Consider the following 115,343-nt stretch of genomic DNA (forward strand, 5'->3'; position numbering starts at 1 on the left):
AATGGCGATTAATGGCGAAAGAGTAAACACCGGTGAACGATAAGCGCCAAATTCCCCGACCAGCAAACGGTGATTCACGCCGTTATTCCGCCACTGCGGCAAATCGGGATAATGATCGAATCGCGGCGCCATGTCGGCATATTCGGCCGGCAACGCAATCCACAATTGTGCGGCGTGCAGTCGTCGGTCCTCGCCCACCGACTGTTCCGTATGCGCGATGCCGTGCCCTGCGGTCATCAGATTGACCTGCCCCGGACGGATCAACTGTTCGCTGCCGAGGCTATCGCGGTGCAGCACCTCACCCTCGATCATCCAGGTAAAGGTTTGCAGACCGGTGTGCGGATGCGGCCCTACGTCCATGCCGGGCGCGGTGCCGTTGAATACCGTCGGGCCGGCGTGATCGAGAAAACACCAGGCGCCGACGGTGCGCCGCTCCCGGGTTGGCAACGCGCGCTTGATAGGAATACCGCCCACTTCGGCATTGCGCACGGCAATGCGCTGGATCTGGCGCGCGCCGTCAACGACAGGGCACTCGCGTGAGGGTGAAAAGCGCGCAGGACGGGACTGACTCATCGCAAAGACCTCCTGAATGGCGCCGATTCGCCAAGGATAATCGCCCCAGCTTAGCACAGGACAACGCCCCCTGGAGAGCGACGACGCTCAGCCGCGCTCACGCGGATTAAGGTGTTTTGATGTAGCAGCTTTTAATATCGATATCGTCGTGGGCATGCCTGAGATCGGAGAAATAAGTCACTCCGAAGAGAATCGACACGACCAGCAGTACAGAAACCAACAGGCCGATAATCGCCAACAGTTTGGTTTCATCGTGGAGATTGGGCTCCATTTTCTCTCCCCTAGTTAATGACGTCAGGTCAGCCACAGCGTGACCGCCAACGTAAAAATGATCAGTGAGCAGGACGCAATCGCCAAAACGACGATCGCAAATTGCGCATCACCCAAGGTTTCTCTGTAGTTTTTATCCGTCAAGGCGTTACGCTGCTGTTTCACTAAATCGGCTTTCACTCGTTCAACTGCTGCATTGCTGTTTGATGGGGCAAGACACCCCCTCAGAATGGGGGAGCGAAATCCCCCTTCGGCTGCTCAGTCCGCAACCGGGCCATGACGCTACCAACTTTCCCCCCAGGGTCAACACCGCCGCCGCGGGCCGGCGAGCGCAGGCACACGGTATGTGTAACTTTTATTTAGAGGGAAGGGAAATAAGAGATGCTTATAGCGGAGGCAAAAAAAAGCCCGGCACATCGCCGGGCCAGGGGAGACAGAGGCGTTATTGCGGGATACGCAGCACCTGTCCCGGATAGATCTTGTCCGGGCTCGACAGCATCGGCTTGTTGGCTTCGAAAATTTTGTTGTAGAGATTGGCGTTACCGTACATCTCTTTGGAGATTGCGCTCAGCGTATCGCCCTTCTTCACGGTATAGAAGCGGCTCTCGGCGTCGGATTGCGCTACCGCCACCTTGTCTTCCACACCGCTGATGCCCGCTACGTTGCCAATCGCCACCAGAATCTTCTCTTTCAGCTCCTGGCTGACGGCATCGCCGGTCACCACCGCTTTCCCATCGACCACCTGCACATCGACTTTGTCGGTGCCCGGCAGGCCGCTCTTATCGAGATGCTCCTTGAGTTTGGCGCTTTGATCTTCGGCGGAGGCATTGCCGGTGACTGTGTCCCACAGTTTTTCGCCCGCTTCTTTGACAAAGTTAAACAAGCCCATATTCACTCCTTTTGATGGTTGCACTAATGCGTTGATGTAAGGCTTGTTAAGCTTAGCATCGTCAAAAGGATCTGCCATCCGCTCTCGCCCCCAGAAACGGCTGGAGAATTCCGAAAGTGCCGTCTGCGGCGCCTCATTGGCGTTTTATCGCGCAATGATGCTGAAAAATCGCGCTTTTTTACCTACACTGTTGCAGACAAGGCGGCTCGACGAAGGAGGCTGCAAGATGTACGCATTGGTGATGTTTGTCTGTTATCTGGATGGCGGCTGCAGTGAAATGGTGGTGGACATATTGCGCGACGAACCGCAATGCCTGGTGGCAATGAAGGAACAGAACCTGCGTCACGCCGGCTGTTATCCCATGGAAGAATTTATTGACGGTTTCTGGTTGCCGGCCAGCGAATACTCGGATTTTTGATCCCCTCCCCGCCTGATGCTGAGGAATTTCTGATTTCATCGGAAACTGCATCTTCCTCCGAGGCATAAGGCCGCTGTTTTGTTAAATTGCGGCTCCCGAAGAAGAAAGACAGAGAAAGGTCATGTCAGCATCGGCTCATTCCAACGAGCAATATGAAATTCTGCTGCGCAACGTCAGCCTGGCGTTAGGCGACGCAGTGTTGCAGTTAATCAAAAACCATAAAAAGGTATCCGGCGGCAATATTCTTTCGCAGCTGGTGACAGAGATAGAGCGAGAGCAGGATCAGCAGCGGTTTGCCGCGCTGCGTTCGGCCATCGAGCTGGTGGGGTTGGCGCCAAAAGGCTGAGCGCGCGATACAAACGAAGGCAGGGCTTGCGCCCTGCCTGATTACCGATCCCGACACAGGATGAGGGTAATGGAATTGCAGCTTAGAAGCGGTAGGTTAGGTTGACGGCAACGATGTCGTCAGTGCTCAGCTTCAGTTTGTTGTCGTCGTTCAACTGGTTGATCTTGTAGTCGACGTAGGTGTACATGTTTTTGTTGAAGTAGTAAGTCGCGCCCACTTCCACGTATTTCACCAGATCGACGTCGCCAATCCCTTCAATATCCTTGCCTTTTGACTGCACGTAGGCCAGAGACGGACGCAGACCGTTTTCGAACTGGTACTGGGCCACAACTTCGAAGTTCTGCGTTTTGTTGGCGAAGCCGGAGACGCCATTGCCGCTGATCGGCGTCATGTTGCGGGTATCGGCATACATGGCCGCCAGATAGACCTGGTTGGCGTCATATTTGATTGCGGTGGTCCAGGCAGTGGCCTTGTCGCCTTTACCGTACTGCAACGCTTTCTGAGCGCTGGTACGGTTGGAATCAGAGAACGCCGCCGCGACGCCGATGCCGGTGCCGCCGATGTCTTGATAGTCCAGAGACATGCCGTAACCGTCGCCGTTTTGCTTGGTCACGCTGCGGCCGTCACCGTCGTTTTTACCCTGGTACTGCAACGCCAGGTTCAGGCCTTCCACCAAACCGAAGAAGTCACGGTTGCGGTAGGTCGCCAGGCCGTTGGAGCGCGCGGTCATGTAGTTGTCGGTGTAGCTGTAGGAGTCGCCGCCGAATTCCGGCAGCATGTCGGTATAAGCTTCGGCGTCGTACACCACGCCGTAGTTACGGCCGTAGTCGAACGAGCCATAGTTGGCGAACTTCAGGCCGGCGAAGCCCAGACGGGTTTTGGTGCCGGTGGTGCCCTGCGCTTCATCGTGGTTGGCCTGAACGTTGTATTCCCACTGGCCGTAACCGGTCAGCTGATCGTTGATCTGGGTTTCGCCTTTAAAGCCCAGACGAACATACGTTTTATCTCCGTCTTCACTTTTATCTTTACTGAAAACGTGTTTGGCCGAAACGCGGCCGTACAGGTCGAGTTTATTGCCATCTTTATTGTAGATTTCAGCCGCGTTGGCGAAGGAGGTGACCGCCCCGAGGGCGACAGCTAAGGCTAATACACTGCGTTTCATCATTTATTTTCCTAGATATTATAATTAAAACCCTGCCCGTCACGCCCAATTTATAATTTGGGCTGTGATTTTATCTTTTGGTATTTTATGAGCTCCCCTAATGCTGGGGTGATGTGACATTAGCATCATGAATCAAAACTTAAAATCAAAAAGTTCATGAAACAACGAGGAGAAAGCATGTTTATTTGTAACCATATATTTCAAAAAAGAGAATGCATAACCCATTGAATATAAGAAATTTTTATCACATAACTTATAACCAAAACGGTGCAACGCACCAATTTAGTGCATTTTGGTTTCGTTTTGCGTGCTTTCTGCGCGATTCAAAAGTAACAACAAGATTAGCATGGTTATTAAAAACGTTACTTATTTCACATTTTTATCTTAACAAAGTCACCAGGCAATTAAGGCTTTCCGATAACGGCTGAACACGGCCTTTATTCATTCACGTAAAGAAATCCCTATGGGACGAATAAAATTCGATTTATGGCCATTTAAATAGCGGGAAATAGCAGATTAAAATAATGAAAGGAATAAACGGCAGCGCGCTGACGGCGCCGCCGAGGATAAATCAATACAACGTAGAACGGGAAACTTCGCTCAACAGCATGCCGGCGCGCAGGCCCAGCGCCACAGTGGGGTTAGGAAACAGTATCCACGCGCCCTCTTCGCCAACGCGATACTCCTCCTGCGGCTGCTCGCACAGCAACATCCCCGGTTTCAACTCAGTGAAGTTGGCGGTGTCATCATCCAGATGCAGCTTGAAATCCTCGCTGTGTTTGATCAACGAGTGCATCACACGGAATACCCGGATCGCCTCGCCCGCGCGCTCCGGCAACGGCCCCTCGCTGACCGCCGCCCGCAGAGCGCGATCGATGGCGGCGAACTGCTGCAGATCGTTGCTGCCGAACGGCCGCGCCTTGCCCAGCTCGAGCGTACAGCTCGCCGCATTGAGATGCTCGCTGGAATAGTGGCTGAAAGTCCCGCCCGGCGCACTGTGTACCACCAGCGCATCCAGATCGGCGGCATCCAGCAGCTTTAGCATCGGTTCGCTGTACGGGCGCTTCTGGAAGGGCAAAATGCCAAAGCGCGGCAAATGCGACTCGCGAATGGCGGTGTGCAGATCGTAATGGAAACGCGCCGCCTGTTCGCCATCAAAAAAAGCGGCGAGCGTGCGCTCCAACTGCTGGGCGCGCGCGGTTTCCCCGCTGGCGGCGAAGTTGCGGTAGCGGCCGCCGAACATGCGGTTCATGTCGCTGTGCAGATAGCGCTTGCCCGCCCGCATCGCCGCCGGGTTGCCCAGCACCACCAACAGCCGCACCGCCAGCGGCAAGCGGCCGCTCAACAGATCGCCGATTAACTGATTGAGCAGTTCAATCGGCGCGGTTTCGTTGCCGTGTACGCCCGCCGACACCACCAACGCCTGGCGATAACGCTGCCGCGGCGTGAGCTCCAACACCCCTTCCCCCAGCCAACGCCAGCGCAGCTGCGGCGTTTCGCCCTGCCATTCGGCGGGTTCTTTCCCCTCCAGCGTCAGGGGCAGTAGATCGATCATGCAGCCTCCCTTATCGTTGGAACGGATAGATGGACCCGAGACCGAGGATCGACGTCAGCGAATCCAACGCCTCGCGCCCTTCGCGCAGCAGCAGCGGATCGGCCAGGTCATCCTGCGTCAGGCGATCGCGGTAATGACGATCCACCCATTCGTTCAGCGTCGCGAACAGCCGATCGTTCATCATGACGCGTGGATTCACCGCCCGCAGCTCTTGATCGTTGAGCGCCACCCGCAGCCTCAGGCAGGCCGGGCCGCCGCCGTTGCGCATGCTTTCGCGCAGATCGAACACGCGGATTTCATCAATCGGGCCGCCGCTGCCGACCATCTCGTTCAGATAACGCCACACGCCGGCATGCTGGCGCGACTCTTCCGGCACCACGATCATCATCTTGCCGTTCGGCTTGGTGAGAATTTGGCTGTTGAACAGATAAGTCGCCACCGCGTCCGCCACCGAGACGCGCTCCGTCGGCACTTCGATCGCCACCAGTTCGCTGTCCAGCGTCGCCATCTTGCGGCGCACTTCATCCAGCGCCTGTTGCTGGCGGTAAAACGCCTGCTGGTGGTGGAACAGCACGTTCTGGTTGCTGACCGCAATCACGTCGTTATGGAACACGCCCTGGTCGATCACCGCCGGATTTTGCTGCACGAAGACCGTATGCTGCTCGTCCAATTGGTGCAGCCGAGCGATCGCCTCACCGGCTTCGCGCGTCTGGCGCGCAGGATAACGCGCCGGCGCCGTTTCGCCGCCAAACTCCTGGCGACCGTAAACGAACACCTGCACGCTGCGCCTGGCATAATCGCCGCCCAGCCGGTTATGGTTGGCCGCCCCTTCGTCCCCGAACAACGCCACCTGCGGCAGCGCTTCATGGTGGGCGAAATGCCGGTCGTCGTTAAACATCGCCCGCAAAACGTCGGTGGTCGTTTCCGCTTCAATGGCGCGGTGGAATTTATTGTTCAGGTTGGCGGCGGTGAAATGCACCTTGCCGTCTGCACTGTCCGCCGAGGGGACACCGTGGCCGCATTGGCGGTCCACATGCAGGACGCCGAACTGAGCGCCGACAGCAAACGCGGCGATTGACGCATCGCCTGCGCCAGCACCGCCTCATCGCTGCCGCTGAAACCCAGGCGACGCAACATCGGCAAATGCGGCCGCTCCTGCGGCGGCAATACCCCTTGCTGGAAACCGAGATCGGCCAGCGCCTTCATTTTCAGCAGCCCCTGCTTCGCCGCCAGCTGCGGGTTCGATACGCTGTTTTGATGCTGCGTAGAGGCCTCGTTACCGAACGACAGCCCGGCATAGTGGTGCGTTGGCCCCACCAAACCGTCGAAATTGACTTCATATCCTGACATGGCTATCCCCTGGGGATGGCCTGCGGCGACGCCATGACGCCGCCGCAGACGATTAACGGAACGACAAGCCCGGCGAGAGCGTCGCCGGCAGCGACAGGCTTTCGCTTTCCAGCGACGCCATCGGCCAGGCGCAATAGTCCGCCGCATAGAAGGCGCTTGGGCGATGGTTGCCGGAAGCCCCACGCCGCCGAACGGCGCCGCGCTGGACGCCCCGGTCAACGGCTTGTTCCAGTTGACGATGCCGGCGCGCGCTTCCAGCAGCAGCCTCTCGAACAGCTCACGCTGCGGCGAGACCAATCCCACCGACAGGCCGTAGCGCGTTTGGTTGGCGAGCCGCAGGGCCTCGTCGAAATCGCGGTAACGCACGATCGTGGTCAACGGCCCGAAGTACTCTTCGTCCGGCACACCGGCCACGCCGGTCAGCTCGATGATGCCCGGGCTGAGCAGCGAACTGCCCGGCTCCAGCAGACGCATGGCCAGCAGCGATTTACCGCCCAGCGCCAGCAAGCGCTGCTGCGCTTTCAGCATGTTTTCCGCCGCGGCCGCCGACACTACGCCGCCCATGAACGGCTGCGGTTCGGCATCCCAACGGCCGACGCGCAGCTCGCCCGCCACCTGAACCAAACGCGCGATAAAGGCGTCGCCTTCCGCCCCCTGCTTAACCAAAATGCGGCGTGAACAGGTGCAGCGTTGGCCGGCGGAGATAAACGCCGACTGGATAGCCAGGTTGACCGCCGCGTCGCGATCCTCGAAACCATCGACGATCAGCGCGTTGTTGCCGCCCATCTCCAGCGCCAGGATCTTCTCCGGCTGCCCCGCCAATTGGCGATGCAGGTGGTAACCGGTGCCGGCGCTGCCGGTGAACAACAGGCCGTCGATATCCGCACTGGCGGCCAGCGCCTCGCCGGTTTCCCGGCCACCCTGCACCAGATTGATCACCCCGTCCGGCAGACCGGCCTTCAGCCACAGCTTCAGGGTCTCCTCGGCGGTCAGCGGCGTCAGCTCGCTCGGCTTGAACACCACGCAGTTTCCGGCCAGCAGCGCCGGCACGATATGGCCGTTCGGCAGATGGCCGGGGAAGTTGTAAGGCCCGAACACCGCCAGCACGCCGTGCGGGCGATGGCGCAGCACCGAAGCGCCGTCGGCCATCGCCGTCTGGCTAAAGCCGGTGCGCGCCTGATAGGCCTGCAGTGAAATGCCCACCTTGCCGATCATCGCCTGAATTTCGGTCAGGGTTTCCCAGCGCGGTTTGCCGGTCTCGCGGCTGATGGTTTCCGCCAGCGACTGTTTATGTTCTTCCAGCAAAGCGGCGAAGCGTTTCACCAGCTGTTCACGCTGCTCGAACGGCGTACGCGCCCAGCCGGGGAATGCGGCGCGCGCGGCTTCGCAGGCGGCGGCGACGTCATCGGCGTCGGCGGCGTTGGCGCGCCACAGCGGCTGATTGCCGACCGGATCGGCCTTGCCGAACCCCGCGCCGCGGCCCTGCCGCCAGACGCCGTTAATCAACAGTGCAGGATGGGACATCATGCTTTCTCCTGTGCAATAAGGGGGAGTACCCGCACCGGGCTGCCCTGCTCGACGCCGAGCGCCGCAGCGGTGGCGGCGTTGATATGCAGGCGGTCGTCATACAGATCGGCATTGACCAACAGTGCGCGGTAATTCTGATAGTTGTCGTTGGCGACCAGATGGACCGGCGCATCGGCGCGCATCGGCGTGTCATCCAGCACCACTTTGACCAGGCGGCTCTGCTTCACCGCACGGATGTGGTCGATTTCGGCTTCCAGCGTCGGGCCACCGTCGAAGATATCGACGTAGCCCTGATAACTCAGGCCTTCCGCCTCCAGCAGGCGGCGCGCCGGCAGGGTTTGCGGGTGCACTTCACCGATCACCTTCTGCGCGTCTTCGGCCAGGAAATCGACATACAGCGGATGTTTCGGCATCAGTTCGGCGATAAACGCTTTTTGTCCGGTGCCGCTCAGGTAGTCCGCCTTGGCGAACTCGATGGAGAAGAAACGGTGGCCGACGCTCTCCCAGAACGGCGAACGGCCGTTTTCATCGGAGAAACCGCGCATCTCGGCGATCAGACGGCGGGAGAAGCGTTCACGGAACGCGGCGATAAACAGGAAACGCACCTTCGACAGCAGCTTGCCGTTCTCGCCGTGACGATAGTCCGGATCGAGGAACAGCGTGCACAGTTCCGAATGCCCGGTATGGTCGTTGCTGAGGAACAGCGTCGGCACCGATTTATAGACGTTCAGCTGTTTGGAAGCGTGCACCTGCGTGCCGACGCGGAAGCTGTACCAGGGTTCCGCCAGGCCGACGGCCACTTCGATCGCGCAGACCCCCACCGCCTGCCGGCGCTCGCTGTCTTCCAACACGAACAAATAACACTGGTCACTTTGCGGAAGTTCGCCTTGCCAGGTTTTTAACGCCCGCTCAATGCGTGCCGACAGGGTATCTTCATTTTGCGGCAGCGACGTGAGACCGATACCGGATTTGCCGGCAAGCGTCAGCAAATCCGCCAAATCGCGGCGCTCTATAGGGCGAATAATCATCATAATGCGAACCTCTTCTGAATCAGGCTGCGCCGATGAAGGCGCAGCCCGCTGATTAGCTGCAAATGCGCGCCACGGCGCGCGCGAATCGCGCCAGCCCCTCTTTCACATCCTGCTCAGGGATGATCAGCGACGGCGTGAAACGCACCACGTCCGGGCCGGCGATCAGCGCGATAACGCCTTCTTCGTTGGCCAGTTGGGTGATCTGCTTCGCTTTGCCGGCATAGTCTTTCTTCAGTTGGCAGCCGATCAGCAAACCGCCGCCGCGAATCTCGGCGAAGATCGGATACTGACGGTTGATGTCGTTCAACCCGTCGATGAACCACTGGTGGCGCTGCGTGACGCCTTCCAGCACTTCCGGGGTATTGATGATGGAGAACACTTCCCCCGCCACCGCCGTCGCCAGCGGGTTGCCGCCGTAAGTGGTGCCGTGAGTGCCGACGCCCAGCGTTTTCGCCAGCGCATCGGTGGTCAGCATGGCGCCGATCGGGAAGCCACCGCCCAGCGCTTTCGCGGTGGTCAGCACGTCCGGCACCACGCCGTACTGCATATAGGCATACAGGTGGCCGGTGCGGCCGACGCCGGTCTGCACTTCGTCGAAGATCAGCAGCGCGTTATGGCGATCGCACAGTTCACGCAGCCCCTGCAGGAAACTGGCTTCCGCCGGCAGCACGCCGCCTTCGCCCTGGATAGGCTCGACGATCACCGCGCAGGTGCGATCGTTGATAAGCTCGGCCGCTGCGGCCAGATCGTTATACGGCGTATGGGTGATACCGCCCGGCAGCGGCGCAAAGTCCTGCGAATATTTTGGCTGGCCGCCGGCGGACACGGTAAACAGCGTACGGCCGTGGAACGCGTTGTTGAACGCCACAATCTGATCTTTACCGGCGCCGTGCTGGTCGTGCGCATGTTTGCGCGCCAGTTTCAGCGCCGCTTCGTTGGCTTCTGCGCCCGAGTTACAGAAAAACACCTTGTCGGCGAACGTGGCGTCGATCAGTTTTTTGGCCAGGCGCAGCACCGGTTCGTTGGTATAGCCATTGCCCAGATGCCACAGTTTGCCCGCCTGCTCCACCAGCGCCGCCTTGACCGCCGGGTGCGCATGGCCCAACGCGTTAACCGCGATGCCGCCGGCGAAATCGATGTAAGACTTACCCTGTTGATCCCACACCTGCGATCCTTCACCCCGCACCAGAATAAAATCGGCAGGGGCATAAACCGGGACCATCCAGTCATCGAAAGACTGGCGGGTAACTGCGATTGGCTGTTCCATAGTGACCTCATAATCTCAGCAAAGGCTGAATTTTGACTGTAAGGACCGCGCAAGCCCGGCTAGGCCGCCACAATGCAAAAAAAACCGCTGTTCAAAACCGACTTTCCCGGCGGAGAAAATGCTGTCTCTCACCGCTGATTTAGAAACAAATCTGTTACATAAAATCGGTTTTTCACTATTTATGGCGCTTATCCGGTCCCTGAGCGGGGAGTAAATGTTAACGAGCAGTTAAAATACATGTCGTTTGATAAAGAGTGTAGAGCAGCTATCGTGCCAAAACGGGATTTTTGCCGGATTTTGCTATTTTTTACGTTAAAACAACGGCTTATAATGCATATTTATTCATTTTATATGCATTTGCAATGCATAATTTAAAAAATAAGGCCTAAAATCATCATTGCTCGCGAAATCCTATTCAATTGCGAAAAACTTCAGGATTTCTGATCGCGCTCGCAAAAATAATTTCATCCGATTTGCTCGCCATCACACTTTTTGCCCCAACCCGGTGCAGCGCTGCGCCAGGATCGGGCAATGCGGCGACGAAACGCCTATTCCATCGGCAGCACCCCGGAAAACGAACCGCGCCGATCGCCGCCGGCCGTGGCTCCCGCTTTATGCGCCAACGACTACACTGTGATTCTGACCGCACTTTTTCTTCTGCGCACAAGGAGTCACCATGCCCAAACGAACCGTCGATCTCAGCCGGCCTCTCCTCCAGCACGACATCCGCGCGTTTCTCGAGACGCTGAATGCCGCCGGCGGTAAACCTATGGAACAAATGAAGCCCAAAGAGGCGCGCAGAGTTTTGGAAGCGGCGCAGCGCAGCGTAGACGTGCCGCTGCGCGAGGTGGAGATCAGCGAGAAAACCATTCACGTAGAGGGCCAGGATATTCTGCTGCAGCTGGTGCGGCCGGCCAGGGTCAAGGAGACATTGCCGGTATTCATGTTCTTTCACGGCGGCGGCTGGGTGCTGGGCGATTTTCCCACCCATGAACGGCTGGTGCGCGATCTGGTTTACAGCTCCGGCGCGGCGGCGGTGTTCGTCAACTACCCCCGCTCACCGGAAGCGCACTATCCGCAGGCGATCAATCTGGCTTACGCCGCCACGGAATGGGTGGCCGAATATGGCGAAAAAATCAACGTCGACGGTTCACGGCTGGCGGTGGTCGGCAACAGCGTCGGCGGCAATATGGCGGCGGTGGTCAGCCTGATGGCCAAAGAGAAAGGCCTACCGGCATTGCGTTGCCAGATCCTGCTGTGGCCCGTTACGCACGCCCATTTTGATACCGATTCCTATCATCAGTTCGCCGAAGGCCATTTCCTGACCCGCAATATGATGAAGTGGTTTTGGGACAGCTATGCGCCCGATAAGGCGCAGCGCAAAGACATCTACGCCTCGCCGCTCAACGCTACGCCGGAACAGCTGCGGGGCTTGCCGCCGGCGCTGGTGCAGACCGCCGAACTGGACGTGCTGCGCGATGAGGGCGAAGCCTACGCGCGTCTGCTCGACGCCGCCGGCGTCGAGGTCACCTCCACCCGCTACAACGGGCTAATCCACGACTACGGCCTGTTGAACCCGCTCGCCCACGTCCCGGCGGTGCATTCGGCGATCCACCAGGCCGGGCGCGCGTTGAAACACTACCTGTCCTGACGCTAACAGACCAGGTGGCAAGCCACCTGATGACCGGGCGCCACGCTGCGCAGCTGCGGCGCCTGTTCGCGGCACTGCGCCGTGGCCAGCGGGCAGCGGGGATGGAAACGGCAGCCGCGCGGCGGGTTGGCGGGGTTCGGCGGCTCGCCGCCGGCCACCCCACGCCGGCGCGCGTTGCGCATCCAGCGTCGGCACCGCCGCCAACAAGGCCTGCGTGTAGGGATGCAGCGGTTGGCGGAACAGCGAATCGCGATCGGCGCTCTCAACGATCTGCCCCAGATACATCACCGCCACATCCTGGCACAGATGCTCCACCACGCCGAGATCGTGCGAGATAAACAGCAGCGTCACCCCCTGCCGCTCCTGTAAATCGGAAAACAGATTGATGATCTGCGCCTGAATCGACACGTCGAGCGCCGATATTGGCTCATCGGCGACGATAAATTCCGGTTGCAGGATCAACGCGCGCGCAATGCCGATACGCTGCCGCTGGCCGCCGGAAAACTCATGCGGAAACCGCCCATAATGCTGTGAGGACAACCCGCAGATCGCCAGGGTATCGAGCACCCGTTCGCGCAGTTCCGCCTTGCTCGCCAGGCCGTGTTGCAACAGCGCTTCCCCAATGGCGTCGCCCACGCGCAGACGCGGATTCAGCGAGCTGTAAGGATCCTGAAACACCAGCTGCATTTTCGGCCGCAGGGCGCGCAACGCGTCCTTGCTCAGGCCGTCCAACGCCTGCCCTTTGAACAGCACCTCGCCGGCGGTTTTGTCGTGCAGGCCGAGCAGCGTGCGGCCAACGGTGGTTTTGCCGCTGCCGGACTCACCCACCAGCCCGAAAACGCGGCCCTTGCGAATGCTGAAGCTGACGTCGTCCACCGCCTTCAGTTGGCCGGTGGTGCGCCCGAACAGCCCGTCGCGCAGCGGAAAATATTTCTTTAACCCCTTTACCTCCACCAAAGGTTCAGTCGACATACGGATGCCCTCCGGCATTGAGAAAACAGGCGGACTGACGCTGACGGGAGCCGTACAGCGGCGGAATGCCGTCGCGGCAGCGAGCGGAGGCCTGCGCGCAGCGCTCGGCGAAAGCGCAATGCTCCGGCAGCCGCGCCAGATCCGGCACCTGACCGGGAATGGAGTACAAGCGGCGTCGCCGCTGCCCCGGCACCGGCCGCGAAGCGATCAGCCCCTGCGTATAGGGATGCCTCGGCTCGTCCAGCACTTCCCGGGTCGTTCCCTGCTCGACGACGCGCCCGGCGTACATCACCGCCAGCCGATCGGCCATCTGGGCGATCACCCCGAGATCGTGGGTGATCAAGATCATCGCCATGTTGTGTCGCCGGCTCTGCTCACGCAGCAACGCCAGGATCTGCGCCTGCACCGTAACGTCGAGCGCCGTAGTCGGTTCGTCGGCGATCAGCAGCGCCGGCCGGCACCCGATCGCCATGGCGATCATCACGCGCTGCAGCATGCCGCCGGAAAGCTGATGCGGATAGCAGCGCATCAGCGCCTCCGCGCGCGCCAACCCCACTTCCGTCAAGAGTTGAATCGCCTGGCGCCAGGCCGCTTTCGGCGACAGGGTCAGGTGGCGAATCAGCGGCTCCACCAGCTGTTCGCCAAGGGTCAACACCGGATTCAGCGCGCTCATCGGCTCTTGAAAGATCATCGCCAGCCGGTTGCCGCGCAAATCGGCCATCTTGGGTGCCCGCAGCGACAGCAGGTTTTGCCCTTCAAAGCGAATCTCACCGCCGTCTATCTGCGCCAGCGGCTGCGGCAACAGCCCCATCAGCGCCATGGCGGTCACGCTTTTGCCGCAGCCCGATTCGCCGACGATCCCCAGCGTTTGCCCTGCCTGCAGTTCAAGACTGACCTGCTGCACCGCCCGCACCGGCCCCTGCTCGCCATGAAACGACACCGACAGCCGGTCGAACGCCACCAGCGGTTGACTCATCGTTTTACCCCGCTCATTTTCGGATCGAGCGCGTCCCGCAGGCCGTCGCCCAAGATGTTGATCGCCACCACGGTGACGAAGATCGCCAGCCCCGGCGGCATCCACAGCCAGGGGCGGCGCTGAAAGTCGATCAGGCTATTGGCGGCGTCCATCATGTTGCCCCACGACGGCGTCGGCGGCACCACGCCCAGCCCAAGGTAGCTCAACGCCGACTCGCTGAGGATGGCATTGGCCACCGCCATGGTGGCGACCACCACCAAAATCGGCACGGTATTGGGCAATAGATGGCCGAAGAGGCGCCGCCGAGTGGAGAGCCCCAGCACTTCGGTGGCCAACATGAAATCCCGCTCGCGCAGCGACAGGATCTGGCCGCGCACCAGCCGCGCCAGCGACGGCCAGCCCAGCAGGCTCAGCATGATCATCACCATGTAGATACGGTAGTCCGGCGACACGTCGAGTTCGGTCAGCATCGCCCCCATGATGATCAGCAGCGGCAGGCCGGGAATGGTCATCAACAGATCGGCGAAGCGCATGATCAACCGATCCGCCACGCCCCCCAGATAACCGGCGAACGCCCCCAGCACATAACCCAGCGTCACCGACAGCAGCATCGACACCAGGCCGATGGTCAGCGATATTCGCCCCGCCAGCAGCAGCCGGGTGCAAATATCGCGGCCGAGAAAGTCGGTGCCCAACCAATGCGCGCCGCTCGGCGCCTGATTGATGTTCAGCACATCGCCGGCGTCGTCAGGCCACGGCGACAGCGACGGCCCAATCAGGCACAGCAGCGCCAACAGCACCAGCAGCGCCAGCGAGATCATCGCCGGTCGGTGGCGGCGCAGACGGCGCCAGGCCTGCGCGGCGGGCGGCGGAGACAGCTGCGCCAGCGCCGGCAACTGCGCCTCGCGCCAGCGGCGACGGCGCCCGAAAAACAGCGTTACCCACATCGTGTTACCTCAAGCGAATGCGTGGATCGGCGTAGGCGTACAGAATGTCCGCCAGCAGATTGCCGAGAATGGTCAGCGCCGCCAGAAACAGCGTGAACCCCATCAATACCGGATAATCGCGCGCCGCCAGCGAATCGATATGGATATGCCCGGCGCCCGGCCAGTTGAAGATTTTTTCGGTGATCAGCGCGCCGGAGAACAATCCCGGCAGCTCGAACCCCAGCAGGGTAATGATCGGCAACAGCGCATTGCGCAGCGCGTGTTTGAGGATCACCGTTTTCTCCCTGAGCCCTTTGGCGCGCGCGGTGCGGATATAGTCCATGCGGATCACCTCCAGCATGCTGGCGCGAAAATAGCGCGTCAGGCTGCCGGCCTGCAGCATCACCAGCGCCAGCACCGGCAACAGCAGGTGCGCCGCCACCTCCAGCGCCCAGGCCAGCCCGCTCGCTTCGCTGCCGGTGCGCAACATGCCGCCCGCCGGCAACCAGTGCAGATCGACGGCGAACCATTTGATCAGCAACAGGCAAAGGAAAAACGTCGGAAACGACATGGCGGCGAACACCGCCACGGTGATCAGATGATCGAACAGCGAATAGGGTTTCATCGCCGAGATCACTCCCACCGCCAGCGCGATGCCCCAATACAGCACCATCGCCACCGCCGCCAGCAGGAACGAGTTCCAGATGTATTGATTCAGCAGCGTGCTGACCGGGATCTGATACTGCAGCGAGAAGCCGAGATCGCCCTGCAACAGCCGGCCAAGCCAATGAAGGTAACGGCTGAACAAGGGCTGATCCAACCCATACAGCGCCCGCAGCTCGGCGGCGCGTTGCGCGGTCAGGTTGATATTGCCGTCGATAAAGTCGCCGGGCGCCAGGGCGAAGATGCAAAAAATCAGCAATGAAGCCAGCAACAGCATCGGGATAGTCTGCAACAAACGGCGCAGGATAAAATTTCTCATCGCGAATTCCATCGCCGCCGCCCGGAATGGCGCGGCGGCATCGGGGCGTTACGGCGCCGGTTTGACGTTCGGCAGGCTGCCGACCAGTCCGTTGTAGATATCCGGTTTAAAGCCGGTGACGCGCGCGCTGCTGGCGCTCAAGATTTCGCGGTTGCCGAGCAGGATCACCGGCGGATCGTCCGCCAGCACCTGATACAGCTGATGGTACAGCGGCTTACGCTGCGCGATATCCAGCGTGGCATTGGCTTTGGCGATCAGCGCGTCCACCTGCGGGTTGTGGTAGCCGGTCTCGCTCTCGCGGCTGATGAAGTCGCGTACGCCGTCGTGCGGATCGTTCAGCGTGCTGGTGCTGAGAGACGCCAGGTCGTAATTGCCCGCCTTGCGCTGCGCCAGCAGCGCGTTGAAATCCAATACCTGCGGTTTCAGCACCACGCCGAGCCGGCGGTAGTTATCCTTGGCGATCGGCACCAGCGCGTCGTTGATCAGCTTTTTGGTCACCAGTAGCGTCAGCTCCAGCTTTTTACCGTCTTTCTGCCGGATGCCGTCAGCGCCCACCTGCCAGCCTGCCTCGTCCAACAGCTTTTTGGCCTTATCGAGATCGTAAGCGTAAGGATTGATGCCGTTGGCGTCGTAAGCCCAGGAGATCGGCGAAATCGGCTGGTTGGCGACCTTGCCGTACCCTTGGTACACCACGGCGATCAGTTTTTGCCGATCGAGGCCGTAGATCAGCGCCTGACGCACCCGCTTGTCCTGCAGCGCCGGGCGTCTGAGGTTGAAATCAACCCGGCTGTAATCGCTCGAGCTGTAAAGGTTGATATTGGCGAAACCGAGCAGCTTGAGCTGTTCGATATCGTCCGGCTTGGCGGTAAAGGCGTCGTAGTCGGTCTCACCGGTCTGGAACAGCTGGAAGTTGGTGGCCGGGTTGGTGACGCGATAGATAAAGCGCGCCATCGGCGGCGGGCCGAGGTAGAAGTTCGGGTTGGCGTGGAAGCGGATTTCCTGCCCCGGCACGTACTTGTCGTAAATGTAGGGGCCGTTGCCGAGCGGCTTGCCGTTCAAGGCGCGCACGCCGTCGAGCTTGCCGCGCTGATAGTCTTTGCCGTAGTAAGCCCGCGACAATACCGGCCCGCCAATCAGTTGCAACGTGGTCGCGCCCGGTTGGGTGGTGACGATCTGAATGGTGCGATCGTCGATCACCTTCAGCCCGCTGATGCCGGCCGCGGTGCCGTTTTTATACTCGGCGCCGCCCTGAATGTGCGCCGGCGTGATATCGGTATCGCCGTCATAGGCCGGGTCATGCAGCAGCGTCAGGGTAAAGGCGATATCGTCGGCCTTCAGCGGCGAGCCGTCGCTGTAGACCAGATTCGGCCGCAGCTTGATGGTGTAGGTCAGATTATCGGGGCTGACCTGCCAGGACTCCGCCAGGCGCCCTTCCGGTTTGCCCTGGCTGTCCAGGCCGATCAGCCGGCTGAAGATCACGTCGGTCACGTTCTCGTCCCAGCCGTTGGTGAACAGATACGGATTGAAAATCCCCTGCGGCTCCGAGATGCCCGCCACGACGGTATCTTTGCGCAGTTTGGCGGCGGCCGGCACCCGAGCGGCGTCGCTGGCCGGCGTAATGCCTTCGGCCAGCGTTTCCGCCTGCGCGCCGGCGCTCAGCCCCAGCGCGCAGACCAACGCCAGCGGCGTCAGCCGATAGCGCAACAGTTTGTTTAGCTTATTTTTTATTCCACTCACCCACTGCCCCTCGTCTACCCGTTGATAAAAATGTGACAAAATTTATCGCAGAGTAATGGGCGGCCGGAGGGCTGTCTAACAACGAAACCGGCATTCCATTACCGAAAAAAGCATTATGAATTTTTCTGGGGCGAAGCGGCGGGAAAAACGCGATTCAGCCGGCCGCCGCCAGCCCCCGGATAAGTTTAGCTAAGGTTTTTATCGCCTCTTCAAAGCGGTCATTCCATTCAAATGAGGCGTTGAGACGGAAGCAGTGGTTGAAATGGTCGCCGGTGGTGAACATGCGCCCCGGCGCGATGCTGATGCCCCGTGCGAGTGCGCGCCGGTACAGCTCCATCGACGACAGCGCCGGGTCGAGTTCCAGCCACAGGAAATACCCGCCGTCGGGCTGACTGACTTTCACCGTCGGCGGAAAATGGTGGGCGATCGCCTGACGCATTGCGCTTTGGCGCTGGGCCAGCAGGCGGCGCAGCCGCCGCAGATGGGTGTCGTAGCCGCCGTGCAGCAGATAATCCGCCAGCGCCATCTGGGTCGGCACGCTGGTGGAAACGGTGCTCATCAGCTGCAAACGCTGGATCTGTTGCGCATAACGCCCCGCCGCCACCCAGCCGACGCGAAAGCCCGGCGCCAGACATTTGGAAAATGACGAGCAGTGCAGGATCTGGCCGCCGCTGTCGAGCGCCTTCGCCGGCAACGGCCGTTCGGCGCTGAAGTACAGCTCGCCGTAGACATCGTCTTCGATCAGCGAGATCTGCCGTTCGCGCAGCAGCGCCACCAGACGCTGCTTGTTGGCCTCCGGCAGGGTGGCGCCCTGCGGGTTCTGGAAGTGGGTCATCAGCCAGCAGGCTTTGATCGGATACTGCTCCACCGCCTGCTGCAACGCGTCCAGATCGATACCGTCCTGCGGATGCGTGGCGATCGCCACCGCCTTCAGCCGCAGCCGTTCCAGCGCCTGCAGCGCGCCGTAAAACGCCGGCGACTCGATCGCCACATAGTCGCCCGGTTGGGTCACCGCCTGCAGGCTGAGGCTGAGCGACTCCATCGCCCCGGCGGTGATAACGATCTCGTCCGGCGCGACCTGCATGCCGCTCAGCGCATAGCGTTGGGCAATGTGCCGTCGCAGCGCGTCGTTGCCCGGCGGCAGGTTGACCAGCGAACTGTGCGGCGTGAACTTGCGCGCTACGCTGCTCAGCGCCCGCGCCAGCTTCGGCTGGGCGAACAGCGTGGCGTCGGGAAACGCCGAACCGAAAGGGACGATGTCCGGATCCTTGCAGGCCTGCAGCACATCGAAAATAAAGGCGTTGATGTCCACCTGTTCGCTCAGCAGCAGTTTCTCGCCGCGCGAAGGCTGCGGCAGCGGCTGCGGGCGCGCCGCCACATAGTAGCCCGACTGCGGCCGGGCGACGATCCACCCCTGGCTCTCCAGCAGTTGATAAGACTGCACCACCGTCATCAGGCTCAATCCGGCGCGTTTGCCGCTCTCGCGCAGCGAAGGCAGCTTGTCGCCCGCCCGCCACACCCGGTTCTGGATCTGTTCTCTAATCTGCTGCGCAAGCTGCTCGTATCGGGTCATAACCATTAACTGTTATATGAAAAAGTAAAATAACTGTCACTATTATAGGCACTGTACTCCGTGCTTAACTTAACGCCAAGCATTTCACATAAAAATGACAGCTATACTCAAGAGGTTAATTTATGTTCAACCCTAGGAGGCGCCATGCTGGGTCTTGATGCACTGGAACTTGCCAGAATACAGTTCGCCTTCACCGTGTCTTTCCATATCATTTTCCCCGCCATCACCATCGGTTTAGCCAGCTATCTGGCGGTGCTGGAAGGATTATGGTTGAAAACGCACAATGAAGCCTATCGTGAGCTTTATCACTTCTGGTCAAAGATTTTCGCCGTTAACTTCGGCATGGGCGTGGTATCCGGGCTGGTGATGGCTTACCAGTTCGGCACCAACTGGAGCTTCTTCTCCGAGTTCGCCGGCAGCATTACCGGGCCGCTGCTGACTTATGAAGTGCTGACCGCCTTCTTCCTCGAAGCCGGTTTCCTCGGCGTGATGCTGTTCGGCTGGAACCGCGTCGGCCCCGGCCTGCACTTCTTCGCCACCTGCATGGTGGCGCTCGGCACGCTGATCTCCACCTTCTGGATCCTGGCCTCCAACAGCTGGATGCAGACCCCGCAGGGGCATGAGATCATCAATGGCCAGGTGGTGCCGGTCGACTGGCTGAAGGTCATCTTCAACCCGTCCTTCCCGTACCGCCTGCTGCACATGTCCACCGCCGCCTTCCTCTCCTCGGCGTTCTTCGTCGGCGCGTCCGCCGCCTGGCATCTGCTGCGCGGCCGCGACACGCCGGCGATGCGCAAGATGCTGTCGATGGCGATGTGGATGGCGCTGATCGTCGCGCCGGTGCAGGCGCTGATCGGCGATGCGCACGGCCTGAATACGCTGAAACATCAGCCGGCGAAGATCGCCGCCATCGAAGGCCACTGGGAAAACCCGCTGGGCGAAGCCACGCCGCTGATCCTGGTCGGTTGGCCGGACATGCAGCGTGAAGAGACCCGCTTCAAGCTGGAAGTGCCCTACCTCGGCAGCCTGATCCTGACGCACAGCCTGACCGAGCAGGTGCCGGCGCTCAAATCGTTCCCGCCGGAAGATCGCCCCAACTCCACCGTGGTGTTCTGGTCGTTCCGCATCATGGTCGGGCTGGGCATGCTGATGATCCTGGCCGGGGTGTGGAGCCTGTGGCTGCGCTGGCGCGGCGGGCTCTATCAGTCGCGTCCGTTCCTGTATTTCATCCTGTGGATGGGCCCTTCCGGGCTGCTGGCGCTGCTGGCGGGCTGGTTCACCACCGAGATAGGCCGCCAGCCGTGGGTGGTGTACGGCCTGCTGCGCACCAAGGATGCGGTGTCCGCGCACGGCGATCTGCACATGAGCATCAGCCTGCTGGCGTTCATCATCGTCTACTGCTCGGTGTTCGGCGTGGGCTACTCCTACATGATGCGCCTGATCCGCAAAGGGCCGCAGCCGCATGAACACCAAGAAGACAATACCGAGGGCCGCCCGGCGCGTCCGCTGTCCGCGGTCAACGACACTCTGGACGACAGGAGCTGAACATGGGTATCGATCTTCCGCTGATTTGGTTTGTCATCATCGTGTTCAGCACCATGATGTACGTGGTGATGGACGGTTTCGATTTGGGCATCGGCATTCTGTTTCCGTGGGTGAAGGCGAGCGGCGACCGCGATCTGATGATGAACACCGTCGCCCCGGTGTGGGACGGCAATGAGACCTGGCTGGTGCTGGGCGGCGCGGCGCTGTTCGGCGCCTTCCCGCTGGCCTACTCGGTGATCCTCGACGCGCTGGCGATCCCGCTGACGCTGATGCTGATCGGGCTGATTTTCCGCGGCGTGGCCTTCGAGTTTCGCTTCAAGGCGACGCCGGAGAAGCGCCATATCTGGGATAAAGCGTTCATCTGGGGCTCTCTCTTCGCCACCTTCAGCCAGGGTGTGGTGGTGGGCGCCGTGATCAACGGCTTCCCGGTAGAAGGCCGCACCTACGCCGGCGGCGCACTGGACTGGCTGACGCCGTTCGCGCTGTTCTGCGGGCTGGGGCTGGTGGTGACCTACGCCCTGCTCGGCTGTACCTGGCTGGTGATGAAAACCGCCGGTGACCTGCAGGCGCGCATGTATCACCTGGCGACGCCGCTGCTGGCGATCCTGCTGCTGGTGCTGGCTGCGGTCAGCATCTGGACGCCGATCGCGCATCCCGAAATCGCCGCGCGCTGGTTTACGCTGCCGAACCTGTTCTGGCTGCTGCCGGTGCCGGTACTGGTGCTGCTCAGCGCCTGGGGGATCCGGCATGGGGTGAAACGCGGCGCGCACTACTCGCCGTTCATGCTGACGCTGCTGCTGGTGTTCCTCGGCCTGAGCGGGCTTGGCATCAGCATCTGGCCGCACCTGATCCCGCCGGCCATCAGCCTGTGGGACGCCGCCGCGCCGCCGCAGAGCCTCGGCTTTATGCTGGTCGGCGCGCTGTTCATCATCCCAATCATTCTGGTCTACACCTTCTGGAGCTACTACGTGTTCCGCGGCAAGATCAGCCATGAACACGGCTATCACTGAGGAAGGAGGACGCTATGCAAGATAAAACGGCAGCCGCCGCTCCGGCGCCCTGGTGGAAACGCATCGGTTGGCTGGTGATCATCTGGAGCGCCAGCGTGCTGGGGCTGTTCGCGGTTGCCTCGCTGTTCCGCCTGCTGATGACCGCGGCGGGCATGAAGTCGCATTGACGTGACGCCTTATCTGGATGCGCTGTTGGGAAAGTAAAAAGAGACCACCAGCGTGACCAGCGGCAAGGCGCCGATCTTCACCAGCTCAAACACCTGATTCAGCGCTTCGTTTTTCTCCCAATACGCGTGGGCGGCGAATACGCCCACGCTGACCGCGAATATCCCGCACAGCACCTGGCGCGCCAGGCGCAGCCGCTCCATTTCGTCGAAGACCAAGACCTGCTCCAGATAAACCTGGCTGGCCTCATCGCGCAGATTACGGCTTTCGATGTTCATGGGAAGATCTCCACGACCCGCCCCACCGCTTCAAGCTGTTCACCCTTCTCCCGTACAATGCCAAGAGAAGTACCATCCTGTTTCATCCAGTACTTATCGGCAAGGGTAATCAGTGCAAACGCCATTTTGATTACCTCGGTTTTTTCCATCCCGTGACGCCGGGCGATATCGTTCAGATCATCATCAATTTTGTTCGATAACCGAATCGGCAAGCTGCGCATAGTCCACCTCCTGTGGCCGTTGATTCACAGAGGGAAAGTCTACTGGAAGGGCAAATATCGTTCAATTAGTGAACTGCGTAACGCCTCGCACAATTCGCATGCAACGCTAGTGCGGCTTGCGGCCCATCGCGCTGAGGAAGCGTTGCTGCAGACGCAACAGCTCCTCCAGCTCCAGCAGGCGGTAGTCGATGCCGAAGCGCGGCGCCACCTCGCCGATGATGCGGCTGAGCGCCGGGTAATGGCGGTGGCTCCAGTGCGGAAACAGATGATGCGTCAAATGCAGGTTCGCCCCGCCCAGCCAATAACCCAGCCAGCGCGGCCGAGTCTGCCAGTCGAACGTGGTGGCGAACACATGGTGATACCAACCGTGCGGCATCGCGCCCTGCGCCGGCGCCTGATAAAAGTTGGCCTTGGCCCAGTGGGTGCCGATGATCAACATCACGAACAGCAATGAAGAAAGCATCTGGCTCAGCAAATAGACCAGCAGAATTTGCCCGATGCCGATAGCCGGCGGCAACAGCCAACATGGGATCGCCAGCGCCAGCAGCAGGTGCGCCGCCTTCCCCGCCAGAAACCCGATCCAGCCGCGTACGCCCTGCTGCGCCATGCGCGCCGCCACGCGGGTGCGGCCCGCCCTGTCCAACCAATCGAACAGCCAGATGTAGTACGGAAAAGTCAGCGCCGCCACCAACGGCCAATAGTAACGCTGCGCGCGCATAAAGGGTCGCCAGCGCTGGAACGGCGTTTGCCGCAGCACGCCATTGGCGTCGATATCGGGGTCGTAATGTTCGATATTGTTATGGGCATGGTGAAACAGCACGTGGCGCACGCGCCAGCAGTCGGGATCCAGCCCCAGCGGCACGCTCACCAGTGCGTTCAGCCAGCGGTTGGCCCAGGGGTGGCGGAAAAACGCGTTGTGCGAGGCGTCGTGCACCACGTTCACCGTCAGGAACATGCCGATAAAGATAAAGCCGAAATAACAAGCGAAAAACGCCCAACCGTTTTGCTGCTGCAGGCTCAACCCGTAACACAGGCCGCACAGCGCCAGCAGCAGCGCAACCTTCGCCAGCATGCCGCCGTCGGCGAAGCGGTGATCGCCGTTGGCCGCCAGATAATGCTGTGCAGCCTGCATCAGCGCGCGGTGCAACCCATTGTCGTCGCGCCGATAGGCTAACGGACGCAGCGGTTTCATGGCTGCCCCATCCGCCGCAAGAAGCGCTGTTGTTGCGCCAGCAGTTCACGATAGCCAATGCAGCGGTACGCCATGCCGTGCCGCTGCGCGACCTCCGCCACCGCGGCGGCCAGGGCCGGATAGTGGCGATGATTCCAGCCGGGAAACAGGTGATGGGTCAGGTGATAGTTTAGCCCGCCGGTCAGATGCTCCAGCCAGCGCGGTTCGGGCTGCCAGTCGCAGGCGGTGGCGAAATTGTGCCGATACCAGCCTTGCGGCATGCTGTCGCCCGTCGGCGCCGGGTAAAACTCGGCCTGCGCCCAATGGGTGCCCAGCAGCAAGAACACCACCAGCAGCGAGGCGCACATCTGGCTGAGCGCGTAAGCCAGCAACACCCAGCCCCAGCCGATGCCGTGCAAGTGGCCCACGACCAGCGGCGCCACCAGCACCAGCGCCAGATGCGCGAGCTTGCACAGCACGAACAGCGCCCAACCGCCGCGCCCCGCCAGCACGCGTTTTTCCCGCAGCGGCGTTTTATCGAGCCGATCGGACCAATCGAAAATCCAGGCGATATAGGGCAGCGAGAGCGCGGCGATCAGCGGCCAGTACAGATGCTGATAGCGCATATGGGGCCGCCAGCGCTGGAACGGTGTCTGGCGGAAAAAGCCGTTCTCTTCGGTATCCAGATCGTAATGTTCGACGTTGGCGTAAACGTGGTGGTAATCCACATGCCGCGTGCGCCAGTAGTCCGGATCGACGCCCAGCGGCAGCGTCACCAACCGCCCCACCAGCCGATTGGCCCAGGGCGCACGCAGGAAAGCGTTATGCGAAGCATCGTGGTTTACGTTGACATTGAGCAGCATGCCCATGGTCACGAACAGGAAATAGCAGAGGAAAAACGCCCAGGGCTGATGCTGCAGCAGGCTCAGCGCGTAAAACCCGACGCACAACGCCAGCAACAGCGCGGCCTTGGCCAATCGCGCGGCATCGGCATAGCGATGATCGCCCGCCAGACAGGCGTGTGCCGCGCGCTTAAGATCGCGGTGGAAGGCCTGTTCGCCATCGGCGGGAAAACGCAGCGGCGGCAATGATTCAGCCATGCGGTTCCTCCACGGCGGCCGGTGCGGCTACTCTTCCCCAGCCCAACGCGACGCACAGGGCATGCAACGCCACGGCGGCCATGGCGATATGCCAATAGCGCTGCGGCCAACCGAGATAGCCGATAAACAGCAGCGGCATGCCCAGCGCGATCAGCAGCCAGACGGCGCTCGCCCACCGCCGCCCTTCCGTCATGCCGCCCAGCGCCACCGATCCCAACGCCAGCAGCGCCAACAGCGCCATTTGCGGCCAGCTGATGTCGCTATAGCCGTAACCGTATTGGTAGACGTAACCGACCACCAGCGAGAACAACAGCATGGCGCCGCTGAAAACGCTGAGCGCCGAACGGCGGTCGCGTGGCCGGCCCGGCGCCGGGCGCCATGCCAGGCGCAAATAGCGCAGGAACGGCAGATTGCTCGCCCAGAATGGGTTGGCGGACGGCCTGTCGCCGCCGACGCCATAGCTGAACGGCGTGCTCGGCAATGCCGGGCAAAAGGTGCCGAACAGCTTGTCCCAGAAGATAAAGCTGCCGCCGAAGTTCTTATTGGAATACGCCATGTCCTTGACGTGATGCACCCGGTGATGCGCCGGCGTGACCAGGATTTTTTCCAGCACGCCGAGCTTCGGCGTCAGCGCATTGTGGTTAAACAGCTGAATGCTGTAATGAAAAATAGAGACCGCAACGAACACCGACAGCGGCACCCCCGCCAGCGCCAGCAGCAAAAAGAACGGGATCGACGTCAGCGACGAATACCAGGAGTTGCGCACCCCCAGCGACAGATTAAAGTGCTCGCCCTGATGGTGCACCACGTGCACCGCCCACAGCAGGCGGAAACGATGGTGCAGACGGTGCAGCCAGTAGAAACCGAAGTCCCACGCCAGCAGGGCGAACAGCCACATCAGCAGCGGCGGCCAGGCATCCAGCAGCCCCAGGCTGAAATGCGCGGCCACGTAGCCGTAGCAGGTGATCTCCAACCCGCGGAACAGCCACAGCATGATATGGCCGGAATTCAGGTTGAACACCAGATCGTGCCAGTTGACCGGCTCGCGACGCCCCCACTGCAGCGCCACCGCCTCGGCCACCACGATGAACAGCATGAACACTATCGGCAATGCCAGATCGCTCATCCCATTTCTCCTTTAACGACGCGCCTGCGCAGGGTTTTCATGCGCAGGGCCAGCCAGCCGGCGAACAGCGCCAGCAGCGCGCCGCCGGCCAAATCGACAAACAAATGCCGACGCAGTTGCAGAATCGAGAACGCGATCGCCACGCCCCACAGCATCCACAGCGCCGTGCGCACTTTGCGCTCGCCGTCGCTCAGCGCCCACACCGCCAGCACCGTCAGCGCCATATGCAACGAAGGCAGGCAGTTTTGCGGCGAGTCCACCCGGGTTAACGCCGCCAGCAGTTGCGCGCTGATCCCGACGCCATCGTTCTGCGGATAGGCCATGGTGGTCGGCCACAGCAGATAAACCGCCCCGGCGCCCAGCGCGGTCAGCTGCATCGCCAGCGTCAGCCATTTGATCCGCGGCAGCGGCGCCAGCAGATAGCCCGCCGGGACGATGAGGAAGAACGACAGATAGAGCCAGATGGCCGTGGGGCTGAACGGGATCGCCCGATCAAGCGCCGACGGCGGCAACAGGGTTCCCGCACCCTGCAGGCGATCAGTCAGGCTATACACCACGCCGACCGTGCCCCATCCCAGCAGCATGTGCCATAGCCTGAACAGTGCGCTTTTCATGCCTCCTCCGCCCGGCGCACGATGCGCCGCCGCTTGCGATCGAACTGCGGCAGCACCGCTTGCGCCGTCAACCGCCATTCGAGGCGATCGGTGGCGATGCCCTGACGAGCGAACAGCGCCATCAGCTGCGCCTTACAGTGCGCCAACGCCGCCGGGCTACAATCGGCAATCAGCTCCAACCGCCGTTCGCCATGCTGGATCAGGCGGTAATCGCTGGTCAGCGGCAACGCATTGGCGATCGTTCGGCTACAGGCATCGGCGAACACCGCCTGCGGTTGCCGCTGCGCATCGGGCAGCATCAGCTGATCGTCGCGCCGCCCCTCGATACGGGCTATCGCCCGCGTCGGTTGCCCGCATGGGCAGGGTTCCTTGCGCAGCACCAATACATCGTCCAGCCGATAGCGCACGATCGGCTGCGTACTGCGGGTAAAGTCGGTGATCAGCGGCGTGAAGCGCAGTTCGTCGATCCACTGCGGCTCGATATGCAAAAACTCCTCGTTCAGGTGCAAGGTGCCGTGCGCGCAGGTGGCGGCGAGGAACCCCTCGGTAGCCTGATACACTTCGCCGACCGCCGGAAACACCTGCAGCAGCAGGCGGCGATCCTGTTCTTCAAGCACCTCGGCGACCGAGATCACTTTTTTGACCGACAGCGTCACCTGCCCGGCCAGCACCGCCAACGCCAATGCGCGCAGCACCTGCGCCGGGGCCACGATGATGCTGGGCGCCTGCCGTTCCAATGCCGGCAAATGGCCGCTGAACGGCGCGAGCAAATCGTAAAACGCCAGGCTCAGCCAACGGTTGTTCACGCTGTGATAGAGATTATTGTCCGCGCGCAGAAACAGCGCGACGCGCTCGCCCGCCGACAGCCCGTCCGGCAGCATTTTCGCCAACATGCCGCCGGCCCACACCTGCTGTTCCCGCGGGCTGACGACAAACACGCCGCGCTGCCCGGAAGTGCCGGACGACAATCCGACGCTGTAGCGCCCGATCTTCGGCGTGAAATCGCGATCCGCCTCGCTGCGCTGCGCGCAGGCCAGCACCGCATCGCGCCGCAGCCCGGCGGTGTTCATGCGGTCGAACTGCGCCATCATCAGCGCCTTGTCCATCTGCGGCCATTCGGCGAACGGCCGGCGGCTGAAGCCTTGAAAATAGGGACTCTTGCTCAGCACCCGGTGGGCAAACCCCTCAAGCTGTCGGGCCTGATGCGCCTCCAGCGCCGCACGATCGCCAAAGCGCAGGCGCCTGGCGCGGAAATAGTGCCAAAGGGTCATGAAGGGGATCACAGGTCCCCCTCGTGGCACAGCAAAATGTTGACCTGACCGCCCGCCCACAGCTGGTTGAGCCGCTCCAGGGTGCGGGTGTAAGCCGCCGCGTCGTCCATCACCAGATTGGCCAGGCGCGAAGGCCCGCGCAGCGTCTGGTAGCTCTGCGGCGACCAGGCGGCGTCGCTGGCCAGCAGCGTCCAGCCGGCGTCGGTGAGAATAAAGGCGCCGATATGGCCGGCCGCATGCCCCGGCAACGGCACCAGCACGATCTGCCCTTCACTGCCCGGCAGCGCGTAACCGCGATCGAACGGCGCCAACAGCGCGGGCAACGCCACCGCAGGAAAAGACTCCATAAACTGCAGACGGCTCTCGAAATCCGCCGGGATCAGGCCGGGAATAAAGGCGCGCTTCAGCGCCGCGAAACCGCGCAGCCCACGGGTTTGCTGCCAACCCTCGCCGGAGCAAATAAAGTCGAGTTGGCTGAAATCCTGCAGCCCGGCGATGTGATCGGCGTGAAAATGCGAGACGATCAGCGCCTGAATATCCCCTCGGCGTAACCGGCTTCGCGCAGCTGATGCGCCAACGACTCGGCCGGATCGAAATAGACCGGCGTCATGCGGCGGTAAAGGCTGAACAGCCCCGACTGTGTGTGCTGCTGAAAATAACGCGCGTAGCCGGTATCCCACAGCCAGCGGCGCTCCCCCACCTCCAGCAGATAGGCGCGCGCCGGGAATTTGCACACCCGGAATCCGGCGCCGCGCAGCGCCATGCAGCCGATATGCGTGCAATAGCCCACTTCAAACACGGTGACCTTAGCCATGCTGTCCGCCTCCTTGCCGCCGCAGCCACTCGCCGGTCAGACGAATGCCCTCTTCCATCGAATAACGCGGCCGGTAACCCAGCTCTTCGATCGCACGGGTCTGGCTCAGCGTCATGTCAAAATGTACCGCCGCCACGCTGTAGCGCGTCAACAGCGGTTCCTTGCCGCTCAGCGCCGCCCACAGCTCCATGCCGCCGGCCAGCGTATGCAGCAGCGGATAGGACACGGCCTGCAGCCGGTAACTTAGCCCCAGCTCCTGACGCAGCAACGCATCCAGCATCTCCGCCAGCCGCTGCGGTTGGTGGTTGGTGATGTTGTACACGGCGCCGGACGGCAATCCGCGCTGCCGGCTGGCCAGATCCATCGCGTGCACCACGTTGGGGGCGAAGGTCAGATCCAGCAGCGCTTGTCCGCCGCCGGGCAATCTCAATACCCCGCGCTCGCGTTCGAGCTGCTGCAACAGCCGCGGCACGATCACCCGATCGTGCGGGCCAAACAGGCCGCGCGGCCGCAGCAAAATGTAGGTGGTTTGCGGATAGATCTTCGCCTGCACCAACAGGCGTTGTTCGGCCGCATACTTGCTGGCGGCATAGTGATTGGCGAAGCGCCGGGCGCGGTAACCCTCGTCAAGATCGTAATGCGGCTGAAAATCGAAGTAGATTGCCGGCGTGGAGATATGCACGAAGCGCCGCACGCCGCAGCGCCCGGCCGCCTCCGCCAGCTTCTCCGTCGCCACGGCGTTGATGCGGTGAAACTCCGCTTTGCCGCCCCAGGGCGAAGACTTGGCCGCGCAGTGCCAGACCCATTCGCAGTCGGTCACCAGCTCCCGACACTGCTGCGGCGTGGCCTGCGCCAGATCGAGCGCGCAAAACTCGGCGCCCAGCTGACGCAGCGTTGCGCCGGCCCGTTCATCGCGGCCGGTGGCGCGCACCTGATGTCCGGCCTCCAGCAACCACTGCGCCGCGTTGCGTCCCAGCCCGCTGGTCGCCCCGGTGACCAGCACCCTCATGGCAGCAACACCATGCCGGCCAGCGCCAGCCCGGCGGCGGTGCCGATCAGCATCACCGGCTGACCGGGATTGAAGCGCCCGGTGGTCACGGCGGCATGCAGCGCCGTCGGGATAGACGCCGCCACCTGATTACCATGATGGCGGTAGATATCGACCAGCGCCTCGCTGGAGACGTGCAGCCGTTTGCGCATATGTTCGAGCGACAGATGGCTGGCCTGATGCGGCACCACGGTGGCGATCTGCGCCAGGGTCAGGCCGCTGGCGCTCAACAGCCGATCGAGATAACCCTCAATCAGCGCCGAGGCCTGGCGGAACAGCGGCTTGCCCTGCATATGAAACAGGAAGTCTTGCTCACACATGCCGGCGCGCGGGTTGCGACGCGTGCCGCCGGCGCGGATCTCGCACAGTTCGCTGCCGGCGGGGTAGGTTTCCACCAGGCTGGCGAGGATGCCGCTGGCGCCGTCGCCGCGCTCCACAATGGCGCAGGCCGCGCCGTCGCCGAAGATCAGCGACGACTCTTCGTGCTGCCAGTCGATGCCGCGTGAAGCGAGATCCGCCGAGATGATGGCGATGCGTCGATATGTCCCGGCATTCAGCAGCCCTGCCGCCACCTGCAGCGCAGAGATAAAACTGACGCAGCTGCTGTTGATGTCGAAGCCCGGCGTGCCCGGCGCCAGCCCCGCCACCTTGAGAATGTGCGCGGCGGTGCACGGCAGCGCCTGCACCGAAATCGCCGAGGCAGAGATCAGCAGATCGATCGAGTCCGCCGGAATGGCGTGGCGAGCCAGCGCATCTTGCAGCGCGGCAGCGGCGAGTTCGGCCTGGCTGGCATCGTCGGCGGCGTGATAGCGGTAAACGATGCCCGAGCGTTTTTCAACGTAGCCGGCCGGTTTCCCCAGCCGAGCGTCGAGCGCAGAGGACGCCACGCGGTTAGGCGGCAACGCGGCCCCGGTGGCGATGATTTTCAGAGGCAGCAGCTCGGGTGAGCGTAATTGTGTGGTCATTATTGTTATTGATTAACCTGACTATCCATAAAGCGATTCTCCCGTAGGGCGCGAAGGCCACACGGATCATCCCCGGTTTTTATGTCCCAAAATGCCTTTCATCAAGGCGGTATCTCTTGTTATCGGCTACCACAGGCCGACGTCCGTCGGCGGAAGCATAAACGTAACATAACTGAGATAGTGAGTTTACGACAAGGCGACGAGAATGGGCAGACGGCGGGAGAATTATCGGAATAGCGCCGCCGCTGGCGATCGGCGGCGGCGGGGTCAGGCTCAGCGGCGGTTGCGCACCAGCTGGTAACGGCGGGTCAGGTACTCTACCGGCGCACTCCAGATATGCACCAGGCGGCAGAACGGGAACAGCACGAACAGCGTCATGCCCAGCACCATATGCAGCTTGAAGATCAGCGCCACGCCTTCCAGGTGCGCAGAAGCGCCGGCGTGGAAGGTCACGACCGCCTGCGCCCAGGCCACCAGCTTCATCATTTCGCTGCCGTCCATATGCTGGGCGGAGAACGGAATGGTCAGCAACCCCAGGCACACCTGCACCACCAGCAATGTCAGGATCAGGATGTCGGCGACGCTGCTGGTGGCGCGCACCCGCGGGTTGGTCAACCGGCGCTTCAGCAGCAGCGCGCCGCCGATCAGCGTCATCAGGCCGCAGGCGCCGCCGGCGATCATCGCCAGCTTCTGCTTCACGTCGATCGGCAGGAAGGCCTCATACATCCAGTGCGGCGTCAGCATGCCGAGGAAGTGGCCCGCGAAGATGCCGATAATGCCGATGTGGAACAGGTTGGACGCCAGCCGCATGCCCTTTTTATCCAGCATCTGGCTGGAGCCGGCGCGCCAGCTGTACTGCCCGTAGTCGTAGCGCAGCCAGCTGCCGATCAGGAACACCGCGCCGGCCAGATAAGGGTAGATGTCGAAGAAGAATTGATTCAAAAATTGCATGATTAGCGTCCTTTGGTTCCGGTTAACGCATCCGTCAGGTCCAGATACTGTGGCGCCACCGCGCCGGCGAAGCGCCGCTGGTGCGCCGTCTGCTGGGCGGAGGCGCAGCCCTGCTCGCCGAGAAATTTGACCTGCTCCTCTTCCCATACCGCATCCAGCGCCTGCGGCGTATCGTCGCGCGCCTCTTGCGCCACCTGCGTCTTCAGCGCCTGCGCCTGCGCATCGCTGCCGGACAGCGCCAACAGCAGATCGAACAGCACCGCGTACGGGCTTTCGCGCTGCTGCAAGCGCGCGCCCAGCAGCGCCAGGATCGGCGCAATGTCCTGCAGCCCTTCCCGCACCTGTGCCGCGCTGCGGCTGGCCAAATACTCCAGGTACAGCGGCAGGAAATCAGGCAGCTCGCGGCTGTCGATCTCCAGCCCGGCGGCGCGGTACTGCGCCATCAGGTCAACCATCGCCTGGCCGCGATCGCGCGACTCGCCGTGCACGTGTTCAAACAGCAGCAGCGAGGTGGCGCGGCCGCGATCGAACAGCTCGCAATAGTCGGCCTGCGCGTCCAACAACGGGCGCGCGCACAGGCGGCGGATAAACAGAATCAGCAGCGCGCTGTGGTGCAGATCCAGCTCGCTGGCCGGTTCCAGCGCTTCAATCAGCGCCTGCTGATGGTCAAACAGCGCCTGCTCCGGGTAATCCAGCAGGCGGGCGATCACTTTCAGGCTGATCATGAGGCATCCTCCGGCCGCGCGGTTTTCGCGGTCACGTCAATGGCGTCGATACGACGGCTGTTGAACAGATTGAACTTGCCGTCGCTGCCGTGGCAGCCGTCGCCGAAGCTGAAACCGCAGCCTTTGCTTTCGGGGAAGGCTTCGCGCGCCAGCTCGCGGTGGCTCGACGGCACCACGAAGCGATCTTCATAGTTGGCGATCGCCAGGTAGCGATACATCTCCTGCGCCTGCGCTTCGCTCAGACCGACCTGCTCCAGCGCGCTGATGTCCACCACGCCGTCGACGGTTTCCGCCCGCTTGTAGTGGCGCATCGCCAGCATGCGTTTCAGCGCCAGCAGCACCGGCTCGGTATCGCCGGCGGTCAGCAGGTTCGCCAGATACTGCACCGGAATGCGCAGGCTCTCGACGTCCGGCAATACGCCGCTGTGCGCCAGCTCGCCGGCGTCGGCGGCCGACTGAATCGGCGACAACGGCGGCACGTACCACACCATCGGCAGCGTGCGGTATTCCGGGTGCAGCGGCAGCGCCAGCTTCCAGTCCATCGCCATTTTGTACACCGGCGACTGCTGAGCGGCTTCGATTACGCCCTGCGGCACGCCGTCCGCCAGCGCCTGAGCAATCACCTTCGGGTCATGCGGATCGAGGAAGATATCGAGCTGGCTCTGGTACAGATCCTTGTCGCTTTCCACCGCCGCCGCCTGCTCGATGCGATCGGCGTCGTACAGCAGCACGCCGAGGTAGCGGATGCGGCCGACGCAGGTTTCCGAACAGACCGTCGGCTGCCCGGCTTCGATGCGCGGGTAGCAGAAGATGCACTTCTCGGACTTGCCGCTCTTCCAGTTGAAGTAGATTTTCTTGTACGGGCAACCGGTCAGACACATGCGCCAACCGCGACACTTGTCCTGATCGATCAGCACGATGCCGTCTTCGCCGCGCTTGTAGATCGCCCCGCTCGGGCAGGTGGCGACGCAGGCCGGGTTGAGGCAGTGCTCGCACAGGCGCGGCAAATACATCATGAAGGTGTTTTCGAACTGGCCGTACATCGCCTTCTGCAGGTTGTCGAAGTTCTTGTCCTGCGAACGTTTTTCGAACTCTCCGCCGAGGATCTCTTCCCAGTTCGGGCCGCTTTCGATCTTGTTCATGCGCCGACCGGTGATCACCGAGCGCGGGCGCGCCACCGGCTGGTGTTTGCCCTGTTTGGCGGTGTGCAGGTGCTGGTAGTCGTAATCGAACGGCTCGTAGTAGTCATCCAGCGCCGGCACGTCCGGGTTGGCGAAGATTTTCGCCAGCACGCCGACGCGGCTGCCCATGCGCGGTTCCAGCTTGCCGTTGATTTTACGGATCCAGCCGCCCTTCCATTTTTCCTGATCTTCCCAGGCGTGCGGATACCCGACGCCGGGCTTGCTTTCCACGTTGTTGAACCAGGCGTATTCCATCCCCTCGCGGCTGGTCCAGACGTTCTTGCAGGTGACCGAACAGGTGTGGCAACCGATGCACTTGTCCAGATTCAGCACCATGCCGACTTGCGAACGAATTTTCATTTGTTGTTCTCCTGCTGACTGCCCTGCGCGTAGTCGTTGCCTTCATCGTCCAACCAATCAATACGGTTCATCTTGCGCACCACCACGAACTCGTCGCGGTTGGAGCCGACGGTGCCGTAGTAGTTGAAGCCGTAGGCCAGCTGCGCATAGCCGCCGATCATGTGGGTCGGTTTCGGGCAAGCGCGGGTCACCGAGTTATGGATGCCGCCGCGTTGGCGTGTGATCTCCGAGCCGGGCAGATTCACGATGCGCTCCTGCGCGTGGTACATCATGGTCATCCCCGCCGGGATACGCTGGCTGACCACCGCGCGCGCCGTCAGCGCGCCGTTGGCGTTGAAGGCCTCGATCCAGTCGTTGTCCGCGATGCCCAGATCTTTGGCGTCGTCTTCGCTCAGCCAGACGATCGGGCCGCCGCGCGACAGCGTCAGCATCAGCAGGTTGTCGCTGTAGGTGGAGTGAATGCCCCACTTCTGGTGCGGCGTCAGGAAGTTCAGCGCCTTCTCCTTGTTGCCGTTCGGTTTGCTGTTGAGCAGCGGCTGCGCGGCGCGGGTGTCGATCGGCGGCCTATACGCCAGCAGGCTTTCGCCGAAGGCGCGCATCCACTCGTGATCCTGATACAGCTGCTGACGGCCGCTGAGGGTGCGCCACGGGATCAGCTCATGCACGTTGGTGTAGCAGGCGTTATAGGAGACGTGCTCGTCTTCCAGGCCGGACCAGGTTGGGCTGGAGATGATTTTGCGCGGCTGCGCCTGAATGTCGCGGAAGCGAATTTTCTCGTCTTCCTTGTTCAGCGCCAGATGCCGGTGATCGCGTCCGGTGACGTTGCTCAGCGCTTCCCAGGCTTTCACCGCCACCTGGCCGTTGGTTTCCGGCGCCAGCGACAGGATCACTTCCGCCGCGTCTATCGCGCTCTCGATCTTCGGCCGCCCCGCCGCCGGGCCGTCGGCCTTGACGTAGTTAAGCTGCTTGAGGAAATCGACCTCGGTTTGGGTATTCCAGCTAATGCCCTTGCCGCCGTTGCCCAGTTTGTCCATCAACGGCCCCAAGGAGGTAAAACGCTCGTAGGTGGCCGGATAATCGCGCTCCACCGCGATGATGTGCGGCGCGGTTTTGCCGGGGATCAGTTCGCACTCGCCTTTCTTCCAATCCTGCACGCCGTAAGGCTGCGCCAGCTCGGCGGCGGAGTCGTGCTGAATAGGCAAGGTCACCACGTCGGTTTCCTGGCCCAGATGGCCGACGCACACCTCGGAGAAGGCTTTGGCGATGCCCTTGTAGATTTCCCAGTCGCTCTTCGAATCCCAGGCCGGATCGACCGCCGCCGACAGCGGATGAATGAACGGATGCATGTCGGAGGTGTTCATGTCGTCTTTTTCGTACCAGGTGGCGGTCGGCAGCACCACGTCGGAATACAGGCAGGTGCTCGACATGCGGAAATCGAGCGTCACCACCAGATCCAGTTTGCCTTCGCCGCCCTGCTCGCGCCATTCCACTTCCTGCGGCTTCACGCCGCCCTGCTGGCCGAGATCTTTCCCCTGGATACCGTTCTCGGTGCCCAACAGGTATTTGAGCATGTATTCATGGCCCTTGCCGGAAGAACCCAGCAGGTTGGAGCGCCAGACGAACAGGTTGCGCGGGAAGTTCTGCGGATTGTCCGGCTGCTCGGCGGCAAAGCCCAGCGCGCCGCTCTTCAGGCTGTCGACGGTGAACTCAACCGGCGATTGGCCGGCAGCACGGGCCTGCTCCGCCAGGCGCAGCGGATTGGCGCCCAGCTGCGGCGCCGACGGCAGCCAGCCCATGCGCTCCGCGCGCACGTTGAAGTCGATCAGGCTGCCGCCGAAGCGCGATTTGTCCGCCAGCGGCGACAGCAGCTCATCGGCGCCGACGGTTTCATAGCGCCATTGGCTGGAATGGTTGTAGAAGAACGAGGTGCTGTTCATGTGGCGCGGCGGGCGCTGCCAGTCAAGGCCGAACGCCAGCGGCAGCCAGCCGGTTTGCGGCCGCAGTTTTTCCTGGCCGACGTAGTGCGCCCAGCCGCCGCCGCTCTGGCCGACGCAACCGCAGAAGATCAACATATTGATCAGGCCGCGGTAGGTCATGTCCATGTGATACCAGTGGTTGACGCCGGCGCCGACGATGATCATCGAACGGCCGTGGGTCTTCTCGGCGTTTTCCGCGAACTCGCGGGCAATGCGGATGATGTTGTGGCGCGACACGCCGGTGATCTGCTCGGCCCAGGCTGGGCTGTAAGCCTTGACCTCGTCATAGTCGGCGGCACAGTTGGCGTCGTCCAGCCCGCGCTCCAGGCCGTAGTTGGCAAGCAGCAGGTCATACACGCTGGTCACCAGCGCTTCGCTGCCGTCCGCCAGCCGCAGGCGTTTCACCGGCAGCTTGTGCAGCAGGATTTCGTCCAGCGCCACGCTGTTGAAATGCTCGCTGTCGGCGCCGCCGAAGTACGGGAAGCCCACCTCGGCAACGTCGTCATGCATGCCCAGGAGACTGAGCTGCAGCTCGACTTCCTGTTGCGACTTGCCTTCGCGCTGCTCCAGGTTCCACTTGCCCTTCTCGCCCCAGCGGAAACCGATGGAGCCCTGCGGCGCCACCAGCTCGCCGCTGCGGCTGTCGATAGCGACAGTTTTCCACTCGGGATTGTTTTCCTGGCCCAGTCCGTCCACCAGATCGGCGGCGCGCAGCAGGCGGCCGGCGGCGTAGTGGCCGCCTTCACGCGGCTCCAGCAGCACCAGCATCGGCATGTCGGTATAGCGGCGCACGTAGTCGCGGAAGTAGCCGACTTCGCGATCGAGATGGAACTCTTTCAGCATCACATGGCCCATCGCCAGCGCCATCGCGCTGTCGGTGCCCTGCTTCGGATTCAGCCAGTGGTCGCACAGCTTGGCGACTTCGGCGTAGTCCGGCGTCACCGCCACGGTTTTGGTGCCCTTGTAGCGCACTTCGGTAAAGAAGTGGGCGTCCGGGGTGCGCGTCTGCGGCACGTTGGAGCCCCAGGCGATGATGTAGGAGGAGTTGTACCAGTCGGCGGACTCCGGCACGTCGGTCTGCTCGCCCCAGGTCATCGGCGAAGCCGGCGGCAAATCGCAATACCAGTCGTAGAAGCTCAGGCAGGCGCCGCCGATCAGCGACAGGTAACGGGCGCCGGCGGCGTAGGACACCATCGACATCGCCGGGATCGGCGAGAAGCCGATAATGCGGTCAGGGCCGAAGGTTTTGGCGGTATAGACGTTGGCGGCGGCGATCAGTTCATTGACCTCTTGCCAGCTGGAGCGGACGAAACCGCCGCGGCCGCGCGCCACCTTGTAGCTTTTGGCTTTTTCCGCATCGCCGACGATCGATCCCCAGGCCTCGACCGGATCGCTGTGCTGCGCTTTCGCCTCGCGCCACAGTTTGAGCAGCCGCTTGCGCATCAGCGGGTATTTCAGCCGGTTGGCGCTGTACAGGTACCAGGAGTAGCTGGCGCCGCGCGGGCAGCCGCGCGGTTCATGGTTGGGCAGATCGGGGCGGGTGCGCGGATAGTCGGTTTGCTGGGTTTCCCAGGTCACCAGACCATTCTTCACGTAGATCTTCCAACTGCAGGAACCGGTGCAGTTCACGCCGTGGGTGGAACGCACCACTTTGTCATGCTGCCAACGGCTGCGGTAGCCGTCTTCCCAGTCGCGGTTGGTGTTCAAGGTCTGGCCGTGATCGCCAGAAAAAGGCTCCGCCAACTGCTTGAAATAGCGGAAATGGTCTAAAAATTTGCTCATCCGGAATGCTCCTGAAGGCTCTTGTCGTTATAAGAAGACATGCTCAATCTGCCGCCAGCCTACTGACGGCCAACCGGCGGCAAATTGATTGCGATCAAGAGAAAGCGGCGGGCGACGCGTGCGCCGGGCGGGAAATACCACCAAAGTATAGGGGTGAGAAATAGAATTAATTGTTTGAATTAAAATGAATAAATCAGAATATCAAGATGAAGGCGAACGTGTGGGAGGCAAGACGGGGTATTTGGGGTAGGACGCGGGGAAAACCCCGCGTCGGGTTTCAGAAAGGGACGCCGCGGAAGAAGACGTTGCGCAGAATGTTCTTCATGTAAACGCCGGCCATCACCCCGCTGTTGACGTAGATGATGCCCTTCATGCCGTGCAGCACGCCGCCGAGACGGCTTCGGCTGTCGGTGATGATGCGCGACGTGATACAGGTGTGGCGCAGCCGCATCACCTTGCGCGCCCGCGGCGAAATCTGCGGCATCAACCGGCGCTCGAACTGCATTTTGTTGTGATAGCCGATGATGCCTTTCGGGCTGGAGGTAATACGCTCACCGTCGTGATCGTTATGCACCGCCAGGCGCTCGTGCAACGTGCCGATGCGCATGCCCGCCGCCAGCAGGCGATAAATGAAGATATGATCCTGATAACGCGGGGTATTGAAGAACCCGCGCACCGCGATCGCCGCCTCCCGGCGCAGCATGATCATCGGCGTGTAAGCGACGCCGGCCAGCATGAAGTCCTCCAGGCCGTCGCAGCGGGCGCGGTAATAGCGCTCGGCGCTGATTTGGCCGTCCTGCAGAATATCCATATCGCACAGGCTGACGGGGTAATCGCCGCGCTGCATAAAGGCCAGCTGACGGGCGATCTTCTCCGGGTGGTAGTAATCGTCGTCGTCCAGAAAAGTGAGGTATTCCCCGGTGGCGCGCAGGATGCCGCTGTTGCGCGCCCGCGCCCCGCCGCCGTTGCGCGCGCGCGGGCAATAGACGATCTGCCCGGCGGCAATATAGCCGGCCAGCCGTTCGCGGGTGGCCTGGCGCTGCGGATGGTTCGGCGGATTATCGTCCACCACCACGATCTCCACCGGCTGATGGGTTTGCGCCAGGACGCTGTCGATGGCGCGCGCCAGCAGTTCGCTGCGGCCATAGGTCGGAATAATGACGCTGACTTTGATACTCATAATGGGCTTCCACACGGGTTTATCGTCGTTCGGGCACGGTCAGATTCACCCGAAACGGTTGTAGAGACTGGCCATCAGGTAGTAGACCAGCGGACTGCGGTAGAACAGGCGGTTCTTGCGGCTCAGCATTTGCCGCTCCTCCGCCCGCAGCCGGGCATAGCGCCGTTTCAGCTCGGCGGTTTCCCGCAGCGCGTCACGCAGGCCGAAGAAGTCCAGCCCGACCAGCAGACGCGCCTTCAAGCGTGGTGACGAACAGCACCGAGTGGAATCCCTTCCCCCCTCGCGGCGGCGCCCGCTGTCAGCGCGCTCGATGGCGTAATCGAGATCGTCCAAATCCCGCCGCTTCGGCGCGCGCGTGATGCCGTTGGGGTTAGCGCGGTATCCTACTAACGGCGTGTCGCACACCACGATGCGGTTCGCTTTCAGATACAGCTGCGGGATCAGCTGGATATCCTCGAAGTTGCGCCCCGCCGGAAACGCGGCGTCGTTGAACAGCGAACGGTGATAAATCCGCGCCCAGGCGTACCACAGGCTGCGGTTAAAACTGTCAGCCAACAGCGCCATATGCGGCTCGCGCTCCTGTGGCGCGGCGTTGCCGGGCACGATCGCCATCAGGCCATCCGGTTCTATCTTGCCGTTTTTCAGCCGCGAGAAGCGCTGGGCGTTGAACGCCACGATTTCCACCTGCGGGTTATCCGCCAGCAGGCGCCCCAAAATGCTGAAATAGCCCGGCAGCAGCACGTCGTCGGAGTCCAGAAAACCGAGATATTCGCCGTCGGCATGGGCGATCCCGGCGTTGCGCGCGGCGCTCAACCCCTGGTTTTCCTGGCGCAGGATGCTGACCTGCGTTTTCAACGCCGGATAACGGCACAGCACCTCTTGCGCGACGGCGATGGAGCCGTCCGGGCTGCCGTCATCGACGAGGATCACTTCCGCCCAGTCGGGCAATTGACTCAGCACCGAGTCCAGGCACGCTTCGATGTAGGCTTCCACCTTATACACCGGGACGATCAGGCTTAGCGTGATAGTCATGAACGGGTATCCTTATTGATTGCTAGTGTCTCGTTGCACCCACAGCGCGCTGCTGCCCACCGCGGGCAATTTGGCGTCGATCTGCGGCTGCCCCTGCCAGCGCCAGCCGGGCGGCAGGTCAAAACGGGCGGCCATCGGCCGATAGTACGGGTTGGCGATCAGCACCAGGCCGCGCTCGCCGTCGATAAACAGCCGCGCCGGTACGGCAGTGTTGTTGCCGGACAGCGTCGCGCTTTCGCCCGAGAGCAGGTACGGCGTGAAGCTGTCGATCTGTTGCGCCACGCGGGCAACCCCTTGCCAAATACCGTCGAATTCCTGTTGGTTGAAATCGCCGCTGCGGCGCTTGTAGAACAGGTCGGTATAGGAGTAGAACAGCAGCCCTTTGACGCCGCCGATCAGCCCCAGCCAGGCCTGGTTGCGGATCTCCGCTTCGCTCGGCTGGCGCGGCTTGCGGTGCGGCTCATAGGCGGCGTGATCCATGATCTGCATCACCAGCCAGGCGCCCTTCGCCTGACGCGCCACCTGCACCGTCAGGCGCGAGTATTCCAGCGTGCGCGTCATATCGGCATCGCGTCCGACCGGATAAGGATCGCTGGCCAACACGTCGGAACTGTTGAAATAGGCGTTGAGCGCGCCGGTCTGATTCAGCGCCTGAAAGGTCAGATGGTCAGGGTCTTGTTGCTTCACCTGCAGATGCATCTGCTCTATCTGCGGCGCATACTTCGGCGCCAGCTCATCGTTGATGTACCAGGCGAGCAGGTTCGGCTGAGTTTTAAACTTCTCCACATAAGACGCCGTCAACTGCGGGTAGCTCAGGCGCGTTTTCGGCGCAGAGTCGAGGCCGGGGTAGAAATCCTTCAGCGAGAAAATCACCTGCAGCCCGTACTGCTGCGTTTTGCGGAAATAGGCGTACGGGTCGCGCCCTGCGCCGTAGTTGTAATTCAGCACGGTGTTGAAACCGGCGTCGCGGATGCGCGCCAGATGTTCATCGGTCGCCATGTTGCCGTACATGTAGATGCCCAGCGGAAAGAAGCGCTTGCCCTGCCGCAGCGTATAGCCCTGCTCGTCCAGCGCCACTTTCGGCGGCGCCTCGCCGATGCTGACCGGCATTTCGCTGCTCCGGCTGTGCTTCGACGCCACGTCCGTCACCTGCTGCTGCAGGCGGTACTCGCCGGCGGCCAGGTTGGCCGGCAGCGAGAACTCTACGCGCTGACGCTCGGCGACATGGTAGCGGCGGCTCTCCTGCCGCACGGCGGTGCGTTGGCTATCGAGCAGCGTACTTTCCACCTGCACTTCCTGAGGCTGCTGCACTTCGATCAGGCTGGAGGCCGATTGCCCGCCGGCGCGCATCTGATACAACGCCGGCGCCGTCGGCTGGCTGCAAACGTAGGCATCGTCGAACCAGGCGTTGCCGGTCGTGCCCTTGCGCATATACAGCCCCAGTACGGTGGTGGTGGCCTCTGCCGGTACGGTGAAGCTGCCCTCCACCGGCTGCCAACCGCTGCTGCCCAGCAGGCCTTGCGGGTAGCTGCCGGCCAGGTGGCGCCCCTTGGCGTCATAGCTTTCGACGTACACCCCGGCGCCCGGCTGATCGCCTTTGCCGCGCAGGTTATCGCCGCGCACCCACACGCCGAACGCGATCGTCTGGCCCGCTTTCACCTGCAGCGTTTGCAGCATCTGGTGATACTCCGCCGGGTCAGGATTGCTGTAGTACAGGCTGGCGCGGCCGCTGCGGCCGCCGGAGACCACCTTGGCCGGCGGCAGCGACCAGCCCGTCTGTCCCTGCTCAAAACCGGGGTTGGTCAGCAGATTGGTCTCGCAGCCCGCCGCCCCGGCCTGAGCCGCCAGCCCGCATCCGATCAGCACGCAGGCTGCGTTCAAGATTTTGCTGGTCATTGTCTTTTCATCACCGCGCTGTACAGGTAGGAGAAGAACAGGTAGCAGGATTTTTGATAAGAGAGCCCCAGATGACGACGGTAGATCTGCCACTGCCAGTCCGCCGCGCGGATCTTGTTGCCGGACAGCGAATTGGCGGACAGCCGGTAAAACGCCAGCGGCTCCGGAATACAGTACGCCAGGCGATTGCGCGCGCGCTCCAGAATAGACAGCCACATCACATAGTCTTCGTGCCCGACCTTGCGCTGGTAGACCTTGCCGACCCGGCGCTGGTTGTACATGCCGGTCAGGTTGCCGATCCAGTTGCTTTTCAACATGTCGCGGTAGGCGATGATCTCCCCGGCGCCGCGGTAGTTTTTCACCTGCGCCAGGTCATTCTCGAAGGTGTAATAGTGCGAGCAGACCACGTCGTAACGCTGGGTTTTAAGGATGCCGACCTGGCGGGCCAGCTTATTCGGGTGCCAAACATCGTCGCTGTCGCAAAACGCGATGTAGTCGCCGCGCGCCGCCTCGATGGCGATGTTGCGCGTTTCGGCCACCCCCTGATTGGCGTTGTTGCGGATGTAGGTCAGCCGATCGTGAATGAACGGCTTGACCACCTCAGCGGTGTTGTCGGTGGAGGCGTCGTCAATCACATACAGGTGATAGTCCTGATAAGTTTGATTCAATACGCCAAGGATCGACTCGCGGATAAAACCGGCGGCGTTATAAGCCGGCATAATGACGGACACTTTTTCCATGATGATTACCTCAGACGATAAGCTCTTGCCACTGGGGGTAAATACGTTCAGGCACAAACCGCTGCGCCTTTTCCAACGCACGGTGGGAGAAGCGGCGACGCAGTTCGCCGTCGCCGATCAGCGCCAGGACGCGCTGACTGAAGGTGTCGACGTCGCCGTCCGTCACCAGATAACCGTTTTCGCGATCGTCGATCAGCTCCGCCGGGCCGGTCAGACAGTCAAAAGCCACCAGCGGCAGGCCGAAGCTCATGGCTTCGATCAGCACCATCGGCAGGCCTTCGTAGCGAGAGGTCATCAGCAACAGGCTCGCCTGCCGGTAATGCCCGGCGATATCAGCGGTGGCCGGCAGCAGCTGCACCCGGTCGTCGAGCCCGTAATCGGCGATCTGCCGTTGCAACGCCGCCCGATCCGGGCCATCGCCGACGATGTGCAGCCGCCACTGCGGCGCCTGCTGCGCCACCTGCCGCCAGGCGGCGATCAGCCGGTCGAAGCCTTTCTGGTGGCACAGTCGGCCGACCGCCAGCGCCACCGGCTGTTGCTGTTCCGGATGCGGCGCCCGCAGCGGAAACGGCGACACGTTCTCAATCACCCGACATTTGCGGGCGGGCACCCAGCGGCCGATATTCGCCAGATCTTTTTGCGTCAGCAGCACGGTGCGATCGCCCAGCCGGTAGATCAGCACCTTCAGCCACTTCATCGGCCACGGATACTGGTGGAAACTGACATGTTCACTCAGCACCAAGCGGCTGCCGGGACACAACAGCCGCAGGTAAGGCACCATGATCACCGAGAGTTTCCCCATCGAGACGGTGATGATGGCGTCATAGCGGCCGCGGCGTAAGAACAGCGCCAGGCGCCACGGCCAGAGCAGCGTCTTGCCGCGCATGAAGCGCAGCGTCACCGCCGGCTCCAGCGGATAGAACGCCCGATCCCCGCAGATGGATATCAGTTCGACCTGGTGGCCGAAGCGGGTGGTCAGCGCATTGGCCAGGCTGCTGGCCACCCGTTCGGTGCCGCCTTTGCCGCCGATGTCTTCGATTACAATTGCGATTTTCCGCGGTTGCATGTCACCTCCGTAATCCCTCGCGGGCCGTGCGCAGCAGCCTCCCCCCCAATGGAAACAGTCCCAGCCTGGCCAGACAGTCGCCATACAGCTTGATCGCCTTGAATTTGCCGCTCAGGGTGTGGCGCTCCATGCGCGATGAGTAGTAGTTGAAAGCCTGCAGATCTTCGCTGTACAGCGAAGCCAGCAGGTGTTTACAGGCAAAGCCGCTGATATAACGGCCGCTGGCCTGCAGATAGGTATCGATAAAGCGTTCGCTGGCATCGATGTTCAATCGGCAGCGGTTCAGATCCTCGTCGCCGCAGCGGATGAACACCCCACCGCCCTGATCGTGAACCACCCGGGCGCCCAGGTTGGTGGCGTTGACCAAAAACCCCCAGTCCTGGTAACGGGCCAAAAACTCCGGAAATAAAAACCGCCGGTCTTGTTTCTTGCGCACGCTGATGGTCGAGGTGCGAATATCCCCCATCTCGATAAATAAGAAATCTTCCCCGGCCACGCCCTCTTGATAATTAAACACGTAGCTGCGCACATTCTTGTCGTTGACCGTGGTGTAATTGCCGAACACGATATCGATCCGCGTGTCCTCATGCCGTCTCAAGCGCCGGATGATATAATTGGTGCCAAACATATCTTCCGGTTCCAGAAAAAAAACCACCTCAGAACGCGCCAGGCGAAAACCGATGTTGCAGGCGACGGCGATATTGCCGCGCACCCGGCTTTCATGCAGCCTGGCGCGATGATTCGCCGCTAACAGTCCGTGTATCTTTTCCGACTCACCGGCTTCCGATGAATAATCGACCACGATAATTTCATAATCAAAACCGGCGCAATAATGGGTCATGCGCGCCAGCGTGGCGGCGAGATGGTTTGAATTATTAAAAGCGGGAATAACAATTGATAAGTCCATTTAATACCTCAAAAGCTATTATCAACTGGCGAGTGCAGCCTGATGCCAGAGAAAAAGTTTGTTATCGCAGCATATCCCTGCCCGGTTATCCCCCCGCCTCGGGTCGAGTACGCGCAGCCAACGGCCTGTTTCAGCTACGTATGAAAATACCCTCCCCATTCTTGTTCAATTGTTTCTGGCATCAGCCGTTGTAATCCGGCCCCCGGGGTGAAAGTCAGCTCGCCAAAATAAATGCGATCCTGCACCTGATAAAAATCGACGCGTACGTACGAGAATTGTTCCGCCACCTGGCGCGCCAGCCGCAGCATCTCCTTTAGCCCGCTGGGGCGCGACATCGGCACGTCGCTGTTCGGCACGCCCATGCGGATCTCGGTGCGGTTCCAGTCCGCATCAAAGAAATCGCGGCGATGATCGATAAAGCGCTGATAATCGATCTGAATAAAGAAGCGCACCTCACCGTCAAGATTAAAACAGTGGATCTTGATGTCGTTCGGTATTTGCCCTTCGTCGATCAGCATTCTTTCCACCATGATGCAAGGTGGAATATCTTTATAATGCCGCTCGCGATAAACCTGATAAAAACTTTGCCGCAGCCAACTGTTGGTCAACACCCGCAGTTCGTTATAACCGGTTTGGCTTTTATCAAATACCAGCTTGTTATATCCGCTGCCATGGTTGGCTTTAATCACAAACGACTCGGGCAGCTGCTGATACATCTCTTCCGTAAATTCGTTGCCGTGCGCGTAAAGATCGATCAAATACTCTTTACCCCATAGCTGTTCGATATACTCTCTCACCCGATATTTATCGGATAGCTGCGTATATATCGCCAGTGGATAAACTTTCCTACGCATCAGTTTTTCGCTGTACCCCACCGGATGGGCCAGATGCGGCACCTTGCGGAAAAACATTGCGTATTTTAACTGATGATATATTGCATCGGGCATACGTCGGTATAACCCTTTCACCAGATTATTTAACATATATTTCTCGTACCTTCCCTATTAATTGCGGAAAACACCGATAGCAAGTCACCTGCAAACGCGTAATTTTTCCTCCTCTGAAAAAGCTGTTGAGCACAAAGAATGAAATAAACTCCGTGATCAACGTCGATATCGCCGCGCCCATGATCCCGTAGCGCGGGATCAGGATGAAATTCATCACCACGTTGGCCAACGCCGCCAGCGGCATTTTGATGGCGATGAATCGATAGCCGCTGAACAGCACGATGGCGCGGTAAGACACCGTTCCCATCACCGAGAACAGCGACGTCACCGAGCACAGCGCCAAAATGGTCGCCGTTTGCCGGTAACTTTCGCCGAACATCAGCGCGACTATCTGCTGCGGAAACAGCGACAGCACCGCTATCACTGGCATCGAAAGCACCAGCACCATCAGATACAGCTGGCGAATGCGCGCCTCTTGTTCCTGCTCCGAACCGGCGTTCGCCACGCCTGGCATCATCGACATGATCAGCGCGATGGGCACGAATACCCACCCCTGGCTCAGCGTGATGGCGGCGCTGTAAAGCCCGACGCTGTGTTCTCCCAAATAGTTGCCCAGCATGATCTGATCGATGCGCGTATAAATGACGATCGACAGGCTGGAGATCGCCAGCGGCAAGCCGACGCTGAACAGGTAGCGGCCGTAGCGCCGTTTGTGTCTGCCGCTGATCGCCGGCATCTGCGCCTGCTCGCGACGGAACAGCACCCAGCGCACCGCATAAGGCAGCAGGCTGCTCAGCACATAGGGCAGCGCAAACCACACCAGCGGCAATTGCGCGTACACCAGGCCGAGCCGCATCACGATCGACAGCAACAGCGCGACGTTGTTGATCAACGTGTTCAACTTCGACTTCAGCAGCGCGTCGTAATAGATTTTGTAGACGTCCTGCACGGAGAAATACGCGCTGATCAACATCAGCAGCATCATGATTTGGTTGGTGCGATCCTGCGTCAACAGCGTCCAGGCCATCAGCGGCAGCGCGATCAGCGCAAACAGCTGGCGGCGGATGCGCATCGAAGCCAGCATCAGCCGCATGCCGCTCCGGCGCCGTTTGGCGACGCGGTTGAACAGCACCGCGTCCGCCCCCAGCTGCACCAGCGGCACGGCGATGGCGATCACCGACAGCAAGTAGTTAATCAAACCGTATTGCGCCGGCCCGAGATAGCGCGCGACGTACACCGAAACGAAAATCCCCGACAGACTCAGCGATACCCGCTCCAGCATTAACCACAAAGAGTTCATCAGCATCGCTTTCATGCGCTTACGGCACCTTTTCTTCCTGATGGCTCGGATAGGCAAAGGCGTAGTAACCCGCATCGGCGGCGGATTTTTTCACCATGCCGTTGAGGATCACGCCTTTGATCGCCACGCCATTCTGTTCGAAACGGCGCATGCTGGTTTCGATCTGCTTGACGGTGTTCACTTCAAAACGCACCACCAGCAGCGAGGTGCCGGCGTGATGACCGACGATCGCCGCATCCGTCACCGCCAGAATCGGCGGCGTATCGATCAGCACCAGATCGTAGTGTTGCCCGGCCCAGCGCAGGAAGTCGGCGAAGCGGCGATGCATCAGCAGTTCGGACGGATTCGGCGGTACCTGGCCGCGCGGCACGAAGTCCAGGTTGGCGATGGCGGTTTTTCGCACCGCCTGTTCCGCCATCACGTCACCCACCAGCATGTCGGACAAACCGCGATGTCCATCCTCGGCCAGCCAGCGATGCAGAAAGCCTTTGCGCATATCCGCGTCGATCAGCAACACCCGCTGCCCGGCCTGCGCCACTACCACCGCCAGGTTGGTGCTGGTGAAGCTCTTGCCGCTTTCCGGACTGGCGCCGGAGACCATCAGAATATTGTTTTTGGCTTCCAGCATGGCGAAATGCAGGCTGGTGCGCAGGCTGCGGATTGCCTCCACCGACAGATCCGTCGGCTCGGCCACCGCCAGGATCGGCAGGCGCCGGCCGCCGGATTTGGGCAACAGATGACGCTGCTCGCGGTTGCGCTTCACCTGCCACGGCGACAGCGGCACGGTGGCGTAGACGTTGATGCCCCGTTTCTCCAGCGTATCGATATCATTGATGCCGCGGTGGAAGGCCGCGCGCAACAGCACCACCGCGGCGGCGCCCCCGGCGCCCAGCAGCAGCGCCAACAGCACGATCAGCATCTTTTGCGGCTGGATCGGCCGAATGGCGGTTTCCGCTTCATCGATGATGCGCACGTTGCCTACCGTGCCGGCCTTGCTGATGCTCAGCTCCTGCTGCTTGTTCATCAGCTGCATGTAAACCTGCTGATCCACCTGCACGTCTCGGGTGAGACGCAGGATCTCCTGCTGCATTTTCGGCAGCGTCTGCACCTGTTTGCCCAGCCGCGCCTTTTCCGCTTCCAGCGTGGCGCGCTTTTCCAGCAGCGCCCGGTAAGCCGGGTGCGCGCGGGTATAGAGCTTGGAGATCTCCGCTTCCTTGAAGGTCAGTTCATTGAGCTGCGCTTCGAGCTGCACCTGCGTGTCCAACACCGATTTGGCTTCCAGCGACAGATCCACCGAGTCGTTTTGCTGACGGAACTGATTGAGCTGGGTTTCGGCGTTGTTGAGCGAGGTTTGCGTTTGCGGCAGTTGCTCTTGCAGGAACGCCAGCATTCGCTGCGCCTCTTCCGTTTTGCGATCCACGTTCTGCTGCAGGTAGTTGTCGGTGATGTTCTTCAGCACCGCCTCGGCGCGCTGCGGATCTTCGCTCGGCAGCGTAAAGGTCATGATGCCGCTGTCTTTACCGCCCGGCACTACGTCAAGATTTTTGCGCAGATCGTCCACCGCTTTCTGGCGCGCGACTTTGACCACCTTGAAGCTGGCGCCCGGCGCCGCGTCCAGCGCCGAGACGGCCATGTTCCATCCGCCCTGCGCCACCGGCTGCCCGACCGCGCCGCTGAACAGTTTGGCGCCGTCATGGCTCAGCTCGTAATGCTGCCCATCGCGCACCGTCAGCGTCAGCGCTTCGCCCTCCATTTCCGGCGGCGTCGTTAACGTGGCGATATCCAGCACCGGCGCCTTTTCGCCGCTCAGTCGGGCAAAACCTTTACCGAATACCGGGAAATAGTCCGGCTCGACGCGCACCGTCAGGCCAAGGGCATCCACCGTTTTGCCGAGCACGTAGCGCGACTTGGCCAGCGTCACTTCATCCTGCGTCGCCGAATTCTGCCCCATCGAGCTGTCCAGCGTTTCGCGCAGCAGCGAGTCGCCGGACAGCTGTTTCTCCACCTGCACCACCGCCGTGGCCTGATACACCGGGGTCGCCAACAGGGCATAGGCGACGCCCAGCGCGCCGGCCACGCCGGTTACGACGGCGATCCGCCAGCGGTTATCCCAAAGCGGCCCTACCAGACGCTCCCACTCCAGCTTTTCATCTTGTTCGGCCACCATCACGGACAGCGCATTGTTCTTCATCTTCTGTTCCTTATTCATCCTGCGGATTTACCAGTTGCGCACGCGCAAGGTAGCCTCGCTGAGATCGTTAAAGCTGCTGATGGTCGGCACCAGCTGGCTGATCAAACGGTTCCAGCGCGCGACCGGCGCCGCAGTGACGTACACGACGTCGTAAGGTTGCAGCTGAAATTCAGCGCCCATCGCCAGCGCGCTGGCGTCGGAAAGATCGAACTGATACAGCGTCGCCAGCCGCTGCGGCGTTTTGCCGCCGCTCGGCCGGATCACGAATACCCCGGTCGCATCCGCGACCGTCTGGCTGATCCCTTCGGAAGAGCCGAGGGCCTCGGTCAACGTCATGCCGCTGCGATCCATCTTCAGCGTCGCTTGCTTGCCCACTTCGCCCATCACGAACACTTTCAGTTCGTCATTGCGCGGGACGTAAAGGATGTCACCCGGCTGCAGCAACGCGTTCTGACTGATGTCGCCGCGCTGCATCAGCGCCTGCAGCGAGATGGCCCGATCCTTGCCCTGATGGGTCAGCACCACGTTGCGCCAGTCGGCGTTCTCCGTCAGGCCGCCGGCGGCGTTGATCGCATCCAGGATGGTCAGCGGCACGTTGGTGATCGCCTGCTGGCCGGAGGTTTTCACCTCACCGGTCACATAAGCCTTCTGCGAACGGAAAGCGGCGATGCTGACATCCACCTGCGGGCTTTCCACATACTGCGCCAGACGGCCGGCGATCAGGCTGCGCACTTCGGTGACGGTTTTGCCCACCACCGCCACTCGCCCGATATAGGGATAAAAAATCGTGCCATCGGCATGGACCCAGTTACCGGTGTCGCTGGCGCTGCGGTACTGCCCGGCCGGCGTAGTCAGCTCAGGGTGATCCCAGACGGTGACGTTCAACACGTCGCCGACGCCGATACGGTATTGATAGTTCTGCAGCCGCTGATCCAGCGCCGGGTTCGGCCGGGCGACCGGTTCTACGCGCCGCATTTTCTGCAGCAACATCGGCGACATGCGGTAGACCTGCACCTGGTTATTCAAATCAAAACCGTCGTCTTGCTGCACGACGACGGCTTTTCCGCTGGTAGGTAAATGTGAGCCGGGAATCACCGTACACCCGCTCAACAGCGCGGAGGTAAAGGCCAACGGCATCAAAAGAGGCAAATGAAAATTCATGGAAGTACCGTGATAAACGGGCTGCCGCCGCAGCCCGTGAGGGGATTAACGGCCGACGGTCGGATTATCGCTGAACACCGTCGCCTGACGCGGCTCGCGCAACAGGGCGAAATAGCCGCAAAAACAGAGCAGAAACGCCACCAGCATCAAACTCTCTTGCAGTTTCAGCACTTCGCTGCAGATGCCGATGCAGGCCAGCGTCACCGCCAGCATGGTGCTCATCGCCAGCGCCTGGCGCGCATTCAGTCCGCGACGCATCAGAATATGGTGCAAATGATCGCGCCCCGCTTTGAATGGGCTTTGGCGGCGCAGCAGGCGGCGCACCATCACCGTCACCATGTCCATCAGAGGAATGGCGATCAGCCACAGCGCGGTCACCGGGCGCATCACCGCCTGCGGTCCCTGGGTCGCCAGCAACACCAGCCACAGCACGCTGAAGCCGATCACCATGCTGCCGGCGTCCCCCATAAAGATCTTGCTGCGCGCACCAAACAGACTCAGGTTGAACAGCAGATAAGCCGCCAGAGCGGCGATCAGGCCCAGACACCACAGCGCCAGGTCTTCCCGGCCGCCCAGCCCGAACACGATGGCCAGCGCGACGAAGGTGACGCAGGACAAAGCGCCCAACTGCCCGTCGATGCCATCCACCATGTTGTAGGCATTGATCGCTCCCCATACCGCCAGCGGCGTGAGCAGCAACGCGCCATAGCCGAGCATCACTTCCTGATGCCCCCAGACATAACCCAGCGAGGAGAGTTGCATCCCTGCCGCCAGCATCATCGCCAGCGCGATCCCTCCCTGCACCATGACGCGCGGCGCCACGGGCAGATCAAAGCGGTCATCCAGCACGCCCAACACCACCAGCGCCGTTATGCACAGCAGGTAGATCGTGCTTTCGGGCAGCCAGGCGGGTTGCCACAGCGTCATCAGCATCAGCGTCAGGTACACGGCGATGCCGCCGACCAGCGGAATGTGCCCCAGATGTTGCTTGCGCGCATTGGGCTTATCCACTAACCCCACCACCAAGGCGGCGCGGCGGGCAATAAGCACCCACGCCACCGCCAGCACAAATATCACGCTCAGTTGATATAACATCGTTCCTCCAGCGAATAAGCACGCTACCGCCCTTGAGTTACAGCTCCCAATGCGCTATTAACAAAAACAAAATTGATCCGGCCAGGATAAAAGTCAGCATGCGCTAATCCTGAAAATGCAGATTTATCCGCTTGTCAGCGAAAATATCGAAATAACGTCAGCGTGCGATTAAGTTATCTATCAGAAAACTCATGTTTAATGGTTCTTTCGATTGCCGAATCAAGTTCGACCGGCGCCACGAAATTATTCTGCACATTGCTTTTAAATTGCGTTCTGGCGCAGAATTTCTGCACTCTGACGCGACTGATTGGAAATTTCTTGCGACTTATTTTACTCACGACATCCAATGCGGTTGCGCCGCATATTCCCAAGGCGTAAGGAATGCGAATCGTCTTATTTTCCCTGCCCAATGAAGAGGAAATAACGTCGACCAGCTGATTCATCGTAAAGTCCGGTTTATCGACATAGTTACTGACCTGATAACTGGACTGCTGATCCAACGCATGCTCCAGCCGTGCAGCAATATTCTCGACGTAAGCCATCGACTTCATATTATTGCCGCTGCCAATCATCACGAAACGGCCGCTGGCGATCTGGCGGAACAGGTTATACACGTTGCCGCGGTTGCCTTCGCCGAACACCACCGTCGGACGGATGATGGTCAATTTATTTGCGGCGTCTGCCTTGCGCCAGGCCTCATAAACATATTCCGCCTCGAGCTTGGACTTGCCGTAATGGTTGAAAGGTTCGAAACGCCCTTCTTCGCCGGTTTCCTGCTTGACGAACCCGTAAACGGCGACCGAGGAGGTGAAAATGATTTGGCGGATATTCAATGCAGAGGCGGTCATGCAGACATGACGTGCGCCTTCGACATTGACCTGATAATAGAGCGAAATGGGATCGACATTGTCCTGATGCTCCGCCGCCAGATTAATGATGGCGTCACAGCCCGCCAGCGGTTCTTGCAAAGTCTGAGGTTGAGTCACATCGCCATACTGATAAAGGGATGGAAAATGTGCACTGGGTTGCTTATCGACGATGACCAATGTCAGATCATCGCGCTTACTGAGACGTTTCGCCAGGCGTGTTCCGATAAAACCGGAACCCCCGATAATAGCTACTTTACGCTTATCCATAATTTGTCACTCAGCAGGTTCTCATTATTCCCGTCACCCGATTGGGACAGGCGCTAATACGCGTTAGGTAATGAGTTCCAGACTGGACAAATCGAACCTGGCTTTCAAATAACAAATAATGAAATAAAAGATTTCATCAAATGTAAAATTATCGCTATAGATAAAACCTCATTCAGCGCTAATTTTTAACATCGTAAGCAACTTGATATTGCAAGGTTTTATTCGGCAATATGAGATTAATCCGACCTTTACCGGTGGAGGAAGAGGCCTCATATTTTACCGGCAATTTCAGCTGGCCTTGTTTAGGATCGACACATTCGATGGTGGCCTGATCCATGTTCTCTCCCTGGTACAGACAGAACAGCGTTTGCGGGCTGTTGGTATGGGGATTATTCAGCGTCAGCGTCAACACCACGCGCGTGTTGTTCTGAATATCATTGATCACCGGCGGACGGGTTTGGTTGCCCAGGACATATGAAAAATGTGAAATAACCAGTAACGAGGCGAACACCGTCAGGTATTTCACCACGCGACTGGCAGGCACGCTGAAAAAGCGGCGCACGGACAGCGACTTCTTTTCATGCGCCGGATCTTGAGAGGAATCCATCGCCGCAACAGGCGCAGAAACGAGGGTTGATTTACGCGGCTTAACTATTTTTTCGTCGTTGGCTACAGGCGATTCATTTTCACTTTCAGAAAGTTCCGCTTGAATATCAACGTCAATATCATCGTTACCGTTTAATATATCATCATCGGCGTAGTCTTCATCTTCAGATATAAAGTGAAAAGCCGCTTGATTTTCCACCTTGTAACCCAAGCGTGGAATGGTTCTGATAAGCGTGTGTTCCGAATCGCTAATTTTCTGACGAATGGATTTAATTGTTTGATTTATCGTTGAATCTGAACAATAGGTTCCTTTCCAGATATTTTCTATAATTTCCGTTCGGGTAACCAGCTCGGGGGATCTGGCGACAAGCAGCGAAAGAATTTGATACTCCTTCCAACGCAGACGGAATTTCTCCCCGGCAGGAGTCAGAACATCGAGATTCCTAATCTTTATTCTTTTATCAAGATTCACTTTTAATTTCCTTAGCGTGCCTGTCCTGCACACTTTGTATAGAAATATCAAAAAATGTTCAAGAAATTAAATGTAAACTCAACAGGTTGCATTCATCGGATATTGGCTTTTATAAAAATTTTCTGATTTCATTTTTTACATTAAGCCTGATTCAGGATGTTCCGTTTATCCAAACGACTCTATTTCCCTGTTGGTAACATGGATTTCTTTCCTGGCTACCGTAAAATTCAAACCAGCACCTCTTTGATTTAGAAAGAAAAAACTAACGACGTTGCTTAATTGTTAATCGAATGAAATTGTGAAATTTCATTCTACGCCCTGAATTCATTCTGTTTTTCCACCTAATCTGAACGTCAGATAGACTACAAAAAGACGGAAAAAACAGAATGAGAGTTATCTGATTTAACTCCGGCGTTCATTCCATCCAACGGGCGCAGCATCTAAGACAAAACCCTATTGCTGATTTTATAATACGCACATCAATTAGGTATTCTCCTAAGCAATTTCATTTAAACGCAGGAAAAAGCATTAATTGTTTAATAGTAAGAACACGCTCAACAAAACGAAAAAACCGCGTGAATAATATAAACCTTTTGTGAGAAAGGATTCATACATTGAGAGATATAACTATAAAAAAAGAAAAAAACGGCAAGCGGGGGTGAGAATTTTACCTAAAGGCAGAAAATTTCACTGAGGAGGAGAAGAGAGAAGTTTCGGTATGAACGAAATATCCCTCCCCTGTCGGGAGGGATAGAGAAAGTCGTTTGACACTCAGGCTTTTTTCTTGCGGCCATACACCGCCCAGGTGATCACGACGCACAAAATGTAAAACACCAGGAACACTTTCATCGCGCCCGCAGGTGAACCGGTCAGCGCCAGTGAGGTGCCAAAGGCCTGCGGAATGAAGAAGCCGCCGGCGGCGCCAATCGCCGAGATAAAGCCCAACGCGGCGGCGGAATCGGTTACTGCCTCACGCTGCGCGCTTTCATCGCTGCCGCCGGCCGCTTTAACGCGATCGACGGTGATTTTGCGGAAAATAACGGCGATCATTTGGAAAGTCGATCCGCTGCCCAGCCCCGCAGTGAGGAACAGCACCATAAAGATGCCGTAGAAGGCGATGAACGACCCGCCCTCGCCCGCACTCGGCAAGGTCAGGAACAACAGCGCGGCAAAAACGGCCATGACCACAAAGTTGATCAACGTCACCCGCACACCGCCGAAACGGTCAGACAACGCGCCGCCGACCGGCCGCGCCAGCGCCCCCAGGAACGGCCCGAAAAACGCGTAATGCAAGATCACCACGTCGGGGAACTGCGTCTTCGACAGCATGGCGAAGCCGGCGGAGAAACCGATGAAAGAACCAAAGGTCGCGAGATACAGCAGACTCAGCATCCACAGATGCCCACGCTTGAGCACCGGCAGTTGCTGACGCAGCGATGCCTTGGCCGCCGCCAGATCGTTCATGCCGAACCAGGCCGCCAACGTGCCGACCAGCAGGAACGGCACCCAGATCCAGGCGGCGTTTTCCAGCCACAGCTGGCCCCCCTCTACCTGGTTTTGCGCCGTGCCGCCAAACAGGCCGAACAGGCTGAAGGAAATCGCCAGCGGCGCGACCAGTTGCATGACGCTGACGCCCAGATTGCCCAACCCGCCGTTGAGCCCCAACGCCCCGCCCTGACGCGCTTTCGGGAAGAAGAAGCTGATGTTGGCCATGCTGGAAGCAAAGTTGGCGCCGGCGAAACCGCACAGCAGGGAAATAATGACGAACACGCTGTACGGCGTACTGCTGTCCTGCACCGCAAACCCGAGCCACAGGCAGGGCACCAGCAGGAAACAGGTGCTGATGGCGGTCCAGCGACGGCCGCCAAACAGCGGGATCACGAAGGAATACGGTACGCGTAAAATAGCGCCCGAGACCGACGGCAGCGCCGTCAGGAGAAACAGCTGGTCAGTGGTAAAATTGAAGCCGACCTTGTTCAGGTTGACCGCGACGGCGCTGAACAGCATCCAGACGCAGAAGGCCAGCAGCAGACAGGGAATGGAAATCCACAGGTTGCGGGTGGCGATGCGCTGGCCACGCTGCTGCCAAAAAGCGCTGTCTTCAGGGCGCCAGTCCTGAATCAGCGCACCGGTTTTCTTTGATGAAGGCGTTGCAAGTTGCGACATAAAAACCTCAGACACGGGGGATCATTCCGCACACCCTAGGGGGCGGCCCCGGCGGCAAAGTTGATGTATATCAACCCGCATGCAAGTAGTTGGCGGCGGAAATGGCGCCTTCATCCCCTTAGGGGTACGCCCTAACCAAAAATTAAATCCATTTAAATCAATCAACTAATCACTATCACTTTCGTTTTCTTGCCGCCTCGACGCGCCCCTGGAAACTAATGGGTACTTCATTCGAGGTATGGGGTTATGCGCAGGGATAATCAAAAATACGGCTGAATCGTGACTTGTTTAGCCCCATCGCCGCCTTCGCCCCTGAGCTTCAGCGGCGCCAAACGCCAGGAATCCGCACTTATGAAACGCCTGTTGGCCCCGCTTTCGATCGTGAATCAGGTCGCCCTGCTGATGTTGCTGTCGGGCATGCTGGGCGTGGCCGGCATGGGGATTTCCGCCTGGATGTCGCAAAGCATTCAGGGCAACGCGCACGCCATCAACAAGGCCGGCTCGCTGCGCATGCAAAGCTACCGGCTGCTGGCGCAGGTGCCGCTGGATGAACGGCACGAAGCGCTGATCCGGGAACTGGAGCGCGACGAAAACAGCCCCGACCTGCAGCGTTCGGTGGAGCAGGAAGGGTTGACGCAGCCTTTCAACGCCCTGCGCGACTATTGGCAACAGACGCTGCAACCTCGCCTGCGCAGCGCGCAGCAGCCGGCCGACGCCGCGCCCCAGGTCGCGCACTTCGTGCGGTTGTTGGATAAGCTGGTGTCGGATATCGACAGGCAAACCGAACGCCGTCTGCTGATGGTGACGCTGGTGCAGGCCGGCTTTATTGCGCTGACGCTGCTGCTGTTGATCGGCACCACCTGCTACCTGCGGCGCCGGTTGCTGCATCCCTGGCGGCAACTGGTGGAGATGGCCCTGGCGGTAGGCCGCGGTGATTTTAGCCGCCGCTTTGCGCAGCGCGGCCATCAGGATGAAATGGCGTCGCTCGGCGGCGCGTTGAACACCATGTCCGACGAGCTGTCGGCCACCTACAGCGGGCTGGAGCAGCGCGTGGCCGAGAAGACCGCCGACCTGCAGCAGAAAAATCAGGTTCTGAGCTTCCTCTATCGCGCCAGCCGCCAGCTGCACGCCAGCGAGCCGCTGTGCAGTCGCCTGACGCCGCTGCTCAACCAATTGCAAACCCTGACGCCGCTGCGCGCCATTCAGGTGCGGCTGTATGAAAACGACAGCCGGGAACCGCTGCTGCAGCTGAGCGGCAACCAACCGCTAAGGCCGGAGCATTGCCATAACCCGGTGTGCAGCGCCTGCCTGAACGACAGCGACCGCCAGTATCCCAACAATCCGTCGCTGAGCTGGAGCCTGAGCGACAAGCTGGGCGATTACGGCGTGATCGTGGCGCAACATGCGCCGCAGCAACCGCTGAACGATGAACATCGCCAACTGATCAATACCCTGGTGGAACAGCTGACCAGCGTGCTGGCCATCGAACGTCAGGTCGACCACCAGCAGCAGTTGATGCTGATGGAGGAGCGGGCGGCGATCGCCCGCGAGCTGCACGACTCCATCGCCCAATCGCTCTCCTGCCTGAAAATGCAGATCGCCTGTCTGCAGATGCAGGGGGAAACGCTCTCTGCCGCCAGCCAGGCGCTGGTGCAACAGATGCGTGAAGAGCTGAACGGCGCCTATCGCCAACTGCGCGAACTGCTGACCACCTTCCGTCTGCAGTTGACCGAACCGGGTCTGCTGGCGGCGCTGCAATCGACGGTGGCGGAGTTCAACCCCAAACTGGGCCTGACCATCAGCCTCGATTATCAGCTGGGGCCGCGCACGGTGCCGGCCTATCAGGCCATACACCTGCTGCAGATCGCCCGCGAGGCGCTCAGCAACATCCTTAAGCATGCCGCCGCCAGCGAGGTAAGCATTCAGGTCATCAATAAACGCGGCGAAGTGACCCTGAGCGTATGCGACAACGGACGCGGCCTGCCGGCCGAGACCTCTCGCCCCGACCATTACGGCTTGATCATCATGCGCGATCGCGCCAAGAGCCTGCACGGCCGCTGCGACATTTTACCGCGCAGCGGCGGCGGCACCGAGGTGCGGGTCAGCTTCACGCCGGATAACCACGCCATCGACTAACGGAGACACCATGACGACAGAAACCGCCGCCACCATCTTACTGATCGACGACCACCCCATGCTGCGCAACGGCGTAAAACAGCTGATCGGCATGGACGCTCGCCTGCAGGTCATCGCCGAGGCCAGCAACGGTGAACAAGGGGTCGCGCTGGCGGAGCAGCACGATCCGGATCTGATCCTGCTCGACCTGAACATGCCCGGCATCAACGGGCTGGAAACGCTGGATCGCCTGCGCCAGACCGACCTGTCGGGGCGCATCGTGGTGTTCAGCGTATCCAACCATGAAGACGACGTCGTCAGCGCGCTCAAGCGGGGCGCCGACGGCTATCTGCTGAAAGACATGGAGCCGGAGGATCTGCTTAAGGCGCTGCATCAGGCGGCGGCCGGGCAGATGGTGCTCAGCGAAACGCTGACGCCGATCCTCGCCGCCAGCCTGCGGGAAAATCGCCCAAGCGCCGAGCGCGATATTCAGCAACTGACGCCGCGCGAACGGGATATCCTGAAGCTGATCGCCCAGGGGCTGCCGAACAAGCTGATCGCCCGCCGCCTGACCATCACGGAAAGCACCGTCAAGGTACACGTCAAACACCTGCTGAAAAAGATGAAGCTGAAATCCCGCGTCGAGGCCGCCGTGTGGGTGTTGCAGGGTAAAAACGGTTAATCGTCGCCGTACAGCGGCCCGGTTTGCGCCGGGATCGGCGGCGGCGTCAGGGTTTGGATCGGCGGCTGATCCGCTTCATCACCGGCGGTCGCCGTCAGCGGCGGCGCCACTTTCAGTTCTATCCAGTTGGACGTCACGCGCTGCTGTTTGTCGTCCTCCAGCGTGACCGACAGCCGATAGCTGTTGGCGGCGCCCGGGGCGTCATCCCACGGCGGCACGATCGTCGTCCAGCCCTGCGGGTCGTTGGCATTGTGCGGCGGTGTCAGGCTCAGCGCCTGCGTATCCCCCTGCCAGCTGACGCGAGAAATCCCGTGCAACGCCTTGATTTCCAGCACCAGCGGCACGGTTTCCCCCGCCTGCAGGCTCCACGGCGGCGTGGCCAGGAACACCTGCAGCGTCTTGCGCTGGCGGAACTCCAGCACCGGCACGTTTTTACGTTCGACAGGATCGTAGCGGCTGCCGCGCAGCGACTTGGCCTGCGCCACATACTCCGGCGAAATCTGCTTGACCAGCGGCACCCCGAGCCGGTAGCTCAGCGCCAATTCCACCTGATCCTGGCTCTGCCCGCCCGCACCAATCTTATGCAACGCCTTCATCGTCACCAGCGGTACCGGGGTATAGTTGAGCCCCAGCTGCATCGCGCGCGGATCGTTCTGTTTCTTGCCGCTGCCGAACAGATCGACATTCTCGCCCAGGTACTGTTCATAGCTGAGCGAACCGCCGATTTGGCGATAGAACGGCAAATAGCCCTGCGTCGTGATGTCGTAACCGCGCGCCGGACGGCTGAAAAATACCCCATCGCCGGGCTGTTGCGACAGCGCCGACAGCGGATAGTAATAGTTGGTGGAGAAACGCAGGTAGTCCCCCCAGGCTTCCGCCCCCACGCTGCCGCGATTGCGCTGCCGGGCGAAATCGCTGTCGAGCGCCGTGTTGTAACCCAGCAGCCAGTCACCGGCGATCCAGCGTTGCCCCAGCGCGACATTGCCGAGCGCCCCGGTGCTTTGCTGCAGCCAGCCGATTTGGCTGTAGGTCAACAACCCATCGACGTCGTACAACGGGCTGAAGAGCTGGCCGTTGCTGCCGGTAAAATCGCCCTCGCCGCTCATCTTCAGCGACAGCCGGGCGGTTCCCAACGGAGACAGCAGTTCTTGCGCCTGTTGCTGCAGCGCGCCAGTCGCCTGCCCCAGCAAATAATCTTCAGCGCGGCTGCGCATCTGCTGACGTGAAACGTTGTTCAGATCTTTTTCGCCGAGCTGTTTGGCCATTTCGGCCCACTGCTTCTCGCGCGCGGCGTCGTCGGGCGCACCGCCCAGTTCGGGCAAGTTCGCCGCCGGATCTGCGCCGGCCTGTTCGGAAGAGATAACGCTGTCCGGCGCCGGTGGGGATTCGGCGCACGCGGGCGCCGCGCCGGCCAGCCACACCAGCGGCCCGGCCAGCCACGCCGTCTGGCGTCGGTGCCAGAATCGTTTTTTAGTCTTGATGAGTACTGCCTGAATGACGTCTTTCATGACACCGTTGGCTTCCCTCCTTCCTGGAGCACGCCAACCCACTGCTTTGCCGCCGCCATTCCCGCGACAGCGCTGAAAAACCTCACGCCCCCAGCCCGGCGGGGGCGCCTATGTCCTCATAGCCTAACGGCTTGACGAGCAGAAACAATAGGATAAACCCCAATCGCTCCCCAGTGACATCGTCACTTGTACCCTTTACCGATCCATTCCGGCCGCCAGGTGAATTCACCGCATTTTAGCGCCGATTTTGCCGATAAAAAGCACAGTACCCCGTGGCTGCGCGCCACCGCGCAGGGCATTGTACACCCCTGCAATACGCAGCGTGGCGATGCGAACGCCTGCGCATTCCTCACAACCGACCGCGTTTTCCCCTGATGAAATACGCATTTTGCCGTTATTTTAGCCGTCTGTTCTACGACTGGCGGAGTCCGGATGTTGCTTTCTTTACTGTGGCACGCGCTGTTTTTCACCGCGCTGCTGTCGGCGGGCCTGATCGCCTTCGCGCTCATCACGTGGCTGGAACGCGTGGAGGGCGTCAACGGTCGCCCACAGAGGTTGCGCCTTCAGGGGCCGCTGCTGACGGCACTGGGGCTGGCGTTGGCGACGCTGCCCCTGAGCCTGGCTGCAGCGCCTCGATGGGGGTTAGTGCCGGCCGCGGCGCTCCTGATCGCCCTGGCCTGGCTGGACTGGCGCCATCGGTGGCTGCCGGATCGACTGACTCAGCCGCTGCTGTGGGGCGGGCTACTGTGCAACCTTGACGCTCGCTGGGCGCCGCTGGAAGACGCCGTGCTGGGTGCCATCGCCGGTTACGGCGCGTTATGGCTGCTCAATGCGCTCTACCGGCTGACGCGGCGGCGCAACGGCATCGGCCAGGGCGATTTCAAACTGCTGGCGGCGCTGGGCGCCTGGCTTGGCTGGACGATGTTGCCGCTGCTGGTCTTTCTGGCGGCGGCGTTCGGATTGGGCGTCGCGTTGGCGCGTGGCCTGCACAACCGCCGAGCCTGGCGAACGCCGCAACCTTTCGGTATCGGGTTAGCGGCGGCCGGCTGGCTATGCCTGCTGACCGGTCCCGGCTCACCTGGCCCGCAGTGGAATTTCATTTATTTCACAGCATCAACCCCACATGAAATCGAGGCAGAACGCGGTTCTGCGCATTTCGCACCGTTTTTACCCAGCCTCGCCGACGGCCATTTTTCCGCTGCCGGCAAGGGATGATAACCTGGTGAAATTTTGCCTATTTCACCAAAACTCACTGTGTCCCTTTAGGCCCCGGTGTTATGTTCCCCAGCTGGATCACGCCATGGAGCATCCCATGCAAAACCCGGTCAGGCCACTCGCCGCCCTTCCCGACAGCGAACAGGCGCATTCTTCCGTGCAATGGCTGCTGCTGGGCGCCGTCGCCATCACAGGCGTTTGGTTCGCCCCCTATTTATCGTTGGTGATTTGCAGCGGCTTGATCGCCGCCTTTATGCTGCTGCGCCAGCAACCCGATCGCGTGCTGAATCTCACCGCCTTCCTGCTGCTGACCGTGATATCCGCGGTGCCGCTGGCGACGAAGAACCTCGAGCCGGTGATGAACGACAAGGTGAACTACTACCTTGAGATGCAGCAGTACAGCGGCTACGGCCTGATGGACTGGCTGGCGCAGTTTTCCGGCACCGACTTTGTCTCGCACCTGTTGTTTAAACTGACTGCCACCTGGTTTGGCGTCGGTAATAGCGCATTCGCCGCCTTCTTCCTTATCAGCTTTTCGCTGCTGGCGCTGGGCGTTTACCGCCTGTCGCGCACTTACTTTGCCGTGATCCTGTTTTTGTTCTGCTGCCAGTACAATTTCCAGGGGCTGTACGGCAACCTGTTGCGGCAGGGGCTGGCGCTCTCTTTCCTGGTGCTGGCCGTGTCGGAGCAGCACCGCGGCCGCATGCTGCTCTGGATCGTGATGGCGTCCTTCAGCCATTTTTCCGCTTTCCTGTTTCTGCCCTATCTGCTGCTGCCCGCGCGCTGGCGCACCGTGGGCACCCTGCCGGTGCTGGCCCTGTTCGCCGCCTGTTACCTCGGCGGCGCGGTGCTGATGCCTAAACTGATCGCCGTCGTCGGCAACGACTTTCTGGCCTCGCGCGCCGAAGCCTACGTCAGCGGCGACTTCGGTAATAACCCGGTGCGCAAAATCCAAATCACGCTGCTGTACGTCGGCGTGGTGGAGGCGCTGTATCAATTCGCCCGCTACAAGTTCCGCACGCCATCGCCTCAGTTTGTACAAGCCGCCTATGCCGTGCGCCTGATGTTCCTTTATAACTGCGCGGTGTTCTTCGCCACCATCAGCTTTGAAGAGGTGGCTAACCGCTATTCATTCAACATGATGATCTTCGTGCTGATCTTTATGGTGATGGTATGCGGCAATCTGAAAGACGCGGTAAGCCGGGTGCTGCTAACGTTGCTGTGCTTCTCGCTGGGTATCGCGTCCTATCTGTATATCAACCAGGTCGGCGTGCAGCAGTTTTGGTACGGCGATCTGCAGGCGCTGGTGACCGACAGCCTGCCGACAATCCTCAATAAGCTGAATCTCGCCGGCACGCCGTGGTGAGCTCGCCGCGTTAACACCGGCCAGGCCCCTCTCCTCTCGGCGGCGAGGGGGCATTTTTCGTTCACGGCTGCGTTTTATTCACCCGATCCAAATACAGCATGCTGTTGGCGATATCCACCCGGGCATCTTCAACATTGTCCCGTAATGCCACCAGCGTTTGCCCCTGCAGCGCCAGCACATAAGGCGAACTGGCCTGCAGTTCCCGTTGCAGCGCGGCGTAACGTGCGCTGCGCGCTGCGCTGTCGCCTTCCGCAGCCGCCGCACGCGTTTCCGCGCTGATGGCGGGAATGCTCCACTGGGTGCGCCAGGCCAGGGTCTTCGGCCCGCCCGGCACATTGTAGGCAAAGGCGCTGGCGTTGGTGTTCGGATCCAGATAGTCGGCGCCCCAATAGGTGAAGATCGCCTGGAAATCGCGGCCGCGCATCTTGCCCCACAGATCGCTCTCCACCACCGGATGAATGTCCAGCCGCAGCCCAGCCTGCGCAAAGCTGGCCTGCAGCGCCTGCGCGATGTCGGTATACGGCGGCTGGTTGATGACGATCAGGCTGATGCTTGTGCCCTCGGCGATGCCGGCATCGCGCAGGATCTGTTTGGCCTTGTCCACATCGAGCTTAAACGGCCGCTCGTCGAGCGCACCGTCCAAGCCCTGCGGCAAGAAGGCCTGATGCACGCGATATTGCCCTTTCAGCAACCGTTCGGCGATGCTCTGATAGTCCACCAGCCAGCGCGCCGCCTGCCACAGCGCCGGATTGCCCAGCGCCGGGTTGTCTTTGCTGCCGGTATTGAAACCGAGGTAATACACCTTGGGCGCATCGGCCTGCTCAATGCGCACGCCCGGCGCTTTGCGCAGCGAGTCGAACTGGTCAGCTCCCAGATCGTAGGCCACGTCGGCATCCCCCTTCAGCAACAGTAAACGGCGGGTGCCGGCATCGCTGACGTTCTTGAATAACACCGTTTTCAGCCGGGCCGGTGACGGCGCGTAATCGTTGCGGCCAAACAGCAGCGCCTCATGCGGCACATAGTTATTCACCCGATACGGGCCGCCGCCGGCCGAATGGTTGCGCAGCCAGGCGTTCCCGAAGTCCCCCTGCTGCGCGTGTTCGCTCAACAGCTTCTCATCCACGATCGAAGCCACGTTCGCCGTCAGCAGCCGCAGCGCCAGCTCGCTGCCGATGTTGGCCGACCAACTGAGCTGCACCTGGTTATCCCCGATCTTCTTCAGCTGCTGCTCGACGTTATCCGGCGTCCAGCCAAACTCAGCGAGAATAAAGGACGGCGCCTTGTTCAGCTTCACCGCACGCACCAGAGAGTAAATCACGTCCTCGGGACGCAGCGGATTGCCGGAAGCGAAACGTTGTTGCGGCTTCAGGGTAAAGATCAGGCTGCGCCCATCGGCGCCCGCTTGCCAACGGGCGGCGGCGTCCGGCGCCAACTTTTGCGGCGCACCGCGATCCGGCGCCACCAGGCGCTGATAGAGATTGACCAGATTGGCCGAGCTGACGGTTTCAAAGCTCTCCGCCGGATCGAGGCTGATGATGCCCTCCAGCGAACTGACCACCACCAAGGTATCCGGCGGGGTGGCGGCCTGCGCGCCGAAAGCGGTCGCCAGCGCGCCATACAATAAGGTTGGGATTAACCGTTTCATCGATACACTCTCCACAATCACGCGGTTGCGTTGTTTTTCGAGTGTAGGGGGTAAGAATTAACAGAAGAACGACGATAAATTGCTTTATTTATTACCAAGATGGATATGCCCGCCGCATTGACGGGCATTGGCTCAGGCAAGGAGACGGCCGTGCGCCATCGCCACCGAGCGATCGCACATATGGTCGATCACATCCGCATCGTGACTGACCAGCACCAGGGTCAGATCGCCAGCCTGTTTCAGCTCGTTGAGCAGGTTGAGGATCTCCGCCTGCACCGACATGTCCAATGCCGAGGTCGGCTCATCCAGCAGCAGCAGCTTCGGCCGCAACAGCAAGGCGCGCACGATCGCCACGCGCTGCCGTTGGCCGCCCGACAGCTGATGCGGATAGCGATCCAGCAGGCGCGGATCCAATCCTACCTGGCGAAAGCCCGCGCTGATTTTGCGTTCGATGTCGCTTTCTTGCAGCAGTTTGAGCGGTTCCGACAACGTGCGCAACAGCCGGTGCTTGGGGTGAAGCGAAGCATAAGGATCCTGAAACACCATCTGCACTTCACGCCGCAGTTCGCCGGTGAACGCCTGCCCCGGCTGCAGCCGCCGCCCGAGCAGTTCAAAACCGCCGCGCCAGCTGTCGTTCAGCCCGGCCAACACCCACAGCAGCGAGGACTTGCCGCAGCCGGAAGGCCCCACCAGGCCGAAGCACTCGCCCGGTTCGATACGCAGGTTAACGTCGTGCACCACGGTGCGCTGTTCATAGCCCTGACGATGGCTGACGCTGAGGTTCTCCAGTGCAATCACGCTCATTTCAATGCCTCCAGCAGCGCGCGATCCAGCACCGGCAGCGGCTTGCCGCGCGTCTCGCGGCTCGGCCGACACGCCCACAGCGTGCGAGTATAAGGGTGCGTGGCCTGCGCCAGCTCTGCTGCCGGCAGCTGATCCAACAGCTCGCCTTTGTACATCACCAGTACCCGCTCGCAGTGGTGTGCCACCTGCTGCAGATCGTGGCTGATCAGGATCAGCCCCATATTGCGTTGCGCCACCAGATTTTCTATCAGCTGCAGCACCTGATCGCGCATCTGGTGATCCAGCGCCGAGGTGGGTTCGTCGGCAATCAGCAGCTGCGGATCGTTGATCAGGGCGATGGCCAGCATCACCCGCTGCCCCATCCCGCCTGAGAGCTGATGCGGATAGCGGCGACACAGCGCCGCCGGATCGGGCAAGCCCACCGCCGCCAGCATCTCCAGCACTTTTTCACGCCGCTCGGCGCGGCTCAGCTTGGCATGCAACACCAGCGGCTCCTCCACCTGACGGCCGATCGGCTGATTGGGATTCAACGCATGCTTGGGATCTTGCATCACCATCGCCACCCGGTCGCCGCGCAGTCGGCTCCACTGGCGCTCGCTCAGGCGCGTCAAGTCTTCGTCGCCCAGCGTCAGGCGCTGCGCCCGCAGCTGCAACGGCGGCGGCAATAGCCCCATCAGCGCACGCGCGGTCAACGATTTGCCGGAGCCGGACTCACCGACCAGCGCCAGCCGCTCCCGCCCCATGCTGAACGAAATATTCTTCACCAGCGCCGCCGGCTGCGGCCCCGGCACGCCGATCGCCAAACGTTCAACGGTCAATAAGGTGTTATCAGTGCCCATGACGAGGATCCATTTTATCGCGCAGGCCATCGCCCAGCAGGTTAAAGGCCAGGCTGGCGAACAGGATCGCCCCGCCCGGTGCGGCGGCGACCCACCATTGATCGAAAATCACTTTACTGCCTTCGGCCACCATCGAGCCCCATTCGGCGGTCGGCGGCGCGACGCCCATGCCGAGGAACCCCAGACCGGCGGCGGACAGGATGATGCCCAGGCTCAGCGCCGCGCGCACCACCGCGCTGGGCAGGCATAAAGGTAAAATGTGGCCGACCATCAGCCGCAGCCCGTTGATGCCCTGCATGCGCGCCGCTGCCAGATAATCGCTGCGGCGCAGCGCCAGCGTTTCGGCCCGCGCCTGGCGGGCAAAGGCCGGCCAGCTGGTCAGTGCCAGCGCCAGCGCGCCGTTCATCAGCCCCGGCCCCATCACCGCCACGAACGCCAGCGCGATCACCAGGCTCGGCAACGACAGGAAAATATCGGTCAGACGCATCAAGATGCGTTCTGCCCAGCCGCCGAGATAACCGGCGCAGATGCCCACCAGCAGACCGATAGGGATGGTCAGCACCAGAATCAGCGACACCAGAATCAGCGTCGGCCGCGCGCCGTAAATCACGCGGGAGAGCAAGTCGCGGCCGAAACCGTCGGTGCCCAACCAATGCGTGGCGGAAGGCGGCAGCAGCCGCAGCTCGATATGCTGCAAATTGGGATCGAAAGGCGCCAGCCACGGAGCCAGCAGCGCGGTGACGATCAGGATCGCCACCAGCGCCGCGCCGAGCGTCAGCGTGGTCAGCCGCTGACCGGTGCGATAGCCGACGGCCGGCTCGCTTTGCGGTTCGTGTTCAGAGAGATATTGGCTCATCGGGTTCGCGGATCCACTAGATAGGTCAAGGCATCGGCCAGAGTATTCAACAGCACGAAACAGGTGCCGATCAGCAGCGTGGCGCCGAGGATCGCCGGGGTGTCGGCGGCAAACAGCGCCGAGGTCAGATAGCGCCCGACGCCGGGCCAGGCGAACACCGTTTCGGTCAATACCGCGCCCTCCAGCAGGCTGGCATAGGAGAGAGACAGTACGGTGATCAACGTCCCCAGCACGTTGGGAAACACGTGGCGCAGCAGAATGCGCAGGCGGCCGGCGCCTTTGGAGCGCGCCAGCGTCACGTATTCCTTGTTGCACTCTTCCAGCATCGCCGCGCGCAGCAGCCGGGTGATGCCCGCCATCGACAGCAGCGCCAGCGCCACGACCGGCAGCCACAGGTGGCTGATGGCGTTGTAGAACATCTCGCGATCGCCGGACAGCCAGCTGTCAATCAACACGAAACCAGTACGCGGCTCCATGCTGTACAAGTAAATGTCATCCAGGCGCCCCGGCCCCGCCGACCAGTGCAGCGTGGCGTAGAACAGCAGCAGCCCCAGCAGGCTCAACCAGAAAATCGGCACCGAATAACCCACCAGCGACAGCAACCGCGCCGCATTATCCAGCCAGCTCCCCGGTTTGAGCACCGCCAGAAACGCCAGCGTAATGCCGCCTAACGCGCCGAGAATAATGGCGCAGGTGGCCAGTTCCACCGTTGCCGGGAAGGTACGCAACAGATCGCTCAGCACCGGCTGGGCGGTAATGCGCGAAATGCCCAGATCGCCGTGCGCCAGGTGCACCAGATAGCGCCAAAATTGCACCGGCAGCGGCTGATCCAGCCCCAGGTCATGACGCACCTGCGCATAGGTGGCTTCGCTGGCGTGATCGCCCGCCACCTGCAGCGCCGGATCGATCGGCGCCAGGTGCGACAGCATAAAGGTGAACAGCAGCAGGCCGAGCAGCGTTAACGCCAGCGACAGCGCGCCGCCGAGCAGCCGCCCGCCCCAGCGCCAATACCGCCGGGCTAGCCCGGCGGAGGCGGAGAGTTCAGCGGCCATTACTTGCTGACCTTGCTGTAGAACACCATGTCAGGGTTGATGCCCTGCACATAGCCCTTGAGGTTGTCACGCACCGCGATCAGGCTGCGCGCCTGCAGGCCGATAACGAACGGCGAGCTTTGCTGCACCTGTTTTTGCAGTTGCTGATAGTCGGCCACCCGTTTGGCGGTGTCGTTTTCCGCGGTGGCGGCCAGCGTCAACTTGCTCAGCGCCGGGATCTGCCAGTTGGCTCGCCAGGCCAGCGTCTTGCTGCCGTCCTCCGGGTTGTAGGCAAAGGCGGCCGCGTTGGTGTTGGGATCGAAGTAATCCGGCCCCCAGGAGGTCAGCGTCGCATCGTAGTTAAGCGCTTTCACCTTGGTGGAGACCTGCGAGCTGATGCCCGGCACCAGTTCGACCTTCACGCCGCCCTGAGCAAAACTGGCCTGCAGCGCCTGAGCGATATCCAGGTACGGCGGCTGGTTGTTGACGTCCAGACGGAAACTGACGTTGCTCAGCCCCGCTTTGGCCAGTATTTCTTTGGCTTTCTGCGGATTGAAGCTGTATGGCTGCTCCTTGAGCGCCCCCAGATAACCGTCCGGCAGGAATGCCTGATGGCTCTGGAACTGCCCTTTCAGCAGATCGTCGGCGATGCCTTGGTAATCGAACAGCCAGCGCGCCGCCTCCCAAAACGCCGGGTTGCCGAGCGCCGGCGACGCCTTGGCGTTGAACTGCAGGAAATAAAGCGAGGCGTAAGGAATGGCCAACGGTTTGACGCCCGGCTTGCCCTTCAGGGCCGCCATCTGGTCCGCCCCCAGGTTGCGCGCGATGTCGGCATCGCCCTGCTCAATCAGCAAACGGCGCGCGGCCGGATCGGGCACGTTTTTGATCAGGATGGTTTTCAACGTCGGCGCCCCTTCCGGCGAGCCGGGGTTCGCGTCCAACACCACCACTTCGTGCGGCACATAGGTGCGGATTTTGTAAGGGCCGCTGCCGGCGGAGTGGCTGTTCAACCATTGGTGCCCCAGATCGTCGCCCTGCTGGTGCGCCAGCGCCTCTTTGGCGTCGACGATCGAGGATACCGGCGCCGACAGCAGGCTGAGCACGAAGGCCGGGCTGACGTTTTCATCCCAGCTGATTTTTACCGTATGGTCATCCACCTTGGTCAGGTGTTGATCCACGTTCTTCGCGTTCCAGCCCAGCTGCGTCAGGATAAACGACGGTTCGAGATTGAGTTTCACCACCCGTGAAAGCGAAAAGATCACGTCCTCCGGCCGCAGCGGGTTGCCGCTGGCGAATTTGGCGTCCGGGCGCAGGCTGAAGGTCAGGCTGCGGTTATCGGCGCCGGCCTGCCAACGGCTGGCCAGGGTCGGTTTGAGATCGACGGGATTGTGCGGATCGGACTGGATCAGACGTTGATACAGGCTGTTGAACGACTGCACCGTGGTTAACTCAAATCCCTGAGCCGGGTCAAAGCTGACCACGTCATCGATAGACTGCGCGATCACCAACGTGTTGGCCGGCGTCGCCGCCTGTACGTCAACGCTGGCCGCCACGGCCAAAAACAGCAAAGAAGGAACGAGCGCTTTCATCTGAAACTCTCCAAGCGGATGGAATTTATAATAATTTCGCGAGTGTATGCGAGCGCGATCGGCAGCTGAAGGTACTTAAATCACTATAGATATTCTTTTTATGTATATAGATGGGGTTTTGATTATTAGGCGGGCAATGCAGAATGCGCGGCAGGAATTGCCTGCCGCTTATCGGTTAAATCTGGTAATCAATCACCGCGTCCAGCTGCGACGAGAAGACCTTGTCCTTTATTTCGGTCAGCGACAGCGTCGGGTTGCACAGTTGGATAAAGCGCCAGGCATAGTTGCGCTGCAGCTGGCTGCGTTTCAGGCCCAGCCATACCGTATTAGGCTCAAACAAATGCTCGGCGTTGAGACTGACCAACCCGCGATCGCGCTCTTTTTCATACGACATGTCCGCCAGCACGCCCACGCCTAACCCCAGCTCGACGTAGGTTTTAATCACGTCGGAGTCCTGCGCGCTGAGCGCGATGTCCGGGGTCAGGCCCGCCGCTTTGAACGCCGCATCCAGCTTCGCGCGCCCGGTAATGCCCTGGCGGTAAGTGATCAGCGGCAAGGTGCTGAGCATCTCCAGCGTCACCTGCGGCTGACGCGTCAACTCGTGCCCTTCCGGCACCAGGATGGTGTGATGCCAGCGGTAGTAAGGGAACGCCGCCAGCGATTCGTCACTCATCAGCCGTTCGCTGGCGATGCCGATATCGGCTTCTCCGGCGGCCAACATCGAGACGATCTCCTCAGGGCTGCCCTGATTGAGCACCACCCGCACCCGCGGATAAAGCGCGCGAAACTCTTTGATCACCCCCGGCAGACTGTAACGCGCCTGAGTGTGCGTCGTTGCGATATGCAGCTGCCCCGAGTCGTTGCTGCTGAAAACGTCCGCCAGGCGACGGATGTTGTTGGCGTCGTTGAGAATGCGCTCCGCCACCACCAGCAGCTCTTTGCCGGGTTCGGTCATGCCCAGCAGCCGTTTGCCGCGGCGAATGAATATTTCAATGCCCAGCTCTTCTTCCAGCTCGCGAATATGCCGACTGACGCCGGACTGCGAGGTAAATAACGTATTGGCGACCTCAGTCAGGTTGTAGTTGCAGCGCGCCGATTCACGAATAATTTTTAATTGTTGAAAGTTCATCCCCGTCTCCCTGTTTCTTCCAGTAGCGTTAGCCATATTGATACGGAGTCCGACGAGTCTGAACAAATAAGAAATAACCTTTACTTATGCAATTTAATACTAAGTCGATCATTCTGCTTCGCAGGTGGGGTGGGAAACTGACAAAAAACAGCTAATGACTTTAAAAATAATGGGATAGATAACCACAATAAAAACATGCCTTCAATCGCTGCGCAAATTAAAGTTATTAAATATAGGCATTAGATATAAAAAAGGGCTCAGCATGCTGAGCCCCTCACCGTTCGCATTCCCGCAGCAGCCTCAGGCGGTGGCCTCGCTGCCGATGCCGCCGGTGCGGTTCTGCTGCAGCCACTGCTGTACACAGCGCACCAGATCGCCGATGCAATCATCCTGCATGCCGTGGTGCTTCAACTCGTTATCCAGCGCAAACAGATATTGCGCGTTGGTGCCCAGCGGGCCGCTGGCGCTGGCGATCAATGGCGCAATCACCTGGTAGCTGGTGTCTTCTTCAAACAGCGGATGCTGCGGGTTCATCACGAACACCAACGCAGTAACCTTCTCGCCGCCATCCAACTGCAGCTCGCACCAGGTGGGCACGTAGCAATCGGTCACCATTTCGCGCTTCCAAAGCAGCTCCAACTCTTCACGCAACTTGCTTTCCGGCAAACGAAACGCCAGGCCCGTGGTGTGGCCGCCGGCTTTTAACGCCAGCATGCGCCCCGGCTGATGCAGCGTGCCGCGCCCGGCGGTCAAGCGCATGCAGAACGCCCGGTGCCAGCCCTGCAGCGTGGCTGGCCGCACTTCTTCCGATTCGAAAACTGGATTCCACATCAGCGAACCGTAACCGAATATCCATACGGGGCTGTGATCGGGCCGGCGCGATAAGGTGCAATCCAACGAGGCTGCACGCTGTTCAGGCGTCAGCAACAACGACTCCTCAATAGCGCCGAATGCAGTTTTGCAATCCGCTTTTTGCAGAAAATCTCGCGTTAACACTGATATTACCTCCCGGGAATACGATTTCTCGCCTTCCCTCGCCACTGCTGAACCTTTGATGTTTTATTTTCGGCTGCGGATTTTTATTAATTCAATCACCGCGCCTTATAAGAATGACCTTATTCTTTTCCTGACGTGCAATCAAGTTACAAAGCGGCGTTAAAGTGAAAAAGTATTTGTACTGAGCAGCAATAATATTAATTGCCGGGCTCCACATAATGTCTGCGCGATTTTACTGCGTGATAATTCGTTACTTTTTATGCCAGCGTTCGTCGTCGCCCTTGCGATAGCTTTGCTTGACCGCCGCCCAGGCCACCTTATGCGCCGTCTCTTCCCGGCTGTCGTCACCGCGCCGCTCATCGGGATCCCGGTATTGTTGCCAGGCGCTGTTGAACGCTTCTTTATAGATCGCCTGCGCATGTTCCGGCAGCACATGCTTAACGTTGTCCGGCAAGTCGTTCGTGCTGTGGTAGGGCATATGGCCTCCCCTTTCAGGATGAGTGAACCTTAAGCCTAGCCCACATGCGGTTTCGTCTCAATTAGCAAACAATTCTCATTATCAAACGACATGTTATACTCACCGCCAAACGAACTATAAGGAGAATCCCGTGACTACCGAAGCCCCTCGCTCACGCGCCCCCTACCTGATCGCCGTCAGCCGCGTACAGGACATTACGCCGCACCTGCGCCGCATTACCTTTACCGCTCCCGATCTGCGTTACTACCCGGCCAATGCCGCCGCTGCACACATCAAAGTCTTTTTGCCGCTCGCCGGCCAGACGCAGCCGGACCTGCCGACGCTGACCGAAAACGGCCCGCGTTGGGCTGCGGACGCCGTGCGCCCGATCGTGCGCACCTATTCCATCCGCGCCGTGCGCCCGGAACTGGCGGAAGTGGACATCGAGTTCGCCATTCATGACCATCAGGGCCCGGCGGTGGACTTTGCACGCCAGGCGAAAGCCGGTGATAAAATCGGCATCAGCAACCCGGGCGGCCCCAAGCCGATGCTGCCGGCCGCCGACTTCTACTGCCTGGCGGGCGATCCTTCCTCACTGCCTGCGCTCGCCGCACTGCTGGAAAACCTGCCGCCACACAGTGCCGGACGCGCTTTCGTCCGCGTCGACAGCAACGCTGACGTCATTGACCTGAAGAAACCCGCCGACGTTGAGGTCAATTGGGTCGTCGGCGGCACGGAGAAGACCGACGAGTTGGTCGCTCGGTTCCGCGCGCAGTCCCTGCCGCAGGGCGAAAGCCACTTCTGGCTCGCCGGTGAAGATCGCCTGGTGGTTGAGCTGCGCCGCTACCTGCGTCGCGAACGTCAATGCGATCGTAATCGTCTTTATGCCGTACCTTACTGGCGTGAGGGGCTAAATGAAGAGGGTTACCACAATAAACGGCATGAAATCATGGATAACATTGACGACTGATGGTCTCATTTTCCTTGATTAACCACGAGCTAAACAAGTAAACACGACTTTTCTCAAATCTAACGCTAAAAATTGGCGTTATTGCGTAAAAGTAAGTAAATAAAACCGCACCCCGTGCGGTTTTTTTGTTACCCTGATCACATAAGCAAGCAATTGCTTTCTCAGATAAAACAACATCACACCGGCGCCGCGGGTGTATCTAATATAAAATACCTACTGGAAACGCAACGTTGCCGTATCACGGCGACCGGCGCTGACGGGCTACGCTGTTTGAGAAGGAGTGCCACCCTCATGAAGTCGCAACACGATCCTGGCCGATCCACCAAATCTCGCCATACCGAATACTCGCTGATCTTCCCTATCGCCGCGCTGGTGGTGTTAAATCTATGGGGCAGCACCGATAACTTTCCGCTGATCGTCGGCATCAATATTCTCGCGCTGGTGGGGATCCTCAGCAGCGCCTTCAGCGTGGTGCGCCACGCCGACGTGCTGGCTCACCGATTGGGCGAACCCTACGGCTCGCTGATCCTCAGTTTGTCCGTCGTGATCCTCGAAGTCAGCCTGATTTCCGCGCTGATGGCCACCGGCGACGCCGCGCCGGCGCTGATGCGCGACACGCTGTACTCCATCATCATGATCGTTTCCGCCGGCCTGGTCGGCTTTGCGCTGCTGCTCGGTGGGCGCAAGTTCGCCACTCAGTACGTCAACCTGGGCGGCATCAAACAGTATCTGATGGCGATTTTCCCGCTGGCGGTGATCGTGCTGGTGTTCCCGAGCGCGCTGCCAGGCGGCAACTTCAGCACCGGGCAAGCGCTGCTGGTGGCGTTGATCTCCGCCGCCATGTATGGCGTGTTCCTGGTGATCCAGACCAAAACCCACCAGAGCCTGTTCGTGTACGAGCATGAAGACGACGATGGCGACCCGCACCACGGCAAGCCCTCTTCGCACAGCAGCGCCTGGCACGCCGCCTGGCTCATCGTGCACCTGATCGCGGTTATCGCCGTCACCAAGTTCAACGCCAATCCGCTGGAAGGCCTGCTGACCAAGATGAATGCACCGGCGCAGTTCACCGGTTTCCTGGTGGCGCTGTTGATCCTGTCGCCGGAAGGCCTGGGCGCGCTACGCGCCGTGTTGAACAATCAGGTGCAACGCGCCATGAACCTGTTCTTCGGTTCGGTGCTGGCGACCATCTCCCTGACGGTGCCGGCGGTGACCATCATCGCTACTCTGACCGGGCAGACGCTGATCTTCGGCCTGCAAACGCCGCATATCGTGGTGATGTTGACAGTGTTGCTATTGTGCCAGCTGTCGTTCTCGACCGGCCGCACCAACGTGCTGAACGGCACCGCCCACCTGGCGCTGTTCGCCGCCTACATGATGACTATCTTCGCCTGATCAAAAAGGGGCGCACTCTGTGCGCCCCTGCCTTCGCTATACCGAGAAGAATATCGCCGCGGCGATCCCCCCGAACAAAATCCACTTGATGATGTAATAACCGGTGCGGTTCCAGGCCTTCAGGCGTTTCCCCACCCGGCGTATCGCATAGATGTATTTGAACATCTTGTTGACGCCGCCGGTGCGATCGCCCTCTTCATTCGGCGCCGTGGCGGCGCTCATCAGGTTGCGCCCCAGCCAGTGATTCACCGCCTGCGCCCAGCGGTAACGCATCGGCCGTTCGATGTCGCAGAACAGGATCAGACGATTCTTCCCGCTCTGGTTTTCCGCGTAGTGCAGATAGGTTTCATCGAACATCACCCCTTCACCGTCGCGCCAGCTGTAGCGCTCACCGTCCACCTCAATGAAGCAGCGGTCATCGTTGGGGGTAATCAACCCCAGGTGATAGCGCAGCGAACCGGCGTAAGGATCGCGGTGGCGCGGCAAACGGCTGCCGTCCGGCAGTTCGGCGAACATCGCCGCCTTGACCGAAGGCAGGCTGCGCAGCAGTTCCGTGGTCTGCGGGCACAGGGTCATGGCGGAAGGATGGCTGTCTTCATACCATTTCAGGTAAAAGCGTTTCCAACCGGTCTTGAAGAACGAGTTGAAACCGGCATCGTTGAATTGATCGGACGCTTTGATCTGCTGGATCTCCATCAGCTTCTGTCCTTCGTCGCGGATGGTTTCCCAGTTCTCCCGCAGTACCGCCAGCTCAGGGAACTGCTCCGGCTTCAGGTACGGCGTAGTCGGCACACGAGAAAACAGATACATGAAGACGTTCAGCGGTGCGGTAAAGGTGGAATGGTCAGACAGCTGCCGCCAAACGTTGTAGCGCACCCGTCCGCGGTAATGCACATAGACGACGCATAAAATAAGCAAAATCAGAATGATATATTTCATGTTTGAATCGCAGCAAGGAACCCACACTCAATGCGCCGCGCGGCGCACACCCCAGAAAATGTCCTTTTGGCGGCGCAGGCAAACTGCGCGCCAATCTGGAACCCATTAATCATTAACGCTAACTCAACGAAAATCTATACAGAAAACCACAATAATTTACACAAAGGTTAAACGAGAGGGGAAATGGGGGCGATAAAAAAGGACCGCCGAAGCGGCCTTTCCATTAGCGGATAGGTTAACTGTAAGCGTTGAGCGTGCGCTGGCACAAAGCGGAGCGCACGCAGTCCTGTTTTTCAAAGCGGATAACGCCGATCATCTCGTCCTCTTCGAAGCGCTCCAGGGCATCGCTGAGACCGGATTTCACGCCGCGCGGCAGGTCGCACTGGGTCACGTCGCCGTTAACGATAACCGTCACGTTTTCCCCCAGGCGGGTCAGGAACATTTTCATCTGGCTGGCGGTCACGTTCTGGGCTTCATCCAGGATAACGACCGCATTTTCGAAGGTGCGTCCGCGCATATAAGCGAACGGCGCAATCTCTACCTTGCCGATTTCCGGGCGCAGGCAGTACTGCATAAAGGAAGATCCTAAACGACGTACCAGAATGTCATACACCGGGCGGAAATAAGGGGCGAACTTCTCGGAGATATCCCCCGGCAAGAAACCGAGGTCTTCATCCGCCTGCAAAACAGGACGGGTAACGATAATCCGATCCACCTCTTTATGGATCAGCGCCTCCGCCGCCTTGGCGGCGCTGATAAATGTTTTGCCACAGCCGGCTTCGCCGGTGGCGAAGATCAGCTGCTTATTCTCTATGGCTGATAAGTAATGACCCTGAGCTTCGGTTCTAGCCTCGATGGGTGAGCTATCGCGCTTGTCTCGCGCCATGCCGATAGACTCGACTCCCCCCATTTGCACCAGCGAGGTCACAGACTCTTCTTCCAGCTGGCGATGACTACGAGCGTCACGACGAATAACGCGTTTCGCTTCACGACGTGCTTTGATCACTGCTTTCTGTCTACCCATAGTGGCACCTTACAGTTTGTTTCACCTACCGCAACGGCCAGGCCGTGCGATTATGTTTCACACACGTATTAGGTTTTGGCCTCCTCCGAGCCAATAAGAGCCAAGGGACAATGTGAATTGACGGCAACGCTTAAGCGCCGTTGCTTCACGGGACAACGCGGACTGCATCAATAAACGTGGAGTAAAAAGTGGTGAGATTCGGTAGCGATAAGAGTGCGGAGTTGCCGGTAAAAGAGAGTCGGAGAGAGAACCCTCGTTACAACGAGAAATCAGGGGAGATGTGTTATTTTTTCTTTCCAGCCCAACCAAGGACTTTACCATTAGCGATCCCCGCAGTGATATTTACAGCTTCAAGCTGTGCACCGTGTGAAAACTACCGCCAGATGATTACAGTATAATGACATTCAATCCTGTCGCGTTACTAAAATGTAAAAAAATTTTATATGTTTGGTTTTTAGTTATCGCTAAAACACTATATCACGCGCGACACGTCATTCCATAAAAATTTTTAACATATAAATTTCAACGAATTACAATTAAAAACCGCGAATGACACTTTGGTTTCTTGATTAAATTTTGCACAACCAAAAGTCGGCGTGCCCTTCAGATTTTTTAATCCGCAGGCGACGGATTGAATTGAACTCCGTCGCTTAATGTCCCGCACAATAGGCAAGTCAACGTAAAACGAGGCAGGCGAGCCCGCCTCGTCATTGCGCGCTCAGGCCTTGAGCAGGCCGCTGGCCAAATAATCGCCGCGTTCTTTCACGCCCGGCAGCACGAAGAAATACCCGCCGCCAATCGGCTTGATGTATTCCTCCAGCGCTTCGCCGTTCAGCCTTTTTTGCACCGTCAGGAAACCTTTCTCCAGGTCGGCCTGATAGCAGACGAACAGCAGCCCCATTTCCAGCTGGCCGGCATTGGATACCCCCAGTGAATAGCTGTAGCCGCGTCGCAGCATCAGATTGCTTTGGCTTTCCGGCGTGCGTGGGTTAGCCAAGCGAATGTGCGCGTCCATCGGGATCACCTTGCCGTCGGGATCGTTCGCGTAATTCGGCTCGTCATGTTCATGCTTCATGCCCAGCGGCGCGCCGCTGTGCTTCTCGCGGCCGAAAATGGTTTCCTGCTCCTGCAGCGGCGTGCGATCCCAAAACTCGACGCGGAAACGAATAATACGCGCAGCCTGATAGCTGCCGCCCGCCGTCCACGCCGGTTCACCGACGCTGTCGCCGACCCACACCACCTTATCCATCAGCGGCTTGTCGTCGGTTTTCGGGTTAGCGGTGCCGTCTTTGAACCCCAACAGGTTGATCGGCGTCTCTTTGCCTTTGCTGCGCGCCGCGTGCGCGGAGATGAACCCTTCCCGCTTCCAGCGCACGCTGAGCAGATCCGGCGAATGCTTAATGATATCGCGCAGCGCGTGGAGAGCGGTTTCGTTGGTGTTGGCGCAGATCTGCAGCAGCAGGTCGCCGTGGCAAAGCGCGGCGTCCAACGCATCGTTGGGGAAGCGCGTCATCTTCTGCAACCGCAGCGGTTTGTGCGCCTGCAGACCAAAACGTTCATCAAACAGCGATGCGCCGACCGAGACGGTGATGGTCAGGTTGTCCGGGTAAATCTCCGGCCCCATGATGCCGGAATCGAGCGGCGGCAGCTTGGCGTCCACCTCCGGCGCCTTGCCGCCGTGGGTCAGGAAGGCGATGCGATCGGTCAGCAGCCGGAACAGGCGCTCCAGATCCGCTTTGCTGGTCGCCAGCACATCGAACGCCACCAACATCATGGCCGCCTGTTGCGGCGTCAGCACGCCGGCCTGATGGCGGCCATAAAACGGCTGTTTCTGCCAGCGCTCATCCTGCGGCGTCGCCAACGGCTCCGCCGCGTTACCCGCCGCCTGCGCCAGGCGGCTGCCGCCCAACGCCAGCGCGCCCAGCCCCAACCCTTGCAGCAAACGGCGCCGCGAAGGCGACGCCGCTCCCTGAGAGTGCGGATGCGGCCCGTTATTCGGGCCTGCCTTGTTGCTCATAGCCGTATGCCTCAGTCCAGACCCAATACGCCGCGCAGTTGGGAAAGATCTTCCGCCAACGTGGTGATCGGCCCTTTCAACGCATTGCGATCGGCATCGGTCAGCTTCTCATAGGACTCATAGCCGTCTTTGGTTTGGTACTTCGCCAAGATGGTGTCCACGGTTTTGAAGTTGGCGTCGATCTTGTCCAGCAGCGGCTTATTGGCCTTGACCAGCAAAGGACGCAGCAGGTTGACTATCTTCTGCGCGCCGTCGACGTTGGCCTGGAAATCCCACAAATCGGTGAGGCTGTAGCGGTCTTCTTCACCGCTGATTTTGCTGGCCGCCACCTCTTCGATCAGCCCGGCTGCGCCGCCCACCACTTTGCTCGGCGGGAAGGTCAGTTCACTCACGCGCTTTTGCAGCTCTACGGTATCGTGGTACAGGCGATCGGCGTAGGCGCCCATGTCTTTGGTGGAGTTGTCGGCAAACAGCGCCTTCTCCAGACGGTGGAAACCGGTGAAGTTCGGATCCGCCGATTTCTTCTCGTAGTCGTCTTCGCGGGCGTCGATGCTGCCGTCCAGATCGGAGAACAGCTCGGCGATCGGCTCGATGCGCTCATAGTGCTGGCGGGTCGGCGCATACAGCTTGCGCGCTTGTTCCACGTTGCCGGCCTTCACCGCGTCGGTGAACAGCTTGGTCTGTTTCACCAACCCATCAACTTCTTTGGTGACGTAAACCTTGTATTCGGCAATCGGGCCGACCAGGTCCAGCGCGTTCGGTTTGCCGTCGGTGGCGCCGTTGGCCGCTGCGGTGACAGTCAGTTTGCCTTTCGGATTGCTGAGCAGCCCGCAGGTCATGTCATATTCGCCCGCCTCCAGCGTGGCGGTCATTTTCTGGGTAAAGCCCGGCGCGATGTTCTCACGCTCTTCCACCACCATCACCCCTTTCAGGATTTCCCATTCGACGTTTTTCTGGCTGGTGTTGTGCACCACAAACTGCGTATTGCCGGCCGGCACCGTCAGCTGCATCGGTTCGCACTGCTTATCGTTGACCGTGACCTTGACCTGCGGCACGTCCGCCGCCAAGGCATCGATGCTCAGCGCAAACGCCGGGATAGCCAGTAATGCTGCGTGCAACGCCTTGCGGCGAAATAACGGAGTAGACATACGAGATTCCCTATTAAACATTAATGATTGATTTTACGTTGCGCCGGGGCCGCTGCCGGCTCCGCGCGCTGCGGCAGAAAGAAGAAAATCAGCGCCGGGATCAAATACAGGAAGTAGACCGCCACTTCGCTGACCGTCGGCGCTTCCTGATAACCGAGGATGCCTTCCAGCAGGGTACCGAACAGCGAATGGGTCGACAGGGTGCTGCTGAAATCGAAGGAGATGTCCTGAAAGTGGTTCCACAGACCGGCTTCGTGGAAGGCGCGGATCGCCCCGGCGGCCAGCCCGGCGGCGACGAACAGAATGAACAGGCTGGTCCATTTGAAGAATTTGGCCAGATGCAGCTTCACCCCGCCCCAGTAAATCATCATGCCCAGCACGATGGCGGCGACCAGGCCGAGCACCGCACCGATCGGCGCCGCGGCGCCCACGTCTTGCTGAAACGCCGCCAGCAGGAAGAACACCGACTCCAACCCTTCGCGCGCCACGGCGAAGAACACCATCGCCACCAGCGCCCACCCCTGCCCTTTACCGGCGCTGAGCGCCTGATCGATCGCCCCTTCCAGATGTACCTTGACCGACCTGGAGACTTTGCGCATCCAGAACACCATATAGGTGAGGATCAGCACCGCCACCACCGCCACGATGCCTTCGAACAGCTCCTGCTGTTTCTGCGGGAACTCGCCGGTGGTCTCATTGATAAAGATGCCGAGCGCCAAACACAGCGCCGCCGCGACAATCACGCCGATCCACACCGCGCCCAGCCATTGGCTGCGCTGCGTGCGCTTCAGGTAGCTGGCGATCAGGCTGACGATCAGCGCGGCCTCCAGCCCCTCACGGAACATGATAAGAAAGGGAACGAACATAGATAATCACCCCTGAAAGACCGCGGCGGCAGAGAAAACCGGCTCGCAATGAGCCGCGGCGAGTATGTAAAGAAACGTAAAATACAACGAGAGTGATTATCATTCTGCCAAAAAGAAATACAAGAGGCGCAAGCGTGATTTTTTCTAATCAAATGTCGCCAGGTGTTACAAGGCGGAGAGCGCAGAACGTTCATGAAGAGCCATGATATACTGCAGTGAGTGAAATACCCCGCCCTGACACGGTAAACCTGAGGGATATGCTGGCTCTGTTCCTTATGAGCAACACAGAAACGGTGTGGCAGCAAACTTATCATGATCGACATGGAAACGATTTAATCCTGCCGTCAGAACCTGGTTAACCGGCATGAGGCGAGCCTGCAGCGAGTAAAATGGAGTGAAAATGAAGATATCTGCCATCGTTCCGGCATTTAACACGGAAAAATACATTGGTGAATGCGTTAGATCATTACTGCAAAACGATCATGAGAAAATTGAAATCATCTTGATCAACGATGGTTCAACCGACAAAACCGGCACGATACTGGATAGCTTCGATGTACCATGCATTAAAGTGATCCATACCGAAAACCAAGGCCAATCGGCGGCCCGAAACACGGGGCTTGCCGCTGCATCAGGCGATTATGTGATCTTTGTGGATAGCGATGACAAGCTCGCCGACAATGCCTTGGATCGTTTGACTGACATATTAAAGGATACCCAAAGTGACGTCGTCTTCTTTGAGTCTTCCGTCTTCTTCGACGATGAAAAACTGGCTGAGAGATTCAACCCAAAGTATGAAAGAAACGGTTTATTGAGTAATTTCACCTGCTCCGGTACGCATTTTTTTCAGCAAGCTGTTAATCTCGGCAATTACATCGTCAGTCCTTGCCTTTACATATCCAGCAGAAAAGCTTTAAAAAACATCCAGTTCAAAAATGGCATCGTACATGAAGACAACATATTCACTACGCGCCTTCTGCTTGAAAATGATATTACCGTTCATTGTGTCAATGAAAAATTCTATTTACGCCGCGTGCGGCATGGCTCAGTAATGACGCAAAAGAAAGGCGATGAACATATCAACGGCTACTATAACTGTATCATCGAACTGATTAATCATCCTCCAGCCAATGCCAATCAGGTGCAGGACGAATACAATAAGTTCATTTGTCATATGGTCGATTGTTTCAAGTACACCAATAGCGACATTATCGCCGACCTGAAGGGTGAACTCATCAAACACAATGACATTGTGTCTGGTGAAGTAGCGGGATTGAAACGAGAAATCGATGAGCTGCGCAACTCGACATCCTGGAAGATGACCTCACCATTAAGACGCATGGTGACTTTCTTTAAAGGGTAATGCCTGCGGCTTGGTCAAAAAAGGGGCGCCGTGGGCGCCCCTCGTTATTTATCGTCAGTTATACCGTTTTGTACTCGGCTTCCGCCTGATCGAAACGTTCGGTCATGGTGGAAGACGGCTGGCGGCCCATCAGGCTCACCACCACAATGGCCAGACAGCCCAGGATGAAGCCCGGGATGATTTCGTACAGGCCCAGCCATTCGTACTGTTTCCAGACGATCACCGTCACCGCGCCGACCAACATGCCGGCCAGCGCGCCGTTGCGGGTCATGCGCGACCACATCACCGAGATCAGCACTACCGGGCCGAAGGCGGCGCCGAAACCGGCCCAGGCGTAGCTCACCAGGCCCAGCACGCGGTTCTCCGGGTTGGCCGCCAGCGCGATGGCGACCAACGCCACCACCAGCACCATGACGCGGCCGACCCACACCAGTTCACGCTGGCTGGCGCCTTTGCGCAGGAACGCTTTGTACAGGTCTTCGGTGATTGCGCTGGAACAGACCAGCAGTTGGCAGCTCAGAGTACTCATAACCGCCGCCAAAATCGCCGACAGCAGCACGCCCGCCACCCATGGGTTGAACAGCAGCATCGCCAGTTCGATGAACACGCGCTCGCCGTTTTGCGACACGTTGCCGGCCTGATCCGGGTTATTGGCAAAGTAAGCGATACCGAAGAAACCGACGGCGATGGTGCCGGCCAGGCACAGGATCATCCAGGTCATGCTGATGCGGCGCGCGCTGCGGATGGTGCGGTGAGAATCCGCCGCCATGAAACGCGCCAGGATGTGCGGCTGGCCGAAGTAGCCCAGGCCCCAACCCAGCAGCGACAGGATGGCGACGAAGTTCAGCCCCTTCAGCATGTCGAGGTTGGCCGGGTTCTGCGCCTGGATCACCAGCATCGAGGTATCGATGCCGCCGACGGCGAAGATCACGATCACCGGGGTCAGGATCAGCGCGAAAATCATCAGGCTGGCCTGCACGGTGTCGGTCCAGCTCACCGCCAGGAAACCGCCGATGAAGGTATACAGGATGGTCGCCGCGGCGCCGGCCCACAGGGCGGTTTCGTAGCTCATGCCGAAGGTGCTTTCGAACAGACGCGCGCCGGCCACGATGCCGGAGGCGCAGTAAATGGTGAAGAACACCAGGATGACGATGGCCGAGATCACCCGCAGCAGCTTGCTGTTGTCTTCAAAACGGCTGGTGAAATAATCCGGCAGCGTCAGGGCATTGTTGTTGGCTTCGGTATGCACGCGCAGCCTTCCTGCCACCAGCTTCCAGTTCAGGTAAGCGCCGATGGTCAGGCCGATGGCGATCCAGCTTTCGGAGATGCCGGAGAGGAAGATGGCGCCCGGCAGGCCCATCAGCAGCCAGCCGCTCATGTCGGAAGCGCCGGCGGACAGCGCGGTCACCACGCTGCCCAGACTGCGGCCGCCGAGAATATAGTCATCAAAGTTATTGGTTGCCCGGTAGGCAAGCAGGCCGATCAGCACCATCCCGAAAATGTATACCAGGAAGGTCACCAGCATAGGTGTGCTCATTGTCATTTAATTCTCCACTTTCATTATTATTCGCGTTTCGCTCCGGCCAAGCCGGCGCCGGTAAACCCACGCGCAATGCATTTCACTGGCCGCCGCGCCGGAACGTGGCGCAGCCTGCGAGCAAGTGCAGGTAAAATAGTTTCTGCCCGTAATTGTTGACCGTCGGTTATCCTAGATGAGCCTTTCATCAACCAACAAGATATTTAACAACAAAGTTACACAAAGTTTACCCTGCGTCACATTTACCGGGCTCAAAGGTTGCACTCACGACAAGCAAAATGAGTTGCACCTTGCTATTACCCTTATATACCGCAAGGTAAAGCGCCTGCGGCATCATTAACCCCGCCGCGTTCGCTCAATAACGCAACATTCGTGCCAACTGCCCGTGTTAAAAAATCGATGAAACTCACACTTCGCTCATCCGCCTGATTTAACAAGGTTGCACAAAGTTGCAACATGCAGGATATTGTCTGCATTCTTGACACCACACATCTCACGAACCTATCCCAACAGGCTTTCCGGCCTGCTGTTTGTCTAGCCTGATGGGATAGGTTCTAAACACAGGAGTTGGACAGGCATGGGCACTACCACAATGGGCGTGAAACTCGACGAGGCAACACGCGACCGGATCAAGAGCGCCGCGCAGCGCATCGATCGCACGCCGCACTGGCTCATCAAGCAGGCCATCTTTAATTACCTCGAGCGTCTCGAGAGCGGTACCGATATTCCTGAAATTCCAGCGCTGGCCGCAGCGGGCCAGCCTGAAGCGGACGACATTATGCCGCAAGCGCAGGAAGAGTCACACCAGCCATTCCTCGATTTCGCCGAACAAATTCTGCCGCAGTCGGTGACCCGCGCCGCCATCACCGCCGCGTATCGCCGCCCGGAGACCGAAGCGGTGCCGATGTTGCTCGAACAGGCGCGATTACCCGCCGATCTTGCACAGGCTACTCACAAAATGGCCTACGGCATCGCCGAGAAGTTGCGTAACCAAAAAAGTGCAAACGGCCGCGCCGGCATGGTGCAAGGCCTGCTGCAAGAGTTCTCCCTCTCCTCGCAGGAAGGCGTGGCGCTGATGTGCCTGGCGGAAGCGCTGCTGCGCATTCCGGACAAACCGACCCGCGATGCCCTGATCCGCGACAAGATCAGCAACGGCAACTGGCACTCGCACCTGGGGCGCAGCCCGTCGCTGTTCGTCAACGCCGCCACCTGGGGCCTGCTGTTCACCGGCAAGCTGGTGTCGACCCATAACGAAGCCAATCTGTCTCGCTCGCTGAACCGCATTATCAGCAAGAGCGGCGAGCCGCTGATCCGCAAAGGCGTGGACATGGCGATGCGCCTGATGGGCGAGCAGTTCGTGACCGGCGAAACCATCGCCGAGGCGCTGGCCAACGCGCGCAAACTGGAAGAAAAAGGCTTCCGCTACTCCTACGACATGCTGGGGGAAGCCGCCCTGACCGAAGCCGACGCCCAGGCCTACCTGGTTTCCTATCAGCAGGCTATCCACGCCATCGGCAAAGCCTCCAATGGCCGCGGCATCTATGAAGGCCCCGGCATCTCCATCAAGCTGTCCGCCCTGCACCCGCGCTACAGCCGCGCGCAGTACGAACGCGTGATGGAAGAGCTTTACCCGCGCCTGCTGTCGCTGACCCTGCAGGCACGCCAGTACGATATCGGCATCAATATCGACGCCGAAGAGGCCGACCGTCTGGAGATCTCGCTCGATCTGCTCGAGAAGCTGTGCTTCGAACCGCAGTTGGCCGGCTGGAACGGCATCGGCTTCGTGATTCAGGCCTACCAGAAACGCTGCCCATTCGCCATCGACGCAGTGATCGACATGGCGCAACGCAGCCGCCGTCGCCTGATGATCCGTCTGGTGAAAGGCGCCTACTGGGACAGCGAAATCAAACGCGCCCAGATGGACGGCCTGGAAGGCTACCCGGTTTACACCCGCAAGGTGTACACCGACGTTTCCTATCTGGCCTGCGCCCGCAAGCTGCTGTCGGTGCCGAACCTGATCTATCCGCAGTTCGCGACCCACAACGCCCATACGCTGAGCGCCATTTATCACCTGGCCGGCAACAATTACTACCCTGGCCAGTATGAGTTCCAGTGCCTGCACGGCATGGGTGAACCGCTCTACGAACAGGTGGTGGGCAAAGTGGCCGACGGCAAACTGAACCGCCCTTGCCGCATCTACGCGCCGGTCGGCACCCATGAAACGCTGCTGGCTTACCTGGTGCGCCGCCTGCTGGAAAACGGCGCCAATACCTCGTTCGTCAACCGCATCGCCGACGCCACCCTGCCACTCGACGAGCTGGTGGCCGATCCGGTCAGCGCCGTGGAAGCGCTGGCGGCCAGCGAAGGTCAAATTGGCCTGCCGCATCCGCGCATCCCGCTGCCGCGCGAGCTGTACGGCGAGAAGCGCACCAACTCCAGCGGTCTGGATCTGTCCAACGAACAGCGTCTGGCTTCGCTGTCCAGCGCCCTGCTCACCAGCGCCAGCCATCCATGGCGCGCGGAACCGATCATCGACGCCGAGTTGGATCAGGGCGTCGAACAGCCGGTGATCAACCCGGCCGAGCCGGGCGATGTGGTCGGCTACGTGCGTGAAGCCACCGAAGGCGAAGTCAGCCGCGCGCTCGACGCCGCCGCGGCCGCCGGCCCAATCTGGTTCGCCACACCGCCGACGGAGCGCGCCGCGATCCTCGAACGCGCCGCCGAGCTGATGGAAAGCCAGCTGCAAAGCCTGCTGGGCATTCTGGTGCGCGAAGCGGGTAAAACCTTCAACAACGCCATCGCCGAAGTGCGTGAAGCGGTCGATTTCCTGCACTACTACGCCGGCCAGGTACGCGACGATTTCGCCAACGACAGCCACCGCCCGCTGGGCCCGGTGGTCTGCATCAGCCCGTGGAACTTCCCGCTGGCGATCTTCACCGGCCAAATCGCCGCCGCGCTGGCGGCGGGCAACAGCGTGCTGGCCAAACCGGCCGAGCAAACGCCGCTGGTGGCCGCGCAGGCGGTGCGTATCCTGCTGGAAGCCGGCATTCCGCAAGGCGTGCTGCAGCTGCTGCCGGGCCAGGGTGAAACCGTCGGCTCAACGCTGGTTAACGACGCCCGCGTCCGCGGCGTGATGTTTACCGGCTCCACCGACGTCGCCGGCATTCTGCAGCGCAGCATCGCCGGCCGTCTGGATCCACAAGGCCGTCCGACGCCGCTGATCGCCGAAACCGGCGGCCTGAACGCCATGATCGTCGACTCCTCCGCCCTGACCGAACAGGTGGTGACCGATGTGGTGGCTTCCGCCTTCGACAGCGCCGGGCAGCGTTGCTCCGCGCTGCGTATCCTGTGCATTCAGGAAGACGTGGCGGAGCACACGCTGCAAATGCTGCGCGGCGCGATGGCCGAATGCCGCATGGGCAACCCGGAACGCCTGTCTACCGACGTGGGCCCGGTGATCGACGCCGAAGCCAAAACCGGCATCGAACGCCACATCCAGGCGATGCGCGCCAAAGGCCGCAAGGTATACCAGGCCGCCAAAGGCAGCGCGCAGGATGAGAAAGAGTGGGCGCGCGGCACCTTCATCAAGCCGACGCTGATCGAGCTCGACAGCTTCGACGAGCTGCAGAAAGAGATCTTCGGCCCGGTGCTGCACGTGGTGCGCTTCCAGCGCAACAATCTGGACGCGCTGGTCGATCAGATCAACGCCGCCGGTTATGGCCTGACGCTGGGCATTCACACCCGTATCGATGAAACCATCGCCCGGGTGACCGAACGCGCCAAGGTCGGCAACCTGTACGTCAACCGCAACATGGTCGGCGCAGTGGTCGGCGTACAGCCGTTCGGCGGCGAAGGCCTGTCGGGTACCGGCCCGAAAGCCGGCGGCCCGCTGTACCTGTACCGTCTGCTGGCCAACCGTCCGGACGACGCGCTGCAACGTACGCTGCACCGCCAGGACGAAGAGCGCCCGATGGAAGCCACCGCGCGGCCGCAGCTGCTGGGCGCGCTGCAATCGCTGGAGAAGTGGGCGGTCACCAGCCAACAAGGCGAACTGGCGGCATTGGCGCAACGTTATGCGGAACTGGGCCAGGGCGGCACCGTACGTCCGCTGCCGGGCCCGACCGGCGAGCGCAACACCTATGCCCTGCTGCCGCGTGAACGCGTGCTGTGCCTGGCGGATAACGAAACCGACGCGCTGATCCAGCTGGCCGCCGTGCTGGCGGTTGGCAGCTGCGCGCTGTGGCCGGAAGCGGAACTGCAACGCAATCTGTTCCGCCGCTTGCCGAACGATGTGCAGGCGCGCATCGCCTTCAGCAAAGACTGGCAGCAGGACAAGGTTGAGTTCGACGCCGCCATCTACCACGGCGATGCCGACCAGCTGCGCACCCTGTGCGAGCAGATCGCCCAGCGCGGCGGCGCCATCGTCTCGGTGCAGGGCTTCGCCCCCGGTGAAACCAACATCCTGTTGGAACGCCTGCTGATCGAACGTTCCCTGAGCGTCAACACCGCCGCCGCCGGCGGTAACGCCAGCCTGATGACCATCGGTTAACGCATCCTCAAGGCTGCACGCGTTGCAGCCTGATGGGCTTACCGCTACGCAAACCCTGCACTTGTGCAGGGTTTTTTATTGTCCGCAGGCCGATCGGCCGTTAGCGCCTTGTTATCCTTACAGGGTGGGGCGTCGCTCATGGACGATGGATTACTCTGCTTGAAAGTCGCGTCAGCGCGCTACGAGACGCATTGACTTTCGGGTTCGGTAATATCCGGGATACAGCAGCCGCAGCGGATTTCTCGCCGCCGCCGCGCGAAACGAATGGTTGAAAGCGGAGTGAATGCGGTCGGGGGAAACGCCCCGCCGCCTTATTGATTCCGGAACTTGTCGAGGAATTGCTGGGTGCGCTGATGCTGCGGATTGGCGAACAGCGCTTTCGCCGGGCCCTGTTCGACGATGCGGCCGTGATCCATAAAGATAACCCGATCGGCCACGTCGCGAGCGAAGCTCATCTCATGGGTGACGATCACCATGGTGCGTTTCTCTTCCGCCAGTGAGCGCATGGTATTGAGCACTTCCCCCACCAGCTCGGGATCGAGCGCCGACGTCGGCTCGTCGAACAAAATCACCTCCGGCTGCATCGCCAGCGCGCGCGCGATAGCCACCCGCTGCTGCTGCCCGCCGGACAGCCGACGCGGATAAGCCGCCTCTTTGCCGCTCAGGCCCACTTTGGCCAGCAACGCGCGAGCACGCTGTTCGGCGCTGGCTTTCGCCTCGCCTTTAACGATAACCGGCCCTTCAATGATGTTTTCCAGCACCGAACGGTGCGGAAACAGGTTGAAGTTCTGGAACACGAAACCGACCTGCTGACGCAGCGCGCGCACCTGATTTTTCTGTTTGCTCAGCGGCTTACTGCCGTCGATCCGGATATCGCCGACGCGGATGGTGCCGGAATCCGGCTCCTCCAGCAGGTTGATGCAGCGCAACAAGGTGGTTTTCCCGGAACCGCTCGGCCCGATGATCGCCACCACTTCGCCGGCGTCCACCGCCAGATCGATCCCATGCAGCACCGTCTGACCCTTGAACTGCTTGGTCAATTGCTTAACTTCAATGGCACTCATGCGCTACTCCTGATCCTGGCGATTAACGTGGGCTTCCAGACGGTTTTGCAGTGCGGAAAGCAGGGTCGCCATCACCCAGTAAATCAGCGATGCCGCCAGGTACATGGTGAACACTTCCAGCGTGCGCGAGGTGATCAGCTGCGCCTGGCGGAACAGTTCCGGCACCTGAATGGTGGCGGCCAGCGAAGTGTCTTTCACCAGGCCGATAAAACTGTTGCCCAACGGCGGCAAGGCGGTGCGCGCCGCCTGCGGCAAGATCACCCGGCGCAGGGTTTGCCAACGGGTCATGCCGATGCTGGCGGCGGCTTCCCACTGCCCTTTATCGATCGACGAAATCGCCGCGCGCAGCGTTTCTGAGGTGTAAGCGGCGGTATTGAGCGACAGGCCAATCAGCGCCGCCGGGAAGGGATCGAATTCAACGCCGAACTGCGGCAGACCGTAATAGATCATAAACAGCTGGGCGATCAGCGGCGTGCCGCGGAACAGCGATACGTAAATGCGCGACAGCCACGACAGCGGCCAAAGCGGCGAAAGGCGCATCAGCGCCAGCAGAAAACCGAGCAACAGGCCGAACGCCATACCGCCCAAGCTAAGCTGCAGCGTCAGTATTGCGCCCTTCAATAAAAATGGCGCTGAATCCAGCGCCAGTTGAATACTTTCGTGCATTATTTAGTTACGTCCGCGCCAAACCATTTCTCGGAGATCTTCGCCAGCGTGCCGTCTTTTTGCATCTCGGCGATCGCCTGGTCAATCGCGGCCAGCAGCTCTGGGTTATTCTTGCGCAGCGCCACGCCGGACTCCTGGCGGGAGAATGCCGGGCCGGCCACCGCCAGCGTATCGCCGGTTTTCTTCACCAGATCCAGCGCCGCCAGGCGGTCCACCAGAATGGCGTTGATACGGCCGACGCGCAGATCCTGATACTTGGTCGGATCATCGTCGTAAGTGCGCACGTCTACACCCTGCACGTTCGCACGCAGCCATTGCTCATAGTTGGTACCCAGGCCAACGCCGACCTTCTTGCCCTTCAGGTCTTCCGGCTTGGTGATCGTGCCTTCGTTGCCCTTTTTCACCAGCGCCTGAATGCCGGAAACGGTGTAAGGGGTGGAGAAGTCATATTTCTTCTTGCGCTCATCGGAGATTGTCACCTGGTTGATCACCACGTCGATGCGTTTTGACTCCAGCGACGCCAGCATGCCGTCCCACTTGGTCGGGTTCAGCTTGGCTTTCACGCCCAGATGTTGCGCCAGCGCGTTGGCGAAATCCACTTCGAAACCGGTCAATTTGCCGTCTTCACCCTGGAAGCTGAACGGCGGATAGGTGCCTTCCAGCCCAACGATCAGCGTGCCGCGCTGTTTCACCTGCTGCAGCAGGTTATCGGCGGCGTAGGTTTGCGTCGTCACACCGGCGGCCAACGCTATACCCACCACGCCCAACAACCATTGACGACGAACTTTCGCAAACATCATAAACACCCCTGTGTGTTATTTATCTTTTTTGATATCAGCACTTTAACAGTGCGGCCGCCCGCATAAAGGAATATAACTTTATAAATATAGTTCAAAATGGAATAACAAGCGGCATTTACACCTGCGGATGGTAGGCGAACAGCGCCGGCGCACCGCCGGTGTGAACGAACAGGATGGGCCCTTCGTCGCGGAAACGCCGCTGGGCGATGCCGTCGATCAAACCGGCCATCGCTTTGCCGGTATATACCGGATCCAGCAATACCCCTTCTTGCTGCGCCAGCAGCTGCACCGCCGCCATGCCTTCTTCATTCGGCATGCCGTACTGCGGCGCGAAGTAATCGTCCCACAGCGCGATCGGCGCCAGTTCGTCGATATTCAGTGAACAGGCCAGGGCTTTCTGGATTTGTTCCACCTTCGGCAACTGATCGATCACGGTGCGCGAGACCGTCACGCCGATCAACTCGGTTTCGGGCAGCAGCTGTTGCAGCCCCACCGCCAGCCCGGCGTGGGTGCCTGCGCTGCCGGACGCCACCACCACCGAACTGAACGCCACGTTGCTGCGTTGGCTCTGTTCGGCGATTTCCAATGCGCACTGCACGTATCCCAGCGCGCCCAGCGCATTGGAGCCGCCCACCGGCACCACGTAAGGCCGGAAGCCCTGCGCCTCGAGGCGCGTCGCCAGCTCCGCCAGCTGCTGCTGCGGATCGTGCAGCGCTTCGCACATCACCACTTCGGCGTTGAACAAGCCGAGCAACAGGCGGTTGCCGTTGGTCAGGTAGTTTTCCGCGCGGGTATCGATAGGGTTTTCCAGCAGCGCGACACAGTGCAGGCCCAGTTTCGCCGCCACCGCCGCCGTCTGGCGCACGTGATTGGATTGAATGGCGCCGGCGGTAACCAGCGTATCGGCGCCTTGCCTCAGCGCATCGGCAGCCAGAAACTCAAGCTTTCTCAGCTTGTTGCCGCCCAGGGCCATAGGGGTGACATCGTCACGTTTAAGGTAGATTTCACGGCCGAGATAATCGGAGAGACGGGACAGTTTTTCCAGCGGCGTGGCGACGCCAACCAGATCCAGACGCGGAAATTGCGCCAGTTGTTGTTGCAGGTTCACTACTTCCCCCCAGGGAATCGAGTATCAACATCTGATAACCGATAGATTTAGCAGATGTGAACTGAATAATCATCCTTTATCACGGGGGGATCCGCAGACCCCGGCCCAACGGCCGGGGAAAATCTCAGTAGCTGCGCTGCCAGGCGAGATACTGATCGTATTTGCGCAGCGCAATGCGGTAGTTGTTGTGCGCCGCGGTAGGCAGATCGTCGATAATGCGCTGATGGCTGGCGCAGTTGGCAAACTTGTCTGCCGGGTAATTACGCGCCACCAGCATTTCGTCCAGCCGGCGCAGCCGCACCACGTACTCGCGAATGGTGCTGTGGCTCATCTCGGTCTGTTCGAACAGATACTGCTTGAACGCCATGATGTCGAAATAGCTCGGGTGGCTGTTGCAGGAAATCTCGCTGCAAAAACGGCACAGTGCGGTCAGCTCATGCTGCACGTTTTGCCAGACCGCATCGTCGATCGGCTGATCCATGCGCGCGATGGCTTCTTTATTGATTATCTTGCCGCGAAACACCAGCGCCATGCGGTCCAACAATTTACCGCACTGGGAGCAATGGGTCTGGCTGTGCTTGTAATCTTTCAGGTAACGGCTAAGCGGCCGTTTCTTCAACAGTATTCCTGGCATAAGGGGCAGTCCGATTGTCGCATGAGTCATCGAGTTGAGGGGGCGGCAGCCCGCCGTCAGGTATCGTTCGCCAGCCGCGCACGCAGCCGTTTGATCGCCTGACTGTGCAGTTGACTGACGCGGGATTCCCCGACGTCCAGCACGGCGCCGATCTCTTTGAGATTCAACTCTTCCTGGTAATACAGCGTCAGCACCATTTTTTCGCGCTCCGGCAACGCCTCGATGGCGTCGATCACTCGCTGGCGCAGGCTGCCTTCCAACAGGTGATGCAGCGGGTTGGCCTCTTCATGCCCTTCCAGCATCGGTTCCGCGTTTTCGCCATGCTCCTCGCGCCATTCGTCGTAAGAGAAAAGCTGGCTGTTATTGGTGTCCAACAGAATTTGACGGTACTCATCCAGCGAGATATTCAGCGTCTGCGCTACTTCCGTCTCGCTCGCCGGCCGGCCATAACGCTGTTCCAGTTGCCGCATCACCTGCGCGACCTCGCGCGCGTGGCGCCGCACGCTGCGCGGCACCCAGTCGCGGCTGCGTAGCTCGTCGAGCATCGCGCCGCGAATGCGCTGCACCGCATAGGTGGTAAAGGCGGTTCCCTGTAGGGCGTCATAACGCTCAACGGCGTTCAATAACCCGATTCCCCCGGCCTGCAGCAAGTCGTCAAGCTCCACGCTGGCGGGCAACCTGACCTGCAGGCGCAGCGCCTCGTGGCGCACTAACGGGACGTAGCGCAGCCAGAGAGAATTTTTGTCCATCACGCCTTCGGCGGTATACAGATCGCTCACTATGTCTTAAACCTGCGGATAAGAGAGTCAGCGCTATTATGCGTAGGGGGCGAAATGCCAATCGGCTGAACAGTCGCACAAAACGGGCTTTATTTGCGCCATGTAATAACCGCGCGGTGCGCGAGCATAAAAAAACCCCGCCGAAGCGGGGTTTCTTTGCGACAGTTAATCGGGAGAGACGATTAACGCAGCAGGGACAGAACGTTCTGAGTAGACTGGTTAGCCTGTGCCAGAACAGAGGTGCCAGCCTGTTGCAGGATGTTGGCACGGCTCATGTTGGACACTTCGGTCGCGTAGTCAGCATCCTGAATACGGGACTGAGAAGCGGACAGGTTGTTCACGGTGCTGTTCAGGTTGTTGATAACAGAATCGAAACGGTTCTGTACCGCACCCAGAGAAGAACGCAGGCCGTCAACCTGTGCCAGCGCTTTGTCCAGGGTAGCCAGTGGATCTTTAACGTCAGTAACGTCAGTACCCTTGGTTACAACGCCTTTGTCGTCGATTTTCGCAGTGGCGTAGGTTTTTGCGCCAGTCGCTGCATCAGTAGTCTGAATGTAGTAACCTTCTTTACCGTCTTTGTCTTTACCGGAAACCAGAGTCGCTTTCTCTAAAGCGCCACCAGCTTTGGAAGATTCAGCCAGGTCGAAAGCAACATCTTTACCGGTGTCATCTTTAACCATGGCTTTATCGGCAACTGCAGAGCCAATTTTGGTGCCTTTTTCGGTTACATCGAAACCAGTCAGACCCAGTTTGCCAGAATCGATCTTCTGCAGGTCGATATCGATGGTTTCACCGTCGTTAGCGCCAACCTGGATGGTCAGTTTCTGATCGCTGCTCAGCACTTTCACGCCGTTGAAGTCAGTCTGCTCGGAGATACGGTTGATTTCCGACATGCGCTGAGTGATTTCGTCCTGGATGGATTTCAGGTCGCTGGTGGAGTTAGAACCGTTCTGCGCCTGTACGGTCAGACGACGGATGTTCTGCAGGTTGTCGTTAACTTCGTTCAGTGCGCCTTCAGTGGTCTGCGCCAGAGAGATACCGTCGTTGGCGTTACGGGAAGCCTGAGTCAGGCCTTTGATGTTCGCGGTGAAACGGTTGGAGATAGCCTGACCCGCAGCATCGTCTTTCGCGCTGTTGATACGCAGACCGGAAGACAGACGCTCAATCGCAGTGCCCAGAGAAGACTGAGATTTGTTCAGGTTGTTCTGCGCCATCAGAGACAGGCTGTTAGTGTTGATTACTTGTGCCATTGTTTGCTTTCCTTACGAGTCAGTTGCGTTCTTCGCAACACAGTTAAAAGGTTCGGGCTTGTTTGCCCACGGCGTCAACCACCGTCCCCTCAGGTATCGGCCCTCCCCTAACAACCTTTAGAATTTTTTTAATTTTTTTTTGCGTCCGCCGCAATGGCGGAAATAACGCGGTTTTTCCCTCTTCTATTGCGCCATCGGTTTTTTGTTTTTTTCGGTAAACTTTTTCATCACTGGGCCGATAACGCGTAAAGCGAATAAAGTCATAATCAAGGAGAATTACCCATGGCAACGATCAGTTCATTAGGTCTCGGCTCAGGACTCGACCTCAATGGCCTGCTGGACAAGCTGACCAAAGCGGAACAACAGCGCCTGACCCCTTACACCACCAAACAATCCAGCTATAAAGCCCAGTTGACCGGTTACGGCACGCTGAAGGGCGCGTTGGAAAAGTTCGACAACCTCAGCAAAGAGATGGCGAAAGAGGACTTCTTCAAGGCCACCACCGCCACCGAACACGACGCCTTCAAGATCACCACCAACGCCAAGGCGGTGCCGGGCAACTATGTGGTGGAAGTGAAGAACCTGGCGCAGGCGCAAACCCTGACCACTCAGGCGAAAGTCAGCGACCAGGGCGCCAAGTTAGGCACCGAAGGCGCCACAGACCGTTCCCTGACCATCACCGCCGGCAACCCGCCGAAAGCCACCAAAATCCCACTCAGCGACGATCAAACCTCGCTGGTTGAGATGCGCGACGCCATCAACGGCGCCAAGGCCGGCGTCACCGCCAGCATCATGCGCGTCGGCGACAACGACTACCAGCTGGCGATCAGCTCTTCCACCACCGGCGAAAACAACAAGATCTCCCTCCAGGTCGATAATGACGACAAACTGGGCGATATCCTGAACTACAACGCCACCCGCGGCACCACCACCGCCATGAAGCAGACGGTCGCGCCGCAGGACGCGGAGCTGATGGTGAACGGCACGGCCATCAAACGCAGCACCAACTCGATCAGCGATGCCCTGCAGGGCGTCACCATCGATCTGAAAACCAAAACCAAAACCGATGAACCGCAACACCTGGTGATCAGCACCAACACCGCCGGCACCACCGACAAGATCAAAGAGTGGGTCGACAGCTATAACTCGCTGCTGGACACCTTCAACTCACTGTCCAAGTTCACCCCGGTGAAAACCGGCGAAGCGCCAAACCCAACCAACGGCCCGCTGCTGGGCGACAACACCCTGCGCGGCATTCAGTCGTCGATCAAAAGCGCGCTGAGCGCCGCCCAGGACAACCCGGAGTTGAAAGGCCTGGGCAACCTCGGCATTTCCACCAACACTAAAACCGGCAAGTTGGAAATCGACAGCGCCAAGCTGAAGAAAGCGATGGATGAGAAGCCGGATCAGGTCAGCAACTTCTTCGTCGGTAACGGCAAAGACACCGGCATGGCCACCGAGATCCACAACGAGATCCAGAACTACATCAAATCCGGCGGCATCATCGAGAACTCGACCAAAAGCATCAACACTAACCTCGATCGCCTGAACAGCCAGATCACCACGGTCACGGCCAGCATTCAAAACACCATCGATCGTTATAAACAACAGTTCGTTCAGCTGGATACCATGATGTCGAAAATGAACGGCACCAGTAACTATTTGGCTCAACAGTTCAAGTAACCCTTTAACAAGGCAAAGAAAACAGCATGTATAACCGTAGCGGCACTCAGGCCTATGCACAGGTCAGTCTGGAAAGCGGCGCCATGAGCGCCAGCCCGCACCAGTTAATCGTGATGTTGTTCGACGGGGCGCTCAGCGCCCTGCTTCGCGCACGCATCCTGATGAACCAGGGCGATATCGCTGGCAAAGGCATGGCGCTCTCCAAAGCCATCAATATCATCGACAACGGCCTGAAAAGCGGCCTCGATCCTCAGCAGGGCGGCGAGATCGCCGAAAACCTGGCGGCGTTATACGACTATATGAAGCGTCGCCTGATGCAGGCCAATCTGCACAACGACGAAGCGGCGATTGCCGAGGTGGTCAAACTGCTGGAAAACATCGCCGACGCCTGGCGCCAGATCGGCCCCAACTACCAACCTTCGCAGGACGCCGTGTAATGGAACGTCAACAGCAGCTGTTAGCCGCTTATCAACAAATTTACACCCTGAGCAGCCAGATGATCGCGCTGGCGCAAACCGGGCGCTGGGAAGAGCTCGTCGAGCTTGAATTCGCCTACGTGACGGCGGTGGAAAAAACCGCCGCCTTTACCGGGCAAGCCGGCCCGTCCATGGCGTTGCAGGAGATGTTGCGCAATAAGCTGCAACAGATCCTCGACAACGAAACCGAGCTCAAACGTCTGTTGCAGCAACGGATGGATGAGCTGAAAACGCTTATTGAACAGTCAACGCGCCAAAACGTGGTCAACAACACCTACGGCCAGTTTCATGACCGCGCGCTGCTGCTGGGAGAGCCACAGGTCCGATAAGATCGACAATACTGACGAAAATGGATTAAATAGCACTATGCGCTATTACCCTCGGGTTACGTTAGGATATTAATCTATGGCATTTGAATTATTCAGTTTATGGGTAATTGGTAAAATGCGCACTTCGAGCCTGGCTCTCACTTTAATGGATAAACATCATCCCGACACGGACGTTTTCTGTTCATCAGGAAATTGATTTTTGATAGATAAAACTCGCCGCTGTGTTTCACGGCCCATGGAAAAATGTTGCTCCAGCGCGGATCAAAGCGTAAAGATATTCCCAGATAATGGCTGCGAAATGAATATCGATGGAACGTACAATTAATCTCTGTCCTGGAATTGGCGCCTCAGCGCACATCATTCAGTATACTGAATTATTATTCCCTTCAGTCTATTTTGAGCAACCACATCTGTATCTGATACAACAAGGCCATAAGCGCGTACGCTGGCAACAACACGAAGTGGTCGCTCATCCCGGCGAGCTGTTGATTATCGACGGCGGGCAAACGGTGGACATTATTAACGGCCCGTCCGAAGACGGCGTATTCAGTTGCCAACTGCTGACCTGCGATCCCCTGTTGCTCACCGTCCAACCTCCGGCCGAGGAAACGCCGGCGGCGATGCCGTTCGATGCCGTCCTGGCGCTGCGCAATCTGCCCTGCGCCCTAAAGCACAGTTTTGAAACCACCGGCCTGGCGCTGACGCTGCGGCAACGCTTTCCCACCATCATCGTGCGGCACAAAATGCTGGAAATTCTGCTGTGGCTGGCCCAATTCGGCATTCGCTTTATTCACAACGAAGCCAAGGATCTGACGCAGCGGGTGCGTCGCTGCCTGGCGACCGATCCGCACAGCATTTGGACGGCGGCCAAAGTCGCGGAGAGCCTGTCGATGAGTGAAGTGATGTTGCGCCGCAAACTGTCGATGGAAAACACCGCGTTGCGCAACCTGATGATCGACGTCCGGATGAGCAGCGCGCTGGCCCTGCTGCAATCGACCGACTGGCCGATTTCCGCCATCGCGCAGCATGTGGGTTATGAAAGCGCGTCGCGTTTCGCCGAACGTTTTCGCAAACGCTTCGGTTTCGCGCCTACCGCCATTCGCGGCCACCAAAGGATTATGGAACCGGCCATCGAATAGACTTATGGGGCCGGTTAATCAATTATTGTCTCACCCAGATCAACCAGGAGAGGCAGGGGGGAACGGGAGAGTCTGTATAATTCCTTCTCACCGATAAATTCCCCTCAGCGTCCCGACAGCGACGCGGGCACCTTTCCAGGATGTTCGGTTCCGCCGGAGCCTACTTATTGATGCCCCCAAACCACTGCTCAATTTACCATCACATTATTAAGGAATTTCTTATTTTAACGAGCCCCTAAAATGCGCCTGCTATACTGCCACTTCATACAAATGGGCAACATAAAAGCGAACCTAAAATGCGACGAAAAAGCACCTTCATCGAAAAATTAAAGTCTGTGGCAGAAACATTGATTCTCACAACATGCCTTATGTGGCTTCTTTATGAATCATTACAATGGTCACTTGCTCTTGGCGAACTTTAATTAGAAAATCTAATCAATCACTCATCAGTACTCTTTCTGCGCTCACATCATCAGAACACGCCTCCCTATTTCATGGTCTTTCTGGCGAGCCCCATCGGCCAAAATCATTAGCGAACCTATCCAATCATTCGCAGACTACTTAACATACTCTATAACCCTATGAATATGTTGTTATTAATGATGGATTTTTCCAGCCTGGTGAAGTAAGATATCGCGCGCCTCCCTGCTTTTTATAACTAATTAAATCTTAAGCCAGGTGATGGTACACAGGATAAGTAATTTAGGGAATATAATGTGAACATATTAAGTTTTGTTTGGCTGGCTCTTGCTTTCGCCACTTTTTTCCTACACCACAGAACTATTTTTGCCCTGCTGATACTGGCTTCAATATTTCAATCAAGCGCTATTATCAATACAGGGAATAATAGCCTGCCTGTATTTTATTTCATTGAACTAGTGTTGATTATAAGGTTTATTTTCACCTCCAAGGACAGTGAGTCCGTGTTGAACATCAAGCACAGGGTCTTTATTCAATCCTTGGCGTTGATTATACTATTTTGGTTCACTACTTATGCCTTCACCCATCTATTTGAGGGAATGAGAGTCTACTCCTCTGCTTATAGCTTTGAAGCTAACTATGCAAATAAAGGCTTCTCGCTTATATGGGGGAACAACAATGTTAAACAACTGGCGCTGATTACTCTAAACCTATTGACGTTGTATGTTATTTATGTAAAACGCCATGAAATAACGGCAGAGTATGCACTAAGAGTCATCATTTTCACTACGCTGGTCTTCTCCGCTTACTGCTTAGTCTGGCTTCTGGCCAGACCGGTCGCGCATGCTATACAGGTTATAATGTATAATAGTATGCATAATGCCAATGCTATTTTCGACTCCAGACTGAGCGGCACCTTTGGTGAGCCTTCATTCGCCGGTATTTTCATCGGCGCAACGATAGTCCCTCTCTTGATGGCCAAGGGATTCCGATTGAAACTGCTCTCTATCTTAATGATGCTTTTCCTGATTAAAAATGGCTCTACATCAGGTTATTTCACCCTACTTACATCACTGTGTGGCACATTCATTTTCAGCCCGCGTTTCAATCTGGTAAAGAAAGTTCTATTTTCAATTTCACTCATCATTGTTTCAAAGCTCACTTTTATTTTATTCCTGGATAAAATAACAGCGTATGCAGATAAAAAAGCGCAAACGGTCTCTAACCTCGTCCGTTCTGCCTCCAACTACAATGCTCTTGAAATTATGTACAATACATTTGGGCTGGGAGCTGGCATCGGCAGCGTGCGAATCTCATCTCTCGCGCTTTCTCTCATTGCTAACTTTGGGGTAATAGGGTCGTTCCTATTAGTCGGTTTTATCATATCCAAGATTATTCGCTCCCAAAGAAACATTATCGGCAGCGAGGCCCATTCAGTGCTTAAATTCATGCTTTTCTCGGCATTTTTAGGCTCTTGTGCTGCCAACCCCGACTACTCTTGCGGGTTCATCTGGGTGCTCATATTCTGTTGTTTATTAACGGGGAAAACACAGCCTGCGGCGCTGAGTTCGCCGCACAGCAAGTAAATCCAACGTCCGCCTGTCGTTAATGTTTGCCGATACATGCAAATTTCAGGTTATCGCGGTTCGCGTCAGCCTGATCGGCAGCTCAGCCACCAGTTTGTCCACCGCCAGCCGCACCTTGAGCGGCTGGTAAGGCATATAGGGCCACACCACGTTGACCGGGAAACTAAGGTTGGACTCACCGCGCATGATCTCCACCAACGTCCCCGCCATCAGCCGCTCGCGCACCAGCCACTCCGGCAGCCAGGCAATGCCGGCGCCGGCGCCGGCGGATATCGCATCGACGATCCCCTGCATATCATCCATCATCATCTTGGCCGGGGGGCTGAACGATTGCAGCTCACCGTTTTCGCCACGCAGCTGCCACGGCAGCACGGCGCCGGCGTGCAGATACCCCACCGCCTGATGCCGGCTTAACGCTTCCACCGTGCTCGGCTCGCCGCAGCGCCGCACGTAGTCGGGCGACGCGCACAGGAGCATGCCGTGTTCGCCCAAACGTCGGGCAACCAAACTGCCGCTGTCCGCCAGTTCGCCGATGCGCACCGCCAGATCGAATCCCTCATCGACGAGATCGATCCTGCGGTCGCTGAATGAGATTTCCAGCGTCAGTAACGGATGCTCATTCGCCAGCGCCGTCAACAAGGGCGCAATGCACAGGTGGCCGAACAGCACCGGCACCGAGACTCTGAGCCGGCCGCTGACCTGCATCTTGCCGCTGTCGAGCTGGTTTTCCGCCGCCTGAACGTTCGCCAATGCCTGTCGACAGTGTTCATAGTACAGCGCGCCTTCGTCCGTCAGGCTCAGGCTGCGCGTCGTGCGCATAAACAGCATTACGCCCAGCCGCGCCTCCAGACGCGACACGATTTTGCTGACCGCAGAACGCGTCAGATGCAGTTTCTCTGCGGCGGCGGCGAAACTGCCGCCTTCCGCTACGGCAACAAAGGCCGGCAGCGCACTCAGATCGCTTTTCATCTTAATGTTGCCAATATGGAATCAATTAGGTGAAAACCTATCACCACTGGTGAACATTAAGCAATGATAATCTGCAGTCATTCCGGAGTCCCCGGTGAAAACCACAGATTACCGTCAGAGGACAGCAGCATGAAAAAAATACTGGCTCTCAAATCCAGCATTATGGGAAATGACTCGCAGACCAATAACCTGATTGACCGCTATCTGGCGGCGCGCAAAGCGAAAGGATACAACGATCGGATCGTCGAACACGATCTGACGGCGCTGGATCTGCCGGTGTTGGACGGCGAGCTGTTCAGCGCGCTGCGTGGTGCGGAAAATGTCAGCCCGCGCGCCAAAGCCACGGTGGCGCTCTCCGATCAACTGATTGCCGAACTGAAAGAGAGCGACCTGTTGCTGATCGGGGCGCCGATGTACAACCTCAACGTGCCGACTCAGCTGAAAAACTGGTTCGATCTGGTGGCCCGCGCCCGGATGACCTTCAACTATACCGCCACCTACCCGGTGGGGCTGGTGGAAGGCGTCAATGCGGTGGTCTTCAGTTCACGCGGCGGCATGCACGCCGGGCATCCGACCGACGCCGTAACGCCCTACCTGCGCTCAGTGCTGGGGCTGATGGGGATCGGCGACGTGCAATTCATCTATGCCGAAGGGCTGGACATGAAACCGCACGGCCGCGACCAGGGGCTGGCAAGCGCCCACCAGCGCATCGTGGCGTTAGCGGGCTGAGGCAAACGCACGGCAGCATTGATTTGTTATAACATAACAAATATGATGTTCGCGTTGACGCACCTCGAACGTGCGTCGGCGCTCCTACATCACATAAATGTTTTATCGCACCTTCAGCCAGCTATTTCGATAGCTGGCTTTTTTTGTCCATCGACTGGCGTCACGGCTTCAGTATTGCCGGGCGGCGCGTTTCAATTCACGCTCGCCGGGCGACTGTGTCTTCACCGACAGCGGCGCGACAAACGCCTTCCACTCTTTGCCGGCATCCTGATGAGGCGCCATTTTTTGCGCCGATGAATAATCATCATTCTGGCCGGCGCATCCAGACAACGCCATCATGGCCAGAGCAAGGCACAGCAATTTACACATTATCCTATCCCTCCTATAACCATCGCCATAGGCTAACAGCGCCGAGCCAAATTTCACTGAAAAATGGACGGTACGTTCATCACACCGGCATATTCATGATATGAGGACATAAAAGCATACAGTTAGCTGATGTAAGTAGTATCTAGGTGTTTAGCAATGCATTACCGCAAACCGATTCACAGCATTAGGGTGCTCTGAGTTGCTTTGCGGTAATTTTTTGCCCCATGCATGCCCCATGCTGAATGAGTTATAAAAGCCATGTCAGCAGAAGTGATGTGAAAACATCCTTGTCCAAGATCTGCCCAACCTTAGAGCCACAACCTCACGGTCATTTAGATAACTTTCGGCTGTGGTTATCACATCAATCACACCCCTGAAATTGTCACCATTGCAGTGCTATTCGCAGAGCACATAATTGTTGGTCGCTTACCCGCTCCAGATGGCCATGCAACCGTCACGGTCTCTGAACCGGCCTGCTGGCTGATTATGTTTAGAGTGCCATCAAAAGCCACCATGCGCTTTGTTAGAGCGACGATCAGCGCAGAGTTAGCAGTCCGAACATGTACGATGATCGCCCCAACATCTGAAGCCCATAGATATCTTGGCACTTCAGTTGCAACGCCAGGGGTTACAGCCATCGTTCCTGAGTTCTGGTTGATCTGCTGAGCTTGCAGCTGAACTTCAGGCGCGCCATGCCAGTAGGTTAATGGGTTATCAGCCGTCATGTTGAAGTCTGACAGAACAAGCAGGCCGCCGGTTGCTGATGGTGCTGCTGCCACGACATCCCAGATAACTCGGTTGGTGCTGGCAGGGATAGAAATCCTCGCCAGATACTCATTGCCAAAACGCTCCCACTTGGCTGGGCCTGTTGAAGGGAACACAATTGGGCTGCCGAAATCAGCCAGGTATGCGGTCGCTGATACGCCTACGGAATCCCCTACAGACGACGCATACACCCAAATTGAGCAAGCACCCGTGAACGAGGTAAATACGCGCTGAGATATGCCAACGCCATTTGAAGATGCCGGATTGGTAGAAGTAACAACGTTCCTGTTGATAGTGATGTTACTCCCCGCCGCAGCATATCCATAGGGAATCAGCGTTGCTGGGTCTACAGATGCCAGCCATACGTTACTTAGGCGGTTTTTTGGCTTGTTATCAAAGATGATTGTTCTTGTGCCGACGGTTGCAGAACCTTCAATCAAGTTGCTTTGCGCATCGTTATTGAACTCCATGTTAGGCATCGCCAGGACAATGAAGTTATTCAGCCAAACCCTGCAGCCTGATGCCGTGCCAAAGTTAAACCATCGAGCAGGAAGTGGCCCCACTGCAGTGACTGGACTGGTATCTGCATCAATCTGGAATTTCCAGCCATCGAACTGATATCCAGAAACCTGAGTTGCAAGTGGGTTTGTCAGCATGACTCCACCACCTTCAGAGCAGTAACGTGAGATAAACGTACCGTTGTTTACGCCCCAGGTAAGACCGCTATTGATGTCGCTTTTCAGTAATGTTCCGCATTTGTCCACCAACCAGTTACTACCATTAACCGTACAAAGCCGCGCCGTGCCGTTCTGGTTATTGATGACTACCTTGTTCTTGCCGAATACGTGAGTGTCATTGATAAACATCCCGTCATGTTCGGTAAAGTGGAATGCGCAACTTGTGGGGATCATCGCTGCGGCATTAATAAACGACCAAGCAGGACGCGTTACGTTAGGGTTAATGTGAACATTGCTGAACCGGCCTACGTCAGCAGAACGATGAACGCGGTAATCGATGTTAATCGCATAGCCATAAACGTTTTCAACGAATGGGCATTCACCTTGCAAATACGCCCAGTTGTAGGCTCCGGCATAGCGCATATTAACCAACGCCATAGAGCGAGAATTGCTTCTGATAAAATATCCATACTGGATAAAATCAGCGGCGGTTGCTACCGATTGAGGCTGATTATAAATAACACTGAAACCGGCAAACACGTTATTGGCCGTAGCCGTAAAGCAGTCAACGCCCGGAGGTAAGTCAATAATCAGCGTTGAGTCGTAAGCGTAATCTTGCGGCCATACTTGTTCAGTTTGCGGCCCCTGCGTCATGCCTTCATGATTACCAACAATGCTTACACCTGATGGCAGCGTGAAGCCAGTTGAGCCTGAAATTTTGTATTTCCCATGAAGCTTTAGAACTTTGAATTTTGCATCTGAAGTGGCTAGGAAAGCCAATGCCCTTGTCATAGCATCGTAGCTATTGTTAACGCCTGTTGGGTCGCCACCAAACATGTCCAGCGAATACCCAAGCTCTGCCTGCACGGTTGAGTAGTTGAAGGTGGTTCCTTCAGGATACCCAATGCCGATTTTACCAGCGCCACCAGGGCCAGCGAATTCACCAGGATTGTATTTTAGAACGTTAGGGAAGTAGAACTGCTGAACGCCATAAGCATCATAGATAGCCATGCTGTGCGTCGTTGTAGTTGTAAACTTGGCTATCTGACCGTTGTACACCGGCAGACCAGCTTGCCCTATCATCATTGGCTGGGCCACAGGTACAGATGTCCCATCCTCATTTTCCAGATATGCCTGAATCTGATTCTCAGGAATGGTCGGGTCGGTATCAATCTTACCAATATAAATCCGTCCATTTGCCGCAGCTTTAAATGCTCTAGCCAGCGTGAACAGCTGAGTAGGCATGCTTACTACTACGCTAGGGGTGGTTTCAGCCATTCTTTTCTCCAGGCGTGAGGAATCCCCACAGGTCACGCCTGCGGTGGTTTTTAGGTATAAAAAAAGCCCGACTAAGTTAGCCGGGCCCTGGTGTTGGTTGCTGTTACATGTAGTGAATTATTAGAATGATCATTACCCAGAATGCTAAGCAAAATGCTACGACTGCAAGCCAGGCGTTACGGCTATTCCATCTCATTTTTTCCACCTTTTGTACTGCTATGCACGACACTACTAATCGGTGGGTAAATCATCAAATTGGAACTACAGATCAATAACTTGATATTGATCGGCGTAGACGATCGATTGATGTAAGGTGTTGATAGATATAAAAGATACCATTTTGGTACTATTGTTCACCCATACAGTTAACCATATCATGCCGATCCATCCCTTGGTGAGGCAGAGCTATGGAAGATTTAGAGACGCAGTTTCATCTAAGATTGCCAAAGGAGACTCATGGCAAAGTTAAGCAGCGTGCCAAAATTAATGGACGTTCGCTCAACGCAGAGATCACACTGATAATCGAAGAAGCGCTGGCGCAACCGCCGAAAATAACCGGCTTTCGCGACGATGCCGAACGCCTGGCGCACGAACACGCCGAGCAGTTCAAAAAGGTTGTGGTAGAAACGTTAACCACGATATATCGAAAATACGACTAGCCACATGCTATGCCTAGCGAAAACACAGGAGGTTTTATGTTTGGACTGTCAAAGTCAGAAAGAATAAAAAAATTATATGAAGAAGCAAGTGAAATTAAAAAAGCAAGCATTACACTTCTACAATTTTAAGGAAGAGGTAGAAGAGAAAGCATTTTCAGAACTTTGCAATTTATCATTCAAAAAGGGTTTGCCACCCAGTACCGTAGCAAGGTCGCCAGAGGGGGTTAATATACTGTCAGAGGTAGCCCTTAACAGGCAATATGCCCTCTACCTAAATGAAAAAGCAATACAAATATACGCAGACATATTTAAAATTCAGCACGGAAGAGCAACCAACAACAAAGAAGAGTGGCTTGAGCAAATAGTTAAAAAAGCTGGCTGGGATGTTGTTTCAGCAGAGATCCCATCTATCTGCTCAAGCCTAATATGCGATGCTGATAAACATGTATCTGAAATAAGTTAAAGTGAATGTATTTAATTGACTTAATTATGCTCACCAATGCCGCTCAGAGATGCCACGATTCCTGAGCGGGCTAGCCTCTCAAATTCCTCGCTTCCTACTGCATCTCGTATCGCCTTCACAGCCACCTTGTTAGCCATGAATCTGCGTTCTGCTTCAGCGACTGCTTGAGGAGTGGCGCCAGATTTAACAGCCCTGGTCGCTTCCTGAATCGCTTTTTCAATCGCGTATCGCCCACTCCTTGTTTTTGATATCTTGGCCACTGTGCTCTTGATTACTGCACCAGCAGTCGCACCTACGGTAGCACCTATAACTCCGCCCCCAGTCGCACCGACAACAGCGCCAGCAGTGGAGTTTCCTGTCGCATCAAGAACGGTTTGAGCGATCTTTGGAAGGCCTGAATCTAACGCCTTCAAAACCTCAGTGGTACGCCCTGTTCTTTCAACGTACTGTTGAGGCTTAATTGCAGCTCTTGCCAGGGTTCCATATGCATCCGCGATGCGACCTAAGTCTTTAGAATATCGATTGATCGCATTTACGTTCTGAGGTGTTAACAGCGTAGCGATATGGTTAATCCCGGCAGCATCGGACTTGCCTCCTCTCACTCCATGTGAGATTGCGTCTTGCAGGATTGAAGATATCGCAGGGACTCGCTCGGCCTCTGGAAGTGCTGAAATGATCGAGTGAAACCCTGATGGACCATTTAGGCCTTTAGCCGATGATGACTGCAGAGCCTTAACTCCATTAGTTACCAGAACGTCATTCGCCAGCCCGCGCCCAAAGATTGATTCTGCATTTTCTTGCGCCGTCAATCTCGCCTTAGAAAGGTCATTGGCGCGCGTCCAATCATCAATAAACCCTCCCTGCTCTGCCATGTTGCGCATATCGTCAGTGATCGCCCTACGCACCTCTCCAGCTCTACGAGCTGCGTTAGCCTCTCCGCTGCGGATATATTTCTGCTCTGCGTCAGCAAACTTCGCCCGCCAAGCCTTCATTCCATCAAATGTTACCCCACCGCGATTAGCACCCAGGAGTTGCTTCATTTCAGGGCTAAGTGGAACGCCAGCAGATCGCTCACCTTGAATAACGGCATTGGCGTTGCTTAGCGGCATCTTCTGATTGGGCATTGTCGCCCTTACGTCATCCCATGCGGCGCGTTCCGCATTTTTCATCTCATCAAGGTTCCCCATGATTCTCTGCTTTATGGATGAGCTTTTTTCTGATGCAGTACCTGCCGCCGCGCCGAGATCATCAAGGTTTTGGTTAAACTTAGAGGCAATCTCGTTAAATGCAGCCTGATGCGCATCCTGAGCAACACCTGGGGTCGATGCTAGAGCGCCCTCTGCCTGAGCAACTCCACGGCTTCCTGACCGCATGCCTGGAGTTAGGGCGTTGATATCCACTCCAGCCGTTTCTGCTGCTCTTGCGATGTCGTCTGTGACATTAGCCGCCTGGCCGGAAAGCACGTCACGCCCTGCAGCTGTCCTTGCAAGATTGGAGACGTCATTCGCGGTCTCAATTGCCGCTGGAGTTGCAGCAGCTGCTTGCGTAGCGCCGGTTCTAGCTCCAGACATAGCTCTGATACCGCGCAGTGCTGCAGGCGCGCCAAGTAATGCGGCATTAAGCAGCATTTCCTTTGATGCATTAGCCGCAAAATCACCCTGTTCATTTCCAGCGTTAGCAATAGAACCAATCATTGCACCAGCCACTGGTCCAACTCCTGGCGTTAGGTAGTTACCGATGGCTTCGCCAGCCTGTGCGTAAGGGTCTGTTGGGCGACTTACCGGCCTGTAAACCGGATCAAGCACATCGCCGCCGCCAACTGCTCGGCTACCAGCATTTACGAGGTTTGCCCCACCCTGAAGGATGTCGAACGGGATGTTAGCTAGCCCTCTCGCAGCCTGCTCAATATTCTGCGATGCAGTTGGTGCAGGAGCTTGTTGCGCCCATGGTTGCGCTGATTGCTGAGCCAACTGAGCTAGCTCGTCGTCTGAGCCTGGCGATGCTTGCTGAGTCCACTGAGCAAAGCGTGGATCATTGACGTAATTTACCGTCTCAGTTGGAACCTGAGTCTTCTCACCACGGAGATATTTTTGGACGTTACCGGGGCCCCAGTTATACGCAGCCAGAGCTGCAGATACGTTGCCATCGTGAGCGTCGATCATCTGCTTTAAATAACGCGCCCCAGCCTCTACCTGCATAGCAGGATTGCGCTTCAGCTCTTCTGGGTCATAACCCATTCCGCGAGCGGTGTTAGGCATCACCTGCGTAAGGCCGATGGCACCCTTACCGCTCATGGCATTAGCATTCCCGCTGCTTTCCTTGCTGATTACCGCTCCGAGCAATCCCGCTGGGATTCCGAAGCGCTGTTCAGCATCAGAAACAATATCGCCACCTTGCTGCGGTGGCGATTGTTGCGGCTGCTGGTATTTAGTCCATGGCCCATCGGAAGGAGATTCGGCCGGTGCTGCGTTCTGATACTTTTCCCATGGGCCTGCCATTAGTCTTTTCTCCAGCTATTAGGATTGCTTGGGTCGCCGCCAAGGAAGGTATATCCACCTTCGCTCATGCCAGCACGTGGAGCTGCTCCACTCCCGCTCTGCGAATTGTTGAAGGCGTCGATTTTCTGCTGATAGGTATCAACTACCGGCTGTTGCTTCTGCAGATATGATGTTTGCCGCTGCAGAACACGCTGCCAGTTATCAATTGCCGATCGTGCCGCCTTTGGTGACATGTTTTGGTTTATGGCTAGGAATGCTCGAGCTGCAGCTTGCCCCTCTGAATCTGAAACTGGACCAGTCCCTTTCATGCCAATTACACCCATCAATCGGGCTTGTCCTTGCATCTGTTCGATCTTAGCCCATGCGTCGGCTGACTGCGTCCCAGGAATACGCGAGTTAACCGCGCCGCCGAACCCGAACACGCCATCAAATACATCTGGCGGAATGGCCTTGACTTGATTCACGGTGTCATACATTCCAGCCACGTTATTAACGTTGCTTTGGTGCGCGCCGACATAGTCCTGCATCTTCTGCACCGAGGCTTGTTGCGTGGCAAGGGATTTAGCACTGTTCTCACCCGCTTTCAGGCTGAGCTCTAGGCGCTTGTTGGCGTTATCCGCCTGGTTCTTTTGAGCCGTAAGGTTTAACTGCTGCTGACCTTGCTCAAGCTGACCTTGCTGATAAGCCGCTTGCTGCTGCAGTCGCTGCTGGCCAAGATTGAGATTTGCCTGTGCGATCTGTCCGGTTTGCTGCAGCTTGGCGTTGTTTCCGACGATATCGAAGTACTTATCGCCCTGTGCGGCGAGGCCAAGCGTGTCAAAGAGCTGTGCTGCTCCCTGCGGGTTCTGCATGCCCATCTGCGCCAATACATTTGGGTTAGCGCCAATGCGCGACAAATCTCCCGCGTTTTTCTGCAGGTACTGGCCGTAGGTTTCCGGCCCTTGAGATAAGGCCAGTCGCAATCCAGCTGCCTGGTTTGTCATGTCGCTTTTCTGCTGTTCGTTCAGGCCGGCAACAGCTTGTTGCGCTTGGGTGACGAATGCAGGATTAGCGGCCGCGAAATCTCGAAGTGATGACACATCTCCAGTTTTCCATGCGTCGGCGTGCGCTTGATTGAAAGCATTCTGAGCTTCTTGCTGTTGCTGCTGGTTGTAAATATCAGCGACGCCTGCCAGCCCGCGCAGACCGGTAAGAGCAACGTTGTTCGCGCCGGAGCGAGCGATATCATTGTTATCGCGGATCAGGCCTAACGTGGTATTGATATCGCTAGCCTGTGGGGCATTGGCATTCATGCCGCCAATCCCCGCAAGTAGGCCACCAGAGTTACCAGCCTGTTGCCATGTAGCCATTAGAACAACCCTCCAAGCAGCCCCAGGCCGCCGCCGATAGCAGCGCCCAGCCCTGTTCCTAATCCAGGAATGATATTTCCTAGTTGAGCGCCAGCCATTGCCCCGCCAGCCAGGCCACCAATCCCTTGCTGGAATCCTGAAGGTCGGTTAGCATTGGCTGCAGCCAGTGACGCACCCTGCATCGATAGCTGACCAGCGTTGTTCGCGAAGTTGGCTCCGGCATTTGCCTGGCCCTGCAGCGCGCCTAACCCAATGTTTGCCAGGCTCTGATAGTTGTTCATTTGGCCTGAAAGCCAGTTTTGCCCCAGCGTAGGAGCGATCGTTGCTAATCCGTTGCTGGTAGCGGTGCTGCCAAGGCCGCCGGTTGCCTCAGCTGATGCCAGTTGCTGGTATCGCGCCTGATTGGCGAGGTCTTTGTATTGGCCGGAGTTGTAATAGTCATTCAAGGCTGATTGCTGGCCACCGAGCGTGGAGAGGTTTTGCAGCTGGCCGATGTATTGCTGAGCCAGCGGAGTGAATGGCGCCAGATTGCCCATGATGCGCTCAAACTGCTGGTTTTGCAGGTCAGCGGCGTATTTCGTTGCATCCGCGGCTGCGCCAGCGCCGTTATTGCCGCCCCCTTTGCCCCCTTTGCGCATGCGGCTTTCTTTCATCCGCTTGGAGTTTCCGCAGCGGCTGTTTTCAAAAACATCAAACATAGCGTGATTCCTATTTGGAGTGCTGTTCCAGGAACTCCGTCAGCTCTTCGCGAGTAGCGGAATAGAAAGTGACGTCATCAACGCCTTTGAAGTATTTCTTGATGGTGCCGACACGCTTGAGGCCAAGCATCGTGCAGTAAATCTGACCATGCCGGAATTTGCGCGCGGCGAATGAGGTAACGCATTGCACGTTGAAGTTCGCCAGGATAAACCTCCAGAATTCCAACCCGATTTTCAGGCTGAATCCGCGCACCTCTTTCAGGTACATCGCGTGACAGTCGAAGGTCAGTGGCTGGATTTCGTGAAAGTAGATGATGCCGCCGAACTGGCCATGCACATGCACCTCGAAATAACGATGTCCGGGTTGATAATCGAACCCGTCACCATTGTTACTGCCAGCGATGATGTCGGGATGGTTTCCTACGGCTTCAATCACGTCGATATTTCGCGTTGGTTTGAATTCAATCATCAGTTAATCAACCCATGTGCTCTGGCCATATCCTCTAGCGCCTTGACTCGCTGACATGCCGCTTTAAGCGCATCTGCTAAAGCTTGCACCTCTGACTGCGAATATGAAGTACCAATGGTGTATGACTGATCTGCGTTGAACGCGCCTTTGTTTGCAGTTCCAGTTGCAGCCGTCCATCCAGCTTGCTGAGCCCCGACGACCTGAATTCCTGACACTTTGTAAGAAACAGCGTTAACGCTGCCGCCAACTTGAAGCTTGTCAGTGGTCGGCGTCGCTACATTACCTACGAGGAATGAACCACCAGATGCCTGAACCGATTGGCTAGTTGAGACGGCTTTGGATACATAGTTGGTTTCGATGGTAGAAACCTTTCCCTGCAGCGTTGTGATATTTCCTTCCGCAGTGGTGACTCGCGTTGTCAGTGAGGCGACATTAGTTTGCAGTGATGTGATATTGCTCTCAGCTGTGACCATGCGAACGGTCAGGCCTGCAATATCATTTGTGTTCTGGGTTATGCGTGTTTCGTGGTTAGCAAGTTCTGCCTCATTGGCTGAAATCCTTGCCTCATGATTGACAAGCTCTGCCTCTGCAGCGGTTAACCTGACTTCGTGATCAGCAAGCGTAGTTTCAGCCGCAGATATCCTTTGCTCATGGTTGATGAGCGTTTGCTCTGCTGCCTCTATCCTTGTTTCGTGGTCTGCCAGCACCAAATCTTGCTCATCGTTCCTTTTCTGGGCATCCCATGCCCCTTGCCCCGCCTCGTTTGCCTTCCCCGCCACGTTGCCCAGGTCAGTTCCCTGCTGAATAACGTAAAGCAGATAAGGCTGGGAGAAGATATTGCGAGGAAGGAGCGTAGCATCGATGCGCGTAGCCTGGATGATTACCGGTTCTTTCAATCCATCATCAGCCATCATTCAATCCTCAATGAGCAATCAGACAGCGTTACCGGAGATCGGGTAATCACGCGCACCTTGAAGCCGATATTCTTCCTGACTCGGCCAATTCGACGCCATATAGCGCGTTTGTCGTAGATGAATGGCGCGTTGTAATCCACCATCTGCTCTCGGCCGTAGTTTGAGCCATCAACCGTTGCTGAAATGAAAAGACGCTCAGCCCACTGAGATACGCCAGTTGCAGACTCGAGCTCAAAGTCGAACACCCTGGCGTTATCGGCCTTAAACATCGGCGTGAATAACAGATGTTCAGCCTGCTTGTCGTATTGAGCAGATGAGTCGAATTTAAGCGCGCCCGTGACGGCCTCTAACTTGTCGCCTACCGTTACCTGATTACCTTCGAACACATAATCGATAGAGCGGTGAACGTCATCGAATAGACCGGTTTTCAGGATGCACCATTGCGGGCCGCCCTGGCTGGCGGTAGCGTCATAGCACAGGACGTGGCGAGGAAGATGGGCAATCAGCAGCTCATGGCTATCAAACCGAATTGACTCAAGCACGCTCGTGGACAGCTCTTCAGCCGTATAGCTACGCAGTACTTTCTCCACTGTTGCGGTGGCAATCTGCGAAGCTTGCCCATTGCTGATCATGTAGATGGATGGCGCGCCAGTAGATTGATGGCTAATGAAGGCGAACGAATCCATGAACTCAGTTTTGCAGTAAGTGCCTGCAATGCCCTTCTGCACCATCAAGGATGGCTGCGCGACGTATATCGCGGAAGATGTATCAGTTGCTCCGGTAAGCGAGAAGTACTCGATAGTACTACTGCCGAACATCACTACGAAATCACGCCAGATACCGCAGCCGATAATCCCATCCGGCTGACTCTCTGCAGTGTAAAACGGACGGAATCTATCTGGGTGAGACTCATCCTCAAGGTCGGTTACGCCGAATGTCTGAGTGCCATCTTTAACCCACACATATCTACCGCGAGACCTGCAGATATCCCTAACCTCGCCGATGTCATATTGAGGGAACGCAGTACCTCCAACATCAGGCGGCCAGTTTTGGAGTGTTTTAATTGACCCATCGTATCTATAAAGGGTCATCTTTCCGTTTGATGCTACCGCTTGGCTTGTTGCGCTATGCGCCATACTTACCCGATCGCCACCAGAAACATCATTACGCTCTTCATTGCCGCGATATATTTTCGTCCCCGCCACACGATAGACTACATTCTCTACAGTGTTGTATTCAGCACCGCGAGACACTCCAGAAACGTCTGAGCGCTTCGCTACGCCAGGGAAAGAGCGAAGATACCCTGATGCATTCAGAACTTCTTTCGGCGTCGCAAGCATGTTCACAGGAAGCAAATCGACGTAATCAGCATTGCGGTAGTCTTTGCCAAGGCCTTTGGCTAATGGCAGCTTTTGGATTGGCATGTGTCACCTACTGATTTGGAATATCGCCGTCAATCGGGGGAAGATCGCCTGGGTAATATCTGTCGATGGTAAACACGTCGTATTTGTTGCCTTGCCCAAGCGGGAAATCTCCGCGTCGGCGCATTGACGGGACAACGAGCGTATCAGTCAGCAGCGCGTCATATGAACGCTGAGCATTAGTTAGAACTTGAGGCGATGGCTCAACGCCATAATCAGACAGCATACGGAGGATTAGCTGATAGCCAACTGCATGCTTATATTTGCGCGGCAGTCCAGAGTCATCGTCTGGTAACGGCTCCTCGCCATCCGCCGCGAACAAATAACCGACGTTACCAGGATTAATCATCCATTCAGCCATCATGTCTTCGAGATCATGAATGGCATCCTCGACAGATTGAGGCTCTACATCAGTTAGAGTTGCGTTTGAAGCTACTGCGGGTTTTCTGAGAGCGAATAAGACGATCTCACCCTTTGTCAGAGTCGTTGCCATTGTCAGCCGCCTTGCGCCCACGTTTAACAACCGGCTTGATGTCGTCAACGGAAGCCACAAAGCCGAGCTTTTCGTAAATTGGGAAGTCTTTCTCTGCGATTACAGCCTGAACATGGCCAGCCTCGTTATCGGCAGCCATAAAGATGCTCATGCGATCCATTTCGCCTCCAAAAAATAAAGGGGCCGAAGCCCCTCTTGATTACGGATTGCCGAAGAACTGGCCGCCCATGTGTGGGTTGAAGCATACGTAGGCTGGCAGCAGGTCGAAACGCATTTTCTGCACGTTTGCATCGCCGTCCGAGTATTTGTGCACGCGGATAGAGAAGCCTTCGTAAGTAGCGACTGCAGAGTCGATGCTGTTCAGTTTTGGCAGAGGAATGGTACCCAGGCCGCAGAAGAACTTGTTGTAGAACAGGTTCGGCTTCATGGTCTGGCTTGCAGTACCGATTACAGTCACCGCGTCACCCGCTGCAACCTGACGGCTTACTGCGTTGTACTGTGAGTTAGTGGTGTCGTAAATCGGAACGCCGGACAGCGTAACCGTAACCGCGCCGCCTGCAGTGGAGTTAGCATCGGACAGAACGGTTGCAGTGAAACTGATAGGTGCAGAGCCGTTATACAGGACTTGCTTGCTCTGCTGCTGCAGCCAGTAGGTGTTGGTGAACTTAATCTGGTCGCCAGCTTTCAGGAAGCCGGTTACAGATGCAGTTGCGCCAGTCAGCGTTACCTGGAACTGGTAGGTGTCTTTCACCGCGTTATAGGTCACGGTCGGAGCGGTTTGCACTGTCAGCGTGCCACCGAATGCACCTTGCGTGCGGGATGCCAGGCCATTAGACATCAGCGCGCGAATGCCGCCGAAGTTAGTGGAGATCTGCGCGTTTTCCCAGGCAGTACGAACCAGTTGGTCGGCAGCGTGCAGACCAGATTGCGCGTCGGCCAGGCGCTGAGCAGACCACGGATCCATTACCGCATAGTTCTCGCCCTCAACCACGCCCAAATCCTTCAGGAAGGATGCGGTTTGAGCTACGTCAGACCATTTGTTGATCGGCGTGTTGGGGCTACCCAGAGCCAGTGCGCCGTTGTTCATCATGAACTTGGCCAGCTCAGTCTCCAGGTCAGTTACGATGCGCTGGCGAACCGGAGCCAGGATTTCTTCCAGCTGATTCAGCTTGATCGCCTCTTCCAGTTGCTGATACTCAACGGCAACGGTGATGTAGTTGCCGACGCGACCAGTTGCTTTGCCGGAGATCAGGTTATTCTTCGATTGACCGGAAATGTCACCGGTAGGAGTGCGAAGAGATGAGAACTGATGAGGACGTTTGAAGCTTACGCTATCGCCGGTATTGGAGTTGATTTCTCCAGCCAACAATTGACGGTCTACGGTTTTTGCCAATACCAGGTCGGACATGAAACCAGGCAGGAATTTTTTCAGGACGATTTGACTGACGTTACTGTTTAAATCATTGGTAGCCATTTAGCTGTTCCTTATTCGATTTTAGCGCCGGGGCAGAGTTTGTTGAAATCATCTTGTTTCGCATCAGCGCCGCCACCACGAACCTCCGGCTCTGGCTTGATGGCTTTCTTAGGCTTCGGTGCCAACTTAACTTGCTGGCTAATCTGGCCTAAGAGGAATGCTGCGCGAATTGGGTCTGTCTCAGCGGCTACTCGCTGGCGTAGTTGTTGGTTCTTGCCCAGTGCATAAGCAACGAGCTCAGAACCTTCGTCGGCGGCATGAATCAGGATTTCCTGTTGGATAACCGGAATCTCCTGGCGAACGATGTCTTCCATCTCGCGATAATCTTTCACCGGAAGCTTTGCTGCTCGCTCCTGATGCTTCGTAAGGCGCTCTGTTAGTCGTTGCTGTAATTCCTGCTGCTGACGTTGCTGCTGTTGTTTAACCTGCTCAGCACGGCCTTTCTTCTCATGCCAATCAGTCATCGCCTGCTCAAACGCTGCTTCGTCGTACTCGCACGACTCAAGGGTCGGCTTTGGAGGAATAACGTCTGATTGTGGTTGCTGCGCCTCTGCTGGCTTGGATTGAATCTGCTCAAGCTGGCGGCGTAGCTCCCGATTTTCTTTCTGTGTTTCTTTGAAGCCCTTGCGAAGCTCTTTCACCCATTGAGGAGCCGGTTGCCCATCAATGTGATCGTCTTCTTCAGGGTTGAGGCTAATTTCCTCATCACCGATTTGCAGTGAGTAATCCTCTGGCTGCTCT

99 protein-coding genes and 4 pseudogenes (2 of these 103 running past the window's edge) are annotated in these 115,343 nt (G+C 58.5%); 22 read left to right on the forward strand and 81 right to left on the reverse strand.

Features of this window, described 5'->3' with window-relative positions:
• From SERRSCBI_RS13480 to lysM, 4 genes are all read right to left on the reverse strand, one after another.
• Positions 1–573, reverse strand: partial view of a pirin family protein gene (locus SERRSCBI_RS13480; protein WP_042784761.1) — the 5' portion only. Its footprint begins 369 nt before the window's first position; the window shows 573 of its 942 coding nt (coding positions 1–573); the start codon lies at positions 571–573; its stop codon lies beyond the left edge, outside the window.
• Positions 574–679: 106 nt separating this feature from the next.
• A complete protein-coding gene (locus SERRSCBI_RS24925) occupies positions 680–844 on the reverse strand; it encodes a hypothetical protein (protein ID WP_162837199.1) in 165 nt (54 codons plus the stop codon).
• A gap of 23 nt (positions 845–867) precedes the next feature.
• The gene (locus tag SERRSCBI_RS24930; RefSeq protein ID WP_162882310.1) at positions 868–1,023 is read right to left on the reverse strand and encodes a hypothetical protein; all 156 of its coding nucleotides are present in this window, start codon (positions 1,021–1,023) and stop codon (positions 868–870) included.
• A gap of 262 nt (positions 1,024–1,285) precedes the next feature.
• Complete coding sequence (gene lysM, locus SERRSCBI_RS13485) at positions 1,286–1,732, reverse strand: peptidoglycan-binding protein LysM (protein ID WP_016927389.1); 447 nt, start codon at positions 1,730–1,732, stop codon at positions 1,286–1,288.
• A 226-nt stretch (positions 1,733–1,958) separates the two neighbouring features.
• Here lysM and SERRSCBI_RS13490 point away from each other — a divergent pair, with 226 nt between their 5' ends.
• Together SERRSCBI_RS13490 and SERRSCBI_RS13495 are read left to right on the forward strand one after the other, a co-directional pair.
• Positions 1,959–2,150 (forward strand): YebW family protein, encoded by a 192-nt coding sequence (locus SERRSCBI_RS13490; RefSeq protein WP_004934567.1) that lies wholly within the window; start codon positions 1,959–1,961, stop codon positions 2,148–2,150.
• A 121-nt stretch (positions 2,151–2,271) separates the two neighbouring features.
• On the forward strand, positions 2,272–2,496 hold the full coding sequence (locus SERRSCBI_RS13495) for a biofilm development regulator YmgB/AriR family protein (protein WP_033643403.1): 225 nt from the start codon (positions 2,272–2,274) through the stop codon (positions 2,494–2,496).
• An 82-nt stretch (positions 2,497–2,578) separates the two neighbouring features.
• Here SERRSCBI_RS13495 and ompC read toward each other — a convergent pair whose 3' ends face one another.
• The 6 genes and pseudogenes from ompC to SERRSCBI_RS13525 form a co-directional block, all read right to left on the reverse strand.
• On the reverse strand, positions 2,579–3,661 hold the full coding sequence (gene ompC, locus SERRSCBI_RS13500) for a porin OmpC (protein ID WP_033650925.1): 1,083 nt from the start codon (positions 3,659–3,661) through the stop codon (positions 2,579–2,581).
• 568 nt (positions 3,662–4,229) lie between these two features.
• Positions 4,230–5,213, reverse strand: coding sequence for a succinylglutamate desuccinylase (gene astE / locus SERRSCBI_RS13505; protein ID WP_042784763.1), 984 nt, complete (start codon positions 5,211–5,213; stop codon positions 4,230–4,232).
• A 10-nt stretch (positions 5,214–5,223) separates the two neighbouring features.
• Positions 5,224–6,563, reverse strand: a pseudogene (gene astB / locus SERRSCBI_RS13510) (N-succinylarginine dihydrolase).
• A gap of 52 nt (positions 6,564–6,615) precedes the next feature.
• A pseudogene (gene astD, locus SERRSCBI_RS13515) lies at positions 6,616–8,087 on the reverse strand (succinylglutamate-semialdehyde dehydrogenase).
• Positions 8,087–9,121 carry an arginine N-succinyltransferase gene (astA, locus tag SERRSCBI_RS13520; protein WP_004934585.1) on the reverse strand — a complete coding sequence of 345 codons (1,035 nt, stop codon included), beginning with the start codon at positions 9,119–9,121 and terminating at the stop codon, positions 8,087–8,089. Before astA ends, astD begins: the two are co-directional and overlap by 1 nt.
• Before the next feature lie 52 nt (positions 9,122–9,173).
• Positions 9,174–10,388 (reverse strand): aspartate aminotransferase family protein, encoded by a 1,215-nt coding sequence (locus tag SERRSCBI_RS13525; RefSeq protein ID WP_042784764.1) that lies wholly within the window; start codon positions 10,386–10,388, stop codon positions 9,174–9,176.
• Positions 10,389–11,064: 676 nt separating this feature from the next.
• Between SERRSCBI_RS13525 and SERRSCBI_RS13530 the strand changes: the two genes are divergently transcribed.
• The gene (locus SERRSCBI_RS13530; RefSeq protein ID WP_033643407.1) at positions 11,065–12,039 is read left to right on the forward strand and encodes an alpha/beta hydrolase; all 975 of its coding nucleotides are present in this window, start codon (positions 11,065–11,067) and stop codon (positions 12,037–12,039) included.
• Between the two features lie 2 nt (positions 12,040–12,041).
• Here the strand turns inward: SERRSCBI_RS13530 and SERRSCBI_RS13535 are convergent.
• The 6 genes and pseudogenes from SERRSCBI_RS13535 to SERRSCBI_RS13560 form a co-directional block, all read right to left on the reverse strand.
• A pseudogene (locus SERRSCBI_RS13535) lies at positions 12,042–13,011 on the reverse strand (ABC transporter ATP-binding protein).
• Complete coding sequence (locus SERRSCBI_RS13540) at positions 13,001–13,987, reverse strand: ABC transporter ATP-binding protein (protein WP_042784765.1); 987 nt, start codon at positions 13,985–13,987, stop codon at positions 13,001–13,003. The pseudogene SERRSCBI_RS13535 and the gene SERRSCBI_RS13540 overlap by 11 nt, the downstream one beginning before the upstream one ends.
• The gene (gene opp4C / locus SERRSCBI_RS13545; RefSeq protein WP_042784767.1) at positions 13,984–14,934 is read right to left on the reverse strand and encodes an oligopeptide ABC transporter permease; all 951 of its coding nucleotides are present in this window, start codon (positions 14,932–14,934) and stop codon (positions 13,984–13,986) included. The genes SERRSCBI_RS13540 and opp4C overlap by 4 nt, the downstream gene beginning before the upstream one ends.
• Before the next feature lie 4 nt (positions 14,935–14,938).
• Positions 14,939–15,895, reverse strand: coding sequence for an ABC transporter permease (locus SERRSCBI_RS13550; protein ID WP_004934604.1), 957 nt, complete (start codon positions 15,893–15,895; stop codon positions 14,939–14,941).
• A gap of 48 nt (positions 15,896–15,943) precedes the next feature.
• Positions 15,944–17,632, reverse strand: a complete 1,689-nt coding sequence (locus SERRSCBI_RS13555; RefSeq protein ID WP_042784769.1) for an ABC transporter substrate-binding protein — start codon at positions 17,630–17,632, stop codon at positions 15,944–15,946.
• 154 nt (positions 17,633–17,786) lie between these two features.
• A complete protein-coding gene (locus SERRSCBI_RS13560) occupies positions 17,787–19,205 on the reverse strand; it encodes a PLP-dependent aminotransferase family protein (protein WP_042784770.1) in 1,419 nt (472 codons plus the stop codon).
• A gap of 144 nt (positions 19,206–19,349) precedes the next feature.
• Between SERRSCBI_RS13560 and SERRSCBI_RS13565 the strand changes: the two genes are divergently transcribed.
• From SERRSCBI_RS13565 to SERRSCBI_RS24160, 3 genes are read left to right on the forward strand one after another with little or no spacing between them, the layout of a single operon-like run.
• Positions 19,350–20,750, forward strand: a complete 1,401-nt coding sequence (locus SERRSCBI_RS13565) for a cytochrome ubiquinol oxidase subunit I (protein ID WP_042784772.1) — start codon at positions 19,350–19,352, stop codon at positions 20,748–20,750.
• Between the two features lie 2 nt (positions 20,751–20,752).
• Positions 20,753–21,760 (forward strand): cytochrome d ubiquinol oxidase subunit II, encoded by a 1,008-nt coding sequence (gene cydB, locus SERRSCBI_RS13570; RefSeq protein ID WP_033650915.1) that lies wholly within the window; start codon positions 20,753–20,755, stop codon positions 21,758–21,760.
• Positions 21,761–21,774: 14 nt separating this feature from the next.
• Positions 21,775–21,927 (forward strand): DUF2474 domain-containing protein, encoded by a 153-nt coding sequence (locus SERRSCBI_RS24160; protein ID WP_071845133.1) that lies wholly within the window; start codon positions 21,775–21,777, stop codon positions 21,925–21,927.
• 9 nt (positions 21,928–21,936) lie between these two features.
• On the opposite strand, the gene SERRSCBI_RS13575 is transcribed toward SERRSCBI_RS24160, so the two are convergent.
• The 28 genes and pseudogenes from SERRSCBI_RS13575 to SERRSCBI_RS13710 form a co-directional block, all read right to left on the reverse strand.
• Positions 21,937–22,203, reverse strand: coding sequence for a hypothetical protein (locus tag SERRSCBI_RS13575; RefSeq protein WP_033643416.1), 267 nt, complete (start codon positions 22,201–22,203; stop codon positions 21,937–21,939).
• Complete coding sequence (locus SERRSCBI_RS13580) at positions 22,200–22,424, reverse strand: hypothetical protein (protein ID WP_025303190.1); 225 nt, start codon at positions 22,422–22,424, stop codon at positions 22,200–22,202. The genes SERRSCBI_RS13575 and SERRSCBI_RS13580 overlap by 4 nt, the downstream gene beginning before the upstream one ends.
• Positions 22,425–22,530: 106 nt before the next feature.
• Positions 22,531–23,616: an acyl-CoA desaturase gene (locus SERRSCBI_RS13585; RefSeq protein WP_042784773.1), complete on the reverse strand. Its 1,086-nt coding sequence runs from the start codon at positions 23,614–23,616 to the stop codon at positions 22,531–22,533.
• The gene (locus tag SERRSCBI_RS13590; protein ID WP_033650911.1) at positions 23,613–24,695 is read right to left on the reverse strand and encodes an acyl-CoA desaturase; all 1,083 of its coding nucleotides are present in this window, start codon (positions 24,693–24,695) and stop codon (positions 23,613–23,615) included. The genes SERRSCBI_RS13585 and SERRSCBI_RS13590 overlap by 4 nt, the downstream gene beginning before the upstream one ends.
• A complete protein-coding gene (locus SERRSCBI_RS13595) occupies positions 24,688–25,821 on the reverse strand; it encodes a sterol desaturase family protein (protein WP_042784774.1) in 1,134 nt (377 codons plus the stop codon). Before SERRSCBI_RS13595 ends, SERRSCBI_RS13590 begins: the two co-directional genes overlap by 8 nt.
• Positions 25,818–26,435, reverse strand: coding sequence for a phosphatase PAP2 family protein (locus SERRSCBI_RS13600; RefSeq protein WP_033650909.1), 618 nt, complete (start codon positions 26,433–26,435; stop codon positions 25,818–25,820). Before SERRSCBI_RS13600 ends, SERRSCBI_RS13595 begins: the two co-directional genes overlap by 4 nt.
• Positions 26,432–27,718, reverse strand: a complete 1,287-nt coding sequence (locus SERRSCBI_RS13605) for a F390 synthetase-related protein (protein ID WP_042784776.1) — start codon at positions 27,716–27,718, stop codon at positions 26,432–26,434. Before SERRSCBI_RS13605 ends, SERRSCBI_RS13600 begins: the two co-directional genes overlap by 4 nt.
• A pseudogene (locus SERRSCBI_RS13610) lies at positions 27,715–28,520 on the reverse strand (MBL fold metallo-hydrolase). The gene SERRSCBI_RS13605 and the pseudogene SERRSCBI_RS13610 overlap by 4 nt, the downstream one beginning before the upstream one ends.
• On the reverse strand, positions 28,513–29,529 hold the full coding sequence (locus tag SERRSCBI_RS13615) for an NAD(P)-dependent oxidoreductase (RefSeq protein WP_042784777.1): 1,017 nt from the start codon (positions 29,527–29,529) through the stop codon (positions 28,513–28,515). The pseudogene SERRSCBI_RS13610 and the gene SERRSCBI_RS13615 overlap by 8 nt, the downstream one beginning before the upstream one ends.
• Positions 29,526–30,533, reverse strand: a complete 1,008-nt coding sequence (locus SERRSCBI_RS13620) for a 3-oxoacyl-[acyl-carrier-protein] synthase III C-terminal domain-containing protein (protein WP_042784778.1) — start codon at positions 30,531–30,533, stop codon at positions 29,526–29,528. The genes SERRSCBI_RS13615 and SERRSCBI_RS13620 overlap by 4 nt, the downstream gene beginning before the upstream one ends.
• Before the next feature lie 273 nt (positions 30,534–30,806).
• Positions 30,807–31,484, reverse strand: coding sequence for a respiratory nitrate reductase subunit gamma (gene narI, locus SERRSCBI_RS13625; RefSeq protein ID WP_033643426.1), 678 nt, complete (start codon positions 31,482–31,484; stop codon positions 30,807–30,809).
• A gap of 2 nt (positions 31,485–31,486) precedes the next feature.
• Entirely contained in the window at positions 31,487–32,209 is a 723-nt protein-coding gene (gene narJ / locus SERRSCBI_RS13630) for a nitrate reductase molybdenum cofactor assembly chaperone (RefSeq protein WP_042784780.1), read from the reverse strand.
• Positions 32,206–33,750: a nitrate reductase subunit beta gene (narH, locus tag SERRSCBI_RS13635; RefSeq protein WP_042784782.1), complete on the reverse strand. Its 1,545-nt coding sequence runs from the start codon at positions 33,748–33,750 to the stop codon at positions 32,206–32,208. Before narH ends, narJ begins: the two co-directional genes overlap by 4 nt.
• A complete protein-coding gene (locus SERRSCBI_RS13640; protein WP_042784783.1) occupies positions 33,747–37,508 on the reverse strand; it encodes a nitrate reductase subunit alpha in 3,762 nt (1,253 codons plus the stop codon). Before SERRSCBI_RS13640 ends, narH begins: the two co-directional genes overlap by 4 nt.
• Positions 37,509–37,785: 277 nt before the next feature.
• Complete coding sequence (locus SERRSCBI_RS13645; protein WP_033650901.1) at positions 37,786–38,688, reverse strand: glycosyltransferase family 2 protein; 903 nt, start codon at positions 38,686–38,688, stop codon at positions 37,786–37,788.
• Between the two features lie 45 nt (positions 38,689–38,733).
• Positions 38,734–39,720 carry a glycosyltransferase family 2 protein gene (locus SERRSCBI_RS13650; protein WP_042784784.1) on the reverse strand — a complete coding sequence of 329 codons (987 nt, stop codon included), beginning with the start codon at positions 39,718–39,720 and terminating at the stop codon, positions 38,734–38,736.
• A gap of 12 nt (positions 39,721–39,732) precedes the next feature.
• Positions 39,733–41,616 carry a carbohydrate-binding protein gene (locus SERRSCBI_RS13655; RefSeq protein WP_042784785.1) on the reverse strand — a complete coding sequence of 628 codons (1,884 nt, stop codon included), beginning with the start codon at positions 41,614–41,616 and terminating at the stop codon, positions 39,733–39,735.
• Complete coding sequence (locus SERRSCBI_RS13660) at positions 41,613–42,356, reverse strand: glycosyltransferase family 2 protein (protein WP_033643433.1); 744 nt, start codon at positions 42,354–42,356, stop codon at positions 41,613–41,615. The genes SERRSCBI_RS13655 and SERRSCBI_RS13660 overlap by 4 nt, the downstream gene beginning before the upstream one ends.
• A gap of 10 nt (positions 42,357–42,366) precedes the next feature.
• On the reverse strand, positions 42,367–43,422 hold the full coding sequence (locus SERRSCBI_RS13665) for a glycosyltransferase family 4 protein (protein ID WP_042784787.1): 1,056 nt from the start codon (positions 43,420–43,422) through the stop codon (positions 42,367–42,369).
• Between the two features lies 1 nt (position 43,423).
• Complete coding sequence (locus tag SERRSCBI_RS13670; protein WP_033643435.1) at positions 43,424–44,329, reverse strand: glycosyltransferase family A protein; 906 nt, start codon at positions 44,327–44,329, stop codon at positions 43,424–43,426.
• A gap of 134 nt (positions 44,330–44,463) precedes the next feature.
• Entirely contained in the window at positions 44,464–45,312 is an 849-nt protein-coding gene (locus SERRSCBI_RS13675; RefSeq protein WP_033643436.1) for an ATP-grasp fold amidoligase family protein, read from the reverse strand.
• Entirely contained in the window at positions 45,302–46,591 is a 1,290-nt protein-coding gene (locus tag SERRSCBI_RS13680; RefSeq protein WP_033643437.1) for a flippase, read from the reverse strand. The genes SERRSCBI_RS13675 and SERRSCBI_RS13680 overlap by 11 nt, the downstream gene beginning before the upstream one ends.
• A gap of 4 nt (positions 46,592–46,595) precedes the next feature.
• Positions 46,596–48,767, reverse strand: a complete 2,172-nt coding sequence (locus tag SERRSCBI_RS13685; RefSeq protein ID WP_042784788.1) for a polysaccharide biosynthesis tyrosine autokinase — start codon at positions 48,765–48,767, stop codon at positions 46,596–46,598.
• Positions 48,768–48,794: 27 nt separating this feature from the next.
• Positions 48,795–49,928: a polysaccharide export protein gene (locus SERRSCBI_RS13690; RefSeq protein WP_033650895.1), complete on the reverse strand. Its 1,134-nt coding sequence runs from the start codon at positions 49,926–49,928 to the stop codon at positions 48,795–48,797.
• Between the two features lie 45 nt (positions 49,929–49,973).
• Entirely contained in the window at positions 49,974–51,023 is a 1,050-nt protein-coding gene (gene wecA, locus SERRSCBI_RS13695) for a UDP-N-acetylglucosamine--undecaprenyl-phosphate N-acetylglucosaminephosphotransferase (protein WP_033643441.1), read from the reverse strand.
• A 173-nt stretch (positions 51,024–51,196) separates the two neighbouring features.
• Entirely contained in the window at positions 51,197–52,159 is a 963-nt protein-coding gene (locus SERRSCBI_RS13700) for an NAD(P)-dependent oxidoreductase (RefSeq protein WP_033643442.1), read from the reverse strand.
• A gap of 178 nt (positions 52,160–52,337) precedes the next feature.
• Positions 52,338–53,237, reverse strand: coding sequence for a transcriptional regulator (locus SERRSCBI_RS13705; RefSeq protein WP_042784789.1), 900 nt, complete (start codon positions 53,235–53,237; stop codon positions 52,338–52,340).
• A 771-nt stretch (positions 53,238–54,008) separates the two neighbouring features.
• Complete coding sequence (locus SERRSCBI_RS13710; RefSeq protein WP_033650893.1) at positions 54,009–55,403, reverse strand: NarK family nitrate/nitrite MFS transporter; 1,395 nt, start codon at positions 55,401–55,403, stop codon at positions 54,009–54,011.
• 351 nt (positions 55,404–55,754) lie between these two features.
• Between SERRSCBI_RS13710 and narX the strand changes: the two genes are divergently transcribed.
• Positions 55,755–57,539 (forward strand): nitrate/nitrite two-component system sensor histidine kinase NarX, encoded by a 1,785-nt coding sequence (gene narX, locus SERRSCBI_RS13715; protein ID WP_033643445.1) that lies wholly within the window; start codon positions 55,755–55,757, stop codon positions 57,537–57,539.
• A gap of 10 nt (positions 57,540–57,549) precedes the next feature.
• The gene (gene narL / locus SERRSCBI_RS13720) at positions 57,550–58,200 is read left to right on the forward strand and encodes a two-component system response regulator NarL (RefSeq protein WP_033643446.1); all 651 of its coding nucleotides are present in this window, start codon (positions 57,550–57,552) and stop codon (positions 58,198–58,200) included.
• Here the strand turns inward: narL and SERRSCBI_RS13725 are convergent.
• Entirely contained in the window at positions 58,197–59,708 is a 1,512-nt protein-coding gene (locus tag SERRSCBI_RS13725) for a YchO/YchP family invasin (RefSeq protein ID WP_042784790.1), read from the reverse strand. The two genes, narL and SERRSCBI_RS13725, sit on opposite strands and share 4 nt — an antisense overlap.
• Positions 59,709–60,140: 432 nt before the next feature.
• Between SERRSCBI_RS13725 and SERRSCBI_RS13730 the strand changes: the two genes are divergently transcribed.
• Both SERRSCBI_RS13730 and SERRSCBI_RS13735 read left to right on the forward strand, forming a co-directional pair.
• Entirely contained in the window at positions 60,141–60,923 is a 783-nt protein-coding gene (locus SERRSCBI_RS13730) for an A24 family peptidase (protein ID WP_084587964.1), read from the forward strand.
• Between the two features lie 97 nt (positions 60,924–61,020).
• Positions 61,021–62,289: an EpsG family protein gene (locus SERRSCBI_RS13735; RefSeq protein ID WP_042784792.1), complete on the forward strand. Its 1,269-nt coding sequence runs from the start codon at positions 61,021–61,023 to the stop codon at positions 62,287–62,289.
• 61 nt (positions 62,290–62,350) lie between these two features.
• On the opposite strand, the gene SERRSCBI_RS13740 is transcribed toward SERRSCBI_RS13735, so the two are convergent.
• The 9 genes from SERRSCBI_RS13740 to chaB form a co-directional block, all read right to left on the reverse strand.
• Positions 62,351–63,934: an ABC transporter substrate-binding protein gene (locus SERRSCBI_RS13740; protein WP_042784793.1), complete on the reverse strand. Its 1,584-nt coding sequence runs from the start codon at positions 63,932–63,934 to the stop codon at positions 62,351–62,353.
• Between the two features lie 132 nt (positions 63,935–64,066).
• Positions 64,067–64,738, reverse strand: coding sequence for an ABC transporter ATP-binding protein (locus tag SERRSCBI_RS13745; RefSeq protein WP_042784794.1), 672 nt, complete (start codon positions 64,736–64,738; stop codon positions 64,067–64,069).
• The gene (locus SERRSCBI_RS13750) at positions 64,735–65,577 is read right to left on the reverse strand and encodes an ABC transporter ATP-binding protein (protein WP_042784795.1); all 843 of its coding nucleotides are present in this window, start codon (positions 65,575–65,577) and stop codon (positions 64,735–64,737) included. Before SERRSCBI_RS13750 ends, SERRSCBI_RS13745 begins: the two co-directional genes overlap by 4 nt.
• Positions 65,567–66,433 (reverse strand): ABC transporter permease, encoded by an 867-nt coding sequence (locus SERRSCBI_RS13755; RefSeq protein WP_042784797.1) that lies wholly within the window; start codon positions 66,431–66,433, stop codon positions 65,567–65,569. Before SERRSCBI_RS13755 ends, SERRSCBI_RS13750 begins: the two co-directional genes overlap by 11 nt.
• A complete protein-coding gene (locus SERRSCBI_RS13760; RefSeq protein WP_033643453.1) occupies positions 66,430–67,485 on the reverse strand; it encodes an ABC transporter permease in 1,056 nt (351 codons plus the stop codon). The genes SERRSCBI_RS13755 and SERRSCBI_RS13760 overlap by 4 nt, the downstream gene beginning before the upstream one ends.
• The gene (locus SERRSCBI_RS13765; RefSeq protein WP_033643454.1) at positions 67,485–69,053 is read right to left on the reverse strand and encodes an ABC transporter substrate-binding protein; all 1,569 of its coding nucleotides are present in this window, start codon (positions 69,051–69,053) and stop codon (positions 67,485–67,487) included. Before SERRSCBI_RS13765 ends, SERRSCBI_RS13760 begins: the two co-directional genes overlap by 1 nt.
• Before the next feature lie 175 nt (positions 69,054–69,228).
• Positions 69,229–70,182 carry an HTH-type transcriptional regulator Cbl gene (cbl, locus tag SERRSCBI_RS13770; protein WP_033634950.1) on the reverse strand — a complete coding sequence of 318 codons (954 nt, stop codon included), beginning with the start codon at positions 70,180–70,182 and terminating at the stop codon, positions 69,229–69,231.
• Positions 70,183–70,482: 300 nt separating this feature from the next.
• A complete protein-coding gene (locus SERRSCBI_RS13775; RefSeq protein WP_033643457.1) occupies positions 70,483–71,178 on the reverse strand; it encodes a gamma-glutamylcyclotransferase in 696 nt (231 codons plus the stop codon).
• A 250-nt stretch (positions 71,179–71,428) separates the two neighbouring features.
• Positions 71,429–71,656 (reverse strand): putative cation transport regulator ChaB, encoded by a 228-nt coding sequence (gene chaB, locus SERRSCBI_RS13780; RefSeq protein WP_033643458.1) that lies wholly within the window; start codon positions 71,654–71,656, stop codon positions 71,429–71,431.
• Between the two features lie 130 nt (positions 71,657–71,786).
• Between chaB and SERRSCBI_RS13785 the strand changes: the two genes are divergently transcribed.
• Together SERRSCBI_RS13785 and chaA are read left to right on the forward strand one after the other, a co-directional pair.
• On the forward strand, positions 71,787–72,605 hold the full coding sequence (locus SERRSCBI_RS13785; RefSeq protein ID WP_033650884.1) for a siderophore-interacting protein: 819 nt from the start codon (positions 71,787–71,789) through the stop codon (positions 72,603–72,605).
• A 291-nt stretch (positions 72,606–72,896) separates the two neighbouring features.
• Positions 72,897–74,000 carry a sodium-potassium/proton antiporter ChaA gene (gene chaA, locus SERRSCBI_RS13790; RefSeq protein WP_025303229.1) on the forward strand — a complete coding sequence of 368 codons (1,104 nt, stop codon included), beginning with the start codon at positions 72,897–72,899 and terminating at the stop codon, positions 73,998–74,000.
• A gap of 36 nt (positions 74,001–74,036) precedes the next feature.
• On the opposite strand, the gene lpxO is transcribed toward chaA, so the two are convergent.
• From lpxO to efeU, 5 genes are all read right to left on the reverse strand, one after another.
• Positions 74,037–74,939 carry a lipid A hydroxylase LpxO gene (lpxO, locus tag SERRSCBI_RS13795; RefSeq protein ID WP_033650883.1) on the reverse strand — a complete coding sequence of 301 codons (903 nt, stop codon included), beginning with the start codon at positions 74,937–74,939 and terminating at the stop codon, positions 74,037–74,039.
• A 235-nt stretch (positions 74,940–75,174) separates the two neighbouring features.
• Positions 75,175–75,963 carry a phosphate starvation-inducible protein PhoH gene (gene phoH / locus SERRSCBI_RS13800; RefSeq protein ID WP_015378226.1) on the reverse strand — a complete coding sequence of 263 codons (789 nt, stop codon included), beginning with the start codon at positions 75,961–75,963 and terminating at the stop codon, positions 75,175–75,177.
• 718 nt (positions 75,964–76,681) lie between these two features.
• Complete coding sequence (gene efeB, locus SERRSCBI_RS13805) at positions 76,682–77,980, reverse strand: iron uptake transporter deferrochelatase/peroxidase subunit (RefSeq protein WP_042784800.1); 1,299 nt, start codon at positions 77,978–77,980, stop codon at positions 76,682–76,684.
• A gap of 11 nt (positions 77,981–77,991) precedes the next feature.
• Positions 77,992–79,128: an iron uptake system protein EfeO gene (gene efeO, locus SERRSCBI_RS13810; protein WP_042784801.1), complete on the reverse strand. Its 1,137-nt coding sequence runs from the start codon at positions 79,126–79,128 to the stop codon at positions 77,992–77,994.
• A 20-nt stretch (positions 79,129–79,148) separates the two neighbouring features.
• Positions 79,149–79,994 (reverse strand): iron uptake transporter permease EfeU, encoded by an 846-nt coding sequence (gene efeU / locus SERRSCBI_RS13815; RefSeq protein ID WP_042784802.1) that lies wholly within the window; start codon positions 79,992–79,994, stop codon positions 79,149–79,151.
• 400 nt (positions 79,995–80,394) lie between these two features.
• Between efeU and SERRSCBI_RS13820 the strand changes: the two genes are divergently transcribed.
• Entirely contained in the window at positions 80,395–81,357 is a 963-nt protein-coding gene (locus SERRSCBI_RS13820; protein ID WP_049866685.1) for a glycosyltransferase, read from the forward strand.
• A 58-nt stretch (positions 81,358–81,415) separates the two neighbouring features.
• On the opposite strand, the gene putP is transcribed toward SERRSCBI_RS13820, so the two are convergent.
• A complete protein-coding gene (gene putP, locus SERRSCBI_RS13825; RefSeq protein WP_033643494.1) occupies positions 81,416–82,900 on the reverse strand; it encodes a sodium/proline symporter PutP in 1,485 nt (494 codons plus the stop codon).
• A 571-nt stretch (positions 82,901–83,471) separates the two neighbouring features.
• Here putP and putA point away from each other — a divergent pair.
• Positions 83,472–87,443, forward strand: a complete 3,972-nt coding sequence (gene putA / locus SERRSCBI_RS13830) for a trifunctional transcriptional regulator/proline dehydrogenase/L-glutamate gamma-semialdehyde dehydrogenase (protein ID WP_042784803.1) — start codon at positions 83,472–83,474, stop codon at positions 87,441–87,443.
• Positions 87,444–87,754: 311 nt separating this feature from the next.
• Here putA and tcyN read toward each other — a convergent pair whose 3' ends face one another.
• The 8 genes from tcyN to SERRSCBI_RS24165 all read right to left on the reverse strand — a co-directional run bounded on the left by tcyN (position 87,755) and on the right by SERRSCBI_RS24165 (position 94,033).
• On the reverse strand, positions 87,755–88,507 hold the full coding sequence (tcyN, locus tag SERRSCBI_RS13835; RefSeq protein WP_033643496.1) for an L-cystine ABC transporter ATP-binding protein TcyN: 753 nt from the start codon (positions 88,505–88,507) through the stop codon (positions 87,755–87,757).
• A 3-nt stretch (positions 88,508–88,510) separates the two neighbouring features.
• Positions 88,511–89,173, reverse strand: a complete 663-nt coding sequence (gene tcyL, locus SERRSCBI_RS13840) for a cystine ABC transporter permease (protein ID WP_033643498.1) — start codon at positions 89,171–89,173, stop codon at positions 88,511–88,513.
• Positions 89,173–89,973: a cystine ABC transporter substrate-binding protein gene (gene tcyJ, locus SERRSCBI_RS13845; protein WP_033650878.1), complete on the reverse strand. Its 801-nt coding sequence runs from the start codon at positions 89,971–89,973 to the stop codon at positions 89,173–89,175. Before tcyJ ends, tcyL begins: the two co-directional genes overlap by 1 nt.
• A 115-nt stretch (positions 89,974–90,088) precedes the next feature.
• Positions 90,089–91,081 carry a D-cysteine desulfhydrase gene (locus SERRSCBI_RS13850; protein WP_033643500.1) on the reverse strand — a complete coding sequence of 331 codons (993 nt, stop codon included), beginning with the start codon at positions 91,079–91,081 and terminating at the stop codon, positions 90,089–90,091.
• 124 nt (positions 91,082–91,205) lie between these two features.
• Positions 91,206–91,715 (reverse strand): flagella biosynthesis regulatory protein FliZ, encoded by a 510-nt coding sequence (fliZ, locus tag SERRSCBI_RS13855; RefSeq protein WP_033643501.1) that lies wholly within the window; start codon positions 91,713–91,715, stop codon positions 91,206–91,208.
• A gap of 56 nt (positions 91,716–91,771) precedes the next feature.
• On the reverse strand, positions 91,772–92,494 hold the full coding sequence (locus SERRSCBI_RS13860) for an RNA polymerase sigma factor FliA (RefSeq protein ID WP_004934752.1): 723 nt from the start codon (positions 92,492–92,494) through the stop codon (positions 91,772–91,774).
• Positions 92,495–92,676: 182 nt separating this feature from the next.
• Entirely contained in the window at positions 92,677–93,744 is a 1,068-nt protein-coding gene (locus tag SERRSCBI_RS13865; RefSeq protein ID WP_042784804.1) for a flagellin FliC, read from the reverse strand.
• 43 nt (positions 93,745–93,787) lie between these two features.
• Entirely contained in the window at positions 93,788–94,033 is a 246-nt protein-coding gene (locus SERRSCBI_RS24165) for a histidine kinase (protein ID WP_071883591.1), read from the reverse strand.
• Here SERRSCBI_RS24165 and fliD point away from each other — a divergent pair.
• The 5 genes from fliD to SERRSCBI_RS13890 all read left to right on the forward strand — a co-directional run bounded on the left by fliD (position 94,027) and on the right by SERRSCBI_RS13890 (position 99,377).
• A complete protein-coding gene (gene fliD, locus SERRSCBI_RS13870) occupies positions 94,027–95,427 on the forward strand; it encodes a flagellar filament capping protein FliD (RefSeq protein WP_042784806.1) in 1,401 nt (466 codons plus the stop codon). The genes SERRSCBI_RS24165 and fliD overlap by 7 nt on opposite strands.
• 26 nt (positions 95,428–95,453) lie before the next feature.
• The gene (gene fliS / locus SERRSCBI_RS13875; RefSeq protein WP_004934758.1) at positions 95,454–95,864 is read left to right on the forward strand and encodes a flagellar export chaperone FliS; all 411 of its coding nucleotides are present in this window, start codon (positions 95,454–95,456) and stop codon (positions 95,862–95,864) included.
• The gene (gene fliT, locus SERRSCBI_RS13880) at positions 95,864–96,232 is read left to right on the forward strand and encodes a flagella biosynthesis regulatory protein FliT (RefSeq protein ID WP_033643504.1); all 369 of its coding nucleotides are present in this window, start codon (positions 95,864–95,866) and stop codon (positions 96,230–96,232) included. The genes fliS and fliT overlap by 1 nt, the downstream gene beginning before the upstream one ends.
• A gap of 308 nt (positions 96,233–96,540) precedes the next feature.
• A complete protein-coding gene (locus SERRSCBI_RS13885; RefSeq protein WP_033650875.1) occupies positions 96,541–97,371 on the forward strand; it encodes a helix-turn-helix transcriptional regulator in 831 nt (276 codons plus the stop codon).
• Positions 97,372–98,087: 716 nt separating this feature from the next.
• A complete protein-coding gene (locus SERRSCBI_RS13890) occupies positions 98,088–99,377 on the forward strand; it encodes a hypothetical protein (protein WP_042784808.1) in 1,290 nt (429 codons plus the stop codon).
• A gap of 45 nt (positions 99,378–99,422) precedes the next feature.
• Here SERRSCBI_RS13890 and SERRSCBI_RS13895 read toward each other — a convergent pair whose 3' ends face one another.
• Positions 99,423–100,346, reverse strand: coding sequence for a LysR family transcriptional regulator (locus SERRSCBI_RS13895; protein ID WP_042784809.1), 924 nt, complete (start codon positions 100,344–100,346; stop codon positions 99,423–99,425).
• Between the two features lie 129 nt (positions 100,347–100,475).
• Between SERRSCBI_RS13895 and SERRSCBI_RS13900 the strand changes: the two genes are divergently transcribed.
• Positions 100,476–101,075 (forward strand): FMN-dependent NADH-azoreductase, encoded by a 600-nt coding sequence (locus SERRSCBI_RS13900; RefSeq protein ID WP_042784811.1) that lies wholly within the window; start codon positions 100,476–100,478, stop codon positions 101,073–101,075.
• A gap of 168 nt (positions 101,076–101,243) precedes the next feature.
• Here SERRSCBI_RS13900 and SERRSCBI_RS13905 read toward each other — a convergent pair whose 3' ends face one another.
• Together SERRSCBI_RS13905 and SERRSCBI_RS13910 are read right to left on the reverse strand one after the other, a co-directional pair.
• Complete coding sequence (locus SERRSCBI_RS13905; protein ID WP_042784812.1) at positions 101,244–101,444, reverse strand: hypothetical protein; 201 nt, start codon at positions 101,442–101,444, stop codon at positions 101,244–101,246.
• A gap of 365 nt (positions 101,445–101,809) precedes the next feature.
• Positions 101,810–104,164, reverse strand: coding sequence for a phage head-binding domain-containing protein (locus SERRSCBI_RS13910; RefSeq protein WP_049866686.1), 2,355 nt, complete (start codon positions 104,162–104,164; stop codon positions 101,810–101,812).
• Between the two features lie 407 nt (positions 104,165–104,571).
• Between SERRSCBI_RS13910 and SERRSCBI_RS13920 the strand changes: the two genes are divergently transcribed.
• Together SERRSCBI_RS13920 and SERRSCBI_RS24170 are read left to right on the forward strand one after the other, a co-directional pair.
• Positions 104,572–104,823, forward strand: coding sequence for an Arc family DNA-binding protein (locus SERRSCBI_RS13920; protein WP_042784814.1), 252 nt, complete (start codon positions 104,572–104,574; stop codon positions 104,821–104,823).
• Between the two features lie 76 nt (positions 104,824–104,899).
• Positions 104,900–105,286 (forward strand): hypothetical protein, encoded by a 387-nt coding sequence (locus SERRSCBI_RS24170; RefSeq protein ID WP_232230704.1) that lies wholly within the window; start codon positions 104,900–104,902, stop codon positions 105,284–105,286.
• Positions 105,287–105,306: 20 nt separating this feature from the next.
• Here the strand turns inward: SERRSCBI_RS24170 and SERRSCBI_RS13925 are convergent, their stop codons facing one another.
• The 10 genes in view from SERRSCBI_RS13925 to SERRSCBI_RS13970 are tightly spaced (at most 55 nt apart) and all read right to left on the reverse strand, a layout consistent with a single transcriptional unit that may run on beyond the window.
• On the reverse strand, positions 105,307–107,784 hold the full coding sequence (locus SERRSCBI_RS13925) for a lytic transglycosylase domain-containing protein (RefSeq protein WP_042784815.1): 2,478 nt from the start codon (positions 107,782–107,784) through the stop codon (positions 105,307–105,309).
• Positions 107,784–109,133: a phage DNA ejection protein gene (locus tag SERRSCBI_RS13930; RefSeq protein ID WP_042784816.1), complete on the reverse strand. Its 1,350-nt coding sequence runs from the start codon at positions 109,131–109,133 to the stop codon at positions 107,784–107,786. Before SERRSCBI_RS13930 ends, SERRSCBI_RS13925 begins: the two co-directional genes overlap by 1 nt.
• Positions 109,133–109,786, reverse strand: coding sequence for a hypothetical protein (locus tag SERRSCBI_RS13935; RefSeq protein WP_049866722.1), 654 nt, complete (start codon positions 109,784–109,786; stop codon positions 109,133–109,135). Before SERRSCBI_RS13935 ends, SERRSCBI_RS13930 begins: the two co-directional genes overlap by 1 nt.
• Before the next feature lie 55 nt (positions 109,787–109,841).
• The gene (locus SERRSCBI_RS13940) at positions 109,842–110,300 is read right to left on the reverse strand and encodes a DUF2824 family protein (protein WP_042784817.1); all 459 of its coding nucleotides are present in this window, start codon (positions 110,298–110,300) and stop codon (positions 109,842–109,844) included.
• Positions 110,300–111,211, reverse strand: a complete 912-nt coding sequence (locus SERRSCBI_RS13945) for a tail protein (RefSeq protein ID WP_042785727.1) — start codon at positions 111,209–111,211, stop codon at positions 110,300–110,302. The genes SERRSCBI_RS13940 and SERRSCBI_RS13945 overlap by 1 nt, the downstream gene beginning before the upstream one ends.
• On the reverse strand, positions 111,211–112,638 hold the full coding sequence (locus tag SERRSCBI_RS13950; RefSeq protein ID WP_042784818.1) for a packaged DNA stabilization protein: 1,428 nt from the start codon (positions 112,636–112,638) through the stop codon (positions 111,211–111,213). Before SERRSCBI_RS13950 ends, SERRSCBI_RS13945 begins: the two co-directional genes overlap by 1 nt.
• Positions 112,639–112,645: 7 nt before the next feature.
• The gene (locus SERRSCBI_RS13955; RefSeq protein ID WP_004940081.1) at positions 112,646–113,128 is read right to left on the reverse strand and encodes a packaged DNA stabilization gp4 family protein; all 483 of its coding nucleotides are present in this window, start codon (positions 113,126–113,128) and stop codon (positions 112,646–112,648) included.
• Positions 113,103–113,288: a hypothetical protein gene (locus tag SERRSCBI_RS13960; protein ID WP_004940084.1), complete on the reverse strand. Its 186-nt coding sequence runs from the start codon at positions 113,286–113,288 to the stop codon at positions 113,103–113,105. The genes SERRSCBI_RS13955 and SERRSCBI_RS13960 overlap by 26 nt, the downstream gene beginning before the upstream one ends.
• A gap of 39 nt (positions 113,289–113,327) precedes the next feature.
• Positions 113,328–114,602 (reverse strand): P22 phage major capsid protein family protein, encoded by a 1,275-nt coding sequence (locus SERRSCBI_RS13965; RefSeq protein ID WP_042784820.1) that lies wholly within the window; start codon positions 114,600–114,602, stop codon positions 113,328–113,330.
• Between the two features lie 11 nt (positions 114,603–114,613).
• Positions 114,614–115,343: the 3' portion of a phage capsid scaffolding protein gene (locus SERRSCBI_RS13970; protein WP_042784821.1), read on the reverse strand. It continues 158 nt past the right edge of the window; the window shows 730 of its 888 coding nt (coding positions 159–888); its start codon lies beyond the right edge, outside the window — the gene reads right to left on this strand; it ends in the stop codon at positions 114,614–114,616.

The sequence above is a fragment of the Serratia sp. SCBI genome (assembly GCF_000747565.1).
GTDB classification, from domain to species: Bacteria; Pseudomonadota; Gammaproteobacteria; order Enterobacterales; family Enterobacteriaceae; genus Serratia; species Serratia ureilytica.

What these genes read in the sequence shown, in the direction of transcription:
- SERRSCBI_RS13940 (WP_042784817.1), bottom strand. Translation starts at nt 110,300, where the DNA reads ATGATTGAATTCAAACCAACGCGAAATATCGACGTGATTGAAGCCGTA.
- SERRSCBI_RS13495 (WP_033643403.1), top strand. Translation starts at nt 2,272, where the DNA reads ATGTCAGCATCGGCTCATTCCAACGAGCAATATGAAATTCTGCTGCGC.
- SERRSCBI_RS13655 (WP_042784785.1), bottom strand. Translation starts at nt 41,616, where the DNA reads ATGACCAGCAAAATCTTGAACGCAGCCTGCGTGCTGATCGGATGCGGG.
- SERRSCBI_RS13550 (WP_004934604.1), bottom strand. Translation starts at nt 15,895, where the DNA reads ATGAGAAATTTTATCCTGCGCCGTTTGTTGCAGACTATCCCGATGCTG.
- SERRSCBI_RS13660 (WP_033643433.1), bottom strand. Translation starts at nt 42,356, where the DNA reads ATGGAAAAAGTGTCCGTCATTATGCCGGCTTATAACGCCGCCGGTTTT.
- SERRSCBI_RS13580 (WP_025303190.1), bottom strand. Translation starts at nt 22,424, where the DNA reads ATGCGCAGCTTGCCGATTCGGTTATCGAACAAAATTGATGATGATCTG.
- fliD (WP_042784806.1), top strand. Translation starts at nt 94,027, where the DNA reads ATGGCAACGATCAGTTCATTAGGTCTCGGCTCAGGACTCGACCTCAAT.
- SERRSCBI_RS13710 (WP_033650893.1), bottom strand. Translation starts at nt 55,403, where the DNA reads ATGTCGCAACTTGCAACGCCTTCATCAAAGAAAACCGGTGCGCTGATT.
- narH (WP_042784782.1), bottom strand. Translation starts at nt 33,750, where the DNA reads ATGAAAATTCGTTCGCAAGTCGGCATGGTGCTGAATCTGGACAAGTGC.
- SERRSCBI_RS13525 (WP_042784764.1), bottom strand. Translation starts at nt 10,388, where the DNA reads ATGGAACAGCCAATCGCAGTTACCCGCCAGTCTTTCGATGACTGGATG.
- fliS (WP_004934758.1), top strand. Translation starts at nt 95,454, where the DNA reads ATGTATAACCGTAGCGGCACTCAGGCCTATGCACAGGTCAGTCTGGAA.
- SERRSCBI_RS13745 (WP_042784794.1), bottom strand. Translation starts at nt 64,738, where the DNA reads ATGAGCGTGATTGCACTGGAGAACCTCAGCGTCAGCCATCGTCAGGGC.
- SERRSCBI_RS13690 (WP_033650895.1), bottom strand. Translation starts at nt 49,928, where the DNA reads ATGAATTTTCATTTGCCTCTTTTGATGCCGTTGGCCTTTACCTCCGCG.
- cbl (WP_033634950.1), bottom strand. Translation starts at nt 70,182, where the DNA reads ATGAACTTTCAACAATTAAAAATTATTCGTGAATCGGCGCGCTGCAAC.
- SERRSCBI_RS13925 (WP_042784815.1), bottom strand. Translation starts at nt 107,784, where the DNA reads ATGGCAGGCCCATGGGAAAAGTATCAGAACGCAGCACCGGCCGAATCT.
- SERRSCBI_RS13935 (WP_049866722.1), bottom strand. Translation starts at nt 109,786, where the DNA reads ATGAAAGAAAGCCGCATGCGCAAAGGGGGCAAAGGGGGCGGCAATAAC.
- narX (WP_033643445.1), top strand. Translation starts at nt 55,755, where the DNA reads ATGAAACGCCTGTTGGCCCCGCTTTCGATCGTGAATCAGGTCGCCCTG.
- opp4C (WP_042784767.1), bottom strand. Translation starts at nt 14,934, where the DNA reads ATGTGGGTAACGCTGTTTTTCGGGCGCCGTCGCCGCTGGCGCGAGGCG.
- SERRSCBI_RS13640 (WP_042784783.1), bottom strand. Translation starts at nt 37,508, where the DNA reads ATGAGCAAATTTTTAGACCATTTCCGCTATTTCAAGCAGTTGGCGGAG.
- SERRSCBI_RS13665 (WP_042784787.1), bottom strand. Translation starts at nt 43,422, where the DNA reads ATGCAACCGCGGAAAATCGCAATTGTAATCGAAGACATCGGCGGCAAA.
- tcyJ (WP_033650878.1), bottom strand. Translation starts at nt 89,973, where the DNA reads ATGATGTTTGCGAAAGTTCGTCGTCAATGGTTGTTGGGCGTGGTGGGT.
- astE (WP_042784763.1), bottom strand. Translation starts at nt 5,213, where the DNA reads ATGATCGATCTACTGCCCCTGACGCTGGAGGGGAAAGAACCCGCCGAA.
- SERRSCBI_RS13645 (WP_033650901.1), bottom strand. Translation starts at nt 38,688, where the DNA reads ATGAGTATCAAAGTCAGCGTCATTATTCCGACCTATGGCCGCAGCGAA.
- putA (WP_042784803.1), top strand. Translation starts at nt 83,472, where the DNA reads ATGGGCACTACCACAATGGGCGTGAAACTCGACGAGGCAACACGCGAC.
- efeB (WP_042784800.1), bottom strand. Translation starts at nt 77,980, where the DNA reads ATGAGCAACAAGGCAGGCCCGAATAACGGGCCGCATCCGCACTCTCAG.
- SERRSCBI_RS13755 (WP_042784797.1), bottom strand. Translation starts at nt 66,433, where the DNA reads ATGAGCCAATATCTCTCTGAACACGAACCGCAAAGCGAGCCGGCCGTC.
- SERRSCBI_RS24170 (WP_232230704.1), top strand. Translation starts at nt 104,900, where the DNA reads ATGAAGAAGCAAGTGAAATTAAAAAAGCAAGCATTACACTTCTACAAT.
- lpxO (WP_033650883.1), bottom strand. Translation starts at nt 74,939, where the DNA reads ATGAAATATATCATTCTGATTTTGCTTATTTTATGCGTCGTCTATGTG.
- SERRSCBI_RS13730 (WP_084587964.1), top strand. Translation starts at nt 60,141, where the DNA reads ATGTTGCTTTCTTTACTGTGGCACGCGCTGTTTTTCACCGCGCTGCTG.
- SERRSCBI_RS13950 (WP_042784818.1), bottom strand. Translation starts at nt 112,638, where the DNA reads ATGCCAATCCAAAAGCTGCCATTAGCCAAAGGCCTTGGCAAAGACTAC.
- SERRSCBI_RS13895 (WP_042784809.1), bottom strand. Translation starts at nt 100,346, where the DNA reads ATGAAAAGCGATCTGAGTGCGCTGCCGGCCTTTGTTGCCGTAGCGGAA.
- SERRSCBI_RS13680 (WP_033643437.1), bottom strand. Translation starts at nt 46,591, where the DNA reads ATGAAAGCGATGCTGATGAACTCTTTGTGGTTAATGCTGGAGCGGGTA.
- SERRSCBI_RS13865 (WP_042784804.1), bottom strand. Translation starts at nt 93,744, where the DNA reads ATGGCACAAGTAATCAACACTAACAGCCTGTCTCTGATGGCGCAGAAC.
- SERRSCBI_RS13760 (WP_033643453.1), bottom strand. Translation starts at nt 67,485, where the DNA reads ATGGCCGCTGAACTCTCCGCCTCCGCCGGGCTAGCCCGGCGGTATTGG.
- SERRSCBI_RS13930 (WP_042784816.1), bottom strand. Translation starts at nt 109,133, where the DNA reads ATGGCTACATGGCAACAGGCTGGTAACTCTGGTGGCCTACTTGCGGGG.
- SERRSCBI_RS13735 (WP_042784792.1), top strand. Translation starts at nt 61,021, where the DNA reads ATGCAAAACCCGGTCAGGCCACTCGCCGCCCTTCCCGACAGCGAACAG.
- SERRSCBI_RS13910 (WP_049866686.1), bottom strand. Translation starts at nt 104,164, where the DNA reads ATGGCTGAAACCACCCCTAGCGTAGTAGTAAGCATGCCTACTCAGCTG.
- SERRSCBI_RS13900 (WP_042784811.1), top strand. Translation starts at nt 100,476, where the DNA reads ATGAAAAAAATACTGGCTCTCAAATCCAGCATTATGGGAAATGACTCG.
- SERRSCBI_RS13750 (WP_042784795.1), bottom strand. Translation starts at nt 65,577, where the DNA reads ATGGGCACTGATAACACCTTATTGACCGTTGAACGTTTGGCGATCGGC.
- efeU (WP_042784802.1), bottom strand. Translation starts at nt 79,994, where the DNA reads ATGTTCGTTCCCTTTCTTATCATGTTCCGTGAGGGGCTGGAGGCCGCG.
- SERRSCBI_RS13490 (WP_004934567.1), top strand. Translation starts at nt 1,959, where the DNA reads ATGTACGCATTGGTGATGTTTGTCTGTTATCTGGATGGCGGCTGCAGT.
- SERRSCBI_RS13905 (WP_042784812.1), bottom strand. Translation starts at nt 101,444, where the DNA reads ATGTGTAAATTGCTGTGCCTTGCTCTGGCCATGATGGCGTTGTCTGGA.
- SERRSCBI_RS13575 (WP_033643416.1), bottom strand. Translation starts at nt 22,203, where the DNA reads ATGAACATCGAAAGCCGTAATCTGCGCGATGAGGCCAGCCAGGTTTAT.
- SERRSCBI_RS13765 (WP_033643454.1), bottom strand. Translation starts at nt 69,053, where the DNA reads ATGAAAGCGCTCGTTCCTTCTTTGCTGTTTTTGGCCGTGGCGGCCAGC.
- tcyN (WP_033643496.1), bottom strand. Translation starts at nt 88,507, where the DNA reads ATGAGTGCCATTGAAGTTAAGCAATTGACCAAGCAGTTCAAGGGTCAG.
- SERRSCBI_RS13670 (WP_033643435.1), bottom strand. Translation starts at nt 44,329, where the DNA reads ATGGACTTATCAATTGTTATTCCCGCTTTTAATAATTCAAACCATCTC.
- SERRSCBI_RS13920 (WP_042784814.1), top strand. Translation starts at nt 104,572, where the DNA reads ATGGAAGATTTAGAGACGCAGTTTCATCTAAGATTGCCAAAGGAGACT.
- SERRSCBI_RS13820 (WP_049866685.1), top strand. Translation starts at nt 80,395, where the DNA reads ATGAAGATATCTGCCATCGTTCCGGCATTTAACACGGAAAAATACATT.
- phoH (WP_015378226.1), bottom strand. Translation starts at nt 75,963, where the DNA reads ATGGGTAGACAGAAAGCAGTGATCAAAGCACGTCGTGAAGCGAAACGC.
- SERRSCBI_RS13560 (WP_042784770.1), bottom strand. Translation starts at nt 19,205, where the DNA reads ATGACCCGATACGAGCAGCTTGCGCAGCAGATTAGAGAACAGATCCAG.
- SERRSCBI_RS13620 (WP_042784778.1), bottom strand. Translation starts at nt 30,533, where the DNA reads ATGACCACACAATTACGCTCACCCGAGCTGCTGCCTCTGAAAATCATC.
- wecA (WP_033643441.1), bottom strand. Translation starts at nt 51,023, where the DNA reads ATGTTATATCAACTGAGCGTGATATTTGTGCTGGCGGTGGCGTGGGTG.
- SERRSCBI_RS13960 (WP_004940084.1), bottom strand. Translation starts at nt 113,288, where the DNA reads ATGGATCGCATGAGCATCTTTATGGCTGCCGATAACGAGGCTGGCCAT.
- SERRSCBI_RS13565 (WP_042784772.1), top strand. Translation starts at nt 19,350, where the DNA reads ATGCTGGGTCTTGATGCACTGGAACTTGCCAGAATACAGTTCGCCTTC.
- SERRSCBI_RS13885 (WP_033650875.1), top strand. Translation starts at nt 96,541, where the DNA reads ATGGAACGTACAATTAATCTCTGTCCTGGAATTGGCGCCTCAGCGCAC.
- SERRSCBI_RS13585 (WP_042784773.1), bottom strand. Translation starts at nt 23,616, where the DNA reads ATGAAACCGCTGCGTCCGTTAGCCTATCGGCGCGACGACAATGGGTTG.
- efeO (WP_042784801.1), bottom strand. Translation starts at nt 79,128, where the DNA reads ATGTCTACTCCGTTATTTCGCCGCAAGGCGTTGCACGCAGCATTACTG.
- narJ (WP_042784780.1), bottom strand. Translation starts at nt 32,209, where the DNA reads ATGATCAGCCTGAAAGTGATCGCCCGCCTGCTGGATTACCCGGAGCAG.
- SERRSCBI_RS13650 (WP_042784784.1), bottom strand. Translation starts at nt 39,720, where the DNA reads ATGACTATCACGCTAAGCCTGATCGTCCCGGTGTATAAGGTGGAAGCC.
- lysM (WP_016927389.1), bottom strand. Translation starts at nt 1,732, where the DNA reads ATGGGCTTGTTTAACTTTGTCAAAGAAGCGGGCGAAAAACTGTGGGAC.
- cydB (WP_033650915.1), top strand. Translation starts at nt 20,753, where the DNA reads ATGGGTATCGATCTTCCGCTGATTTGGTTTGTCATCATCGTGTTCAGC.
- SERRSCBI_RS13700 (WP_033643442.1), bottom strand. Translation starts at nt 52,159, where the DNA reads ATGGATAAGCGTAAAGTAGCTATTATCGGGGGTTCCGGTTTTATCGGA.
- narL (WP_033643446.1), top strand. Translation starts at nt 57,550, where the DNA reads ATGACGACAGAAACCGCCGCCACCATCTTACTGATCGACGACCACCCC.
- SERRSCBI_RS13675 (WP_033643436.1), bottom strand. Translation starts at nt 45,312, where the DNA reads ATGTTAAATAATCTGGTGAAAGGGTTATACCGACGTATGCCCGATGCA.
- SERRSCBI_RS13945 (WP_042785727.1), bottom strand. Translation starts at nt 111,211, where the DNA reads ATGGCTGATGATGGATTGAAAGAACCGGTAATCATCCAGGCTACGCGC.
- SERRSCBI_RS13595 (WP_042784774.1), bottom strand. Translation starts at nt 25,821, where the DNA reads ATGAGCGATCTGGCATTGCCGATAGTGTTCATGCTGTTCATCGTGGTG.
- narI (WP_033643426.1), bottom strand. Translation starts at nt 31,484, where the DNA reads ATGCAATTTTTGAATCAATTCTTCTTCGACATCTACCCTTATCTGGCC.
- SERRSCBI_RS13955 (WP_004940081.1), bottom strand. Translation starts at nt 113,128, where the DNA reads ATGGCAACGACTCTGACAAAGGGTGAGATCGTCTTATTCGCTCTCAGA.
- SERRSCBI_RS13530 (WP_033643407.1), top strand. Translation starts at nt 11,065, where the DNA reads ATGCCCAAACGAACCGTCGATCTCAGCCGGCCTCTCCTCCAGCACGAC.
- SERRSCBI_RS13590 (WP_033650911.1), bottom strand. Translation starts at nt 24,695, where the DNA reads ATGGCTGAATCATTGCCGCCGCTGCGTTTTCCCGCCGATGGCGAACAG.
- SERRSCBI_RS13600 (WP_033650909.1), bottom strand. Translation starts at nt 26,435, where the DNA reads ATGAAAAGCGCACTGTTCAGGCTATGGCACATGCTGCTGGGATGGGGC.
- SERRSCBI_RS13540 (WP_042784765.1), bottom strand. Translation starts at nt 13,987, where the DNA reads ATGAGTCAACCGCTGGTGGCGTTCGACCGGCTGTCGGTGTCGTTTCAT.
- SERRSCBI_RS24925 (WP_162837199.1), bottom strand. Translation starts at nt 844, where the DNA reads ATGGAGCCCAATCTCCACGATGAAACCAAACTGTTGGCGATTATCGGC.
- fliZ (WP_033643501.1), bottom strand. Translation starts at nt 91,715, where the DNA reads ATGCCAGGAATACTGTTGAAGAAACGGCCGCTTAGCCGTTACCTGAAA.
- putP (WP_033643494.1), bottom strand. Translation starts at nt 82,900, where the DNA reads ATGACAATGAGCACACCTATGCTGGTGACCTTCCTGGTATACATTTTC.
- chaB (WP_033643458.1), bottom strand. Translation starts at nt 71,656, where the DNA reads ATGCCCTACCACAGCACGAACGACTTGCCGGACAACGTTAAGCATGTG.
- SERRSCBI_RS13685 (WP_042784788.1), bottom strand. Translation starts at nt 48,767, where the DNA reads ATGAAGAACAATGCGCTGTCCGTGATGGTGGCCGAACAAGATGAAAAG.
- SERRSCBI_RS13965 (WP_042784820.1), bottom strand. Translation starts at nt 114,602, where the DNA reads ATGGCTACCAATGATTTAAACAGTAACGTCAGTCAAATCGTCCTGAAA.
- SERRSCBI_RS13725 (WP_042784790.1), bottom strand. Translation starts at nt 59,708, where the DNA reads ATGAAAGACGTCATTCAGGCAGTACTCATCAAGACTAAAAAACGATTC.
- fliT (WP_033643504.1), top strand. Translation starts at nt 95,864, where the DNA reads ATGGAACGTCAACAGCAGCTGTTAGCCGCTTATCAACAAATTTACACC.
- chaA (WP_025303229.1), top strand. Translation starts at nt 72,897, where the DNA reads ATGAAGTCGCAACACGATCCTGGCCGATCCACCAAATCTCGCCATACC.
- SERRSCBI_RS24160 (WP_071845133.1), top strand. Translation starts at nt 21,775, where the DNA reads ATGCAAGATAAAACGGCAGCCGCCGCTCCGGCGCCCTGGTGGAAACGC.
- SERRSCBI_RS13615 (WP_042784777.1), bottom strand. Translation starts at nt 29,529, where the DNA reads ATGAGGGTGCTGGTCACCGGGGCGACCAGCGGGCTGGGACGCAACGCG.
- SERRSCBI_RS13740 (WP_042784793.1), bottom strand. Translation starts at nt 63,934, where the DNA reads ATGAAACGGTTAATCCCAACCTTATTGTATGGCGCGCTGGCGACCGCT.
- ompC (WP_033650925.1), bottom strand. Translation starts at nt 3,661, where the DNA reads ATGATGAAACGCAGTGTATTAGCCTTAGCTGTCGCCCTCGGGGCGGTC.
- tcyL (WP_033643498.1), bottom strand. Translation starts at nt 89,173, where the DNA reads ATGCACGAAAGTATTCAACTGGCGCTGGATTCAGCGCCATTTTTATTG.
- astA (WP_004934585.1), bottom strand. Translation starts at nt 9,121, where the DNA reads ATGATGATTATTCGCCCTATAGAGCGCCGCGATTTGGCGGATTTGCTG.